We start from the raw sequence: 113,303 nt of genomic DNA, 5'->3' as shown, positions 1-113,303 counted from the left end.
CGAAGCTCTGCCGCGTAATGCGCGAGGATGCGCTCGCGGTGGAGCCGCACCGTCTCCCGCAGCACCTCGGCGGTGACGAAGGGATTGCCGTCGCGGTCGCCGCCGATCCAGCTCCCCATGCGCAGGAACGGCGGCAGGCCGGGCGCCTCCTCCGCGCCCGATGCGGCGGCGAGCGCATCCTCCACCGCGCAGTGCAGGCGCGGAAGCTGGTCGAGGAAGGTGTAGTCGTAATAGGAGAGGCCGTTGTTCACCTCGTCGATGACGGTGAGCTTGATCCGCCGCAGCAGCGCTGTCTGCCACAGGGTGAGCACGGCGCGGCGCAGGGCCTCCTCGCTCTCCTCCCGCTCCTGCGGGGTCAGGGCGATGCGCTCGCTCCGGTCGAGCAGCTCGGCGATCTCCATCTCGCGGTTCAGGGTGCTCTTGCGCCGCACCTCGGTGGGATGGGCGGTGAGCACGGGGCTGATGCCGGCGCCGGCGAAGAAGCGCGCGAGCACCGCCGGCTTCAGCCCCGCCTCCCGCGCCAGGGCGAAGCTGCGGGCGAGGCTTCCCGGCGCGGGCGGCGCGCCGGCGATGGCGGCCGCGCGGGCGCGGCGCAGGTGGTGCTCGTCCTCGGCAAGATTGGCGAGGTGGGAGAAATAGGAGAAGGCACGGATGATCTCCACCGCCCGCTCCGGGGAAAGGCGCGGCAGCAGCGCCTCCAGTTCCTGGCGGGCCTCGTCCTCGCCGTCGCGGTGGAAGCGGAGGGAGGTCTGGCGGATGCGCTCCACCAGGTCGAACACCTCCTCGCCCTCCTGGGCCCGCACCGTGTCGCCCAGCAGCCGCCCCAGGAGGCGGATGTCCGCCTTCAGCGGCGCGTCGTCGGGCGTCTCAAGGCCGTCCGCGATCTCACCCGCCCCGTTCACCGGCGTCATCGTGTTCATCTCTCCACGCCCCGTCTGCGGCCCGGGCCGCCGCGCTTCGTGGCAAGGCGGCGGCCCGGGCATCGCGCTGAAGCGGTTTCGAGACGCGGTCGGCCGCCGCGGCCCCCGAAATCGCGAGGAAGCCCACCTTAGTGTTTCGGAAATTCGCCGCCGGGGAAAGGGTGGCCCGGCGCCTCAGCGCTCCGGGACCGCCGCCTGCTCCAGCACGGCGCGGGCCGAGCCGAGCAGGAGGCCGAACGCGGCGGCGAAGAAATCGGCCAGCGCCTCCTCTCCGCGCGGCGCAAGGCGCCCTGCGCCGGCCCCGCCGTCCCGCGCCACCAGATCGCGCGCCTGCGCGTCCTTCAGAAGCTGCAGCACATGGGCCCGCGAGACATGGAACCGCCGCGCCAGATCGGCGATGGAGGGCGGCTCGGCGCCTTCCCTCCCGGCCACCAGCAGCGCCAGCAGCACCATCAGCCCGCTGTCGCGGTCGGCGATGTCGGCGATGAGGGGCGCATGGTCCAGCACCCGGTAGCCGGACCGGAAGGCATCGCCGAAGGCAATGATGACGGCATCGAACACGGTGCGGTCGGACAGCCGGGCGGCGAGTTCCGCCACCCGCGGGTCGAGCATGGCGATGGCGCCGTACTGCATCTGCCAGCGCTCCAGCTGCAGGGCCACCATGCGCGCGGTGGGCTCCAGCGGCTTGGCGCGCCGGTCGCCCTCGGCCGCCGCCGGCGCGAGGTAGCCGCCCCAGCGCAGCAGCGCCAGCATCGCCTTGGCCCGGCCCCGGCTGCACACCCCGGTCTCCGCCGCGAGCGCCGCCATGCGGCTCACGGTCAGGCCCCCGCCTTCCCGCTCGGGCAGGGCATGGAGATAAAGCGAGAAGAAGCCGAACAGCAGGCGCCCGCGGTCGTTGAGCACGCGGTTGAGCAGGCGGTTGCCGCTGTAGAGGCTCACCAGCGCGGCGGCGCTCTGCGCCATGGCCTGCGCGAAGGCCGGATGCGCCTTGATGCGCGCACGCGCCGCGCCGCTCACCGATTCGGCAAGCCATGCGGGTGCCGCGCGTCCCCCGCCGCCCGTGTCGTACGCCCCACTCACGATCGCCCCCGAACGGCGGACCCCCGCCGCCTCGCCAAGCAGGACCCTAGCGGCTTTTGCCGCGGTGCGGGAGGTATCGGCGGTGGAAAGAGGTCAAGTTTCGTCATTGAAAGCGCAGGAGGTGCCGCCTAGAGCATTGCCCCGCTTCCATGAAACGGGGCAATGCTCTAGGTCATTGAGTCGACGCGCTTTCTCCACGCGAACCGGCTTCCGCTTCGCTCGAAAGCGCTCTCGTCCTGCACGCGGCCCCACCCTACGCAAGGTCAGCCATGCCCCGTTTTGCCCTCGTCGCCATGACGGTCGCCACCCTGGCGGGCGCCGCCTACGTCACTCCGGCGGCAGCCGTGGTCTATTGCAAGAGCGCCGGCGCTCCCAAGGGCTGCGTCGCGCGGCCGACGGCGCCGGCGACGCGGGCCGCTGTCCATTGCACCCGTCCGGGCTATCCCGCGGGCTGCGTCCCCGGCGCAGGCGCGCCGGGTGTCGGCGTCGCCCCAGGGCCGGGTGTTGCTCCGGCCAATGCCGGCGGCCCGGTGAACCGCATCGGCGTGCGCTGACGCGCAGGCCATTTCGCGCCGTCACGCCCACAGCCGTCTCGTCAAGATCCTGCACGCCTGGAGATATCCCACATGAAGAAGCTGCTTCTCGCCTGCGCCGCCCTCGGCGCCATGAGCCTGCCCGCGCTCGCCGACCAGACCGCCGCCGACAATTGCGCCGTCGCCCTCGACGCCAACGGCCAGGCCATCTACGCCGCCACCGTGGTCCAGGCCGCCACCGCCCCCACCTCCGACCTGCGCGGCCTCGTGACCACCGTCACCAAGCAGCTGGTGAGCGCCGGCGCCGTGCCCATGGGCTCCGCCCGCGAGGCCGCCGAGGCCGCCGGCGCCTGCCTCGCCAAGCTGCACTGAGCCTGAAGGCGGCGCGGAACCGGCCACGGATCGCGCCGCTCCTTTTCGAAACGCACGGCGACCGTTATGCAGGGGGAAGCTGGTTCCCCTTGCCCACGGCCGCCATGCCCACGCTGACTCCCGACACCCTGCTCGCGTTCCTGGCCGAAAACGGCATCGTGGCGGACACCTTCCACCATCCGCCGCTGCACACGGTCGCCGAATCGAAGGCCCTGCGCGGCACCGTTCCCGGCGCGCAGACCAAGAACCTCTTCCTGCGCGACGCGAAGAAGAACTACTTCCTCGTCACCCTGTCCGAGGACGCGAAGGCGGATCTCAAGGCCCTGCGCGCTCCCCTGGGCGCGCGCGGCACGCTCTCCTTCGCCTCGGCCGAAGCGCTCTACGAGATTCTGGGCGTGCTGCCGGGCTCGGTGACCCTGCTGGCCCTCGCCAACGACACCGGCCACCGCGTCACCTTCGCCATCGATGCGGCATTGCTGCGGGCGGACGCCATCGGCTGCCATCCGCTCACCAACACCCGCACCAGCGTGCTCACGCCGCAGGCGCTGCGCGCGTTCCTGGCGCTGACCGGCCATGCGCCGCTGGAGATCGACGTGGAAGCCCCCGTCGAGGAGGGGCCTCCCCCCGCCGCCGGCTGACGCCGCGCCGAAGGGGAGCATGGGCGTTGCCCCGCGCCGGCGAACCGGCGCGGGGCAGGCGCCTCAGTTGCCGCCGTCGAGCAGGCGGCGGGCGATCACCTGGGCCTGGATCTCGGCCGCGCCCTCGAAGATGTTGAGGATGCGCGCGTCGCACAGGATGCGCGACACCGGATATTCCAGCGCGAATCCGTTGCCGCCGTGGATCTGCAGGGCGTTGTCCGCCGCCGCCCAGGCGACACGGGCGCCCAGCAGCTTGGCCATGCCGGCCTCCAGGTCCGTGCGGCGCCCCTCGTCCTTCGCGCGGGCGGCGAAATAGGTGATCTGGCGGGCGATCATGGTCTCCACCGCCATCATCACCACCTTGTCCGCGACGCGGGGGAAGGCGAACAGCGGCTTGCCGAACTGGATGCGCTCCTCGGCATATTTCAGGCCCACCTCCATGGCCGCCTGGGCCACGCCCACGGCGCGGGCGGCGGTCTGGATGCGGGCGCTCTCGAAGGTGGTCATGAGCTGCTTGAAGCCCTGGCCCTCCTCGCCGCCCAGCAGGTTCTGCGCCGGCACGGTGAAGCCGTCGAACCCGATCTCGTATTCCTTCATGCCGCGATAGCCGAGCACCTCGATCTCGCCGCCGGTCATGCCCTCGGCCGGGAAGGGGTTCTCGTCGGTGCCGCGGGGCTTCTCCGCCAGCAGGATGGAGAGGCCCTTGTAGCCCGGCTCGCTGGGATTGGTGCGCACCAGCAGGGTCATCACGTCGGCGCGGACCGGGTGGGTGATCCAGGTCTTGTTGCCGCTGACCTTGTAGACATCGCCCTCGCGCACCGCGCGGGTACGCAGCGCGGCGAGGTCGGAGCCGGTGTTGGGCTCGGTGAACACCGCGGTCGGCAGGATCTCGCCGGAGGCGATCTTGGGCAGGTAGTGGCCCTTCTGCTCCTCGGTGCCGCCGGCGAGGATCAGCTCGGCCGCGATCTCGGAGCGGGTGCCCAGGGAGCCGACGCCGATATAGCCGCGCGACAGCTCCTCGGTGACCACGCACATGGCCTCCTTGGGCAGGCCGAGGCCGCCGAACTCCTCGGGAATGGTAAGGCCGAACACGCCCATCTCCGAGAGCTGGGCGATGATCTCCAGCGGGATGTAGGTGTTCTTCAGGTGCCACTCGTGGGCGTTGGGGGCGACCTCCGCCTCCACGAAGCGGTGCATCTCCGTGCGCATCGCCTCCAGCGTCTCGTCGAGACCCGCCTCGCCGATGGTGCCGGTGGGGTGCGCGGCGCGGATGATGTCGGCGAGGGCCGCGCGGGTGGCGGCGGTGTTGCCCTTGGCGGCCAGCTCCGCGATGGCGGGCTCGGCGGCGAGCTTCAGCGCCGTTTCCGCCGGCAGGTGGAGATCGGTGAGGCGGACGATCTCGCCCTGGCTCATGGGAATGCCGCCGAGGATCTGCGCGACATACTCGCCGAGGCCGATGCGGACGATGAGCTGCTCGGTCTCGCCGAACTTGCCCATCTCGGAGAGGCGGTCGGCATAATGCACCAGCTCGCGCACCGAGAAGACGTAGGTGGCGAGCCAGGCGAGGCCGTGGGTGGCCCGCTGCTCCTTCTCCAGCAGGGCGGAGGAGATCTTCGGCCCGTCGGTGACCTGCGCCCGCACGGCGGACGTCGCCTCCGCCAGGAGCTTCTCGAGGCTCGCCGTCGCGGCTCGGCCGAGGGCAACCGCGTCGATGGGGCTCGGATCGACCGGACGGAGGGCAGCGCTGGCGGACATGGACGATGATCTCCCTTTGTGCATCGCGAAAACGTATCTTGCTCGGGAACGCTTCCAAAGCAACGACAGACTTGTGCGGTGGCGGGCGCCGCGCCGGGGGCGATGCCGTCAGTCGGCGGTGCCGTCCATCTCGGCGAGCCGGCCCACCAGTTCGTCGAGGTTCTCCATCATGTGGCCGCAGGCGGAAATGGCGGCGAACACGGCCCGCAGGTCCGCGCCCGTGGCATCGTCGAAGGTGCCGGCGGCGTTGAGCCGCTCCACCTCGCCGTCGAGCGCCACCACCGCCGCGCGGGCCGCCTCGGCGGGGGTGGAAAGGTCCACGCCGGCCTCGCCGTCGAGGTGGCGCGCCGCCGCTTCCATGTAGGTGCAGAGGCCGGCGACCGCGGCGTCGAGCCCCGGCCCCAGCAGCTTCACGAGCCGCTCGGCCAACGCGGTATCGGTGCCGCGCAGCAGGATGATGACGGAGTGCCACAGCCGGCGGCAGGCTCGCACCACCTCCGTCGGATCGCGATGACCGGACAGCGCCCGCTCGGCGCGGGCCTCGGCGATGCGCGCGTCGGCGGCGCGCAGCGCCTTGCGGGCGCTGGCGTTGAGCGCGTCCATGCGGGCCGCATCCAGGCCGCGTCCCAGCAGCCCGTCACGGCCCAGCGCCAGCAAGGCGGCGCACAGCCGCACCGCCGTGGCGCAATGGGGAAACAGGAAGAACACCGCCCGCGCCGGCAGCACCAGCAGCGCGCACAGCACCCCCACCACGCCGCCGATCCCGATCTCCAGCACCCGGTGCAGGCCGGAGATCCAGGGATCGACATGGCTCGGGTCCGACAGCAGCACGATCACCGCCGTCACCGGCGCGAGCTTGAAGCTGGAGTGCTTCGCCGCGAGCGTGCTGGTGAGGATCACCGCGCCGCCCAGCGCCACGAAGGTGAGCACCGTGGAGGGCCCCGCCAGCGTCGCGGCGGCCACCCCGGCGACCCCGCCCACCACCGTGCCGAGCGTGCGGTCCACCGCCACCGAGAGGCTCGCCCCGATGGTGGACTGCACCACCAGGATGGCGGTGAGCACGGCCCAGTAGCCGTTCGGCAGCTTGAGCCCATAGGCGAGCCCGTAGGAGACGAGCGCCGCCACCGCAGCCTTCAGGCCGAGCTTGTAGTGGCTGGGAGCGAAGACCTCGCCGAGGCGCTGGAGCAGGGACATGACGTCGGGCACTCCGCGGAGAGCTGGGGCGGCGCCGCGCGGCACCGGAGCGGGCAGGCCGCCGCGCGGCCCGTGGCCACGCTGATCGGCGAATCCGCGCCCAAACTCAAGGGGCCCCGCGCGGCGCCTTTCCGGCCCCGGGCACTCACGCCTTGCCATTTGGCGGCGAAAGCCCGATTTCTCGCTCGTCAACGGGGCCCCTCATGCTGCGACGCATCATCCGTATCGTCCTCGACTCGGTATGGACCTTCAGCACCGACGACGGCTGGGCCATCTCCAGCCACATCGCGCTGTCGGCGCTGATGTCGCTGTTCCCGTTCCTGATCTTCGTCACCGCCCTCGCCGGCTTCCTCGACCTGCGCCCGCTGGCGGCGGAAACCATCCCCCTGCTGCTGGAAAGCTGGCCCAAGCAGGTGGCCGATCCCATCTCGCGCGAGATCTACAATGTGGTGAACCAGGTGCGCACCGATGTGCTCACCTATGGCGTGCTGCTCGCCATCTACTTCTCCTCCAACGGCATCGAGAGCCTGCGCATCGGCCTCAACCGCGCCTATGGGGTGAAGGAGGAGCGCGCATGGTACTGGCTGCGGCTCGAATCCATCGGCTACGTGCTGCTGGCGGCCTTCGCCATCCTCGCGCTCTCGTTCCTGGTGGTGCTCGGGCCGCTGCTGTGGCAGACGGCGGTGGCGCGGCTGCCGGCGTTGAAGCCCTTCTCCCACATCGTGACGCTGGCGCGTTTCGCCGCCACCTCCATCATCCTGGTGGTGGCGCTGGTGGTGGCGCACCTGTGGCTGCCGGCGGGCCGGCGCAGCCTGGCGGAGGTGGCGCCGGGCATCCTGGTGACGCTGGTGCTGTGGCTGGTGGCGGCATCGGCCTTCGGCATGTACCTCGCCGAGTTCCCGGCCAACTACGTCACCACCTATGCCGGCCTCGCCTCGGTGATGATCGCGCTCGTGTTTCTGTACCTCACCGCGTCCATCTTCGTGTTCGGGGGCGAGCTGAACGCCGCCATCTCGCGCGACTATGCCGCGCGCCTGCCCAAGGAGGACGAGCGCCTCACGCGCGAGCGGCTGTCCGAGGGGGCGCAGACCTGATGGAGCCGGCGCCCCTGCCGAAGGAGGACGGGCGGCAATCGCCCACGGCGCGGGCCGTGCAGCGCGGCGTGCTGCGCCATCTCGCGGCCCGCGGCATCGTGGGCATCACCGAGTTTTCCCTCGCCTCCGGCCGGCGGGCGGACATCCTCGCCCTCGACGGGAAGGGCGAGATCGCCATCATCGAGATCAAGTCCTCGGTGCAGGATTTCCGCACCGACGGCAAATGGCCGGAATACCGCGCCTTCTGCGACCGGCTGCTGTTCGCGGTACCGCTCGACTTTCCCGTGGACATCCTGCCCGACGAGACCGGGCTGCTGGTGGCCGACGCCTTCGGCGCGGAGCTGCTGCGGGAGGCCCCGCGCCATGCGCTGCCGGCGGCGACCCGCAAGGCGCTGACCCTTCGCCTCGCCCGCACCGCCGCCAACCGCCTCGCGGCCCTGCACGACCCGGACCTCCTGCGCCTCGACCTCTGAACGGCGCGCCGCCGCCTCAGCGGGGCGCGCGCTTCGCCAGGATGCGCTGGAGCGTGCGCCGGTGCATGGAAAGGCGGCGCGCGGTCTCGGATACGTTGCGCCCGCACAATTCATAGACGCGCTGGATGTGCTCCCACCGCACCCGGTCGGCCGACATGGGGTTCTCCGGCGGATGGGGTTTGTGGTCGCCAGAGGCGATGAGCGCGGCCACCACGTCGTCGGCGTCGGCGGGCTTGGCGAGATAATCCACCGCGCCGAGCTTCACCGCCGTCACGGCGGTGGCGATGTTGCCGTAGCCGGTGAGCACGATGGCGCGGGCGCCGGGGCGATGCTTCTTGAGGGCGGAGATCACGTCGAGGCCGCTGCCGTCGCCGAGCCGCATGTCCACCACGGCGAAGGCGGGCGCCGCCTCTTCGACCCGGGTGAGGCCGTCGGCCACGGTCTCGGCGGTCGCGACCTGGAAGCCGCGCGCCTCCATGGCCCGCGCAAGGCGCTGCAGGAAGGAGCGATCGTCATCGACGATCAGGACCGTGCGGTCTTCTCCCACTTCGAGCGGCGTCGTTTCATTCATCGTTATGTGTCCTCGACATCCGGGGCGCCGGGGCCTGCGCCGTCACATCAAAACCATGGCGTGGTGGAACGGGGCGTTTCCGTGTCCGCTTTTACGCGCCTTCGGAGGCAGAATAGTCCGTTCCGCGTCCCTTTGTCGCTGCTTCTTCCATTTCTACGGCCAACGCGCGCCGGGGCCAAGTGATCCGTATCGAGGCACCGGTGGCCGGCGGCGGGCGATTCTCGAAGGTGAGGGTGGCGCCGGTGCGCTCCAGGAGCGTCTTGGCGATGAAGAAGCCGAGCCCGAGCCCGCTCTCCTCGTCCGCCTCCTGGCGCTCCTCCTGCCGCTCGCGGGCGCGGGAGGTCACGTAGGGCTGGCCGATGCGGGCGCTGACCTCCGGCGAGAAGCCGGGGCCGTCGTCCTCCACCACCATGACGAGGCTCGTGGGGGTCCATTCGGCGGCGATGTCCACGCGCGCGCGGGCGAAGTCCACCGCGTTCTCCACCAGATTGCCGAGGCCGTAGAGCAGGCCGGGGTTGCGGTCGATGACGGGGTCGTCGGGCCGCCCCGGCGCGTTGATGACGATGGCGATGCCGAAATTGCGATGCGGCTCGGCCACCTCCTCCAGCAGCACCCGCACCGGCATGCGATCGAATGGCGCGTCGCCGGAGCGCAGCGAGGTGAGGGTCTGCAGGATGTCGCGGCAGCGCGCCACCTGGTCGCGCAGCAGGGCCACGTCCTCCGCATAGGGCGCGCCCGCCGGCATGGCGCGCTGCATCTCCTTCACCACCAGCGCGATGGTGGAAAGCGGGGTGCCGAGCTCGTGCGCCGCCGCCGCGGCGAGGCCGTCGATGGCGGAGAGATGCTGCTCGCGCGCCAGCACCAGCTCGGTGGCGGCCAGGGCGTCGGCGAGCTCGCGCGCTTCCTCCGCCACCCGCCACGCATGAAGGCCGATGAAGCCGAGCGCCACCGTCAGCGACACCCAGATGCCGGCGAGGTAGAGGTCGGGCAGCACCGGCAGCGCCTCCCCCGCCCACGGCAGGGGCCGGGCCCACAGCCCCACAGCCCCCGCGCACGCCGCCGCCAGGATGCCCAGCAGCACCGTCGTGCTCCAGGCGAGCGCGGTCGCGGAGATCATCACCGGGGCGAGATAGAGCAGCACGAACGGGTTCTTGAGCCCGCCGGTGAGATAGAGCAGCGCGGTGAGCTGCAGCAGGTCGTAGGCGAGCAGCGGCCCCGCCGCCGCGTCGCTCAGCCGCCGCGCCACCGGATACTTGATGCGCAGCACGACGTTGACCGCGGCCGAGAGCGCCACGACGGCGAAGCAGGAGACGAGCGGCAGCGGAAAGCCGAGCAGCACATGGACCACCACCAAGGCGGCGATCTGCCCCGTCACCGCCAGCCAGCGCAGGCGGATGAGCGTGTCCAGCCGGAGCCCGAAGGAGCGCCCGTGCAGCGGTGGAGCGAAAGCGGGAATCATGGATCGTCAGGTCCGAGCAAGGTTCCGGGAGCACCACTTGTGTCGCAATGCGCGACAATGTGACATCTTGGCCATACTTCGTTACGAGGTCCGACTTTATCTTTTGTCGGCATTGACCACATCGGGAAGAGGGCACACCCTCGGATTCTAGAATAAAGCGGGAAACGCAAAATAAAGCGATGCCGCACAATAAGCGAGGAACGCACATGGCGATCGGCAACATGGCGATCGGGGATTTTGCAGGTTCGGCCCGCCGTCCGGCTCAAGGCGAGATCGGCGTGGACATGGGCTTTTCGACGCCGCTCTACTGGCTCTACGAGATGGGGCACGCTGCCCTCAACCCGTCCCGCGCCGTGGCCGACGCCAGCCGCCTGTTTCTGAAGAATCCCATCAATCCGGTGTCCCACACCACCCTCGGCAAGTCCATGGCCGCGGCGTGCGAGCTGTTCGAGCGCACCACGCGGCGCTACGGCAAGCCCGGCTGGGGCATCACCGAGACCATGGCCGACGGCCAGCGCGTGCCGGTGCACGTCAACACCATCTGGCACCGCCCCTTCTGCAACCTCTTGCATTTCGAGCGGGCGTTCGAGCATCCCCCGGCCCGGCCCCAGCCGAAGCTGCTGGTGGTGGCGCCGGTTTCCGGCCATTACGCCACCCTGCTGCGCGGCACGGTGGAGGCCATGCTGCCCTCCCACGACGTCTACGTGACCGACTGGGTGGACGCCAAGCTCGTGCCCCTCGCGGAAGGGCGGTTCGGCCTGTCCGACTATGTGGACTACCTCATCTCCGTCTTCCACCGCCTGGGCGGCGACTGCCACGTGATGGCCGTGTGCCAGCCCGCCGTGCCGGTGATGATGGCCGTGGCCCGCATGGAGGCGCAGGACGACCCCTACGTTCCCAAGTCCATGATCCTGATGGGCGGCCCCATCGACACCCGCGAGGCGCCCACCGCGGTGAACGCCCTCGCCAAGGACCGCGGCGTGGAGTGGTTCCGCCGCAATGTCATCACCGCCGTGCCGTGGCCCCATCCGGGCGCCATGCGGGAAGTCTACCCCGGCTTCCTGCAGCTCAACGGCTTCATGAGCATGAACCTCGACCGCCACCTCCAGGCCCATTGGGACCTGTTCACGCATCTCGTGAAGGGCGACGGCGATTCGGCCGAGAAGCACCGCGACTTCTATGACGAATACCTCGCGGTGATGGACCTGACCGCCGAATTCTATCTCGAGACGGTGGAGAACGTCTTCGTCACCCATGCCCTGCCCCGCGGCGAGATCCTCCACCACGACGAGGTGGTGAAGCCCGACGCCATCCACCGCGTGGCGCTGATGACCGTGGAGGGCGAGAAGGACGACATCTCCGGCATCGGCCAGACCAAGGCCGCGCACAAATTGTGCCCGCGCATCCCGGAGGACAAGCGCGCCCACTGGGAGCAGCCGGGAGTCGGCCATTACGGCGTGTTCAACGGCTCGCGATTCCGCTCCGAGATCGCCCCGCGCATCGCCGATTTCATCCTGAACCAGGAATATCCGCGCGGCGCGGCCGGAAATGTGGAGCCCGATACACCGTTCGCAGGTGCAGCACAGCCTGTGGACGGCGCGGAAGAACCGGATGTGTTCGCGCTCTCGGCAAAGGTCACTTCACTTTATCCACGGAATGCTGCACCTTAGCACTGGTCGGGGGCGCCAATTCTGGAGATGATGACGATCAATCGTCATCAGGCTCCTCGTTCACGGTGCCCTCATGCCGCTGTTTCGTCGTCCGGACCTGAAGGCGCCGCCAAAGCGCTGTGAAGCCGTCGAGCTGGAGCTCGACGGCGAGGCGCTGTGCGTCGCCGTGCGCAGGCACCCGCAGGCGCGCCGCATCACCCTGCGCGTGCGTTCCGCCACCCGTGACGTGACCGTCACCGCCCCGCCCCATGTCTCGCTCGCCGCCGCGGGGGACTTCGTGCGGCGCCACCGCGAATGGATCCGCATCCGCCTCGGCCGCCTGCCGGACGTGGTTGGCTTCGAGCCCGGCGCCCTGGTGCCCGTGCGCGGGGAGCCGCACCGCATCATCCACCTGCCCGATGCGCGCGGCACCGTGTGGGTGGGCACCGATCCGCTCGGCGGCCCGGCACTCTGCGTGGCGGGCGAGACGCCGCACGTCGCGCGGCGGATCACCGACCACCTGAAGCGCGAGGCGCGGGGCGACATCACCGCCGCGGTGCGCCGCCACGCGGCGGCGGCGGGGGTGGAGGTGGGCCGCATCACCCTGCGCGACACCTCCAGCCGCTGGGGCTCCTGCTCCGCGAGGGGCGACCTCTCCTTCTCCTGGCGGCTCATCATGGCGCCGCCGTCGGTGCTCGACTATCTCGCCGCCCACGAGGTGGCGCACCGGCTGGAGCTGAACCACGGGCCGCGCTTCTGGCAGGTGGTGGAACGCCTGTTCCCCGCCCGCCGCGAGGCCGAGGGCTGGCTGCGCGTCAACGGCGCCAATCTCCACCGCTACGGCGCCTGATCGTCCTTCCCGGCCTCCTCGATACGGAACAGCAGGTGCGCGGCCACCGGCAGCGCCACCGAAAGGCCGGCGAAGCGGAACAGATGGTGCGCGCTCATGAAGGCCGGGTCATAGCCCATGGCGAAGCCCAGCGCCGTCATCGCCTCCAGCGCGCCGGGCGAGAATGCGGTGAGCAGCTTGCCCAGGTCGTCCCCCGTGAGCGCCGCCGCCAGCACGGCGAACACCGTCGCCACCGCGAGCGCCACCAGGAACGCCCCGAGCGACACCCAGAAATAGGAGCGGATGGCCGAAAGGCTGGTGCCGAGGAAGCGCGCGCCCACGCCCGCCCCCAGCACCACGAAGGCCGGCAGCAGCAGCGCCGGCGGCACCACCGCGTCGGACCAGCCGGACAGGTGCAGCCCCGCGCTGCCCGCGAGCGCACCGAGGATGAGCCCGCCCGGCACCCGCAGCGCCGCCGCGGCAAGCCCCGCCAGCGCGCAGAAGATAAGCAGCCCCGCCACCTCCAGCGGCGCCGAGGCATGGAGCTGGGGCGCCAGCCCCCCGCCCGCGAGGCCGGTGGCGCCCAGCACGTTGGGCAGCGCGGCCACCAGCAGGAACAGCCGCAGGGTCTGGGCGAAGGCGACCTGGCGCAGGTCCGCCCGTGTTTCCTCGGCCATGGCGAGCACGGTGGAGAAGGCGCCGGGCGCGGAAGCGTAGAAGGCCGTTTCCAGCGACCAGCCGCCCACCCGCGTCAGGAAGAAGGCGCCGCCGGCCATGGTGCCGAGCACGCTGGCCCCCAGGCACGCCATGCTCACCGGCCAGGAGCCGGCACGCGCCAGCATCTCGGGCGTCAGCACCGTGCCCATGGAACAGCCCAGGACCGTATAGGCGAGGAAACGTGCCCATTCCGGCACCACCACCGGCACGCCCGCCACCGCGAGCGCAATGGTGAAGACCAGGGCACCCGATATCCAGGCCGCCGGCAGGCCCAGGGTAGAGAAGGCGAGCCCGCCGAGGGTGCCGGCGCCGAGGGTCAGCGCCGCCGCGCCCGCCGTCCGCAGGGCCGCCGCAGAGGGCCCCCTCATGCCGGGCCGCGCCCGCCGGCGCCGGCCTCGATCCACCCGGCGAGGCGGCGGGCCGCCTCCTCGAGCTGGACCCCGCTGCGGGCGAAGCACAGGCGCATGAAGCCCTCGCCGCCGGGGCCGAAGGCGGTTCCGGGCGCGATGCCCACATTGGCCTCGTCCACCAGGGTGAGGCCCAGCCGCCGCACGTCGCGGTGCCCCTCGATGCCGAAGAACAGGTAGAAGGCGCCCTGCGGCTTCACGAGGTCCACCTTGCCGGTGGCGAGCAGCGCATCGGCGACGATGTCGCGCCCCTGGCGGGCGCGGGCGATCTGCTCGGCGACGAAGGGCTCGCCCAGCTCCAGCGCCGCCACCGCGCCGCGCTGCATGAAGGCGGCGACGCCGGAGGTGGAATACTGGATGAGGTTCTCCACCACCTGGCCGAGGCGCGGGTCCGCCTCGATCCAGCCGATGCGCCACCCTGTCATGGCCCAGTTCTTGGAGAAGGTCTGCACGAACAGGATGGGGTCGTCGGGCCCCATCACATCGTGGAAGGACGGCGCCCGGCTCCCCTCGCCATAGTAGAAGCGGCCGTAGATCTCGTCGGCGATGATCCAGAGGCCCCGGCTGCGGGCAAAGTTCAGCACCGCATCGAGCTCCGCGCGGGTGGCGACGAAGCCGGAGGGGTTGGCCGGCGTGTTGAGGAAGATGGCGCGAGTGCGCGCCGTCACCGCCGCCTCCAGCCGCGCCATGTCGAGGGAGAAGCCCTCGGGGCCGTAGGCCAGCGGCACATGCACCGGCACCGCCCCGAGCTTCTGCGCCCCGGCGGCGGCATTGGGCCAGATGGGCGAAGGCAGGAGAATCTCGTCGCCCGCGCCGAGGACCATGGAAAAGGCCACCAGGATGGCCTGCATGCCGGAGCCCGTGACGAAATAGCGCTCGGGGTCCTCCGGCACGCCGTAGACGCGCGTCATGTAGCGGGCGATGGCGGCGCGCAGCTCCGGCAGGCCGCGCTGCCAGGTGTAGAAGGTCTCGCCGGCGTGGAGCGCGGCCGCCGCCGCCTCGCAGATGAAGGCCGGGGTCGGCACGTCGCCCTCCCCCGCCCACAGGGGGATCATGCCGGCGCGCGCGCGGCCGTAGTTCATCACCTCGACGATGCCGCTCTCGGGCAGGGCGCGGATGGGCGCGCGCACGCGCTCGAGGAAGGGGTCCGCGGCGGCGGGGGTGACGCAGGACGAAGACATGCGACTCATCTCAAAAAGGTGGATGCGGCGCGGCGGACCATAGTGCGGGCCGGGCGCCGCCGCCCATCAATTCAGGTGACGCCGGCATCAGCGGTGCTGATCCGTTTGCACGGGCGCAATGCGATATTGCAAATGGAACCGTTGTTCCCGCGCCGCCGGGTTCCTAGATCGCCGGTGCCCGCCCCGTTCTGCCCCCCCTTGAAACCTTCCCCAGGCATCGCGCCTTGGAGCCTCCCATGACCCAGAAGATCGACCCGGCCGTCCTCGACCAATTGTTCCTCGGCGCCCGCTCCCACAACGGCTGGACCGACCAGCCGGTGACCGACGCGGAGCTGCGCGCGCTCTACGACATCGTGAAGTTCGGCCCCACCTCACTCAACACCCAGCCGGCGCGGTTCGTGTTCCTGCGCTCGCCGGAAGCCAAGGAGCGGCTGAAGCCTGCCCTCTCCCCCGGCAACCACAAGGCGCTCGCCGCCCCCGTCATCGTGCTGATCGGCTACGACCTGAAGTTCTTCGACCGGATTCCGGAGCTGTTCCCCCACAATCCCGGCGTGCGCGACATGTTCGTGAACACCCCGGCCATGGTGGAGCCCCACGCCTTCCGCAATTCCGCGCTGCAGGGCGCCTATCTCATCATCGCCGCGCGGGCGCTGGGCCTGGATGTCGGCCCCATGTCGGGCTTCGACGCCGCCAAGGTGGATGCGGAGTTCTTCCCCGAAGGCACGGTGAAGACCAACTTCATCGCCGCCCTGGGCCACGGCGACCACGCAAAGCTGTTCGACCGCCTGCCGCGCATGGCATTCGAGGACGCCGCCCAGATCCTCTGAACCTTCCGGCGGCGCGGGCGGGGTCAGTCCGCGCCCGGGTCCGCGGTGAAGCCGGCCGCCGCGATGCCAGCCATGGCGGCCGCCTCGTCATTGTCCGAGGTATCGCCCGATACGCCGACCGCGCCCACCACGCGGCCGGCGGCATTGCGCACCAGCACGCCGCCCGGCACCGGCACCAGCGAGCCGCCGATGGCGGCGGCGGCGGCGCTGATGAAGAAGGGCTGGTCCTGCGCCCGGCGGAACAGCGCGCGAGAGCCCATGCCGAGGGCCAGGGCGCCATCGGCCTTGCCGCGCGCGATCTCGCCGCGCTTCAGGCTGGTACCGTCCTGCGCCGCGAACGCCTTGAGCACGCCGCGCGCGTCGATCACGCACACCGCCAGGGGGTTCAGGTTCTGCGACCGCGCGTGGGCGAGGGCAGCGGCCAGCATGGCCTGGGCGGCTTCGAGGGACAGGTCTTCGGCGCTGGCGGTCACGGGGCTCTCTCCTTGAGGGTGGGGCCGGCGCGGCGCACGGCCGGGCCTTTTCCTGTGCTCCGTGTGTAAAGCAATTCGCCGCGCCGTTGAATGCGGCACCGGCGAAGCCGCAGGCCGCGACGCGCCACATTTTTCACCGGCGCCGGCCGCGTCATGGCACCATGGAGGCTCCCGTCGAATCGTCCCCGCGCGGGGCGGCCGAGGCTGCCATGACGAACCCGCCCCCCACCGACCCCCGCACCGCCGCTTCGCGCGCGGGCGGCCCCAAGGCGCCCGCCTCGCCCCGCCGCAGCCGGGAGCCGGGCCATCGCCGCAAGTTCCTGGTGGTGGTGGACGACACCCCCGAGTGCGACCGCGCCGTCTATTACGCGAGCCGCCGCGCGGCGGGTACCGGCGGCGCCCTGCTGCTGCTGGGCGTGATGGAGCTCGAAGGCGTGAACCAGCAGTGGCTCGGCATCGCCGACCTCATGCGCGCCGAGGCCACGGACGACATGAGCGCCCGGCTCGACAAATTCGCCGCCCGCGCCCGGCAGGTGGCCGGCGTGGACGCCGAGACCGTGATCCGCGAGGGCTCGAAGGCCGATGCCGTGATGGCCACCATCGCGGAGGACGAGGACATCGCCATCCTGGTGCTGGCGGCGGGCGTGAGCAAGGAGGGCCCCGGCCCGCTGGTGAGCGCGCTGGTGGGCTTCCACTCCGGCCACTTCCCGGTGCCCATCACCATCGTGCCCGGCGCCCTCACCGACGCGGAGATCGACGCCCTCGCCTGAGCGCCACCCGGATTTCTCCCGACTGGACAAGCCCCACGCCCGGTGGTGAGCTTGCCGCAAAGACAAGAACGGGCGCCGGGGTCCTCACCAGCCCCGCCGCCGGACGGGGGACATGCTTCAGGCTTCGGTCGTCATCTTCGCCGCGCTGGCCTACATCGGCCTCCTGTTCGCCGTGGCGAGCTTCGGCGACCGGCTGCGCCCGAGCGCGCGGCGCCGCGCGCCACGACCGCTCATCTACTCGCTCTCCCTCGCGGTCTACTGCACCTCCTGGACCTTCTTCGGCTCGGTGGGCCTCGCCACCACCCAGGGGTTCGACTTCCTCACCATCTATCTCGGCCCCATCATCCTGATGACGGTGGCGGCGCCCGCCTTCCTGCGCGTGGTGCGCCTCGCCAAGGCCAACAACATCACCTCCATCGCCGACTTCATCGCCGCGCGCTACGGCAAGAGCCAGGGCATCGCGGCGCTGGTGGCGCTGGTGGCGCTGGCCGGCTCCATCCCCTACATCTCCCTGCAATTGAAGGCAGTTTCGGCCTCGCTGCTGGCGGTGCTCGGCTATTTCGCCGGGCAGGCGGCCCAGGGCACGCTGGCCGGCGACCTCGCCCTGTTCGTCGCCTGCGCCATGGCCGCCTTCGCGGTGCTGTTCGGCACCCGCCACACCGACGCCACCGAGCACCAGGACGGGCTGATGCTCGCCATCGCCACCGAGAGCATCGTGAAGCTCGCGGCGTTCCTGGCGGTGGGCATCCTCGTCACCTTCTTCATCTTCTCCGGCCCCGCGCACCTGTGGCGGGCGGCGCACGACGCGGGGGTGGCCGCGCCCTTCACGCGCGGCTTCTCGCTGGAGAACTGGATCACCATGACCATCCTCTCCGGCGGCGCCTTCATGCTGCTGCCGCGCCAGTTCCACGTGGCGGTGGTGGAGAACAAGGGCGAGGAGGAGATCCGCCGCGCGCGCTGGCTGTTCCCGCTCTACCTCGTGCTCATCAACCTGTTCGTGGTGCCGCTGGCGCTGGCGGGCATGACGCTGTTCCCCCGCGAGGTGGTGGACAGCGACATGTACGTGCTCGCGGTGCCGCTGGCGGCGGGGGCGGACGGGCTCGCCTTGCTCGCCTTCGTGGGCGGCCTCTCGGCGGCCACCGCCATGGTGATCGTGGAGAGCGTGGCCCTCGCCATCATGATCTCCAACGACCTCGTGATGCCGCTGCTGTTGCGCCGTCGCGCCAGGGAGGCGGAGAACGCGCCGGACCGGACCGCCGCCCGCCACGCCGGTGAGCCCAACGACGAGCCCAACGACATGGCCGGCGCGCTGCTGCTGGTGCGGCGGGTAGCCATCTTCCTCATCCTGCTGCTCGCCTATCTCTATTACCGCATCATCGGCGAGGTGCAGCTGGCGCAGATCGGCCTGCTCTCGTTCGCGGCGGTGGCGCAGGTGGGCCCGGCCTTCGCCGCCGGCCTCACCTGGCGGCGCGCCACCACCAAGGGCGCCATCGCCGGCATCCTCGCCGGCACCCTCATCTGGGCCTACACCCTGATGCTGCCGAGCATGGTGGAGGCGGGCCTCGTCGCCCAGAGCCTGCTGGACCACGGACCCTTCGGCATCGGCCTGCTGAAGCCCACCGCCCTGCTCGGCCTCACCGCCGGGCCGCTGGCGCACGGGGTGGCCTGGAGCCTCGCCATCAACACGCTGGTGCTGGTCATCGTCTCCTTCCTCACCCGCCCGAGCCAGATCGAGGAGGTGCAGGCGGAGCTGTTCGTGGCCCGCAGCCCGGACCAGCCGCCGCACCGGCCGGCCTTCCTGCGCTGGCGCTCGGCGGTGACGGTGGGCGAGGTGATCGCCACCGTGGAGCGCTATCTCGGCCGCGAGCGGACCCGGGTCGCCTTCGCCGCCTACGCCCGCCTCAACGGTGTCGATCTCGACCCCCACCGCGAGGCGGACGCCTCCACCGTGCGCCACGCCGAGCACCTGCTGGCCGCGGCGGTGGGCGCGGCTTCCTCGCGCATGGTGCTCTCGCTGCTGCTGCGCAAGCGCACCGCCTCCGCCAAGGCGGCCCTGAAGCTGCTCGACGATGCCTCCGCCGCCATCCAGTACAATCGCGAGCTGCTGCAGAGCGCCATCGACCACGTGCACCAGGGCATCGCGGTGTTCGACCGCGAGCTGAAGCTGGTGTGCTGGAACCGCAGCTTCGGAGAGATGCTGGAGCTGCCGGCCGACTGCTACACCGTGGGCGCGCCGCTGCACGACATCCTCGCGAGCGCCCCGCGCCCGGCCGGACGGCCCGAGAGCCTCGCCGGGCGGGTGGAGCGCTACGCCCGCCCCGCCCCCGGCTTCTCCGAGCGGCTCGACCAGAACGGGCAGGCGATCGAGACCCGCTCCGATTCCATGCCCGACGGCGGCATCGCCGTCACCTTCACCGACATCACCGCCTCGGTGGAGGCGGCCCAGGCCCTGGAGCGCGCCAACGAGAGCTTGGAGCGTCGCGTGCGCGAGCGCACCGAGGAGCTGGTGTGCCTCAACGGCGCCCTGGAGAAGGCCAGGGCCGAGGCGGAGGAGGCCAACATCTCCAAGACCCGCTTCCTCGCCGCCGCCAGCCACGACATCCTCCAGCCGCTCAATGCCGCGCGTCTCTACGTGACCAGCCTGGTGGAGCGCGCGCGGGGGCCGGAGGAGCAGCGCCTCGCCGGCAATGTGGATGCCTCGCTGGAGGCGGTGGAGGAGATTCTCGGCGCCCTGCTCGACATGTCGCGCCTCGACAGCGGGGCCCTGAAGCCGGAGCCCCATCCGCTGCGCATCGGCGAGCTGCTGCGCCAGCTCGAGATCGAGTTCGCGCCGCTGGCGCGGGAGAAGGCCCTGAAGCTGACCGTGGTGCCGAGCGCGCTCACCGTGCGCTCGGACCGGCGGCTGCTGCGGCGCCTGCTGCAGAACCTCATCTCCAACGCCATCAAATACACCCCGCGCGGCCGCGTGCTGGTGGGCTGCCGGCGCCACGGCGGGCGCGTGCGGGTGGAGGTGTGGGACACCGGCATCGGCATTCCCTCCGCGCAGCAGAAGGCGGTGTTCCAGGAGTTCCAGCGCCTCGACCAGGGGGCGCGGGTGGCACGCGGGCTGGGGCTCGGGCTCTCCATCGTCGAGCGCATCGCGCGCGTGCTCGATCATCCCATCATGCTGCGCTCGCAGCCGGAGAAAGGCTCGGTGTTCAGCCTCGAGCTGCCGGTGGCGGTGCCCATTCCCGAGACCGCGCAGGCGACGCCCCGCCCCGCCCGGCCCGGCGCGCCGCTGGACGGGCTCACCATCCTCGTCATCGACAATGAGCCCGCCATCATCGAGGGCATGAGGCTGCTGCTCACCGGCTGGGGCTGCACGGTCATCACCGCCACCGACGCCGGCGCCGCCATGGAGGCGGTGCGCGAGGCCGGAACCGCGCCCGACATCGCCCTTGTCGACTACCACCTGGACGGCGGGCTCGGCATCGACGCGGTGATGGCCCTGCGGTGGAAATTGGGGAAGCTCCCGGCGGCACTGATTACCGCCGATCGCAGTCAGGCCGTGCGCGAAGCCGCGTGCGCGGCCGAAATGGTCATTCTGAACAAGCCTTTGAAGCCGGCATCCCTGCGCGCCATGCTGGCCCAGTGGCGGCTCCAGCGCACCGCCGCTGTTTAGGAAGCGTTAACCACGCCCGCAGGCGCCGCTCACGCGTCCTCGATTACGCCCCGCTTCATCCCCATGAAGGTCAAATAAACGCCCCGTTCGGACGGCGTTATAAGCGCGTGCCAGATGAAGCACGCCCTCACGGCATGGGAATGTTACGGAAGTGTAAACGCACGTGACATTTCCTCCGTTTTGTACTGACGAATACAATTGGAGAGCGGCTATGACGATCACGATCAACGTTCCTGTCTTCCCCATGCGGAAGGAGATCGCGGCACGCAAGGAGCGGCGCGGGCTGAAGATCGCGGGCCTCACGTTCCACAACGCCCTTTCGGGCAGGAAGGCGGAACCCCGCTACAGCCGCGAGGGCCTGGAGTTCGACGTCTCCGGCCTCGGCAAGCCGGACCGCTCGGCCCGCTGATTCCTTCTTTCTGCATCCTGGCGACGGCGCGCCGACGAGGCGCGCCGGCCATGGCGGGGACGAGAACCCGCCGCCGGCCCCGAGGCGCGGGGCGCAGTTTTCCGCAAGAGACGTTCGGGCGCACCGCCCCTTTCCGCCGCCGCATGGCATCGCGCCGCGTCATCCGTTAAGGTCCCGCACCATCTCGAACAGCGCGCGTGGTGCCGACCCGTCATGACGGACCCCATCTTTCAGCCGAACCCGTCGCCCAACGCTTCCGCCGGAGGCGCGGACACCCATTTCGGCTACCGCACCGTGCCCCTCACCGAGAAGCAGGCCCTGGTGGACGACGTGTTCCACAAGGTGGCGCGGCGCTACGACATCATGAACGACCTGATGTCCGCCGGCATGCACCGGGTGTGGAAGGACGCGCTGGTCTCTAAGCTGCGCCCGCCGCCGGGGGAGCGCCCGTTCCACCTGCTCGACCTCGCCGGCGGCACCGGCGACGTGGCCTTCCGCGTGGCCGAGGCCGGCGGCCGGGGCACGCGCGTGACGGTGGCCGACATCAACACCGACATGCTGGCCGTGGGCCGCGAGCGCGCGCAGAAGCGCGGCCTCTCCGACCGGGTGGACTTCCAGGAAGCCAATGCGGAGGAGCTGCCCTTCGCCGACCGCTCCTTCGACGCGGTCACCATCGCCTTCGGCATCCGCAACGTGCCGCGCATCCCCATGGCGCTGAAGGAGATGCGGCGGGTGCTGAAGCCGGGCGGACGGGCCTTCGTGCTCGAATTCTCCAAGGTGGACGTGCCGGGGCTCGACAAGATCTACGAGACCTATTCCTTCAAGGTCATCCCCGCGATCGGCAAGCGCGTGGCGGGCGACGCCGAGCCCTACCAGTACCTCGTCGAATCCATCCGCCGCTTCCCCCATGCCGAGGCGTTCGCGCAGATGATGCGCGACGCCGGCTTCAAGCGCGTGGACTTCATGCGCATGACCGGCGGCGTGGTGGCGCTGCACTGGGGCTTCCGCATCTGATGGCCGTCGCCGCTGAAAGGGGCCCGACGTGATCTTCCTTCTCGCCGATGCGGCACGCCTCGCGCGTGCCGGCTACGTGCTCGCGCGCGAGGGCGTGCTCTCCCTGGTGTCGCCGGCGGCGGCGCCCCCGCTCGCGCGGCCGGCGCTGCGGCTGGCGCGGCTCATCGCGCGGCGCGACGCCGGCAGCCGCTCCGCGCGCTTTTCCGCCGCTTTGTCGCGGCTCGGGCCTTCCTATGTGAAGCTCGGCCAGTTCCTCGCCACCCGGCCGGACGTGGTGGGGCCCACCGTCGCCCGCGACCTGGAGGTGCTGCAGGACCGCATGCCCGCCTTCGGCCAGAAGGTGGCGGAGGAGATCGTCGCCGACACCTTCGAGCGGCCGGTGCGCGAGGTGTTCGCGGTGTTCGGCCCGCCGGTGGCGGCCGCCTCCATCGCCGAGGTGCACAAGGCCGAGGCGGTGGACCCCGACGGCACCCGCCGCGACGTGGCGGTGAAAGTGCTGCGGCCGGGCGTGAGCCGGCGCTTTTCCTCCGACATGGCGAGCTTCCGCCGGCTCGCGGATTTCGCCGAGAACACCTTCCCCGAAGCCCGGCGCCTCAGGCTGACGTCGGTGGTGGAGACCATGGCCCGCTCGGTGGCCATGGAGATGGACCTGCGCCTGGAGGCCGCCGCCTATGCCGAGCTCGCGGAGAACACCCGCGAGGACCACGACCTCCACGTGCCCCAGGTGGACTGGAACCGCTCCGGCCGCGAGGTTCTCACAACCGAATGGATCGACGGCATCAAGCTCTCCGACAAGGAAGCGTTGGTGGCGGCGGGGCACGATCTCAAGGAGATCGCCCGCATCGTCATGCAGTCCTTCCTGCGGCAGGCCATGCGCGACGGCTTCTTCCACGCCGACATGCACCCCGGCAACCTGTTCGTGGACGCGCAGGGCCGCCTGGTGGTGGTGGATTGTGGCATCATGGGCCGCCTGGGCGTGAAGGAACGGCGCTTCCTGGCGGAGATCCTCTACGGCTTCATCACCCGCAACTGGCGCCGCACGGCGGAGGTGCACTTCGAAGCCGGCTATGTGCCCTTCCATCATTCGGTTGATGATTTCGCCCTCGCCATCCGCGCCATCGGCGAGCCCATCCACTCCCGCCGCGCCGACCAGATCTCCATGGCGCGCCTGCTGGCCCTGCTGCTGGAGGTGACCGCCCTGTTCGACATGCAGACGCGGCCTGAGCTGCTGCTGCTGCAGAAGACCATGGTGGTGGTGGAGGGCGTCGCCCGCTCCCTCGACCCGCAGCTCGACATGTGGAGCACCGCGGCGCCGGTGGTGGAGGAGTGGATCGCCCGCAATCTCGGCCCGGCGGGCCAGATCGAGCGGGCGGGCATGGGCCTCGGCGAGGTGGGGCACTTCGCGGCCACGGTGCCGGCGCTGCTTACCCGCACCGCGCGGGTGGTGGAACAGCTCGACGAGGCGACGCGGGACGGTATCCACCTCTCGCCCGCCTCGCTGGAGGGCATCGGCCGCGCCGAGGCGCGGCGCGCCTTCTGGGGCAGTGCCGCCCTGTGGGTGATCGCGCTCGCCTTGCTGGGGCTGTGGTTGCGATAAGGCGAAACCGCCCGCCCCCTTCATCGAACGGAGCGGGCGGGACTGGCTGACAGGAGAGGGGGCGTGATCGCGATCCCGCGCATCCCCCTTCCCTCATTACTCTTCAGAAAGGCGTAGAACGACGGGCGCCTCGAGTGAAGCGGCGCCCGGCTCGATCGAGGCAGTCCGCGCGGCGTCACGGCTCGAAAACCGCCCGCCGGGCAGACCCTCCGGCGAAGCCCGCCTCAGCGCCCGCGGCGCTGCTGGCCGAGGCCCATCTGCTTGGCGAGCTCCGAGCGCGCGGCGGCGTAGCTGGGCGCCACCATCGGATAGTCGGCCGGCAGGCCCCACTTCTCGCGGTACTGCTCGGGGGTCATGTTGTACTGCGTGCGCAGATGGCGCTTCAGCGACTTGAACTTCTTTCCGTCCTCAAGGCAGACGATGTAATCGGGCGCCACCGACTTCTTCACCGGAACCGCCGGCTTGAGCAGCTCGGCCACCGGCTCGCTCTCGCCCTTGGCAATGCGCTGCAGCGCGGCGTGAACCTCATTGATGAGCATCGGCAGTTCCGTTGCCGCGACCGAGTTGTTGCTCACATAAGCCGAGACGATGTCTGCCGCGAGGGCGACGAAGGAGTTTTCATCCATTTCTTCGGTCATGGGACTTTCTTCTTGTCTGCGACGGGAACCGCAATCCACGCTGAGCATCGCAGGGCGAATGCCTGCGGCGGCCGGCCGTGCCGCGCCTGGAGACGCGTGCCGCACCGGCTGCATGCTTGCAGCATTGTTCAGGTATTAAGTTGGTGCCCACGCAAATGCAAGTAGAAACTCCGAGAGCGTCATGTACTTCCGTTCTCGACTTGCTTTCGGCTTGGTTGCCGCCAAGCGTTCCCCGCATGCGCCGTCGCCCGTTCCGCGTGTGGGCCGGCACACGCCTTGTCACCGGGGCGGGCGATGCCTACCTCTGTGGCAGACATAGCGGGGTTCCCATGCCCAACACCCTTTCCAACCAGATTCCCAGGCCCGACGCCCCCGGTGGGGACGCGTCGGCGAAAGTCGTCAAGAGCGAGACGGAATGGCGCTCCTGCCTCACTCCGGAGCAGTTTCGCGTCGCGCGCGAGCACGGCACCGAGCGCGCCTTCACCGGTCCCTACTGGGACGAGAAGCGCACCGGCCTCTACCGCTGCGTGGCCTGCGGCGCGGCGCTGTTCCGCTCCGAGGCCAAGTATGATTCCGGCACCGGCTGGCCCAGCTTCTTCTCCCCGGTGTCGCCCGACGCCGTGGTGACGCATGAGGATACCTCACACGGCATGCGCCGCATCGAGGTGCGCTGCGCGCGCTGCGACAGCCATCTCGGCCATGTGTTTCCCGATGGGCCGGCGCCCACGGGCCTGCGCTTCTGCATGAACGGAACCGCGCTTTCGCTGGAGAAGGACGAGAACGGCGGGGAAGGGCAGCTCCATGGCGGCGCCTGAGCCCCCGCGCGCCGCGCCGCGCCCCTCCTCCCGCACCATCCACGGCGTTACCCTCACCGACGATTATGCCTGGCTCCGGGCGGAAAACTGGCGCGAGGTGATGCGCGACCCGGGCGTGCTCGATGCCGACATCCGCGCCTATCTCGAAGCCGAGAACGCCTATGCGGACGCCTATTTCGAGCCTCTGGCCGGGTTGCGCCGCACGCTGGTCGCGGAGATGCGCGGGCGGATCAAGGAGGACGATTCCACCGTCCCCAGCCCGGACGGCGCCTTCGCCTATTACAGCCGCCACCGGGAGGGAGGCCAGCAGCCCCTCGCCTGCCGCATGGCCCTGCCCGGCGGTGCCGAGGAGATCATCCTCGACGGCGACCGGGAGGCCGAGGGCAAGGCCTATTTCCATCTCGGCCACTGGCGCCACAGCGCGGACCACCGCCGCCTCGCCTTCGCCGCCGACGAGCAGGGCTCGGAACTCTACGGCATCCGCATCCGCGACCTCGAAACCGGCGCCGACCTGCCGGACGTGATCGCCGAGACCACCGGCGACCTGCTGTGGAGCGCCGACGGCGCTGCGCTCTATTACATCCGCCGCGACGCCGAGCACCGGCCCTCCAAGGTCTACCGCCATGTCCTCGGCACCGCGCCGGAAGCGGACGCGCTGATCTACGAGGAGCCGGACAAGGGCTTCTTCGTCTCCCTGGGCGAGACCCAGTCGCGCGCCTTCGGCCTCATCTCCTGCGGCGACCACCAGACCTCCGAGGTCCACCTGCTGGACCTCGCCGACCCCGCCGCCGCGCCGCGGCTGGTGGCCGCCCGCGCCACCGGCGTGCGCTACGAGGTGGAGCACCACCCCGCCCTGCGCGGCGAGAACGTGCTCGTGATGCTCACGAACGCGGACGGGGCGGAGGATTTCAAGATCGTCACCGCCCCTGTGGCGGCGCCCGCGCGCGCCAACTGGCGCGATCTCGTGGCCCATGGCCCCGGCCGCATGATCCTGAGCCACACCGTCTTCTCCGGCCACATGGCGCGGCTGGAGCGGGAAGGCGGGCTGCCGCGCATCGTGGTGCGCGACCTCACGACCGGCGACGAGCACGCGGTGGCCTTCGCGGAGGAGGCCTACGCCCTCGGCCTGTCCCCCGGCTTCCCCTTCGACACCACCGAGGTGCGCTTCACCTACGCCTCCATGACCACGCCGTCGGAGGTGTGGTCCTACGACATGGCCAGCCGCGCGCGGGCGCTGCTGAAGCGCCAGGAGGTGCCCTCGGGCCACGATCCGGAGGATTACGTCACCCGCCGCATCTTCGCCCCGGCGCCGGACGGCGAGAGCGTGCCGGTCTCGCTCCTCTACCGCAGGGGCACGCCCCTCGACGGCTCGGCGCCGCTGCTGCTCTACGGCTACGGCGCCTACGGCATCACCATTCCCGCCGGTTTCTCCACCAGCCGCCTCTCCCTGGTGGACCGGGGCTTCGTCTATGCCATCGCCCATGTGCGCGGCGGCACCGACAAGGGCTGGCGCTGGTATGCGCAGGGCAAGCTCACCCACAAGACCCACACTTTCACCGATTTCATCGCGGCGGCCGAGCACCTGGCGCGCGAGCGCTTCACCAGCCCGGCGCGCATCGTCGCCCACGGCGGCTCGGCAGGCGGCATGCTCATGGGCGCGGTGGCGAACATGCGGCCGGACCTGTTCGCCGGCATCGTGGCCGAGGTGCCGTTCGTGGACGTGCTGGCCACCATGCTGGACGACACCTTGCCCCTCACCCCGCCGGAATGGCCCGAATGGGGCAACCCCATCACCGATCCGGACGCCTTCACCCGCATCCTCGGCTATTCGCCGGTGGACAACGTGCGCCCGGCCGCCTACCCGGCCATCTTCGCCCTCGCCGGCCTCACCGACCCGCGGGTGACCTATTGGGAGCCGGCGAAATGGGTGGCGCGGCTGCGGGCGGCGAACACCTCGGGGGCGCCGCTCCTGCTGCGCACCAACATGGAAGCGGGGCACGGCGGCGCCTCCGGCCGGTTCGACCGGCTGGACGAGGTGGCCCTCTCCTACGCCTTCGCCCTCAGGACCGTGGGCGCCCTCGTCCCGGCGCGCGCGCCCGAGCCCGCCTGACGCCGGCCGGCGCTCCGCTGGGGGCGCCGCCGGCAGCCTGCCATCGCCCTCCCGCCCCCGCGCGGGAGAGCGCGCGCCCATGCCGGACCATTCCAAACCAAAGGCCCGTGGGGTTCACCCACGGGCCTTTTCCTTGGTCCAGCCCGCGCGGCGCCTGAGAGAAGCCCGCGCGTGAGCCCCCTGGGCACCTGCCGAGGGTCGGGGCCGATGGCGGAAAGCGGGTCCGTCATGCCCTGACCACGCCGGCAGCATGCCCCTCGCGCCGCCGCAGGCGCACGCCCCCAAAAGCACCCCCGGAAGACCCATGCGTGAGGCCGCCCACGGGGCGGCCCGCGCGGCCGCCACGGCATGCCCCGCGGCAGGGTACGGCAGGCGCAGGCGACGGCCGCTTTTGCCCCTCGAAAGCCCGCCTCAGCCCACGCCGATCCATTGACGACCCATGATTTCCCATGTTAACCCATCATTACCCAAGAACATGTCGGACGGCCCATCGCCGTCGCCGGGCGCGTCCTCCCCGCGAGGTGCCCGTGAGAGGGAAGGCACCCCGGCGCCATGGACCGCTTCGTGTCCACCTACACGATGCGTCTCGACGCCAAGGGGCGGGTCTCCATCCCCGCGCCCTATCGCGCGGTGCTGGCGAAGGACGGCGCGGAGGGCCTCTACTGCCACCCGAGCCTCGCGGAACCCGCGCTGGATGCGGGCGGCAACCGGCTGATCGGCGAGATCGACGCGCTGATCGACCGCTACCCGCCCTATTCCGAGGAGCGGGAGGAGCTGGCCGCCGCCCTCTACGGCACCAGCGAAACCCTGCGCATCGACCCGGAAGGCCGGGTGATGCTGACTGAAACGCTCAAGCTCCATGCCGGCATCGCCGATCAGGTCGCCTTCGTGGGATTGGGGCACAAGTTCCGGATCTGGGAACCGGAGCGGCTGAAGGCGCATCTCGCGGAGGCCACCCGAAGGGTGCGCGAGCTGCGCCGGGCCATCGGCTCCCGCACCGGGAACCCTGGGAGCACCATGGAATGACGACGGGCCACGGGGTCGGCCCCGCCGACGCCGTTGGCGGACCGGCCCGTCATCTTCCGGTGATGCTCCGGGAGGTTCTCGCGCATCTGGCGCCGAAGGAAGCCGGCACCTACGTGGACGGCACCTTCGGCGCCGGGGGCTACACCCGCGCCATTCTCGCCGCGGCCGGCTGCCGCGTGCTGGCCATCGACCGCGACCCCACCGCCATCGCCGCCGGGCAGGCCCTGGTCGCCGCCTCGGGCGGGCGGCTGACGCTGGTGGAGGGCCGCTTCTCCCACCTCGATGAATATGCCGCGCGCGAGGGCTTCGCGCCGCTCGACGGGGTGGTGCTGGACATCGGCGTCTCCTCCATGCAGCTCGACGAGGCCGATCGCGGCTTCTCCTTCCGCCGCGACGGGCCGCTCGACATGCGCATGGGCGCCGCCGGCCGCTCCGCTGCGGACCTCGTGGCCGAGCTGGACGAGACGAGCCTTGCCCATGTCATCTGGTCGCTGGGGGAGGAGCGCCAGTCGCGCGCCATCGCTCGCGCGATCGTGAAGGCGCGGGCCGAGGCGCCCATCACCCGCACCGTGCAGCTCGCGGAGATCATCTCCCGCGTGGTGTGGTCCAAGCCGGGGGAAGTTCACCCGGCCACGCGCACCTTCCAGGCCCTGCGCATCGCGGTGAATGAGGAGCTCAACGAGCTCGTCGCCGCCCTGGAGGCGGCCGAGCGGGCGCTGAAGCCGGGCGGGCGGCTGGTGGTCGTCACCTTCCACTCGCTTGAAGACAGGATCGTTAAGACTTTTCTGGCAAACAGGGTAAAGGCACCGTCCGCGTCGCGCCATCTGCCGCAACAGGAGGGACCGGAACCCGCGTTCCGCCTTGTGGCGAAGGGCGTGGTGGAGCCCGGCCCCGACGAAGTGGCAGAAAACCCGCGCGCGAGGTCCGCGAAGCTTCGCGCGGCCGAACGCACGCTCGCTCCGGCGCATCCGGGCGGTGACCTGATGGGGCTTCTTCCTGCCCCCTCACCGCAACGGCATGGGCGGAGACGCTGAGAGAATGTTTCGTGTCGCCAACATCTTGATGGTCGGCGCGCTTCTGGTGACCGCCGTCGTGGTGTACCAGCTCAAATATGCCTCCACTGCCGAGGCCGAGCGCCTGGCCACCCTGCGCAGCCAGATCCGCAAGGAGCGCGACGCCATCGCCGTCATGCGCGCGGAGTGGGCGCGACGCACCTCGCCTTTCTATATCCAGGGTCTGGTGGAGCGGCATCTCGACCTGAAGCGGCTGGACGTGGAGTCCATTTCCGCGCTCGACGACCTCCCGCCCAAGCCCGGCAACGGCGGCGACGGCATCGGCGGCATCATCGAGGCGCTGGAGGATGCCCCGCTCGTCACCTCTTCCACCGGCCGGGCCTCGACCCCGACTCCCAACGGCGGCGCACCCGCGGCCACCGGCAATACCGGCGCCGCCAGCATTCCCGCCACCTCCGCCATCCGGCCGAAGCCGGCGCCGAAGCCCGCGCCGGGCGGAACGCCGGTGGCCTCCACCGCCGGCCCGCTCATCACGGGCAGCGTGAAGCCGCGGCCGCCGTCGCCCACCGGCCCCGCCCCCGCCGCGGCAGCCGCCGCCGAGCCCGACGGCGACACGCCCGTGGCTACGTTCTTCAAAGGCTTCCTGAGCGGACGTTGACGAGGTCGCCATGCCCGACACCCCTTCCGATCACACGTCCGGCACCGCGCCCGCCGAGTTCCGCCAGCCCGATGCCGGCCGGCACCCCGCGGACGAACCCGCCACGGACATGCCCCACGCGGAGACGCGCGCGCCCCGCCCGGCGGCGGCGGACGCCTCCGTCACCGACGCGCTCAACGGCGTGCTGATCCTCGTCGGCCGCGCCCTGGCGGGCGCCGCCCTCGCCGTCGCCCGCGTGCTCGAACGCGGCATCGAGGGGATCGGCGCGCTCACGGTGCGTGGGGTCCAGGGGCTCGGCGCGCTCGCCTATCGCGGCGGGCGCAAGACGGTGCGCGGCCTGTTCGGCCTCGACCGGGGCAGTGCCGATTCGGTCGCGCGCGGCCGCATCAAGCTGGTGATGACGGTCTTCTGCCTGGTGTTCGCGGCCATCGCCGCGCAGCTCACCCACCTCGCCCTCACCTCCGATCCCGGCGCCAATCGCGGCCGGGCGACGGATGCGGTGGCCTCCGCGCGCCCCGACATCATCGACCGCAACGGCGACATCATCGCCATCGACGTGAAGTCGCCCTCCCTGTTCGCCGAACCCAAGCGCCTGCTCGATCCCGACGAGGCGCTGGAGGGCCTGCTGAAGATCCTGCCGGACCTGGACGTGGAGGAGACGCGCAAGCGCCTCAATTCCGGCAAGGGCTTCGCCTGGCTGAAGCGGGAGATCACCCCTGCCCAGCGGCGCGCCATCCACCGGCTCGGCCTGCCGGGCATCGGCTTCCTCAGCGAGAACCGCCGCATCTATCCGGACGGCCCCATCCTGTCCCACGTCATCGGCGGCGTGAACGTGGACAACCAGGGCATCTCGGGCCTGGAGAAGTGGATCGACGGGCGCGGCCTCTCCGACCTGCACCTCGCCGGCTTCGCCACCGACCGCCAGCAGGAGCCGGTGCAGCTCTCCATCGACATGCGGGTGCAGCACGCGGTGCGCGACGAGCTGATCCGCGCCAAGGACAAGTTCTCGGCCCTCCACGCCATGGCGGTGGTGACCAACGTCAACACCGGCGAGATCGTCTCCATGGTGTCGCTGCCCGACTTCGATCCCAACGTGCCCGGTAACCCGGCCGACGACGCCTACCTCAACCGCCTCACCACCGGCGTGTACGAGATGGGCTCCACCTTCAAGGCCATGTCGTTCGCCATGGCGCTCGATTCGGGCAAGATCGGCCTCAACTCCACCTTCGACGCCCGCGCGCCGCTGCACTTCGGCCGCTTCAAGATCTCCGACTACCACGCCGAGAACCGCATCCTCACGGTGCCGGAGATCTTCCTGGTGTCGTCCAACATCGGCACCGCCAAGATGGTGCTGGCGCTGGGCGTGGAGGCCCACAAGACGTTCCTGCGCAAGATGGGCCAGCTCGATCGGCTGCGCACCGAGCTGCCGGAAAGCTCCCAGCCCATCGTGCCCAAGCGCTGGGGCGAGCTGAACTCGGCCACTATCGCCTTCGGCCACGGCCTGTCGGTCGCCCCCCTCCAGGCGGTGATGGCGGTGAACTCCATGGTGAACGGCGGCTACCTGATCCCCCCCACCTTCATCAAGCGCAGCCAGGACGAGGCGCAGAAGGTGGCGGTCCGGGTGCTGAAGAACGAGACCTCCGACAAGATGCGCTACATCATGCGCCTCAATGCGGAGAAGGGCACCGCCAAGAAGGCCGACATCACCGGCTACATGGTCGGCGGCAAGACCGGTACCGCCGAGAAGGTGGTGAACGGCCGGTATGCCCACAACAAGCTGTTGACGTCGTTCACCGCCGTCTTCCCCATGGACAAGCCCCAATATCTGGTACTGGTAATGCTGGACGAGCCGAAGGCCACCTCCGAGACCTACGGCTTCGCCACCTCGGGCTGGAACGCGGCGCCCACCGCCGGCAAGATCGTGGAGCGCATCGCCCCCATGCTGAACGTGGCGCCGCGCAAGACCCTGCCCACCGCCGACGAGATGCTGCGCGCCAGCCCGGCGCAGAAGGTCGCGGAGCGGCAATAGGCGCCGCCGCCCGCGGGAGCCGGGCGGCCAGACAGGACCCGCCCGCAGCCGGACGCGCTCCCGGCGGCGGAACGGGCCACCGCGCGGCCCTCGGCTTTCTCCGCGGCGCCGTTACGAAAGGTGACAGGCGGTCACCGCAATGCCATGAACACCCGCGAGAGGAGGCTCCGATGACCCTGCACACCCTCGGATCGCTCCTCGGCGGTCACGCCCACATTCTCGCCCCCCATGCCGCCGATCTGCGGATCGAGGGGGTGACGGCCGACAGCCGCAAGGTGAGGCCCGGCTTCCTGTTCGTGGCCGTGCCCGGCACCCACGCCGACGGCGCCCACTTCATCGCCGACGCGGTGGGGCGCGGGGCCAGTGCCGTGCTCATGGAGCCGGTGGCGCCCCTGCCGGCGGCGCCGCCCGGCATTTCTTACGCCCATGTGGCGTTCGCCTTCTCGCTCGACGCGCGGCGCTCGCTGGCGCTGGCCGCGGCACGCGCCCATCCGCGCCAGCCGGCGGTGATCGCGGCCGTCACCGGCACCGCCGGCAAGACATCGGTGGCCTATTTCCTGCGGCAGATCTGGGAGCAGCTCGGCCACAAGGCGGCTTATCTCGGCACCATCGGCCTCGTCACGCCCGGCGGCGCCGCCTACGGCAGCCTCACCACGCCCGATCCGGTGGAGCTGCACGCCATCCTCGACGGGCTGGTGGCCAAGGGCATCACCCATATGGCGCTGGAAGCCTCCTCCCACGGGCTGGACCAGCGCCGGCTCGACGGCGTGCGCCTCACCGCCGGCGCCTTCACCAACCTCGGCCGCGACCATCTGGACTACCACCCCACGGTGGAGGCCTACTTCAAGGCCAAGCTGCGCCTGTTCACCGAGCTGCTGCCCCAGGATGCCACCGCCGTCGGCGTGCTCGACGCGCCCCATGCCGCCACCGCCCTCGCCTGGGCCGAGACGCGGGGCCTCAACACCCTCTCCTTCGGCGACGATTTCGCCGGCGCCACCATCGAGGTGCTGGACGTGAAGCCCTCCGGCGCCGGGCAGCTCATCCGCTTCGGCGGCGGGCTGGAGATCGCGCTGCCGCTGGCGGGCCGCTTCCAGGCCGACAATGCCCTGGTGGCGGCGGGCCTCGCCATGGCCTGCGGCGCCGACCGCGAGGAGGCGCTCGCCGCCCTCGCCCACCTGAAGGGCGTGCCGGGCCGGCTGGAACGCGTGGGCGACGACCCCCTGCGTCCCGTGTTCGTGGACTATGCCCACAAGCCCGAGGCCCTGGCGGCCGTGCTCGACACCCTGCGCGGGGCGGTGAAGGGCCGCCTCATGGTGGTGTTCGGCTGCGGCGGCGACCGCGACCGGGGCAAGCGCCCCATCATGGGCGCAATCGCGTCCGAGAAGGCGGACCTCGTCATCGTCACCGACGACAACCCCCGCAGCGAGGCTCCCGCCGCCATCCGCGCCGAGATCCTCACCGCGGCGCCCGGCGCGCGGGAGATCGCGGACCGGCGCGAGGCGATCCGCGCCGCCGTGGCGCTGATGCAGCCGGGGGACGCGCTGGTGGTGGCGGGCAAGGGCCACGAAACCGGCCAGATCATCGGCGACCGCACCCATCCGTTCTCGGATGCGGCGGAAGTCCTCGCTGCCCTCGCGGAGGTTGGAGCATGAGCACCGGCGCGCGACGCCTCTATCGCCTCGACGAGATGGTCGACGCCATGGCCGCCACAGCGCGCGGCCCGGTGGCGGACGTGAGCGGCATCTCCATCGACAGCCGCACCCTCGCCCCCGGCGACGCCTTCTTCGCCATCGCCGGCGAGAATTCCGACGGCCACGACCATGTGGAGAAGGCGCTGGCGGCCGGCGCGGCCCTGGCCGTGGTGGCGCGGGAGAACGCCGGGCGCTTCACCTCCGACGCGCCCCTGCTGCTGGTGGACGACGTGCTTGCCGCCCTCGCCGCCCTTGCCCGCGCGGCGCGCGCGCGTTCGGGCGCCGGCATCGTCGCGGTGACGGGATCGGTGGGTAAGACCACCACCAAGGAGGCCCTGCGCCTCGCCCTCGGCGCCGATGGCGAGACCCACGCCTCAGCCGCCTCCTACAACAACCACTGGGGCGTGCCCCTTTCCCTCGCCCGCCTGCCGCGGGAGGCGCGCTACGGCGTGTTCGAGATCGGCATGAATCACCCCGGCGAGATTTCACCGCTGGTGAAGCTGGTGCGCCCGCAGGTGGCCATCATCACCACGGTGGAGCCCGTGCACATCGCCCAGTTCTCCGGCATCGAGGAGATCGCCGACGCCAAGGCGGAGATCTTCGACGGGCTGGAGGCCGGCGGCACCGCCGTGCTCAATCTCGACAATCCCCTGTTCGCGCGCCTGAAGGCGACCGCCGAGGCCAGGGGCGTCTCCCGCATCGTCACCTTCGGCGAGGCGGACGGCGCCGACGTGCGCCTCGAAACCGTGTCGCTCCAGCCGGCCTGCTCGGTGATGGTGGTGGACGTGATGGGCACCCGCGTCACCCTCAAGGTGCCCGTGCCCGGCCGCCACATCGTGCAGAACATGCTCGCGGTGCTGGCGGCGGCGAAACTGCTCGGCGCCGATCTCGCGCTCGCGGCCATCGCGCTCGGCGGGCTCAGGCCGCCGCCGGGGCGGGGCGTGCCCGTCCCGCTCGCGGTGAAGGGCGGCGCGGCCACCCTCATCGACGAGAGCTACAACGCCAACCCCGCCTCCATGCGCGCCGCCATCGACGTGCTGAGCCGCACCCCGGTGGGCCCGCGCGGACGGCGCATCGCCGTGCTCGGCGACATGCTGGAGCTGGGCGAGGACGCCCCCGCCATGCACGCCGGCCTCGCCGAGGCGCTGAAGGAGGCCCGCATCGACCTCGTGTTCTGCTGCGGGCCGCTGATGCATGCTTTGTGGACCGCCCTGCCCTCCGAGCGGCGCGGCGGCTACGCCCAGCACGCCACCCACCTGGAACCCATGGTGGCCGCCGCCATCCGCGCCGGTGACACGCTCATGGTGAAGGGCTCCAACGGCAGCCGCATGGGCCCGCTGGTGAAGAGCCTTTCCGAACGCTTCCGCTCCACCGAGGACGCGCTGGCCTAGAGCATTTCCCCGGTTCATGGAATCGGGGAAATGCTCTAGATTTTCAGGTCGACGCGTTTTCTTCACGCGAACCGGCTTCCACTTCGCTCGAAAACGCCATCGCGCGTCCGCACCGCCCGCCTTCCGCTTCCCGATCTCACGCATTTCCCCACGCGAGCCGAGGTCCGCGACGCCGGAAATGCTCCGAGGATGACCCATGCTCCAGTGGCTCGCCGAACTCCACCAGTCGCTTCCGGCCGTCAACGTGTTCCGCTACATCACCTTCCGCACCGGCGGGGCAGTGGTGACGGCGCTCCTGTTCGTGTTCCTGTTCGGCCCGTCCATGATCTCCACCCTGCGGCTGAAGCAGGGCAAGGGCCAGCCCATCCGCACCGACGGGCCGCAATCCCACCTGCTCACCAAGAAGGGCACGCCCACCATGGGCGGGCTCATGATCCTGGCCGGCATCGTGGTGGCGACCCTGCTGTGGTCGAACCTCGCAAACCCCTATGTGTGGGTGGTGCTTCTCGTCACCCTGGGCTTCGGCTCCATCGGCTTCTACGACGACTACCTGAAGGTCACGAAGCAGACCCACAACGGCCTCTCCGGCAAGGCGCGCCTCGCCATCGAGGCGATCATCGCGGGCCTCGCGGTCATCATCATCATGAACGTGGGCAAGAGCGGGCTCGCCACCTCGGTCTCCTTCCCCTTCTTCAAGGACCTGCTGCTGGACCTGGGCGTGTTCTTCGTCATCTTCGGCGGCTTCGTCATCGTGGCGGCCGGCAATGCGGTGAACCTCACCGACGGGCTCGACGGCCTCGCCATCGTGCCGGTGATGATCGCCGCCGGCACCTTCGGCTTCATCGCCTACCTCTCGGGCAACGTGGTGTTCTCGGACTACCTGCAGATCCACTACGTGGCGGGCGTGGGCGAGCTGGCGGTGGTGTGCGGGGCGCTCATGGGCGCGGGCCTGGGCTTCCTGTGGTTCAACGCTCCCCCGGCCCAGGTGTTCATGGGCGACACCGGCTCGCTGGCCCTGGGCGGCCTGCTCGGCACCGTGGCGGTGGCCACCAAGCACGAGATCGTGCTCGCGGTGGTGGGCGGCCTGTTCGTGCTGGAGGCGGTCTCGGTGATCGTGCAGGTGGCGTCGTTCAAGCTCACCGGCAAGCGCGTCTTCAAGATGGCGCCCATCCACCATCATTTCGAGCAGCTCGGCTGGACCGAGCCGCAGGTGGTCATCCGCTTCTGGATCATCGCCGTGGTGCTGGCCCTGCTCGGCCTCGCCACCCTGAAGCTGCGCTGAACGCGCGCAGGACGCGAAAGGCCCGGCGGAGATGCTCCGCCGGGCCTTTTTTCTTCCGGTCGACCCGCTACTTGTCGCAGGTCCTGATGCCGAGCGGCACATAGGCCGGGCAGAAACGGAAGACGGCGGTGAGCAGCATCACCAGGCCCACCGCCCCCACCAGCCACGCCCAGTCGCCGAGCCCCGCCAGGGCCGGCACGGCGCCGCCGGCGAACGGCACCAGCAGCAGAACGATTCCCACGACGAACCGCAGCACGCGGTCGATCCCACCCACATTCGGCGTCATTCGAGCCTCCTGATCCACGATATTACATTCAATGTTTTTAATGTAACAGGAAGTCAACGCCTGTTTTACCGAAGGTCACTCTGTCGCGGGCGCAGGGCCGCCCGCCGCGCGGAAGCGCTTCCCTCACGGGCGCGGGGAGATTAGACCGGGGCGGGACACCGGCCAGCCGGCTCCTGATTGCGCCAGATCGAGACTTTGCCAGCCATGACTCCCGTCACCGTCTTCAAGGACCGCACCGTCGCCCTTTTCGGGCTCGGCGGTTCCGGGCTCGCCACCGCGCAGGCGCTCCAGGCGGGCGGCGCCCGCGTGATCGCCTACGATGACGCGGAACCCTCCCGCCGCAAGGCCGGCGAGGCCGGGATCACCGTGCAGGATCTCCACGACATCGACTGGACGATCGTGGACGCCCTCGTCCTCGCCCCCGGCGTGCCGCTCACCCACCCCCGGCCCCACTGGTCCGTGGACCTCGCGCGCGCGGCCGGCGTCGAGGTGATCGGCGACATCGAGCTGTTCTGCCGCGAGCGGCAGGCCACCGCGCGGCGCTCGCCCCTCATCGCCATCACCGGCACCAACGGCAAGTCCACCACCACCGCCCTCATCACCCACATCCTGCGGGTCGCCGGGCGCGACGTGCAGATGGGCGGCAACATCGGCACCGCCATCCTCTCCCTCTCGCCGCCGAAAACAGGGCGGGTGCACGTGGTGGAGTGCTCCTCCTACCAGATCGACCTTGCCCCCTCCCTCGACCCCTCGGTGGCGGTGATGCTCAACATCACGCCCGACCACCTCGACCGCCACGGCACCATCGAGAATTACGCGGCGGTGAAGGAGCGCCTCATCACCGGTGTCGAGGGCGGCGGCACCGCCGTCGTCGGCGTGGACGACGACTTCTCCGCCGCCATGGCGGACCGCGCCGAGCGCGCCGGCAAGAACGTGGTGCGCCTCTCCATGCGCCGGCCCCTCGCCGACGGCATCTGGCGCGAGGGCGAGACGCTGGTGGTGTCCGAGGGCGGGGCCGAGCGCTTCCGCCTCAACCTCGGCGGCATCGGCGCGCTGCGCGGCGTGCATAATGCTCAGAATGCCGCCGCCGCCTATGCCGCCGCCCGCGCGGTGGGCGTGGCGCCGGAGATCATCGCCGTCGCCATGGCCCGCTTTCCCGGCCTCGCCCACCGCATGGAGCAGGTGGGCGAGAAGGGCGGCGTCCTGTTCGTGAACGACAGCAAGGCCACCAATGCCGACGCCGCCGAGCGCGCGCTGGTGAGCTTCGAGAACATCTTCTGGATCGCCGGCGGCAAGCCCAAGGCGGGCGGCATCGCCCCCCTCGCGCCCCTGTTCGGCCGCATCGCCAAGGCCTATCTCATCGGCGAGGCGGCCGAGGCGTTCGCGCAGACCCTCGGCAGCGCGGTCGCGCACGAGATCACCGGCACCCTCGACAAGGCGGTAGCCGCCGCCGCGCGGGACGCGGAGGCCTCCGGCCTCGGGCACCCGGTGGTGCTGCTCTCCCCCGCCTGCGCCAGCTTCGACCAGTTCCCCAATTTCGAGGTGCGGGGCGATGCCTTCTGCGACCTCGTGAAGGCCCTTCCCGGCGTGGAGATGCGCCCGCGCGCAACGCCGCCGGCGGCGCAGGTGGAGCCCCCGCGCTCCGGCCATCCCGGAATGCCGCCCCACGCCATGCCGAAAGGCATGGGACATCCGGGCATGGGACATCCCGGAATGGGGCATGGGGGAATGGGACATCCCGGTGGCGGACATCCCGGAATGGGGCACGGCAGCGCCGGCCACCAAGGAAAAAGCCACCCCGGCGCTCCGGGCAAGGAGCCGTCGGGCAGCCGCTGACGCTTTCGGCACCGGTCTCTGACCGGCGCCAAGCGTTGTGCGCACAGTGGATGGCCCGCGCGAGCGGGCTTCGCTCAAATGCCGCGGGGGCGTGGCCAAAGGCCCACAGGAACGGCCCAAGCGGAAAGCCCGCGGGCATCGAGGTCCCGCCCGCGCCGGGCGGCGGCCTCAGCCGCGCGGCAGGGCCCCGTTCAGGAACAGCCGGACGCAGCGGCGGACATGGGCCCGCCGCGCCTCGGGCGGCGGCCATTCGGCCGTCCCCTCAACCTTGGGCGCGGCGCTGAACACCATGTCCATGAGGATGCGCGCGGTCGCCGACGCGTCGTCCAGCACAAGGCGCCCGGCGGCCTCCTCGGCCGTCAGCCACGCGGCAAGCTCGGCGCGGGAACGGTCGGCGCCCATGCGCTCCAGGATCTCCCGAAGCTCGGGAAAATACGGCCCCTCCACCAGCACCAGGCGCAGCAGAGCGTGGCGGGCGCGATCCTCCTCGGGCGTGATATCCAGGCGGAAGATGGCTTCGAGCGCCTGCTCCAGCGGCAGGTGGCCATAATCCCCCGGCAGCGCCAGCATGCTTTGCCGGTGGGCATCCACCACCGCCTCGAACAGGTCGGCCTTGCCGGGGAAGAGACGGTAGAGCGTGCGCTTCGACATGCGGCATTCGGCCGCCACAGCGTCCATGGTGGTACCACCGTAACCGGACTGGACGAACAGACGGTAGGCCCCTGCCACGATGACGTCGCGCTGCGCTGCGTCGGGACTCGTCTTCGGCCGCCCCGGACCCCGCCGGGCCGCCGGCACCGTGGAACCGTTCTGAACGGCATCCTGCGCCTTGACAGGACCGGCGCGACGCATTCACCTCCCCCTCTCATTGACAGCGGCACCTGCCGACAATATGGGTAACTTAAAGTTTCCTAAACAGGGTTTCCAGTGCGTTTTCCCTGCCTCCTGTGGTCACGGCCTGAGGGCGGAGGCTTTGGTCGAAACATCTGCCGAAACGTCAGCGCTGCCCGGAGCCGCCGGCTTCCCGCGGGCACCGGCGCGTCGTGCCCCCACGGGGGTGAGAACCGCGTGAGCCGCTCCGTGCACCTGCATCCTGTCCCGCCTCTCTCCGCGCGGACCCGCCAAGCCGTGGCCGCAGTCCGCGCCATCGGCGGGCTTGCCCTCGCGGCGCTGCTCGCCGCCTGCGCCGTCGGCCCGGACTACGCCACCCCCGCCTTCGACCTGCCCGCCCGCTGGGGAGACCAGCAGCCCAGGGGCAAGGAGCCGGCGCCGCCCGCCCTCGCCCATTGGTGGGAGCGCCTGAAGGACCCGACCCTCAACGCGCTGATCGACACCGCCGTCGCCGGCAATCTCGATGTCGCCTCCGCCAAGGCGAAGATCCGCGAGGCGCGCGCCACCTACCGCGAGCAGGTGGGCGGCCTGTTCCCCCAGGCCGATTTCTCCGCCGCCGCCACGCGCGGGCAGAACGGCTCGCGGGTGGGCAACGACGGCACGGTGACGGTGGGCGGGCGCTACACCCAGTTCCAGGCCGGCTTCGACGCCTCCTGGGAGCTGGACCTGTTCGGCGGCAACCGGCGTGGCGTGGAAGCCGCCGGCTACGCCGCCCAGGCGGCCGAGGACGACCTGCGCGCCACCCTGCTCACCCTGGTGGGAGACGTCGCCTCCAACTACGTGGCGGCGCGCGGCTATCAGGCGCGCATCGCGCTCGCCGAGCGCACCGCCGCCTCCCAGCGCGAGACCGCCGCCCTCACCCGCACCAAGCTGGAGGCGGGCGCCGTCTCGGCGGTGGACGTCGCCAACGCCACGGGCCTCGCAGCCTCCACCGAAGCCAACATTCCGGAGCTGAAGGCGCAGCTCGCCCAGTCCATCCATCGGCTCGGCGTGCTCACCGGCCAGCCGCCCTCCGCCCTCGCGGCGCGGATCAATCGCGGCGGTCCCATCCCCAGCCCGCGCGCGTCCGTCACCAAGGGCGTGCCGGCGGACGTGCTGCGCAACCGGCCGGACGTGCGCCAAGCCGAGCGTACCCTCGCCCAGTCCACCGCCCTCATCGGCCAGGCCGAGGCGGCCCGCTACCCCGCCGTCAGCCTCACCGGCAACATCAACACGCTGGGCACCAAGGTGGGCGACCTCGTGCGCGGCTCCACCATCAGCTGGAGCTACGGGCCCACGCTGAGCGTGCCGGTCTTCACCGGCGGCCAGCTCAAGGCGGCCGTGGAAGTGGCGGAGGCGCAGCGCGACCAGAACTTCCTCGCCTACCACGCCTCCATCCTCACCGCCCTGGAGGATGTGGAGAACGCCGCCGTGGCCCTGAACCAGGAGCGCGCCAAGGCCGGCAAGCTCTCCCAGTCCGCCGCCGCCTATCGCGACGCCACGCGCCTTGCCCGCGCGCTCTACCAGAACGGCTCCACCAGCTTCCTGGAGGTGCTGGACGCCGAGCGCTCGCTCTATTCGGCGGAAGACTCGCTGCTGGTGAGCCAGGCGACCATCGCCACTGACTACATCGCCCTCAACAAGGCCCTCGGCGGCGGCTGGGACGGCGCCATGGACGTGACGACCCCCGCCGTGGTGGACGTGAACACCGGCCCGCACTTCGCCAAGCTGCAACCATGAGATGCCCGTGCCTCACCTTCTGACGCCGCGCGCGGCCCATGTCACCGCCCCTTCCGCTCCCCGCCCTGCCGGGAGGTCCCGTTGAGCGCCCCCCGCTCCGGCACGCGCCGGGTCATCGTCATCGGCGCGCTGGTCATCGCGGCTCTGGTCGGCCTTCTGGTGCTGAAGAACCAGATGCTCGCGCCCGAGCCGGTGCGCATGATGACCGCCCCCGTCACCCGCGGCACCATCGAGAGGACAGTGCTCGCCACCGGCACCCTCAAGCCGGCGAAGCTGGTGGCGGTGGGCGCCCAGGTTTCGGGCCGCATCACCGCCGTGAAGGTGCGGCTCGGCGACCGGGTCCACCAGGGCGACCCGGTGGCGGAGATCGATTCCGTGCCCCAGCAGAATGCCCTGCGCACCGCCGAGGCCGCGCTCGCCGCCGCCAAGGCCCAGAAGCAGGAGAAGGAGGCGAGCCTCGTGCTCGCCGAGCAGACCCTCGCCCGCCAGAAGAAACTGGTGCTCCAGACCGCCGTCTCCCAGGCCGATTTCGAGAGCGCGCAGGCCGAGGTCGCCACCACCCGCGCCCAGATCGCCGCCCTCGCCGCGCAGATCGCGGAGGCCGAGGTGGCGGTGGACACCGCCCGCGTGAACCTCGGCTACACCCGCATCACCGCCCCCATGGACGGCACCGTGCTCTACATCGTCAGCCAGGAAGGCCAGACGGTGAACGCCGCCCAGACCGCGCCCACCATCATCATCCTCGGCGACCTCGAGACCATGATGGTGCGCGCCGAGATCTCGGAGGCGGACGTGGTGAACGTGAAGGCCGGGCAGAAGCTCTACTTCAACATCATCGGCGAGCCGGACCGGCGCTACGAGGCGACGCTCGAATTCATCGAGCCGGCGCCTGAATCCATCACAAGCGACAGCGCGGTCTCCACCTCCTCCTCCAGCACCAGCAAGTCCAGTTCCTCTTCGTCCACCTCATCCTCGGCCATCTATTACAACGGCATCTTCTACGTGCCGAACCCGGAGGGCCGCCTTCGGACCTACATGACGGCGGAAGTGCACATCATCCTCGGCCAGGCCAAGGATGCGCTGACCATCCCCGCCGCCGCCCTCGGCGCGCGCCAGCGCGACGGCAGCTACACCGTGCGCGTGCTCGGGGAGGACGGAGAGGTTTCCACCCGCCCGGTGGAGATCGGGCTCAACAACAAGAACCGCGCGGAAGTGAAAAGCGGGCTCAAGGAGGGAGAGAAGGTGGTGACCGGCCAGCTCGCCCCCGGCGCGGCGTCGCCGAGCGCGGCCCGGCGCATGCCGCCCCCGCCCATGGGCCTGTGAGGACGCAGCCATGGGCGCGCCGCTGATCGAACTGAGCAGGCTTCGCCGGGAATATCCGGCGGGCGAAGGCGTGCTCACCGTCCTCAAGGACATCGACCTCACCATCGAGGAAGGGGAGATGGTGGCCATCGTCGGCGCCTCCGGCTCCGGCAAGTCCACGCTCATGAACATCCTGGGCTGCCTCTCGCGGCCCACCTCCGGCAGCTACCGCATCGCCGGGCGCGAGACGGCGGACCTCGGCCCGGACGACCTCGCCGCGCTCAGGCGCGAGCACTTCGGCTTCATCTTCCAGCGCTACCACCTGCTGGGAGAGCTCACCGCCCTCGGCAATGTGGAGATCCCCGCCATCTACGCCGGCTGGCACGCCTCCGCCCGCCGTGCCCGCGCGCTGGAGCTGCTGGGGCGGCTCGGCATGGGCGATCGCACCGGCCACCGGCCGGGTCAGCTTTCCGGCGGCCAGCAGCAGCGCGTCTCCATCGCCCGTGCGCTGATGAACGGGGCCAAGCTGATCCTCGCCGACGAGCCCACCGGCGCCCTCGACAAGGCCTCCGGGGAGGAGGTGCTGCGCATCCTCGACGAGCTGCACGCCGAGGGGAAGACCATCGTCATCGTCACCCACGACATGAACGTGGCCGCGCGCGCCGAGCGCATCATCGAATTCTCCGACGGCGCCATCGTCTCCGACCGGCGCACCGACAAGGCCCGCCACGCGCCCGCCGCGCCGCCCGACCCCGCCGAGCGCGAGGCCGTCGCCGCCGCCTCGTCCCGCTCCTGGCAGGCGCTGGCCATGCGCTTCCAGGAAGCCTTCCGCATGGCGCTGCTGGCCATGAACGCGCACCGGCTGCGCACCTTCCTCACCATGCTGGGCATCATCATCGGCATCGCCTCGGTGGTGTGCGTGGTGGCGCTGGGCGAGGGCTCGCGGCGCAAGGTGCTCGCCAACATCTCCTCCCTCGGTACGAACACACTGGAGGTGTTCCCCGGAAAGACCTTCGGCGACGTGCGATCCGGCAAGATCACCACCCTCGTGGTGGCGGACGCCAGGGCGCTGGAGGAGGAACCCTACGTGGCCGCGGTGACGCCCACCGTCTCCACCTCCAAGACCGTGCGCTTCGGGCCCACGGAGGCGAGCGCGCTGGTGAACGGGGTGGGCGCGCAGTATTTCGCGGCGCGCGGCAGCAAGCTCGCCCAGGGCGCCTTCTTCGACGAGGACGCCGTGCGCGCCTATGCGCAGGACGTGGTGATCGACGAGAACACCCGCAGGACCCTGTTCTCGGATTTCGCGGGCGACCCGGTAGGCCAGGTGATCCTGGTGGGTGACGTGCCGTGCCGGGTGCTGGGCGTAACCGAGCCGCAGCAGGGCGGATTCGGCTCCAGCCAGAACCTCTCGGTGTATCTGCCCTACACCACCGTGCAGGCACGCATTCTCGGCACCACCGCGCTGCGCTCCATCACCGTGAAGGTGAGCGACGACACCGACACCGAGTTGGCCGAGACCGCGGTGACGGACCTTCTCACCCGCCGCCACGGCACCCAGGACTTCTTCATCCTCAACACCGACGACATCCGCAAGACCATCACCTCCACCACCGAGACGCTGACCCTGCTCATCGCCGGCATCGCGCTCATCTCCCTGCTGGTGGGGGGCGTGGGTGTGATGAACATCATGCTGGTGTCGGTGTCGGAGCGGGTGGCGGAGATCGGCGTGCGCATGGCGGTGGGGGCGCGGCGCTCCGACATCCTCCAGCAATTCCTCATCGAGGCGGTGCTGGTGTGCCTCATCGGCGGAGTGCTGGGCATCGGCATGGCGCTCGGCTTCGGGGTGCTGTTCGCGCAACTGGGGTCGAACTTCACGCTGGTCTATTCGACGGCGTCCATCGTGGTGGCGTTCGTCTCCTCCAGCCTCATCGGCGGCATCTTCGGCTACCTGCCGGCGCGCAACGCCTCCAAGCTCGACCCGGTGGAAGCCCTCTCGCGGGATTGAGGCGCCCCCGCCCGACCGCGCGCACCACAACCTTTGCGCGCGCAACCCCTGGTCGATTAGAGGGCGGCGTGATAGTGTTCCCCATCGTCAGGCTGAAGCCTGCCCTGCTCTGCGCGGACATGAGGTCCCCGCCTTCTTCCGGCGCCGCGCGCACATGATGTGCCTGCGGCTCCCGCCTCGCGGGAGGGGCACATGGTGACGAGTGTCGGCAACAGTTCCACCAGCATCCTCACTTTGTTCCGCACCGGGGCGGACGGCGCTGCGGACGCGAACAGCGAGACCCTCGCCAAGATCCAGCAGCTGGCGAAGGAGGCCGAGCAACTGAAGGCCGGCGCCAGTGCCGCCCAGGTGCAGGGCGCGAGCGTGGCCACCAATGCCTGGATCGGCGCCTCGGAAGCGGCACAGCAGGCACCGGCGCCCCCCGCCGCGCAGACAGCCGCGACGGACGCGCATTCCAAAAGAGAGCGGTACGGATACAGAAATCCCATCCAGCTTGCTAATAGTATTCAGAAGTATAATGATGCAATTATAGCGCGAGCTGAACTGCAATCTGAACTCGTTGAGACTCAGGCGCGACTAGATGCAGCCACAAATCCGGACGAAACCGCAAGACTTACCAGGCGCACGGAATTTCTAGAAATATTCTCAGCTTACTACGAACAAATTTACACTGAATATCCGAGCGAGATCGAGGAGTCTGCTCGATGGATGAACTCCGCATGGAATATCGGAGGAACTCTCCTCATCAAGAATGACAATGGAACCTATGGGCTTGGCATTTTCTTCGTCAGACTGAAGGATAATGACGGAATGACGTATTATTCCGACAGAAACGGCTCCATCTGGAAAAATCAACGCCAGATGGTGGCCCAAGCCGACTCATGGCGCGAAGCCATCGTCACGGTAAACGGAAAAATGAAATATAGTCCCACATATGGATAGGCAGTATAGCTTTTGATGCGCGCCCACGCATCATGGGCGCGCATCCATGAGATCATATGTACGGAATTGTCTCCGTGAATACGAAATCTGAGTCTGTAAGCGTCATGGACGCACCATTTTCGATTAGAAATTCTATGGAGCCAATTTTTATGTTCAAATCCGAATCATTTTGAATTGTCAAGTTGATACTCGAAATATCGACAAGTCCAGTCTTATGAAGATATATCAGGTCCTCCCCCTGCGTGAAGTCCTTTATCGTATCGACATCCCAGCCTTCATAGAAATGGAACTGGTCACTTCCAGTACCCCCATTGAGCTCATCATTGCCCCCGAACCCATCCAGCCTGTCGTTTCCAGCTCCTCCAATTATCAAGTCCGGATTGGCGGCACCGCGCAGGGCGTCGTTCCCTCCCAGGCCGTCAAGCGTCATTCTGAGCATGTTTCCACTGGCATATTGCGACTCGCCAGCCCTCAGATAATTGTCGCCGTTGTTGCCCTTGACTCCGTTGATGTCGATAAGCGTGACGTCATCCAAATTCAGGGCGTTGCCGACGAGATAGGCGAGCTTACCAGGATCGGTATTCTCAATCCTCTCGATGCCGGACATGGTCGCGATGTTCACTTCATACCAGAAATAGGATGAACTCGGGTAAATAAGGAGCGTGTCCTGATCGGCGCCGCCATCATAGAACACGGGGTGATAGGCCATATTCGCGATGATCGTGTCGTTGCCATCGTCGCCATAGATATGGTCTGCCCCGAGACGCCCCCAGATGGTGTCATTGCCAGATCCGCCGAAGATGTAATCCGCACTGTCGGAGCCCTTGATCTCATCTTTCCCGCCGTCTCCATAGATATACCGCGCCCCCGCAGTTGTGGCGCCATCGAGTGTGATTCTATCATCGCCGTCATCCCCATGGACACTGGCGCTCTGCGCAAACGGCACGTTGATGATGTCGTTGTCCGCCCCGCCGCTGATAATGACGCTCGATATGGACGAGTTGGAAATCGTGATCGTGTCGTTCCCGCCATAGCCATACACGGACCAGGTGGCGTTCCATGTCGACACGTTGATCGTGTCGTTTCCGGCGGTTCCATACGTCGTTCCCATGACCTGCATCTCCCCAAGAAGCATGAGTGCAGGTGAACGCTATCATGGGTTGTAATAAAGCGGCACGACACACGTATAAATAGCACGGCCGTAGCAAGTGACCTTTCGTCACGCCCGCCACCGTTCAGGCGCGGGTGCCCCGTTCAGGCTCCTACCGGCGCGGTGCCGGCCTGTCCGGCTTCCCAGCCCAGTATCGCCCGCTTGCGGGTGAGGCCCCAGTGGTAGCCGGTGAGGTCTCCGCTCTTGCCCAGCACGCGGTGGCAGGGCACCACGAAGGAGATGGGATTCTTGCCCACCGCCGCGCCCACCGCCCGCGCCGCCTTCGGCCGGCCCACATGCTCGGCGATGCTCGAATAGGTGGTGGCGCGGCCCAGGGGAATGCGCAGCAGTGTCTCCCACACGCTGATCTCGAAATCGGTGCCGATGAAGACGATGCGCAACGGCTGGTCGCCGCGCCAGGAGGCGGGATCGAAGATGCGCGCCACCAGGGGCGCGGTGGCGGCCGCGTCCTCCACATAAGCGGCGTTGGGCCAGCGGGCGCTCATGTCCGCCAGCGCGGCCGCCTCCTCGCCCGCATCGGCGAAGGCGAGCCCGCACAGGCCCCGCGCCGTGGACATGGCCAGCGCCCGCCCGAACGGCGAGGGATGGAAGCCGTAGCGGATGACGAGCCCGGCGCCACCCGTCTTCCATTCCCCCGGCGACATGGCCTCGTGCACCACGAACAGGTCATGCAGGCGCCCCGGCCCGGACAGGCCCAGCTCCAAAGCGGCATCGAGCACGTTGGGACATTCGGCGACGATGCGCCGGGCGCGATCCAGCGTCACCGCCTGCAGGAAGGCCTTGGGGGTGAGGCCGCACCAGCGGCGGAACAGATCCGTGAGCGCGCGGGCGCTGACGCCGGCGGCGGCGGCGATCTCCTCCACCTCCGGCTGGCGGCGCACATGCCGGGAGATATAGGCGACCGCGTGGCGCACCACGTCATAATCGCGCGCCGCGATCTCGAGCGGCGTGGCGGGGGGCGCGATCATCGTGCCGGCGGCCGGGGGCGTGAAAAGGGCGGGAGCATCGAGCGCCAGCACGGGGGTGTCTCCATCTCGTCGAGCGTGCCCCATTCGAGCACCCGCGCCAAGGCCCGCCCACCCGATTTCGCCGGCATCGCCCCCTCAGCTCGGCGCCTTGCCGGCCGGCGCGCCGAACCGCTCGGAGAACACAAGGTCGTCCAGCGCCAGCCGTTTGCGCCAGCCGGCGCGCTCCAGGTCCGGCGTGCCCTCGAAATGGTCCACATAGCCCACGCACAGGAGCGCGATGGGCACGATGGGCTCGGGAATGCCGAGAATGCCGCGCAGGTCCTCGAGCGAGAGGATGGAGACCCAGCCCACCCCCAGGTTCTCCGCCCGCGCCGCCAGCCAGATGTTCTGCACCGCGCACACGGTGGAATAGACATCCATCTCGCTTTGGTGGGTGCGGCCCAGCACCACCGGCCCGGCGCGGTCGCGCTCGCAGGTCACGCACAGCAGCAGCGGCGCCTCGCGCAGCCCCTCCAGCTTCAGGGTGCGGTAGAGCTGCGCCCGCTCCGGCTCGAACATGGCGGCGGCTTCCGCATTGGCGCGGGTGAAGGCGGCGTGCAGGGCGGCCTTCGTCTCCTGCTCGCGGATCACGATGAAGTTCCACGGCTGCAGGAAGCCCACGGAAGGCGCGGCGTGGCCGGCGGCCAGCACCCGGCCCAGCACCTCGTCGGACACCGGATCGGGCAGGAAATTGCGGCGCACGTCCCGCCGCCCGGTGATGCAGCGATAGATGGCGGCCTGCTCCTCGCGGGTGAAGCTGTCGTCGCGCGTCATGGGCCTCCTCCGGGCCGGCGCATTCGGCCGGCAGTCTTATGCCCTCGGCTCCGGTCTTGGCCGGGCCGAGGGGGCTCGCCCAAAGGCCCGTGAGCGATGCGCACAGGCCCTTGGCATTGGCGCGCCGGCCGCGCCGGGGCGGGTGCGCGCTGCTCCATTCGGCGGCAATTCGCCGCACCCGTCAAGGTCGCGCCGCTCACATGGCAGGGCCCGCCGGAACGCCGATGACCCGCGCCACCGCATCGCGCCACAATGCGATGCGCCGCCCGCGCTCCGCCTCCGCCATCTGCGGCTCGAAGCGCCGCTCGCGACGCCAGCGGGCGGCGAAGAGATCCGGCGGCGGGAAGAAGCCGCTCTCCACCCCCGCGAGGTAGGCGGCGCCGAGCACCGTCGCCTCGCGCACATGGGGCCGGTCCACCGGCGCGCCAATGAGGTCGGCGAGGCGCTGCATGGTGAAATCGGAAGCGGCCATGCCGCCGTCCACCCGCAGCACGGTCTCGCTGCCGCCGGCGCCGGCCCAGTCGGCGTGCATGGCATCCATGAGGTCGAGGGTCTGGAAGCACACGCTTTCCAGCGCGGCGCGGGAGAGCTCGGCGGCGGTGGTGGCACGGGTGAGGCCGAACAGGGCGCCGCGCGCCTCCGGCCGCCAATAGGGCGCGCCGAGCCCCACGAAGGCCGGCACCAGGATCACGTCCTGCTCCGCGTCCGCCTGGGCGGCGAGGCGGTCGGCCTCGGGCGCGCTGGCGATCAGCTTCAGCCCGTCGCGCAGCCACTGCACCGCCGCGCCCGCGATGAAGATGGCGCCTTCGAGCGCATAGGTGCGCCGGCCTTCGAGCTGGCAGGCAATGGTGGTGATGAGCCGGTGGCGCGAGGCGACCGGGCTCTCGCCGGTGTTGAGCAGAGCAAAGCAGCCGGTGCCATAGGTGGATTTCACCATGCCCGGCCGGAAGCAGGCCTGCCCCACCATGGCCGCCTGCTGGTCCCCCGCCATGCCGCGGATGGGAATGGGCGCGCCGAAAAAGGCGGGGTCGGTGCTCCCGAAATCGGCGGCGCTGTCGCGCACCTGCGGCAGCATCGCCGCCGGCACGCGGAACAGGGCCAGCATCTCCGCGTCCCACCGGCCGCGGTGAATGTCGAACAGCAGCGTGCGGGCGGCATTGGTGGCATCGGTGGCGTGCACGCGCCCGCCGGTGAGGCGGAACAGCAGGAACGAATCCACGGTGCCGAAGGCCAGCTCGCCCCGCTCCGCCCGCCCCCGCGCGCCGGGCACGGTGTCGAGGATGTGGGCGATCTTGGTGGCGGAGAAATAGGGATCGATGACGAGCCCGGTGGTGGCGCTCACCTTCGGCCCTTGCCCGGCGGCGATGAGGCGGGCGCAGGCATCGGCGGTGCGCCGGTCCTGCCACACGATGGCACGGTGGATGAGGCGCCCGCTGTCGCGCTCCCACACCAGCGTGGTCTCGCGCTGGTTGGTGATGCCGATGGCGGCGACCTCGGCGGGGCTCGCGCCCGCCGCCTTCAGCGCCGCGCGGGCACAGGCGAGGGTGGTGGACCAGATATCCTCCCCCTCCTGCTCCACCAGGCCCGAGGCTGGGAAGTGCTGGGGCAGCTCCTCGCGCGCCTCGGCGGCGACGGAGGTGTCGGGCCGCACCAGCAGCGCGCGGGAGGAGGTGGTGCCCTGGTCCAGGGCCAGAATGTAGCGGTCCATCTCGCCTCCGCGCCCTGGCGCGTTTCCCCGCTTCATGAAACGGGGAAACGCCCCGGATTCTTGAGTTAACGCGTTTTCTTCACGCGAACCGGTTCCCACTTCGCTCGAAAACGCTCCGGAGCACTTCCCCGCTTCATGAAACGGGGAGACGCCCCGGATTCTTGCGTTGACGCGTTTTCTTCACGCGAACCGGTTCCCACTTCGCTCGAAAACGCTCTATTTCCGCCGGGCCACGCGCAGCGCCATGTAGGTGGCGAGGGCCGCCGCCTCCTGGATGTCGAGCCGGAGGCCGAGCTTGGTGCGCCGCCACAGCACGTCATCGGCGGTGTGGGCCCATTCGGTGTCCATCAGGAAGTCCACCTCGCGCTGCCACAGCTGCGCGCCGAACCCCTCGCCCAGGTCGTCCTTGCCGGTGACGCCCTCCAGCAGCGCATGGGCGCGGGTGCCGTAGGCGCGGGCGAACCGGCGCAGCAGGAGCCCGTCGAGCGCCGGAAAAGCGCGGCGCAGCTCCGCCAGCAGGGTCTCGAAGCCCTGGCGCGGGAAATCGCCGCCCGGCAGGGTCGAGCCGGCGGTCCAGGGGCCGGAGGTCACGGGCAAATGGCGCGCGAGCTGCCCCAGCGCCGCCTCGGCCAGCCGGCGGTAGGTGGTGATCTTGCCGCCGTAGACGGTGAGCAGCGGCGCGGCGCCGCCGTCGAGATCGAGGGAGAGGAGATAGTCGCGCGTGGCGTCCTGCGCCTTGCCGCTCCCCTCGTCGTGGAGCGGGCGCACGCCGGAATAGGTCCACACCGCATCCTTCGGGGTCACCGGCGCGGGGAAATAGGCGTTCACGGCCGCGCACAGGTAGGACAGCTCCTCCTGCGTCGCCGCCACGTCCTCCGGGCGCCCGTCATAGTCGCGATCGGTGGTGCCGATGAGGGTGAAGTCGTCCTCGAACGGCAGGGCGAACACGATGCGCCCGTCGCCGTTCTGGAAGATGTAGCCGCGATCGTGCCGGAACAGGCGCCGCACCACCATGTGGCTGCCCTGCACCAGCCGCACGCGCGCGCCCTGGGGCACCCCGGCCGCCGCGCGCACCCCGGCGACCCAGGGGCCGGCCGCATCCACCAGCGCCCGCGCCCGCACCTGCCGGGGTTCGCCGCCGTCGAGGATGGAGACCACCCAGAGGCCGCCCTCGCGCCGGGCGCCCGTCACCGGTGTGCGCGGATGGATGCGGGCTCCGCGATCCGCCGCGTCGCGGGCGTTGAGCACCACGAGGCGGGCGTCATCCACCCAGCAGTCGGAATATTCGAAGCCGCGGATGAAGCCGGGCCGCAGCGCCGCCCCCGCCGGATCGCGGCGCAGGTCCAGGGCGCGGGTGGGCGGCAGCTGGCCGCGTCCGCCCAGGTGATCGTAGATCCACAGGCCGAGCCGCAGCATCCAGGCCGGCCGCATGCCCGCCCGGTGCGGCAGCACGAACCGCAGCGGGTGGATGATGTGCGGCGCCATGCCCCACAGCACCTCGCGCTCCTCCAGCGCCTCGCGCACCAGCCGCAGCTCGCCGTGTTCCAGGTAGCGCAGCCCGCCGTGGATGAGCTTGGTGGAGGCCGAGGAGGTGCCGCAGGCGAGATCGCCCTTCTCGAACAGCACCACCGAAAGGCCGCGCCCGGCGGCGTCGCGGGCGATGCCGCAGCCGTTCACGCCGCCGCCGATGACGAGGAGGTCGAAGATCGCGTCGGCGTCGTGGATCTGCGGCGTTGCGACCATCACACCTGCTCCCGCCCGCCGCGCCGGGCCCGAAAGGGGGAATCGGCGGCGCGCGGGGGAGACCATGGCGGCTCACCCGCGCGCGTCAACCTCAATCGCGGCAGCGACGCGCGCGCCGGGGTCAGAAGGCCGTACCCCTTGCGTTTCGCGTCGCGCTCCTGTAACGAACGCGCCTTCGGACCGGCCGGCGAAAAAGGGCTGCCGCGCTGGTCCATACCGCTCAACAGCAACAAGAGGCTGAGCGTCCACCGCCCCGCAAGGGCGCGGAAGGTCGCGGCCACGGAGAGCTAAATGCCCAAGATGAAGACCAAGTCGGGAGCCAAAAAGCGCTTCCGCCTCACGGGTACGGGTAAGGTCATCGCCGCCCAGGCCGGCAAGCGCCACGGCATGATCAAGCGCACCAACAACCAGATCCGCAACCTGCGCGGCACCACCATCCTGAGCGAGAGTGACGGGCGGGTCATCCGCAAGCACTTCCTGCCCAACGGCTGACGCCAGTCGCGATCTGAAGGAGCATACCCATGGCCCGCGTGAAACGTGGCGTTACCGCCCACGCCAAGCACAAGAAGGTCTACAAAGCCGCCAAAGGCTTTTACGGCCGTCGCAAGAATACCATCCGCGCTGCGAAGTCTGCCGTCGAACGGTCGATGCAGTATGCGTACCGCGACCGCAAGGTGAAGAAGCGGAACTTCCGCGCCCTGTGGATCCAGCGCATCAACGCCGGTGTGCGCGCGCTCGATCTCGACCTCACCTATTCGCGCTTCATCGACGGCCTCACCAAGGCCGGCATCGAGGTCGACCGCAAGGTGCTCTCGGATATCGCCATCCACGAGCCCGAGGCGTTCAAGGTCATCGTGGAGCAGGCCAAGGCCGCCCTCGCAGCCTGAGCCTTCCGCGTTCCGAGACCTGACGAGAAGCCCCGACGGATCGCCCGTGCGGGGCTTTTCCGTTTGGGGCCCTCCCCCTATAAGCGGCGCGACAGATCCACGCCCCGGCGGCCCGACCCTCCGCGCGGGCGCCGCGACGACCGGCACTTGAAGGACCTCCCATGTCCGATCCCGTCACCATCGACACCCCCGCCCTCGACGCCCTGGAGCAGGACCTCTCCGCCGCCATCACCGGCGCCGCGGACGAAGCCGCCCTGGAGCAGGTGCGAATCTCCGCCCTCGGCAAGAAGGGGCAGGTGTCCGAGCTCCTGAAGTCCCTCGGCGGCATGAGCCCCGAGGAGCGCAAGGTGAAGGGCCCCGCCATCAACGGCCTGCGCGACCGGGTGCAGGGCCTCATCGCCGCCCGCAGGGAGACGCTGAAGGCCGCCGCCCTGGAGGCCCGCCTCGCCACCGAGCGCGTGGACGTGACCCTGCCCGTGCGCGAGGCGCCGGCCGAGACCGGCCGCGTGCACCCCATCGCCCAGGTGACGGAGGAGCTGACCGCCATCTTCGCCGACATGGGCTTCTCGGTGGCGGAAGGCCCGGACATCGAGGACGACTTCCACAACTTCACGGCGCTGAACTTCCCGCCCGGCCACCCGGCCCGCGAGATGCACGACACCTTCTTCCTGCCGCCGGACGAAAGCGGCGCGCGCAAGGTGCTGCGCACCCACACCTCGCCGGTGCAGGTGCGCACCATGCTCTCGAAGAAGCCGCCCATCCGCGTCATCTGCCCCGGCCGCACCTATCGCTGCGATTCGGACCAGACCCACACCCCCATGTTCCACCAGGTGGAGGGGCTGGTGATCGACAAGGGCGCCCATCTCGGCCACCTGAAGTGGATCCTCGAAGAATTCTGCAAGGCCTTCTTCGAGGTGGAGGGCGTGAAGATGCGCTTCCGCCCCTCCTTCTTCCCCTTCACCGAGCCCAGCATGGAAGTGGACATCCAGTGCGACCGCTCCCGCCCCGGCGAGATCCGCTTCGGCGAGGGCGAGGACTGGCTGGAGATCCTCGGCTGCGGCATGGTCCACCCCAATGTGCTGAGGAATTGCGGGCTGGACCCGGACGAATACCAGGGCTTCGCCTGGGGCATGGGCATCGACCGCATCGCCATGCTGAAATACGGCATGAGCGACCTGCGCGCCTTCTTCGAGGCGGACGTGCGCTGGCTTTCCCACTACGGCTTCCGCCCGCTCGATTTCCCCACTCTGGCCGGTGGCCTGAGCGCTTGAGAAGGAGGCAGGACCCATGAAGTTCACCTATTCCTGGCTCAAGGAACACCTTCAGCCCACCGCCTCCTTCGAGGAGATCGTCGAGCGCCTCTCGCTCATCGGCCTCGAGGTCGAGGGCGTCGAGGACAAGGCCAAGGCCCTTTCCGCCTTCGTGGTGGGCGAGATCCTCACCGCCTCGAAGCACCCCAATGCCGACAAGCTGCAGGTGTGCTCGGTCTCCATCGGCACCGGTGAGCCGATCCAGGTGGTGTGCGGCGCGCCCAACGCCCGCGCGGGGCTGAAGACCGTGTTCGCGGCCCCCGGCACCGTCATCCCCACCAACGGGATGCAGCTCAAGGTGGGCAAGATCCGCGACGTGGAAAGCCGCGGCATGCTCTGCTCGGCGCGCGAGCTCGGTCTCTCGGAAGAGCACGACGGCATCATGGAGCTGCCGTCCGATGCCCCGGCCGGCGCGCCGTTCGCGGCAGTGATCGGCCTCGACGATCCGGTGATCGAAATCGCCGTGACCCCCAACCGCGCCGACTGCCTCGGCGTCTCCGGCGTCGCGCGCGACCTCGCGGCCGCCGGCCTCGGCGAGCTGATGAACCCGCGCATCAAGCCGGTTGAGGGCAAGTTCCCCTCCCCGGTGTCGGTGCGACTCGAATTCGGCGCCACGCCCTCCCTGTGCCCGGCGTTCGCGCTGCGGGTGGTGCGCGGGGTGAAGAACGGCCCCTCGCCGCAATGGCTGCAGGACAAGCTGCGCGCCATCGGCCTGCGCCCCATCAACGCGCTGGTGGACATCACCAATTTCATGACGTTCGACCGCAATCGCCCGCTCCACGTGTTCGACGCCAGGAAGGTCTCGGGCGAGCTGGTGGTGCGCCGGGCTCGCGGCGGCGAGACCCTGCTCGCCCTCGACGGCAAGACCTACACCCTCGACGAGACCATGTGCGTCATCGCCGACGACAAGGGCGTGGAGAGCCTCGCCGGCGTCATGGGCGGCGAAGACTCGGGCTGCGACGAGACGACCACCGACGTGGTGATCGAATCCGCCCTGTGGGAGCCCATCAACATCGCCCAGACCGGGCGCAAGCTGGGCCTGAACTCCGATGCCCGCTTCCGCTTCGAGCGCGGCATCGACCCCGCCTTCACCCTGCCGGGCCTCGACCTCGCCACCCACCTCGTGCTCGACATCTGCGGCGGCGAGCCCTCGCAGATCGTGCTGGCGGGCACCATTCCCTATGCTATCCGCACCATCGCCTTCCCCCTCTCCGAGGTGGAGCGCCTCACCGGGCTCGACGCCTCCGAGCAGGAGATCCGCGAGGTGCTCACCGCCCTCGGCTTCGGCGTCTCGGGCGAGGGGCCGGTGCTGCAGGTGGTGCCGCCCTCCTGGCGCGGCGACATCGAGGGCAAGGCCGACCTGGTGGAAGAGGTGGTGCGCATCCTGGGCCTGGAACGCGTGCCGGCCACCGAGCTGCCGCGCGGCGCGGACGCGCGCAAGCCCATCCTCACCCCGCTCCAGCGCCGCAGCCGCAAGGCGCGCCGGGCGCTCGCCACCCGCGGGCTGGTGGAAGCCGTGACATGGTCCTTCGTCTCCCACAAGGAGGCGGAGCTGTTCGGCGGCGGGGCCCCGGCGCTCGCGCTGTCAAACCCCATCGCGGCCGAGCTGTCCGACATGCGGCCGAGCCTGCTGCCGGGCCTCATCCGAGCCGCCAGGGCCAATGCCGACAAGGGTTTCGCTGATACCGCCCTGTTCGAGGTAGGACAGGTGTTCGCCGGCGACAAGCCGGAGGACCAGCGCCAGTGCGCCTCCGGCGTGCGCCACGGCACCGCCGGGCCGTCCGGCTCCGGCCGCCACTGGTCGGGCACCGCGGGCGCGGTGGATGCGTTCGATGCCAAGGCCGACGCGCTGGCGGCGCTCGCCGCCTGCAACGCCCCGGTGGCGAACCTCCAGGTGACCGCCGACGCGCCCGCCTGGTACCACCCCGGCCGCTCGGGCACGCTGCGGCTCGGCTCCAACGCCATGGCCCATTTCGGCGAGATCCATCCCGCCGTGCTGGAGGCGCTCGACGTCGAAGGCCCGGTGGTGGCGTTCGAGATCGTGCTCGACAAGATCCCCGAGCCAAAGGCCAAGCCCACGAAGGTGAAGCCGCAGATCGAGCTGTCCGCCTTCCAGCCGGTGACGCGCGACTTCGCCTTCCTGGTGGACCGCACGGTGCCGGCGGCGGACATCCTCAAGGCCGCCCAGGGCGCCGACAAGAAGCTCGTCACCGCGGTCGGCGTGTTCGACCTCTACGAGGGCAAGGGCATCGAGGCCGACAAGAAGTCGGTGGCGGTGGAGGTGACCCTCCAGCCGCGCGAGCGCACCTTGACCGACAAGGAGATCGAGGAGGTGGCGGGCAGGATCGTCGCCGAGGTCGCCAAGAAGACCGGTGCCATCCTGCGCGCCTGAGGCATGGCCCGGCGCATCCGTGCGCCGGGCATTTACCATCGGCGGAGGCGGCGGGCACGGCCCCTTCCGTGCCGTGATTTCCGGTTCTTTCCGTCACAATTTTCGTGCTATCTCGCCGCCGCAGATCCGGCTGGACCGGCGGGCGGCGCTCCTGGCGCGCTTTCGGGCCGCGCCGTCCTCCGTGTGGAGAAGCGTCGATGTTTCCTGTTCCGAAGCCCGTTTTGACGCCCAATACCTACGCCTACGAATCCGAGCCCATGGTGAAGCCCACCGGCTTCCGGGAATACGACGCGCGCTGGCTGTTCCAGAAGGAAATCAACCTGATGGGCGTGCAGGCGCTGGGCCTCGGCCTCGGCACCCTGATGCATGAGATGGGCGTGCGGCCGGAGATCGCGACCGGCCACGACTTCCGCGGCTATTCCTCGTCCATCAAGTATGCGCTGGTCAGCGGCCTGATGGCGGCGGGCATCAAGGTGCACGACATCGGCCTCGCGCTCTCGCCCATGGCCTATTTCGCCCAGTTCGCGCTCGACGTGCCGGCGGTGGCGATGGTGACGGCCTCCCACAACGACAACGGCTGGACCGGCGTGAAGATGGGCGTGAACCGCCCGCTCACCTTCGGCCCGGATGAAATGAGCCGGCTCAAGGAAATTGTGCTGTCGGCTAAATTCCAGATGATCGGCGGCGGCGCCTACCGGTTCGTGGAGAATTTCCCCGAGGTCTATGTGAAGGACCTCACCGACCGGCAGAAACTCTCGCGCAAGCTGAAGGTGGTGGTGGCCTGCGGCAACGGCACCGCCGGCGCCTTCGCCCCGCGCGTCATCGAGGCGCTGGGCGCCGAGGTGATCCCGCTCGACTGCGATCTCGACCACTCCTTCCCCAAGTACAATCCGAACCCCGAGGACATGGAGATGCTCCATGCCATGCGCGACGCCGTGCTGGAGCACAAGGCGGACCTCGCGCTGGGCTTCGACGGCGACGGCGACCGCTGCGGCGTGGTGGACAACACGGGTGAGGAGATCTTCGCCGACAAGATGGGCGTGCTGCTGGCCCGCGACCTCGCCAAGCTGCACCCCGGCGCCACCTTCGTGGTGGACGTGAAGTCCACCGGCCTGTTCGCCACCGACCCCGAGCTCATCCGCCTGGGCGTGAAGGCGGACTATTGGAAGACCGGCCACTCCTACATGAAGCGCCGGGTGAACGAGACCGGCGCCCTGGTGGGCTTCGAGAAGAGCGGCCACTATTTCTTCAACAAGCCGGTGGGCCGCGGCTATGACGACGGCCTCGTCTCCGCCATCGCCGTGCTCGACATGCTGGACCGCAACCCCGGCAAGAGCCTCTCCGAGCTGCGCGAGGGCCTGCCCAAGACCTGGTCCTCCCCCACCATGTCGCCCCACTGCGCGGACGAGGCCAAGTACGGCATCGTCGAGCAGGTGGTGAAGCACTACGAGGAGCTGGCCGCCGCCGGCGGCCTCGTGACCGGGCAGAAGATCCGCGACCTCGTGACGGTGAATGGCGTGCGCGTCACCTGCGAGGACGGCTCCTGGGGCCTGCTGCGCGCCTCCTCCAACAAGCCCGAGCTGGTGGTGGTGGTGGAGAGCCCGGTCTCGGAAGCGCGCATGCGCGAGATGTTCGCCGAGGTGGACGGCGTGCTGCGCGCCCACCCGGAAGTGGGCGAATACAACCAGAAGATCTGACGCCGAGGGCCCGCGATCGAAGCCCCGCCGGCTTCGATCAAGAGTCGGAGCCCCGGGGGCGGTGCCTCCAACCGGTTAAGGGAGATGCGGGGACCGGCATGCCGGTCCCCGCCGCATTTCAGGCGATGGTGTCGAGCACGCCGCCATCCACCCTGAGGGCGGCGCCGGTGGTGGCGGAAGCCTGCACCGAGCAGGCATAGACCACCATGTTCGCCACTTCCTCGGCGCGCGCCGCGCGCTGGATGATGGAGCTGGCACGGTGCGCCTTCACGAAGGCGTCGGCTGCCGCCTCGGCGGTGGCGCCGGTCTTCGCCACCTCGTCCTGCAGCATGGCGGCGACACCCTCGGTGAAGGTGGGGCCCGGCAGCACCGCGTTCACGGTCACGCCCGTGCCGGCCATGCGCTTGGCGAGGCCGCGCGCCACCGAGAGGTTCGCGGTCTTGCTGAAGCCGTAGTGGATCATGTCCGCGGGAATGTTGAGGGCGGATTCCGAGGACAGGAACACCACCCGCCCCCAGCCCTTCGCCGCCATGGCCGGCAAATAGGCGCGCGAGAGCCGCACGCCGCTCATCACGTTCACGTCGAAATAGTGCTGCCACACGTCATCGCCGGTCTCGAAGAAATCGCCGAGGCCGTAGATGCCGGCATTGTTCACGAGAATGTCCGGCTGCGGCACGGCCTTCACCAGGGCCGCGCAGCCCTCGGAGGTGCCGACATCCGCCACCGCGCCGGAAACAGCGCCATCCGCCTTGAGCGCCGCCACCGCGGCCTCCACCGCCTCCGCCTTGCGGCCGTTCACCACCACCGCGGCGCCGGCCTGCGCCAGCCCCCTGGCGATGGCGAAGCCGATGCCGAGGGTGGAGCCGGTGACGAGGGCGGTCTTGCCGGAAAGATCGATCTTCATGTCCATTTCTCCTTGGATGCGTGCCTGCCGCCACCCACTGGGCCCTGAACGGGGTTGGGCGGGTGATGCTCCGGCGCGGCGCAGACCGGGGCTGAAGCCCCGAAAAGAGCGCGGAAGACCCATGAGCCGGGCGCGCGGGCCTTCCGCATGATCTCACGCATTCCCGGCCACGGCGTCCTCGCGTTCCAGGCCGGCGGCCTCGCGCCGCTCGGAAAGGAAGGCCGTGGCCATCGCCGCCAGGGGCGCGAGGGCGGCCACCAGCGGCACCGCCCACAGGCCCGGCCCGCCGTCGATCACCCATCCGCCCAGCGCCGCGCCGACGGCGTTGCCCAGGTTGAAGGCGGCGATGTTGAAGGACGAGGCGAAGGTCTGCCCCGCGCCCCGCGCCTTCTCCAGCACCCACATCTGCAGCGGCGCCACCGTGGCGAAGCCGGCCGCGCCCAGGAGGCCCACCGCCACCACCGCCGTGACCTTGCCGTCGAGGGCGAGCGCCAGCCCCGCGAGCACCAGCGCCAGCACCACGAGGCTGCCGTAGACGGTGGCCACCAGCCGCCGGTCGGCGAAGCGCCCGCCCAGGAGGTTGCCCACCACGAGCCCGCCGCCGAACACCAGCAGGATGGGCGAGACCGCCGCATCGGAGAAGCCGGTGATGCGGGTGAGCATGGGCGCGATGTAGGTGAAGGCGGCGAACACCCCCACCCAGCTCAGCACCGTGGTGGCGAGGCCGTAGAGCAGTGCCGGCCGGCGCAGCACCTTCAGGTCGTCCGACAGGCGCGAGGCGAGCGGCGTGCCGTGGTCCTTCGGCACCAGCACGGCGATGATGGCGAACGCCACCAGCCCGACGCCGGTGACCGCGAGAAAGGTGGCCCGCCAGCCCGCGAGCTGGCCGAGCCAGGTGCCGAACGGCACGCCCAGGATGTTCGCCACCGTGAGGCCGGTGAACATGATGGCGATGGCCGAGGCCTTCCTGTTCGTGGGCACGAGGTCTGTCGCCACCACCGAGCCGACGCCGAAGAAGGTGGCGTGGGCGAAGGAGGTGAGCACCCGCGCCGCCATCAGCCAGCCGTAGCTTGGCGCGAGCGCGCAGGCGAGGTTGCCGAGGGTGAACACGGCCATGAGCCCCAGCAGCACCTGCTTGCGCGGCCAGCGGGCGGTGAGCGTGGTGAGCAGCGGCGCGCCCACCACCACCCCCAGCGCATAGCCGGAGATGAGCAGGCCGGCGGCGGAGATGGACACGCCGAGATCGGCGCTCACCTCCAGCAGCAGGCCCATGATGACGAATTCCGTGACGCCGATGCCGAACGCGCCGGCAGCGAGCGCATAGAGTGCGACGGGCATGGTCTCGCGCTTTCTCGAATGGGAGGGCATCCCGGCCGGGCCGGGTGGATGCGGCGCAACATGGACCTTTCCCCGCTCATGAACTAGCGTGCGCAAGGTCAAAGCATTCATGACCCGAGCTCACAGATGACGCCCGAGCCCGCCCGCGATGCCAATCGCTTCACGGAGATGGAGGTCTTCACCCGCGTGGTGGAGCGGGGCGGCTTTTCCGCCGCCGCCCGCGCCTCCGGCCTCACCCCCTCGGCGGTGAGCAAGCTGGTGGCGCGGCTGGAGCGGCGCCTGGGGGTGCGGCTCCTGGTGCGCACCACCCGCCGGCTCCAGCTCACGCCCGAGGGCGCCGCCTTCTACGAGCGCGCGGCGCGCATCCTCGACGAGATCGCCGCCGCCGAGCAGGAGGCCGCCGCCGGCGCCGCGCCGCGCGGACGCCTCAGGGTGAATTCCTCCGTGCATTTCGCCATGGCGCATCTCCTGCCGCTGGTGCCGCGCTTTCTCGCCGCCCACCCGCAGATGAGCATCGAGGTGACGGTGACCGACCGGGTGGTGGACCTACTGGAGGAGCGGGCGGACGTGGCCATCCGCGTGGGCCCCATGCGCGATTCGCGCCTCGTGGCCCGCAAGATCGCCAAGAGCGGCGCGATGGTGGTGGCCTCGCCCGCCTATCTCGCCCGCGCCGGCATGCCCCAGGCGCCGGAGGAGCTCGCCGGCCATAACATGCTGGGCTTCACCTTCACGCGCATCGTGACGGGCTGGCCGTTCCGCGACGGCGCGGGCGGCATCGTCTCCGTTCCCCCGCGCGGCAACGCCCAGGTGAGCGACGGGGAGGCCATGCACGCCTTGGCGCTCGCCGGCCTCGGCCTCGCGCGGCTCGCCGAGTTCCAGGTGCGGGCCGACGTGGCCGCCGGCCGGCTGGTGCCGGTGCTGGAGCATCTCAACCCCGGCGACGCCGTGGATGTGCACGCCGTCTACGTGGGCGGCGCGGGCCCGCTTTCCGCCCGCATCCGCGCCTTCGTGGACTTCCTGGCCGAGGAGGTGCGGATCTGACACCGCCCGCCGGCCGCCGGCGAGAGAGCATTAACCGTTCCGCCAGCCGGCCGGGATGGGCGGTATTTTAGTAGCGCCCCTTTACCTCCCCGCAAGAGCAGAGGGCCTAGCCTCTTTCCATGCGGCCCATCCGCCGCGCCTGACCGCAACCGGGATCGCCTCGACCCGGGACCGCACCGGAAAGCGTTACATGAAGCTCTTGCTGTCCCGCTTCATCCATGAGGAGCACGGCTCCACGGCCCTGGAATACGGCCTCATCGCCGCCGGGCTGTCCATTGCCATCGTGACGGTGCTGGCGCAGATCGCCACCACCTTCTCGCGCCTCAAGGCCACCGCCGCCGCGGCCGGCAACTGAGACCGGCCCGGCGTCCGCCCCACAGGGCGGCACCGGGCGCGAACGGCCGGGAGCAACACGGCCGGGATAAGGAAACGGCGAAGGAAACAGGCCATGGACCGGATGCACGTCTTGGATCTGCTGCTGCTCGGGCTCTATCCGGCGCTGCTGTGCGCCGCCATCGGCACCGACCTCGCCCGCCGGGTCATTCCCAATCTGCTGGTGGCCGCCCTTCTCGCCGCCTTCGCTTTGCTGGCGCTCGTCTCCCCGCTCGCGGACCTCGCCCTGCGTCTCGTGGTGGCGGGAGCGGTCACCGCCGCCGGCTTCGCCCTGTTCGCCCAGGACGTCATCGGCGCCGGCGATGCCAAGCTCGCGGGCGCCCTGGTGCTTTGGCTCGATCCGGCGCAGGTGCCGGCCTTTATCGTCGCCTGCGGCCTCATCGGCGCCCTTCTCACCCTCGCCGCGACCCTGAGGGCGCGTGCCAGGAGCCGCGCCGCGCCGCTGCCGCGCCCGCTGGCGCTGCTCGCCCGCACCGGCGAAACCCTGCCCTATGGGGTCGCCCTGGCCGGCGCCGGCCTGCTGCTGCATCCCTATTCCAGCCTCATGCTTCTGACCTGATACCATCCGCCCCGGCTTTCGCCCCGCGCCGAGCCCGCTCGTCCGAACGCCCGTGAAAAAAGCGCGCGGGCCCTTGCCATGACCCGCCCCCACGCACCGGCCGCCCCGCGCGGATCGCGCTTCTAGGATGGCGCGCGGGCGTGCTACCTCCTTGCGGGAGGAGTTCACCATGCTCGATTGCTTCGCCCCCGCTTCCGAACAGAGCCTGCCGGTGTGGTGCGTGCGCGCCGCCGACCTCGACCCCGCCGCCGAGGCCAGCGCCCTGCCCGCCGCCGTGCGTGCCTTCGCCGCCTCCGCGGGCTTCAAGGCCGAGGCCGGCAAGGCGCTGCCCGTGCCCGGCGCCACCGGGCTCGTCGCCGGCCTGCTGTTCGGCATGGCGAGCGCCGACCGCACCGACCCCTTCGCCTGTGGCGCGCTGCCCGCGCTGCTGCCTCCCGGCGTCTGGCGCCTGGAGGGAGAGGTGGGCGATCCCAGGCTCGCCGCGCTCGCCTTCGCGCTCGGCGGCTACCGCTTCTCGCGCTATCGCAAGGCGCCCGATCGCGCAGCGCGCCTCGTGGTGCCGCAGGGCGTGGACACACAGGACATCACCCGCCAGGTGGAAGCCATCACCCTCACCCGCGACTTGGTGAATACCCCCGCCAACGACCTCGGCCCCGCCGAGCTGGAGGATGCCGCCCGCGCGCTGGCGGCCCGCCACGGGGCGCAGTTCCGCTCCATCGTGGGCGAGGCGCTGCTGGCGGAGAACTTCCCCCTCGTCCATGCCGTGGGCCGCGCCGCGGCCCGCCCGCCCCGCCTCATCGAGATCACCGCCGGCGACCCCGATGCGCCCAAGGTGACGCTGGTGGGCAAGGGCGTGTGCTTCGATACCGGCGGGCTCGACCTGAAGCCTTCCTCCGCCATGCTGCTGATGAAGAAGGACATGGGCGGGGCGGCCAACGCCCTCGGCCTCGCCCACATGCTGCTGGCGCGCGGCGCGAAGGTGCGGCTCAAGGTGCTCATCCCGGCGGTGGAGAATTCCGTTTCCGGCTCCGCCTTCCGCCCCGGCGACATCTTCCCCTCCCGCAAGGGCCTCTCGGTGGAGATCGGCAACACCGATGCCGAAGGCCGCCTGGTGCTGGCCGATGCCCTCGCCCTGGCGGACGAGGAGGCGCCGGACCTGCTCATCGATTTCGCCACCCTCACCGGCGCCGCCCGCGTGGCCCTGGGCCCACAATTGCCCGCCGCCTTCACCCATGACGACGCCTTCGCCGCCGAGCTGGCCGTGGCCTCTTCCGCCGAGGCCGACCCGCTCTGGCGCCTGCCCCTGTGGCGGCCCTACGCCGCCATGCTGGATTCCAAGACGGCGGACACCAACAACGTCTCCTCCGGCCCCTTCGCCGGCGCCATCACGGCGGCGCTGTTCCTCGACAAGTTCGTGAGCGCCGCCAAGACCTGGCTGCACCTCGACCTGTTCGCCTGGAACCCCTCGGGCCGGCCCGGCCGGCCCGAGGGCGGGGAAGCGCAAACCATCCGCGCCCTCGACGCCCTGCTCGCCGCCCGCTACGGCTGAGGCCATGATGCTTCCCGAAGGCCTGGACCCGCGCCTCACCCCCGCCCGCGAAGGTTTCGCCGCCGCCCATCTGAAGGGCGTGGTCGAGGCGCCGCGCTACGTGGAGGGCGAGGCGCGCGAGGTGGCGGAGCCGGTGGCGCCGGTGCGCCGCCGCCCGGCGGGCGACGCCCCGCTCGACACCGAGGCGCTCTACGGCGAACGCGTCACCGTCTATGCGGACGATGGCGAGGGCTGGGCCTTCGTCCAGCTCGCGCGTGACGGCTATGTGGGCTACCTGCCCACGGATGCGCTGCGTGCGCCCGCCGCCGCGCCCACCCACAAGGTGGCTGTGCCCCGCACCTTCCTGTTTCCGGCGCCCGACATCAAATCCCCCCCGCGCGCCGCGCTCTGCTTCGGCAGCGCAGTGGCCGTGCGGGAGGAGAAAGGCGCCTTCTGCGCCACCCGCGACGGCTTCGTCTTCACTCGCCACCTCGCCCCGCTCGACGCCCGCGAGACGGACTTCGTGGACGTGGCCGCCCGGTTCCTCGGCGTGCCCTATCTCTGGGGCGGGCGCTCGGCCCTGGGGCTCGACTGCTCCGGCCTCGTCGAGACCGCCCTTTCCGCCTGCGGCATCCGCGCCCCGCGCGACAGCGACATGCAGGAGAAGGCGCTCGGCCGCGCCATCGCGCTCGATGCTCCGCTGGCGCGCGGCGACCTCCTGTTCTGGCCCGGCCACGTCGCCATAGCCGAGACACCCGAGCTGCTGCTCCACGCCAACGCCTTCCACATGATGGTGGCGCGCGAGCCGCTTCAGCCCGCGCTCGCCCGCATCGCCGGCACCGGCCTGCCGCTGCGCGCCGTGCGCCGGCTCGCCATGGAGACCCCCGAATGACCGAGGCCACCCAGCACCTTTCCGAAGTGCGCGCCGCCATCGCCAAGGCCTGCCGCGAATTCGGCCGTGACGCGCACGACGTGACGCTGGTCGCGGTCTCCAAGACCTTCCCGGCGGAAGCCGTGCGCCCGGTGCTGGAGGCCGGCCAGCGCGTGTTCGGCGAAAACCGGGTGCAGGAGGCCGAGGCCAAGTGGCCTGCGCTCCGGGCGGCGTTCCCCGATGCCCGCCTGCACCTCATCGGCCCGCTGCAGTCCAACAAGGCGCGCGAGGCGGTGGCGCTGTTCGACGCCATCCACACCGTGGACCGCCCCAAGATCGCGGCCGCTATCGCCGCCGAGCAGGCCCGCACGGGCAGGGTGCTGGAGCTGTTCGTGCAGGTGAACACCGGCGCCGAGCCGCAGAAGGCGGGCGTGCTGCCGACGGCGGCCGACGCCTTCATCGCCGAATGCCGGGACGTGCACGGCCTCACCCTCGCCGGGCTCATGTGCATTCCCCCGGTGGATGCGGTGCCCGATCCGCACTTCGCCCTCCTCGCCGAGATCGCCGCGCGCAACGGGCTGAAGGGGCTCTCCATGGGCATGAGCGGCGATTTCCCCGCCGCTATCCGCCAGGGCGCGACCCATGTGCGCGTCGGCAGCGCCATCTTCGGCCACCGCCCACCGGTGGCCTGAAGCCCCCTGTGGAGAACTTTTCGCTCCGAAAAGAAAGTCGCTTGCCCCACCCCGGGATCACAGCTATAGAGACGGCCTTCCCGCAACGCTCCCATCGTCTAGCGGTCTAGGACGTCGCCCTCTCACGGCGAAAACAGGGGTTCGAGTCCCCTTGGGAGCGCCATTCGCGGGCGCGTCATTTGATTTTCCTTTGCCCCTGAGACGCAGCGCCAACCGCATGCAGGTTGGGCCGGGAAAGCTCGCCCATCTCCTCGTCGACCCGATAAACGCGCGGCTCGCAGGGCGTGCCTGATCGGCTGCGCGGGTGTCGCGCTCGGCCTCTGCCGAGGTGCGAGGACCGGGCGCCGACATGATCGCAGGCGCGGTGCCCGGCCGCTCGGCCAGGGGCAGGAGCATTTCGGCGGTGCGTTCACGCGCTACGCATGAAGCCTGCGTGGACCGGTTTCGACACGGACCTCCTCCAAACGCGGCAAAGGCCCGGCGCGGCTCAGCCCGCACGGCGCCGGCATCTGAGCCGCAGCGGGACATTCGCCGCCCGGCCCCGTCCATCCCATGGGATCGACAGCAAACTCTCGGCCGGGCTCACCACCCGCGGAAGCGCCGGCTGGCATCACCGCAGGCGCGCATGAAGGCGGGCGATCTCGGCGTCATCCGGCCGCAGGAGCGCGAGCTTTGAAACGGCGTCTCGCGCGCGGGCGATATCGCCGGATCGCAGGGCCTCGTTCAGCGCCAGGGCCAGCAGATCGGCATCATTGGGATTGCGGGCCAGGGACTCGCGGGTCACGGCCGCGCTCTCTTGCGCGCGACCGAGGGACTGAAGCGCCACCGCGTAGACATAGGCAAAACGGGCATTGCCCGGCGCCAGCTCGTAGGCGCGCCGCAGCTCCGCCAAAGCCTCGCCATAGCGCTTCTGGCGGATGAGCCCGAGGGCCAGGGCATGGCGGGGTGCCGCGGCATCGGGATGCGCCTTGATGGCCTGCTCCAACACGTCCTGCGCCTCGCGTTCGCGGCCCGTCAGGCGGTAGAGATCGGCGAGATTGACCGCGAGCGCGGGCCCACCTGGCTGGAGGCTCAGGCCGGCGCGGAACTGGGCCTCGGCGCCCGGCACATCGCCGCGGCGCAGCAGGAACCCTCCCAGATTGGAGCGCCCCTCCGGCCGGTCCGCATTGAGGCGCTGCGCCGTCTCATATTCCCTGAAGGCCGCGCTGAGCCGGTCCCGGTCGGCGGACGACAGTTCCGCCAGCGGCTGGTCCGCGAGCTGGTTCGCGGCCTCGATGCGAACGCCGGCCACGGGATCGGACAGGAGCGGCCCGAGACGCCGCCAGCGCATGTCGAGAGGCAGGCCCGCCGCGCTTTCGGCGGCCGCGATGCGCACCAGCGGATCGGGATCGGACAGCGCGGTGCGCATCACCTCCTCCGTCGCATTGGAGGGGAAGCTCCGCAGCTCGTTCACCGCCGTGGCGCGGACGATGGCGGGCGTGGCCGGCGCCGTGGCGAGCCGGACCAGCGCCTCACGCGCCGCGGGATCGCCGATGCGCGCGTCGTGGAACGCCCCGGCCCAGCTCTGGAAGCCCTTGCGCTCTGGGCCGTGCCAGCGCGCGATGGCCTCGGCCGCCCAATCCGCGGAACGGTCGGCATGGCAGTCGTTGCACGTGTTCCGCGTGCCGAGGCGCGCGGAGAGATCGGGCCTGGGAATCCGGAAGGAGTGGTCGTGCCTCCTGTCCACCACCATGTAGGTGCGCGCCGGCATGTGGCAGGAGATGCAGTCCGGCGCCTTCGGCCCCGGCGCGTGGCCGGTGTGCGCCTCGGATGCGAACTTCTCCGGCAGGTGGCACTGGCCGCAGACCGCACTGCCCGGCGCGCGCAGGGCCGCCGAATGCGGCTCATGGCAGTCGCCGCAGGTGACGCCGCGCGCATACATCAGGCTCTGCTTGAAGGCGTGGTCGTTGAAGACCTCGTCCTGCATGGTGCCGTCCGCTTCGAACAGGCCTTCGGACAGGAAGGTCGGAAGATGGGTCTGCGTCAGCGGCTGGCCCGGGCGCCAGTCCTCGGAGAGGATGCTGCGGCGCGCATGGCAGCGGGCACAGGTTTCCACGACGTCGCCCACAGGGCGCGAAACACCATGGGCCGGGCTGCCGGTGGCCGGGTCGATGGTCCAGTCCGCTGGCGGACGAAGGGGCGCGACCGAGGCGAAGCCCTTGTTCGGAACCTCATGGTCGCGGGGGCCCCTGGCCCAGTCCACATGGCCGCGCGCGGGACCGTGGCAGGCCTCGCAGCCGATGCTGATTTCGGAAAATCGCGTGTCGAAGCGGTTCGCGGCCGGATCAAAATTCTTGCGCAGCGCCGTCGAGTGGCATTCGGCGCACATGAAGTTCCAGTTCTGCTGCAACCCCGTCCAGTGCAGGGGGTCCGAGGGCCCGATCATCTGGTCCGGATAGAGATGAAACCAGCGCTGGCCGCCCTCCTCCGCCGGTCGCGTGTCATAGGCGAAGGGCAGGGCCTGGCGCCGCCCGTCCGGGAAGGTCACGAGATATTGCTGCAGCGGGTGGACGCCGAACGTGTCGGTGATCTCGAAGGCGGCGGTCCTGCCGTCGGCACCCTCGGTCTCGACCATGAAACGCGGCCCGTCGCGAAAGAAGCGGGCCGCGCTGCCCTGGTGCGTGACGCGGGCGTCGTCGAAATTGCCGAGCACCGTTTCCGGTGCAGCGCGGCTCATGGCATGGGCATGCTGCGAGGCGAGCCAGGCGCTGGTTTCCGCCGCATGGCAGCCGGCGCAGGCGGCGGAACCGACAAAGCCGGCCGGAGCCGTTTCGCTGAGCGCGCCGATCCCGCCGGGCGCGAGCACCTGTCCCGGGCGCGGGGCGGAGCCGTCGTTTGCCAGCGCGATCACCCCAGCGGAAAGAACGCCGGCAGCGAGCGCTGCGAAGCAGGCACCGATCAACCGGCGGAGCGACATGGTGCACACCCTCGGGAATCCTCGGACGAATGCCACTTTACCCGCGCCCGAAGCAGAAGGATGCCCCGAAGGGCCACGGCCCCCGCGAGACGCTGGACATCCGCCCCATCCGCCGCGCCGGGCGGAACTTTCACCTGGGGCTTTGCGACCGTGGCCGGAGAAGCACCGAGGCTCGGGCGGTCGTGATCGCCTCGTCCATCTGAATGCCCGCCGCACAACGGCGAGCCGCGTAGAGATGGGCCTGTTCCCCATCGTATGGGGCGCACCGGTGGCGGGCTGAATTCCAGGATGCGCACAATCCGTGACGAGAAGCGCCATCGAGCCCCCCGTTCCCACGACCGATGCGCGCACGGCGCAGGGCGCACGCCCCCGGCAACGATGAAGGTGCGCGCGGCGGCCGCGCGCGATATGCTGCGCCGGTTCTTATGTCCGCGAGGCAGATCGCGAAATCATTTTTGGCTGCGGGGGCGCGCCCCCGCCTTGAGGGGAGCGAAGCGGGAATGTACCGCGCCACCACACGGCAGATCCAGGTCACCGCGACACCGCGCTATGTGGCCGAGCGATCGGAGCCGGAGCACAATCGCTATTTCTGGGCCTACACCATCGAGGTCGCCAATCTCGGTTCCGAAACCGTTCAATTGAAGGCCCGCCACTGGGTCATCACCGATGCCCACGGCCAGGTGGAGGAAGTCCACGGCGCCGGCGTGGTGGGCGAGGAGCCGCTGCTCCCCCCCGGCGGCCGCTTCGAATATACCAGCGGGGTGCCGCTCGGCACGGCCACCGGCATCATGCGCGGCAGCTATGACATGCAGACCGAGAACGGCGAGACCTTCTCCATCGAGGTTCCGGCCTTCTCGCTGGACGTGCCCGACGCCCGGCGCGTCCTGAACTGAACACCGGCGAAACGGGGCGAAAGGCGGGGGCCCATGCACGCGGCGCGTATTCCGACGGTGGAGGCCCAGGCCCTCTCCGTTCTCAATCTGCGCCCGGTGGCGGCGACCCTCGGCATCCTGCTCGCCATCCTCGGCGCCAGCATGCTGCTGCCCGCGGCGGTGGACATGGCCTATGGCTCCGGCGGGCAGACCGCCTTCCTCGGGGCCTCGGCCATCACCATCTTCGTGGGCGTGCTGCTGTGGACGTCGGGGCGCGCCTCGGGGGCGCAGAAGCTGGACCTGCGCCAGGCGTTCCTGCTCACCACCAGCGTGTGGGTGGTGCTGACCCTGTTCGCGGCCCTGCCGCTGATGTGGGGCACCGCGCAGCTCTCCTTCACCAAGGCCATGTTCGAGGCCATGAGCGGCCTCACCACCACCGGCGCCAGCGTCATGTCCGGGCTCGATGCCCAGTCGCGCGGCACGCTCCTGTGGCGGGCGCTGCTGCACTGGTTCGGCGGCATCGGCATCATCGGCATCGCCATCGCGGTGCTGCCCGTGCTCTCCATCGGCGGCATGCAGCTGTTCCGCACGGAATCCTCCGACAAGTCGGAGAAGTTCCTCCCGCGCGCCGAGGCCATCGCCAAGGGGCTGATCGTGGCCTACGTGCTGCTCACCGCCGTGTGCGTGGTGTGCTACCGGGCGGCCGGGCTCAACCTGTTCGATTCGGTCACCCTCGGCATGTCCACCCTGTCGAGCGGCGGCTTCGCCAATTCCGATTACTCGCTGATGGTGTTCAAGAACCCGGTGGTGGACTACGTGGCCATCGTGTTCATGCTGCTGGCTTCCCTGCCCTTCCCGCTGTACGTGCGGGCGCTCGGCGGGGATGTAGGGCGCCTCTTCACCAATCCAGAGGTGCGGGTGTTCTTCACCATCGTCGCCCTGTTCACCGCCGCCTCTTTCCTGCAGCAGACATTCCAGGGCATCGCCACCGGAGAGACCGCGTTCCGCGGCGCCCTCTTCACGGTCGCCTCCCTCATCTCCTCCACCGGCTTCATGGCGGTGGACTACACCCACTGGGGCCCGCTCTCCGACGCCATCTTCTTCGTGCTCATGTTCCTGGGCGGGTGCACCGGCTCCACCGCGGGCGGGCTCAAGGCCATGCGCATCGCCATCACCGCCAAGGCCATCCGCCAGCATTTCAAGCGCATCGCCTTCCGCAACGGCGTGTTCCCCCTGCGCTACGGCGGCGCGCCGGTGTCGGACGACGTGGTGGCCTCCGTGCTCGGCTTCGTCTTTCTCTACCTCTTCACCTTTCTCGTGGTCGGCGTCGCGCTCAACCTGATGGGGCTCGATCTCATCACCGCCTTCTCGGCCTCCATCGCGTGCCTCGCCAATGTGGGCCCCGCCCTCGGCCCGGTGGTGGGCCCCTCCAGCAATTACGCGAGCCTGCCCGAGGGGGCCATCTGGCTGCTCACCCTGGCGATGATGCTGGGGCGGCTCGAGATCATCACCGCCCTGGTGCTGCTGCTGCCGCGCTTCTGGGTGCGCTGAGGCGGGAGGCGCCTCGCTCAGAAATGGGAGAGGTAGCCGCCGTCCACCGCCAGCACATGGCCGCTCACATAGGATGCGGCGGGTGAGGCCAGGAACACGGCGGCCCCCGCCACCTCATCCGGCCGGCCCCAGCGGCCGAGCGCGGTGCGGCGCGAGAGCCATTCGCCCACCGCCTGGTCGCGCGCCAGCTCCGCGTTAGGGGCGGTGAGGAAATAGCCGGGCGCGATGGCGTTCACCGTGATGGCGTGGGGCCCGAGGTCCGCCGCCAGCGCCCGCGTCAGCGCCGCAAGGCCGCCCTTGGCGGTGGTGTAGGCCGCATCTCCCGCGCGCGACAGCGGCCCGGCGATGGATGCGATGTTGATGATGCGCCCCCCCGCGCCGCGCGCCACCATGCCCCGCGCCACCTCCCGCGTGATGTGGGCCGGCGCCATCAGGTCCTGCTCCACGAGGCGGCGGAAATCCTCCTGCGCCATGTCGAGGAAGCCACGCCGGTCGCGCGCGCCGGCGTTGTTGACGAGGATATGCACCGGCCCTAGCTCCGCCACCGCCCGCGTCACCGCCGCCTCGTCGAACACGTCGAGCACCAGCGGCTCGGCGTGGCCGCCCTGGCGGATGATGGCGGTGACCGCCGCCGCGAGCCGCCCGGCGTCGCGCCCGTTCACCAGCACGTGGGCGCCGGCGCGGGCCAGCGCGAGCGCAATCTCGAAGCCGAGGCCCGCCGCCGAGCCGGTGACGAGCGCCGTGGCGCCGGAAAGGGAAAAGGGATGAGTCACGGGCAGCCTCCGCGCCGAAGGCCCGCGCGGGCCAGGGCCTGTTCAACGAATACCGCTCGCCGAACACGCTCTCATAGAGGGCTTCCCCGTTTCATGGAATCGGCGAAGCCCTCCACACTCCTGAGTTAACGCGTTTTCTGCACGCGAACCGGCTTCCACTTCGCTCGAAGACGGCTCTGGCAAAGGCCCATGGGCTTTTCTCATAGGCCGTTGCTCAAACCCGCGCGGCGTCTGCGCAAACCGCATCGGGCACCGGGCGAAGACCGGCCGATGGCACAGGTGTCTGTCTCATCAAGACTGCGGATGCGGAACCGCTGCGCACTTCCGCCGGATCCGCGTCAAGGAGCGCCGCGCTCCACGCGCCCGCGCCGTTCCGCCGAGGGGACCGACAGGAGGACCGGCCAAGACGCACGTGCGGCCGCCGCTCAGAACAGCAGACCGCCGGCCAGTGCGCCCAGGATGGCGCAGGTGAAGAGGGTGCCGTCGTGCAGGGCCAGGGCGAGCCGCCCCGGACGTCCGCCGCGGTAGAGCCACGCCGTGCACCCCACCGTGGCCACCGACCAGCCGGCGCCCACCGCCAGCAGCGCCGCCGTGATGGCCTCGGCCGATCCGGAGAGCTGGAGCGGCACCGCCAGCGCCACCACGGCGAGCCCGCCCGCCGCCAGCGCCAGCGGCGGCACGCGGTCTCCCACCAGGGCGAGCGGCACCGCCGGGGCATACATGGCCGCCACATGCAGGGCGATGAAGCCGAACAGCGCCGCTTCACCGATGCCGCAGCCCATGAGCGCCAGCGGCGCGCCGGACATCACCGCGCTCATGCCGAACCAGGCGAGGGCACCGAGCACGGTGGGGCCCACGATGGCCTTGAGCGGCGCTTCCGCCTTGGGGCGGAATACCGGCGGCGGATCGGGCGCCAGCGTCACGGCCACGCCGAGGGACAGCGCATGGGCGAGGGCCGCGAGCCCGGCCGCCCCCACCAGGAAATAGGGCGCCGCAAGGCTTTCCGCGAACCCGGCCAGGGTAGGCCCGGCAAGCGCCGCGAGCACGCCGCCCGCCAGCACGCCGGCAGTGGCGGCCGCCGGCCGGCCGCTCGCGGCGGCGGCCTCGTGGCGGTAGAAGAAGGAGAAGCCCTGCGCCATGCCCAGCCACAGCGCGCCGAGGCAGGCCCAGGCGAACTGCCGCTGCAGCAGCGCCGCCACCAGCAGCGCCCCGCCCGCCAGCCCCAGGGAGGCACCGAGGGCGAAGCCCGTGCGCCGGCCGAAGGCATCGCGCAGGAAGGAGGCGGGGAAGGAGGCGAGCGCCGCGCCCAGCAGCATGGCGGCGAAAGGCCAGGTCGCAAGCGGCGAATTGGCGAGCGGCGCGGAGCCAAGCGCGCCGGCCAGCGCGCCCGTCTTCGGCGCCAGCAGCGCGCCGGCCAGCGGCAGGGCAGCGGACGCGACCGTCTGCGCCAGGACCGCGAAGGCGAAGCCGAGCGCGAGGCCGAAGGTGGGAATGGCCTTCGGCCCGTTGTCGTTCGCCGGAGGATCGAACTGCGGGTCGCACACGCAGACCAGCATGCCCGCCCGTGGTTCGGCCTGGGCCGCCTGCTGCCTCATCGCTTCACATCGTCGTCGTTGAGGATGCGCAGCGCGGCGCCGTCGAGGTCCTCGTACTGGCCGCTCTTGAGGCTCCACAGGAAACCGCCGAGGCCCAGCAGGCCAAGGAACAGCGCGATCGGAATGAGGAAGACGAGGACGTTCATGCGACGGCCTCCTTGAGCTGCGTGGCGTCGATTTGCCCATCCTTGCGCCCGGGCCGCGCCGCGCGCAAGGCGTTGAGGGTGACGAGGATGGACGAGCCGGACATGGCGAGCGCGGCGATCAGCGGCGTGACGATGCCGACGATGGCGAGCGGCACCGCGATGATGTTGTAGACGATGGCGATGCCCAGGTTCTGCCGCATAAGCAGCGCGGCCTTGCGGGCTCCGTCCACGGTGGCGAGCACCGGCGCGAGGCGCCGGCCCAGGAAGACCGCATCCGCATGCGCCTGGGTGACGGCGGCACCGGTGGCGGGAGAGAGGGAAACCGTGGCGGCGGCAAGAGCGGGTGCATCGTTGAGGCCGTCGCCCACCATCAGCACCCGGTGACCGGCAGCCTTCAGGGCATCGAGGGCGGCGATCTTGTCGGCCGGCTTCAGGCCGGCGGCCACCTCGGTGATGCCGAGAGCGGCCGCGACGGGAGCCACCGCCTCCGGCCGGTCGCCGGAGAGAATGCGGATGTCGAGGCCCCGCGCCCGCAGCGCCGTCACCACCTCCGCCGCATCCGGCCGCAGGGCCTGCTGCACGCCGATGACCAGCACCCGCGCCCCGGCGCGGAAGGCGATGAGGGAGACATCTGCGGGCAGGCCCTCCGGCGCCGGCGCATCGCAGAAGGAGAGGCTGCCGAGCCGCAGCTCCACCCCGTCCACCACGGCCCGTACGCCCTGGCCCGCCACTTCCACCACGTCGTCGAGGGCGCCGCCCTCCGCCCGCGCCGCCACCGCCCGCGACAGGGGATGGCGGCTCGACAAGGCAAGGCGGCCGGCGAGGCCCACCAGCGCCGGATCTGCCCCCGCAGGCAGGCGCAGCGCCGGCTCCGGCAGGGTCAGGGTGCCGGTCTTGTCGAACACCACCGTGTCGACCGTGGCGAGGCGCTCCAGGAGGTCGCCGGCATTGATGAGCAGGCCGGCGCGGAACAGGCGGCCCGTCGCGGTCACCTGCACCGCCGGCACCGCCAGTGCCAGGGCGCAGGGGCAGGTGATGATGAGCACGGCCACCGCGATCATGACAGCGAAATGCAGGTCCGCCCCCGCGATCAGCCACCCCGTCAGCGAAAGCAGAGCGGTGAGGTGCACCACCGGCGCATAGAGCCGCGCCGCCCGGTCGGCGAGGCGCACATAGGCGCCGCGCGCGGCGAGCGCGCCGTCGAGCAGCCGCTGCACGTCGTCCACCAGGGTGTTCTGGCCGCCGGCCGTCACCCGCACCTGGAGCGCGCCGTCGCCGTTGAGGCTGCCGGCGTAGACGGTGGCGCCCGCCGCCAGCGCCCGCAGCACGGTTTCGCCCGTGACGAGGCTTTCATCCACGCTGGAGCTGCCGGAGGCGACGATGCCGTCCGCCCCCACCCGCTCCCCCGGGGCGACGAGGATCAGGTCCCCCGGCTTCAGCGCCTGTACCGGCACCAGCATTGGAGTACCCGCCGCATCCAGGCGGTGCGCCATCTCGCCGCGCAGGGCGGCGACGTTGCCCGCCACGGCGCGGGTGCGCCGGCGCGCCTCGTGGTCGAGGTAGCGGCCCGCCAGCAGGAAGAACAGCAGCATGATGGCGCTGTCGAAATAGGCGTGGGGCCGGCCCATGGCCGTCTCGAACACGCTGACGCCCAGCGCCAGCGAGACGCCGATGGTGATCGGCACATCCATGTTCAGCTTGCCCGAGCGGATGGCCCGCAGCGCGCTCTGGAAGAAGGGCTGGCCGGCATAGGCCGCCGCCGGCAGCGCGATGAGCGCCGAGATCCAGTGGAAGAAATCCCGCGTCTCGGGGGTGATGTCGCTCACATTGCCCGACCACACGGAGACCGAGAGCAGCATGATGTTCATCATGGCGAAGCCGGCGACGCCGAGGCACCGCAGCAGCCATTGGGCGCGGCGCGCCTCCTCCTCCTCCACCCGGCCGGCGAAGGGGTGGGCGCGATAGCCAAGCTGCTCCAGCTTGCCCACCACGTCGGAGGCATTCGCCTCCGCGCTCCAGGCGACACTCAGCCGATGGGTGGAATAATTGAGCCGCGCCCGCACCACGCCGGGCAGGGACCCCACCCCGTTCTCGATGTCGGAGATGCAGGCGGCGCAATCGATGCCGTCGATGGCGAGGCTCATCTGCGAGAGGCCGTCGTCACCCTTGGCCACGAAGATGGAATAATCGACCGCCTCAGTCATCGTCAGTCCCGGCGCCAGCCCCCGCGTCAACCTTGCGTCCACCCGGCTTCGGGTCCGCCATCCCGGCGCGCGGGCGGCGGGCGGAAAGCCTGATGCCGCACCTGCATCGCACCTCGGCGCGGGCGCGGCAAGCCGGCCCCAGCGGCAGCCGCAGCGACCTCAAACAGAAGTGAGTACGACGGACCCGCCGCCGTGGAGGGCCTGCAGGCGCCATCGTACTCCAGGGTGAGACGCCGTGCCGCGGCCCGTCGCCTCGCAGCCTCGTCGCCGCATCGGTTTCCCTGCACCCGGCAGGTTCGCGCGCAAAAATGCCGCTTACGGAAGCTGCACCCGATTCTTGGACCGGAACAGGCGGTCTCCGCCTTGCGAGAAATCAATGACCAGGTCCCATTGGCCGGGACCAGCATCGGTGCGCGCGCGATAGCGGCCGTCGCCCAGGGGCTGGAGCGTCAGCACCACGTCGCGCCGGGCGTCGGTGGGGTGGGCGAAGCGCCCGTCCGCATCGAGGTTCGACAGCGGGCGGCCCGCATCGTCGAGCGCGCGCACCACCACCTCGCGCGCGTTCGCGCCCGGGGACTGGATGTCCGCCTCCACATTCCAGTGGCGAGCCTCCTGCGCCTCGGCCGCGTTTGATTCCTTGGTGAAGCTCAGGCCCGCCTTGTAGGAGCTCTCGGTTTCGAGGCCCGCGAAGGTGCTGACGGCATAGCGCGCCATGATGAAGTTCACGGTCATCACCAGGGCGAAGAAGGCCAGCAGGCCCGCCAGCACCATCCCGCCCGTGATCCGCCGGGGGCCTGCCTTGTTCCCGTCCGCTGCCGTCATCCGCCACTCCATCGCCCCGAGGGCCGCGCGCGGCCGCCATTTCCTCCCCCGGGCATTTCCGGGTGAAGGGACATCCCATCACCCGGAAAGACACTCGGGATCAACGATCCAGAACGATGCCCGCGGGCCTGCTGCCCGCGGTGCGCGCTCTAGGGGCCGATGAAGTGGTCGTTGACCGACGCCGACCGGCCCGTCCCCACATCCCGAATCTGGAATATGAGCGGAAGTGAGGCGGACGGGGGCAGCTTGTCATGGGTGGTCACCAGCACCCGCAGCTCGCGGGTCTGGTCCGGGCCGATGACGAGCTTGCCCGCATTGTCGCCCACCACGTCGAGCCGTGCGCCGGGCACGCCGTCGATGGAGAGGGCGAAGGTGCGCTCCTGGAGCTGCTTGTTGGTGAGGCGCACGGTGTAGGCGTTTCGCACCGAGCCGTCCGAGAGGGTGACGAACAGCGGGTTGCGGTCATGCAGCGCGGAGACGCCCTCCGTGGAACGGCTCACCAGCGTGCCGAGCATGAGCCCGCAGACGCCAACGATGAGCGCCGCATAGAGCAGCGTGCGCGGCCGGATCAGGCGCTGCACGAAGGGCTTGCCGGCAAGCCGCGCCTCCATGTTCGCCTCGCTCTCATAGGTGATGAGCTCGCCCGGCCGGCCGATCTTCTTCATCACGGTGTTGCAGGCATCGATGCACAGGCCGCACTGGATGCAGGCGAGCTGGGAGCCGTGCCGGATGTCGACGCCCGTGGGACAGACATTCACGCACTGGCCGCAATCGATGCAGTCGCCCGCCGGCTGGCCCGCCGCCCGCGCCGCCGCCGCCTTCTTCACCGATGCGCGCGGCTCGCCGCGATCGTAGCAATAAGTGACGTTGAGCGCATATTCGTCGGTCAGCGCGGCCTGAATGCGGGGCCAGGGGCACATGTAGGTACACACCTGCTCTCGCATGAAGCCCGCGAGGGCATAGGTGGTGAAGGTGAGGATGCCGATGGACGCATAGGCCACCATCGGCGCCTGGAAGGTCACCAGCTCCTTCACCAGGGTCGGCGCATCCGCGAAGTAGAGCACCCAGGCGCCGCCCGTCCACCAGGCGATCAGCAGCCAGATGGCGTGCTTGAGTGTGCGGCGCACCACCTTGTCCGCGCTCCAGGGCGCGGCATCGAGGCGGATGCGCTCACGCCGGTCGCCTTCCACCAGCCGCTCGACCGCCATGAACAGGTCGGTCCACACGGTCTGCGGGCACATGTAGCCGCACCACACGCGGCCTGCCACCGCATTCATGAGGAACAGAATGAGCGCCGCGAGAATCAGCAGGCCGGCGACGTAATAGAATTCCTGCGGCCAGATCTCGACGAAGAAGAAATAGAAGCGCCGCGCGGGCAGATCGAGCAGCACCGCCTGATCGGGCGCATCGGGGCCGCGATTCCACCGCACGAAGGGCAGCAGGTAATAGATGGCGAGGGAGACGATGAGCACCGCCCACTTGATGGTGCGGATCCGGCCGTGCACCGCCTGTGGGAAGATCTTCTTCCGGCTCTCGTAGAGCGGGATATCGTCGTCCGGTCCGGCGATGTTGGGCTCGTCGCCGGAGGGGTGGGATTCAGGCTTGGTCGTCAGGGCAGTCATGGATGGATCGCCGAAATTTGACCGCGGGCGCAAAACCCGAGGCGACGCGGAGAATGGCCCCAGCGGAAGGGCCCCCGCTTCCCGCCAGCGTTGGCGCGCATCGGGGGTTCTTGCGGCCCCCTGGGCATTCGCCTTTTTGGGAGCGTTAAAATATTCATGCTCTAGAATGTGGAGCGCTGTCATGTGGTCGAAAGGCCACACCGGCATTTCGTCGCGCGGCAATCGGCGCAAGTCCCCGACCAAACAGGCGGCCGCACGTGCTTTGGCGGGAGCCATGGTCCGCCACGTGCGCGCCTGGCGCCTCCTCCCTGGCGCCTCCACCCCGGCGGGCGGCGCTTGCCCGCCGCCATCAACTCAGCGCTTCATGCCGCCTTCACGAGAGCATTTTCAACCGGGGCGGCCACCGGCGCACGTGAAAAATCGCGTGAACTCGACCATCTGGAGCGGCGGCCGTGCGTAGCCCGCGCTGAAAGCGCCCCGGACGAGGCCGGCACGCCAGCCGCCGACATCGACGGCGCCCCGGCGGCCCGATGCCCCTCCATAAGGCAAAACCCCGGGCGTCGTCCGCCCGGGGTTTCGCGTTCCTGAGCCTGGAGGCTGGTCAGCGACCGCCGCCGAGGGAGTGCACATACACCGTCAGCACCTTGATGGTGGTGGCGTCGAGACGGTTGTGCCACGCTGGCATCACGTTGCCGCGACCGTTGGTGACCGCATACTCGATGGTCGCCTTGTCGGAGCCATAGAGCCAGATGTTGTCGGTCAGGTTCGGAGCGCCCAGCTCCTGGTTGCCCTTGCCATCCTCGCCGTGGCAGGCGGCGCAGTTGGCCATGAAGACCTCCTTGCCCTGCTCCGAGAGGGGCGACGACTTGTCCAGGCCCGAGAGGGTCCGCACGTAGCTCGCCACCGCCGAGATCTGGGGCTTGGTCAGGATGCCGTCGCGGCCGAAGGCCGGCATGGAGCCCACATGGGCCTGATCGTCACCGGACCGGATGCCGTAGCTGATGGTCTGGTAGATCTGGTCGAGGCTGCCACCCCAGAGCCAGTCGTCGTCGTTCAGGTTGGGGAAGCCCACGGCGCCGCCGCCACCCTGGCCGTGGCACGGGGCGCAGTTGTCGGCGAAGGCCACGCGGCCCTGGGCGCGGGCCAGGGTCAGCAGCGCGGGGGTGTCCTCGATCTGCTGGAGCGAGGCATCGGCCAGCTTGGCGGTGCTCTCGGCGCGCAGCGCCCTGAGATCCTCGAGCTGGGTGCTCACGGCGGTGCGGGAGTTCCAGCCCAGCACGCCGGGAGTGGCGGAGGAGATGAGCGGCCACGCCGGGAACATGATCCAGTAGGCGATGGACCAGAGGATCGTGGCATACCACACCCACAGCCACCAGCGCGGCAGCGGGTTGTTGAGCTCCTCGATGCCATCCCACTCGTGCCCGGTGGTGGTGACGCCGGTGACCGGGTCGAGCCGGCCCTGATGGGAATTCTGATTGGTGCTCACGGGATCAATCCTCTTTGAGCGGAATCTTTGCGGCGTCGTCGATTTCCTTCTGCCGCTTCTTGCCGGGCCAGAAGGCGTAGACGACCACCAGAACGAAGGCGAGCACGAACAGCACCAGACCCCAGGTCTGCGCGATGCCGGCCAGCCACTGGTAAGTCTCCGACATGGCTCACCTCACGTTCGCTTTATTGTCGTAGAGCTTGAAGTCCACCAGCGTGCCTAGCATCTGCAGGTAGGCGATGAGGGCATCGGCCTCGGTGATCTCGGCGGGGTTGCCGTCGAAATCGCGGACCTGGGCCTTCGGGTAGCGCTTCTGCAGCCCCTCGGCGTCGGCGTCGGTGGTGGCCTGGGTGGTCAAGTCGGCCTGCGCGTTGGCGATCATGTCCTCGGTGTAGGGCACGCCCTCCCACGAGAGCACCTTCATGTCCTGCGCGATGTGCTTGACGTTCAGGCGGTTCTGCGAAAGCCACGGGTAGGCCGGCATGATGGAGGCCGGAACCACGGAGCGCGGATTGTGCAGGTGCTCCTGGTGCCACACGTCCGAATACTTGCCGCCCACGCGGGCGAGGTCCGGGCCGGTGCGCTTGGAGCCCCACTGGAAGGGGTGGTCGTACATGCTCTCGGCCGCCAGCGAGTAGTGGCCGTAGCGCTCCACCTCGTCACGCAGGGGGCGGATCATCTGCGAGTGGCAGTTGTAGCAGCCCTCGCGGATGTAGATGTTGCGCCCCGCCAGTTCGAGGGGGGTGTAGGGCCGCATGCCCTGCACCGTCTCGATGGTGCTCTTCAGGTAGAAGAGCGGGGCGATCTCCACCAGACCGCCGATGGAGATCACGAAGAGGATCCCCAGCATCAACCAGTAGGTGTGCTTCTCGAAGATCTGGTGCTTGGCCCAGATGGACGTGCCTTGCGACGCCATGGGTCGTTCTCCCTCATTCCGCGGGGGCGAGGGCGAGCTTCTGCTCGGCCACCGCCTGCGGCATGTTGATGGTCTTCCACACGTTCCAAGCCATGATCAGGCCGCCGATCACGAACAGCAGGCCGCCGGTGGCGCGGATGACGTAGAGCGGATGCACGGCCTCGACGGTCTCGATGAACGAGTACTCAAGGAAGCCGAGGCTGGTGTAGGCACGCCACATCAGGCCCTGCATGATGCCCGCCACCCACATGGAGGAGATGTAGAGCACGATGCCGAGGGTGGAGATCCAGAAGTGCCAGGCGATGGCCTTCACGGAATACATCTGCGGCTTGTTCCACAGCCACGGCACGAGGCAGTAGATGGCGCCGAAGGAAATGTAGGCCACCCAGCCCAGCGCGCCGGAATGCACGTGGCCGATGGTCCATTCGGTGTAGTGGCTGAGCGAATTGACCGCCTTCACCGCCATCATCGGGCCTTCGAAGGTGGACATTCCGTAGAAGGCCACGGACACCACCATCATGCGGATCACCGGGTCGGTGCGCAGCTTGTCCCACGCGCCCGAGAGGGTCATGAGGCCGTTGATCATGCCGCCCCAGGAGGGCATCCAGAGGATCACGGAGAAGGTCATGCCCAGGGTCTGCGCCCAGTCCGGCAGCGCGGTGTAGTGCAGGTGGTGCGGGCCGGCCCAGATGTAGATGAAGATCAGCGCCCAGAAGTGGACGATGGACAGACGGTACGAATAGACCGGCCGCTCCGCCCGCTTGGGGATGAAGTAGTACATGATGGCCAGGAAGCCGGCGGTCAGGAAGAAGCCCACCGCGTTATGGCCATACCACCACTGGAACATGGCGTCCTGCACACCCGACCAGTAGATGTAGGACTTGTCCGAGAAGAGGGACACCGGGATGGTCACGTTGTTGCCGAGGTGCAACATCGCGATGGTGATGATGAAGGCCAGGTAGAACCAGTTCGCCACGTAGATGTGGGGCTCGCGGCGCTTCCAGATGGTGGCGACGAACACCAGCAGGTAGGTGACCCACACGACCGTCAGCCACAGGTCGGCGTACCACTCGGGCTCCGCATACTCCTTCGACTGGGTGATGCCGAGCAGGTAGCCCGTACCGGCGATCAGGATGAAGAAGTTGTAGCCCAGCATCACGAACCACGGCGCCAGATCACCCGCGAGGCGGGCATGCGACGTGCGCTGCACCACATAGAAGGAGGTGGCGAGAAGCACGTTGCCGCCGAAGGCGAAGATCACCGCCGAGGTGTGCAGCGGCCGCAGCCGGCCGAACGACAGCCAGGAGGTGTCGAAGTTCATCGCCGGGAAGGCGAGCTGCCAGGCCGCGAGGTCGCCCGCGAGGAAGCCCGCGACGCCCCACACCACGGCGGCGACGACGCCGAACCTCACGACGCCGAAATTATAGTTGGGCTTGCCGTCGATGAGCTGCGGCACGTCCCCCGCAGGACGGTCCATGTAGCGGTTGCCGATGGCGAACACCGCGGCGATGGACCCGGCCGCGAACAGATAGGCATGGAAGGCATAGGCCGCGCTGTAGGCCTTCGCCGCCACGATGATGGAGAGGAAGGCCAATACCGCGAAGACCACCAGCAGGGCGGCCTCCCCGAACCGCATGGACTTCGCCGGGGCCGGGATTGGATCTTGGATTGTCGACATTGCAGAACCCCTTGCGCCGAGGCGTGACACTGCACCTACGGAGCCTCCAGCGCACCATGCGCGTGAGGCTCATTTTCTCCTTGATACAGGTCAAAGGTGCGTGATGTCGCGCGGCGCGTGGGCGCTGCGGCTGCGGGTCGCGCCAAAATGACGCTTTTCCCCCGCTTTTGGCGGGCAAAATTCCACGCCTTCCGCAACGGCCGCCCGTTCGCCCCGCCGACAAATCCCCCTACCGGCCTGCATCCCGCACGCCGGACAGTGCCCGGCGCCGGCCCGCCCCCGCGCTGCGGCGCGGCTGCGAAACTCTCGTTATGCCGGCACCTTGGGCGAAAGCCCCGGCGCCGGCGCGCGGCTCACCGCGCACGCGCGGCTGCTCCCTCTGGAAGCGGACGCGCCAGCGTCTCATATCCGACACGGAGCGCCAATCGGGGCGCCCCGCGCGCGCTCAGGCGCGAACCATGCCAACGATGTCCTTCACGTCGCGGATGGTCTGATCGGCGATGACGCGGGCGCGCTGCGCCCCGTCGGCGAGAATCGCGTCGATGGCGGAGACGTCCCCCATCAGGCGCTGCATCTCGGCGCCGATGGGGCCGAGCTTCGCCACCGCGAGATCCACCAGCGCCGCCTTGAAGGCGGAGAACTGCCCGCCGCCGAAATCCCGCAGCACCTGGGCCTTGGAGCCGTCCGAAAGGGCGGCGTAGATGCCCACGAGGTTCTCCGCCTCCGGCCGGCCCTTCAGCCCCTCTTCCTCTGAAGGCAGGGGCTCGGGATCGGTCTTGGCCTTGCGCACCTTGCCGGCGATGGTGTCGGCGTCGTCGGTCAGGTTGATGCGCGAGAAATCGGAGGCATCCGACTTCGACATCTTCTTCGCCCCGTCCCGCAGGCTCATCACGCGCGTAGCCGGCCCGGCGATGAGCGGCTCGGTGAGGGGGAAGTAGCCCTCCCCGTGCCCGCCGGCGGCGATGGAGGGCGCGAAATCGGTGTTGAACTTCTGCGCGATGTCGCGCGTCAGCTCCAGGTGCTGCTTCTGGTCCTCCCCCACCGGCACGTGGGTGGCGCGGTAGAGCAGGATGTCGGCGGCCATCAGGGTGGGATAGGCGAACAGGCCCACGGAAACGTTCTCGCGGTCCTTGCCGGCCTTCTCCTTGAACTGCGTCATGCGGTTCAGCCAGCCCATGCGGGCGACGCAGTTGAAGATCCAGGCCAGCTCGGCATGGCCGGAAACCTGACTCTGGTTGAACACGATGTGCGCCCTGGGGTCGATGCCGCAGGCGATGAAGGCGGCCGTCACCTCGCGGGTGTGGCGCTTCAGTTCCTCGGGGTCCTGCCAGACGGTGATAGCGTGGAGGTCCACCACGCAATAGACGCACTCGTGGCTGTTCTGCAGCTCCACGAAGCGCTTGATGGCGCCGAGATAATTGCCGAGGTGCAGGTTGCCCGTGGGCTGCACGCCGGAAAAGACACGTTCTGCGACCGCCGCCATGGCGAACTCCTGAAGGGCGCGCGCGCCCCGCTGTCCCGGATCGAGGGGCGGAGAGCCCGCCCCTTCCCGCATGGAACCATGCCGACGCGCCGCGACCCCGGACCGGCCGGGAACGCCAAGCGGGCGCGAAAGCGGAGAGGCGCTGCCGGCGGTGCCGGCCCGAGCGGGAGCCGCCCGCGGCCGAAAGGCCGCGCCATGGCCTCATGCGGAACCGGGGCGTCATGCCACCCCCGCCCCGCCGATGCAAGAGAGGGCGGCCCCTCAGCGCCCCATGCGGCCCACGAGACGCTTCACACCGAAGGCGCAGCCGCCGTAGACCGCCACCCCGAGCCCCACCAGCACCGCGAGCCGCGCCGCGCGCGCCAGCTCTCCCGCGCCGGGTGTCCAGCGCGCCTCCGCCGCCGCCACGCATGTGCCCATCAGCAGCGCGGCCGCCAACAGGCCCAGGCCGGTGGCGGCCACCCGCCGGTCGAAGGCGAGCGCACCGCGCCGCGCCAGCAGCGCGGCGAAGACCGCGAAAGACCCCCAGGCGGAGAGCGCGACCGCAGCCGCCGCCCCCACCGGCCCCGCGAGCGGCGTGGCCACCGCCGCCGCCGCGAGGCACAGGGCGAGCGAGCCGAGGGCGATGCGCTCCGCGCCGCGCACCAGCCCCGATGCGGCGGCGGTAGCGGAGAGAATGCGCTCCAGCCCCTGCGCCGGCAGCGCCAGCGCGAGCACCGCCAGGAGGGTGGCCGTGAGCGCGGAATCCTGCGCGTCGAACGCCCCACGCTGGAACAGCACCACCACGATGGGATGGGCGAGCGCCGCCAGCCCCACGGCGGCGGGCAGCGCGAAGGCGAGCGCCGCCAGCACCGCGTTCGAGGCCGCCTCGGCGCCCGCGCGGCCGTCGCGCGCCGCGGAAAGGGCCGCCTGGCGGGCAAGCAGCGGCACCAGCACCGCCCCCGCGCTCGCGCCCACGAGGCCCAGCGGCAGGTCCATCAGGCGCTGGGCGTAATTGAGCGCGGCCACGGCCCCTTCGGAGCCCGAGGCGAAGGCGGCCGCGATGATGATTCGGAACTGGCTGAGCCCCGCGAACAGCAAGGCGGGCGAGGCGGCGCGCAGCACCGCCCAGGCCGCCCGCCACGGCGGCGGCGCCCCCTTCCCCTCCTCGGCGGGGGCGAAAGCGGGCCGCGCCGGGCAGCCGCGCGCAGCCGCCATCATCAGCAGCCATTGGCTGATGCCGGCGGCCACCGTGGCGGCGGCGATGGCGAAGGCCGCCGTGTCGCCCGCCACCAGCCCGCGCGCCAGCAGCATGAAGATGACGGCGAGCACGGTGAGATTGGCGGCGAGCGGCGCCAGCGCCGCCAGCAGCACCCTGTGGGCGGCGTTGGCGATGCCGCCATAGATGGCGGCGAGCCCCGCCAGCGGCAGATAGAGCACGGCCACGCGCCCGCACAGGATGGCGACCTCCGCCCGGTCGCCGTCGGGCACGAAGCCGGGCGCCAGCAGGCGGATGAGCTGCGGCATGAAGGCCGCGGCCGCCAGCGCCAGCGCCAGCAGCACGCCGCCGAGCACCAGCAGCGTCGCGCCGGCGAGCGCCCGCGCGGCGCGCGGCCCCGCGCCCTCCGCCCTCACCAAGGCGGGGATGAAGGCGAGGTTGAACGCCCCTTCCGCCAGCAGGCGCCGGGCCAGCAGCGGCAGGGAGAGGGCGGCGGTCAGCGCATCCGCCACCGGCCCCACGCCGAGGATGGCGGCGGTGGCCGCATCGCGCACAAAGCCGAGCACCCGCGAGGCCAGGGTCGCGGCCGAGACCATGGAGGTGCGCGCGGCAACGGCGCGGGCCGGCGAGGACCGTGCGGGCGAAGACATGGCCCGGGCTATGCCGCGTCCGGGGCGGGATGTCGAGGGGCCCCGCCCGCCCGCCTCCGCCGCGCGCGTCGGCGATGGCCGAAATGCCGTCGATCATCCGGTCCACCCGCGCAGAACGCGCGATGCACGGCATGCGGAATGCTGCGTTCCGCCGCCCCTTCTGACCCCTGGGCCCGGCGCCCGCCCTGCCGCCCTATGTCGGTTGCGCCAGGAGGGGCGCACCGGGCAGCGGCGGCGAGAAGCGCTCCGCCTCCGCCTCCGCCCCCGCTTCGGCTTCGTGCGGGAGTGCTTCCCGGATGTAGCGGTCGCGCAGGATGCGCCCACCGTCCCTCCCGGTCCCGCAGCGAGGCGGACAGGAGAGGAACGGCCAGCCCGCCGCCGGCGCGTAAAGCGCTTTCGAGCAAGGTGGAAACCGGTTCGCGTGAAGAAAACGCATCAACTCACGAATCGAGAGCGCGATGAAGGGCGCACCGCGCGAGGGCGCTGCGCTGGGGCATCGGGGCCGGGCCGCAAGTTCCGCCGGCCGCGTTCCGGAGAGGGAACGGAGCGGTCGAGAGACGCCGCGAGGGCGGCATGCTCCGCCGGCGTCTCCACGATACAGCCCTTGCAGGCGCGGCCCACCCGGCTGGAGACCGGCTCCGGCAGCCGGCCCAGCACCATGTCCGGCAGGCCGGAGCGGAAGACGGCAGACGTGGCGGCGGGCAGCCCGTGACGCGGAGGGCGACTGAAATCGACCGGCATGGCTCGTGGTTTCGGGAGGAAGCGAAAGGCGCCATGCGCCCGGAGCGAATTCGAGACCGCCGGCTTGCACCGTCCGGTTCGGCGTGAGCGAAATGGCAACCTCGGCTGCTCCATCCTCTGCAGGAAGCAGCCGGCGCCGCGAGGCGCGCGGCGGCGCTGGGAGAACATCCGCCATGGCCATGACCGATCGAGACCGCGCTGCACGCGCCGCCCACGGGCTGATGTCGGTCGCGGCGCCCGATGTCGCGGCGGCGGCGGAAGCCTGGCTCGCCCGCCTCGCCCACGAGCGGCGGCTGTCGCAGAAGACCCTGGAAGCCTATGCCCGCGACCTTGCCACCGTGCTGCGGCAGCTCTCCCTGCACCTGGGCGAGCGCCCCGGCCTGCCCGCCCTCGCGGCGCTGAAGCCCATGGACGTGCGCGCCGTGCTGGCGGCCCGCCGCGCCGACGGGGTGGCGCCGCGCACGCTGGTGCGGCTGCTCGCCGCCGCGCGCTCCTTCGCCCGCCACCTGGAGCGCGAGGGCCAGGGCAAGGTGGGGGCGCTCGCCGCCGTGCGCGCGCCCAAGGTGCCCAAAAGCCTGCCGAAGCCGGTCTCCATGTCCGCCGCCCTCGCCCTTTCCGATCCCGCGACCCGCGCGGGCGAGGAGCGCGAGCCCTGGGTGCTGGCCCGCGATGCCGCCGTCATCGCGCTGCTCTACGGCGCCGGCCTGCGCATCTCGGAAGCGCTCGGCCTCTCCGCCGGCGCGGTGACCGCGGGCACCGACCAGATCACTGTGACCGGCAAGGGCAACAAGACGCGCATGGTGCCGCTCATTGCCCCGGTGGCCGCAGCCATTGCCGAATACAAACGCCTGTGCCCCCACGTGCTGACACCCGAGGGGCCCCTCTTCCGGGGCACGCGGGGCGGACCGCTCTCGCCGCGGATCGTGCAGTTCGCGGTGGCGCACATGCGGGGCGCCCTGGGCCTGCCGGACACCGCGACACCCCATGCGCTGCGCCACTCCTTCGCCACGCACCTGCTGGCGCGGGGCGGCGACCTGCGCGCCATTCAGGAACTGCTCGGCCACGCCTCCCTCGCCACCACGCAGATCTATACGGAGGTGGACGCCACCGCCCTCATGGCCGCCTACCGCGCCGCCCACCCGCGCGCCTGAGGAGATCTGGACGGCGATCGCGCGATTTTCCTTTACAGAAATATGACGTCTTTTTAAGAAAACGAGACACCATGGAACGGTCCCTTGCCCCTTCCCTTTCGATCCCCGCCATGACGCCCGTGCGCCCCGTCATCGAGCATATGTCGCTGGGAACCGTGGACCTTGCGCGCGCCGCCGCCTTCTACGACGCGGTGCTGGCGCCGCTGGGCCTCGCGCGGGTGGCGCAGGAGGCGGAACCGAGCGGCGCCTCGGCCTGCTGGGGCCCGCCCGGCATGCTGCCCGCGCCCGAGGGCGTGCCGGGCTCCGCGCCCTTCTGGCTGGAGGAGCGGGACGGCCCCATCGCCTGCCCGCCCGGCTTCCACCTGTGCTTCCACGCACCGGACCGCGCCGCCGTGCACGCCTTCCACGCCACCGGCCTCGCCCACGGCGGCACCGACAACGGCGCCCCGGGCCCGCGGCCCCAATATGGAGACACCTATTACGCCGCCTTCCTCAAGGACCTAGACGGCTGGCGCATCGAGGCGGTGACCTACGCTCCGGAATGAGCCCGCCGGAGGCAGGTGCCCGCAAGCGCTTCGGCGGAAACGATTTATTAGCCGAAGCACCGCATGTTTACCCTATCGATCGGCCCTGCCGATACTCCAAGTGACCTCCTTGAAGCCCCTCCGGACCCTGGTCCCGAGGGGCTCTTTTTTTGCGCGCTGCCGCTGAAACGAAGCGGGCCGGCGCGAGGTCTCCCCCGGCCGGCCCGAATCTCAAGCGGGTATGCGCCCCGCGATGCGGACTTCGAGCCGAGGCCCCGCCGCGTGCGGCTGACAGGTCCCGCCAAATCCGGCGCGGCCCCGGCGGATAACCGGGGCCTTTCGCATCACATGTGGATGGCGCGCTTCTCCACGGCCATCGCCGCCTCCTTCACCGCCTCGGAGCGGGTGGGGTGGGCGTGGCAGGTGCGGGCGAGGTCCTCGGACGAGCCGGCGAACTCCATCAGCACCGCGCATTCGTGGATCATCTCGCCCGCCTCGGGGCCGATGATGTGGGCGCCGAGCACCCGGTCGGTGGCGGCATCGGCCAGCACCTTCACGAAGCCGTCGGTGGTGTTGTTCACCTTGGTGCGGCCGTTGGCGGTGAAGGGGAACTTGCCCACCTTGTAGGCGATGCCCGCGGCCTTCAGCTCTTCCTCGGTCTTGCCGACGGAAGCGACCTCCGGGAAGGTGTAGACCACGCCGGGGATGACGTCATAGTTCACGTGGCCGGCCTTGCCCGCCAGCATCTCGGCGCAGGCCACGCCCTCGTCCTCGGCCTTGTGGGCCAGCATGGGGCCGGCGATCACGTCGCCGATGGCGTAGATGCCGGGCACGGAGGAGGCATAGTGCGCGTCGGTGACAATGCGGCCCTTCGGGTCCTTCGCCACGCCCACGTCCTCCAGGCCGAGGCCGGCGGTGTAGGGAATGCGGCCGATGGCCACCAGCACCACGTCGGCCTCCAGCACCTCGGCGGCGCCGCCGGCGGCGGGCTCCACGGAGATCTTCAGGGTCTTGCCCGAGGAATCCACGCCCGTGACCTTGGTGCCGAGCTTGAACGCGAAGCCCTGCTTTTCCAGGATGCGCTGGAAGGAGCGGGCCACCTCGCCGTCCATGCCGGGCAGGATGCGGTCCAGGAACTCCACGACAGTGACCTGGGCGCCGAGGCGCCGCCACACGGAGCCTAGCTCCAGGCCGATGACGCCGGCGCCCACCACCACGAGCTTGCCCGGCACCTTGTCCAGCGACAGCGCGCCGGTGGAGGAGACGATGCGCTTCTCGTCGATGGCCACGCCCGGCAGCGGCGCGACATCCGAGCCGGTGGCGACGAGAATGTTCTTCGTCTCCAGGGTCTCGACCTTGCCGTCGGCGTTCAGCTTCACCTCGACCTTGCCGGGTGCGAGGATCTTGGCGGCGCCCATGTAGACGTCGACCTTGTTCTTCTTCAGCAGGAACTCGACACCCTTCACGTTGCCGTCCACGCCGCGCTCCTTGAAGGCGAGCATGGCCTTGAGGTCGAGCTTGGGCTGCGAGACGCCGATGCCCATGTCGGCGAACTTGTGGCCGGCCTCCTCGAAGAATTCGGAGGCGTAGAGCAGCGCCTTGGAGGGGATGCAGCCCACGTTGAGGCAGGTGCCGCCATGGGTGCCGCGCTTCTCGCAGACCGCCACCTTCAGGCCGAGCTGGGCGGCGCGGATGGCCGCCACGTAGCCGCCGGGGCCGGTGCCGATGACGATGAGATCGTAGGACATGAGAATTCCCTCGTGGTGAGAGGCCGCCGCGCCCGCCTCAGGGCACCGTGGAGGCCCTTTGCAGAGCGATCCGGATGCCGAGGCCGATGAGGAGCGCGCCGGTGATCCGGTTGAACCAGCGGCCGAAACGGGCGAGGCCGTCGCGCACGGCCCGCCCGGTAAAGAAGAAGGTAACGGCCGTGAACCACGCGACGGCGAACACGGCCAGAGAAAGGGCGTAGACGCCCTGGACGGCGAGCGGCGTATCCGCGCTCACCACGGTGCCGAACAGGGAAAGGAAGAACAGCACCGCCTTGGGGTTCAGCGCATTGGTGAGGAAGCCGACGGCGAAGCTGCGGCGGCCGGACACGGCGGCCCGCGCGAGACCTTCGGCCTCGGGCGCCTCACCGGAGGGCGGCGGGGCCGCCCAGGTCTTCACGCCCACATAGACGAGATAGGCCGCGCCCAGCCATTTGAGCACCATGAAGGCCGGCAGCGAATGCGCCACCAGAAGGCCCAGCCCCGCCAGCGTGTAGCCGGCGTGGCACAGAAGCGCCGCGCCGATGCCGAGGCTCGCGAGCACGCCCGCGCGCCGGCCATGGACCACGCTCTGGCGCGCCACCATGGCGAAATCCGGCCCCGGAACGATGGCCGCGAGCGCGAACACCGCCATCAGGGTCAGATATTCGGAAAGGTGGCTCCCCATCGCTTGCTCCCGGCCCGCGCCGGCCGCCGCAGGCGCCGGCAGGGGCGCCCGCGGGGCCGCTCAGGCCCGCTCGGATCAGAGGTCCAGCACGAGACGCGCCGGGTCCTCCAGGGTCTCCTTCACGCGCACCAGGAAGGTCACGGCCTCGCGGCCGTCGACGATGCGGTGGTCGTAGGAGAGGGCGAGGTACATCATCGGGCGAATGACCACCTGGCCCTTCACCACCACCGGGCGCTCCTCGATGCGGTGCATGCCGAGGATGCCGGACTGCGGCGCATTCAGGATCGGGGTGGACATCAGCGAGCCGTAGATGCCGCCGTTGGTGATGGTGAAGGTGCCGCCCTGCATGTCCTCGATGCCGAGCTTGCCGTCACGCGCCTTGCGGCCGTAGCCGGCGATCTGCTTCTCGATGTCGGAGATGGAGAGCAGGTCCGCGTCGCGCACCACCGGAACCACGAGGCCCTTCTCGGTGCCGACGGCGATGCCGATGTTGTAGTAGTTCTTGTAGACGAGGTCGGTGCCGTCGATCTCGGCGTTCACCGCCGGCAGGTCCTTGAGGGCCGCGATCACCGCCTTGGTGAAGAAGCCCATGAAGCCGAGCTTGGTGCCGTGCTTCTTCTCGAACGCGTCCTTGTACTGGGCGCGCAGGGCCATCACGCCGGACATGTCCACGTCGTTGAACGTGGTGAGCATGGCGGCGGTGTTCTGGGCGTCCTTCAGGCGGCGGGCGATGGTCTGCCGCAGCTTGGTCATCTTCACCCGCTCCTCGCGGGCGGCGTCCACCGGGGCCGAGGGCGCGCGCGGCGCGGAGACGGGCGCGGCCGGAACGCCGGAAGCGACCGCGGCGAGAATGTCGCCCTTGGTCACGCGGCCATCCTTGCCGGTGCCGGGAACGGCGGCCGGGTTGACGCCGGTCTCGGCGGCGATGCGGGCCACGGCCGGGCCGTTGGCTCCGGCGGCCGCCGGAGCGGCGGCGACGGGCGCGGGAGCAGCGGCCGGCGCGGGCGCCGGAGCAGCAGCGGCGGGCGCGGCAGCCGGAGCGCCGGCGCCTTCGGCGATGGAGCCGAGCAGGGCGCCGACGCCGACGGTGTCACCGTCCTTGGCGATGATCTCGGCGAGCACGCCGGCCGCCGGAGCGGGCACCTCGACGGTGACCTTGTCGGTCTCCAGCTCCACGATGGGCTCGTCGGCCTTCACGGCCTCGCCGGGCTTCTTGAACCACTTGCCGATGGTCGCTTCCGTCACGGACTCGCCCAGAGTGGGTACGCGGATCTCGGTCGCCATTGTGTCTGCCCCCGCAGGGGCCTCCCTCAACTGTCGGCATGTGCCGGGGCGTCCCGGCACCTCGTGTGTAAGACTTAAGGCCGGGCGCGAAGCCTGGCGTCGAAAACATCGATCAGCCGTCGGGCCGCCGGCCCGCTGGCTGATCGTGAAGGCAGGGGGCACCGCCCCGGGAATGCCGCCGCCAGCCGGCGCGCCGCTTCGCCGCGCGAGGCGGCTCGGGGCGCGAAGGCGGGCGCGGCACCGGCCGGCCTCAGCCCAGGGCGTCCTCTAGGAAGGCCTTGAGCTGCGCCATGTGCTTGGACATGAGGCCGGTGGCGGTGGCGGCGGAAGCCGGACGGCCCGCGTAGCGCGGCCGCCTGGAAGCGCCGCCGACCTGCTCCAGCACCCATTCCAGGTAAGGCTGCACAAAGGACCAGGAACCCTGGTTCTTCGGCTCTTCCTGGCACCACACCACTTCGGCGTTCTTGAAGCGGGACAGCTCCTGCACCAGCGTCTTCAGCGGGAACGGATAGAGCTGCTCCACGCGCAGCAGGTAAACGTCGTTGACGCCCCGCTTCTCGCGCTCCTCCAGCAGGTCGTAATAGACCTTGCCGGCGGAGAGGACGACCCGGCGGATCTTCTCGTCCGGCACCAGCGTGACGCCGGCGACGTCCGGATGCGACTGGGCATCGTCCCAAAGCACGCGGTGGAAGGTGCTGCCGGCCACCATGTCGTCCAGGCGCGACACCGCCTTCTTGTGACGCAGCAGCGACTTGGGCGTCATCAGGATGAGCGGCTTGCGGAACTCGCGGTTCAGCTGCCGGCGCAGGATGTGGAAGTAGTTGGCCGGGGTGGTGACGTTCGCCACCTGCATGTTGTCCTCGGCGCAGAGCTGGAGGTAGCGCTCCAGGCGAGCGGAGGAATGCTCCGGGCCCTGGCCCTCATAGCCATGCGGCAGCAGGCACACGAGGCCGCTCATGCGCAGCCACTTGCGCTCGCCCGAGGAGATGAACTGGTCGAACACCACCTGGGCGCCATTGGCGAAATCGCCGAACTGGGCCTCCCACAGCACCAGCGTGTTGGGCTCCGACAGCGTGTAGCCATACTCGAAGCCGAGCACCGCCTCCTCCGAGAGCATCGAGTTGATGACCTCGTACTTGGCCTGGGTGTCGGAGAGGTGGTTGAAGGGCTTGTAGCGGGCCTCGGTCTCCTGGTCGAGCAGCACCGAATGGCGCTGGGAGAAGGTGCCGCGCTCCACGTCCTGGCCGGAGAAGCGGATGGGATGGCCCTCCTCCAGCAGCGAGCAGAAGGCCAGCGCCTCGCCGGTCGCCCAGTCGATGCCGACGCCGTCCTCGATCGCCTTGCGGCGGTTGTCGAGGAAGCGCTGGATGGTGCGGTGGACCTTGAAGCCCTCCGGAACCTGGGTGATCTTCTCGCCGATGGCCTTGAGCTTGTCCTCGGCGACCCCGGTGACGCCGCGGCGCGGATCGTCATTGTCCTGGGCAGCCTTGAGGCCGGCCCAGCGGCCGTCGAGCCAGTCGGCCTTGTTGGGCTTGTAGGCCTGGCCGGCCTCGTACTCGGCCTCCAGGCGCTCGCGCCAGGTGGCGCGCATGGTGTCCACCTCGCCGGCGGTGACCACGCCCTCGGCTTCCAGCTTCTTGGTGTAGAGCTCCAGCACGGTCGGGTGCTGGCGGATCACCTTGTACATCTTCGGCTGGGTGAACGCCGGCTCGTCGCCCTCGTTGTGGCCGAAGCGCCGGTAGCAGAACATGTCGATGACGACAGGCTTGTGGAAGCGCTGGCGGAACTCGATGGCCACCTTGGCGCAGAACACCACGGATTCCGGATCGTCGCCGTTGCAGTGCAGGATCGGCGCCTCGATCATCTTCGCCACGTCGGACGGATAGGGCGAGGAGCGCGAGTAGCGCGGATTGGTGGTGAAGCCGATCTGGTTGTTGATGATGAAGTGCAGCGAGCCGCCGGTGCGGTGGCCCTTCAGGCCCGAGAGGCCCAGGCACTCGGCCACGACGCCCTGGCCGGCGAACGCCGCGTCGCCGTGGATCAGCAGCGGCAGCACCATGGTGCGCTCGACATCACCGAACTGGTCCTGCTTGGCGCGCGCCTTGCCGAGCACCACGGGATCGACGATCTCCAGGTGCGAGGGGTTGGCGGTCAGCGACAGATGCACCTTGTTGCCGTCGAACTCCCGGTCGGAAGACGCACCCAGGTGGTACTTCACGTCGCCCGAGCCTTCGACGTCGTCGGGGGCCCAGGAGCCGCCCTTGAACTCGTGGAACAGCGCGCGATGGGGCTTGCCCATCACCTGGGTCAGGCTGTTCAGGCGGCCACGGTGGGCCATGCCGAACACGATTTCCTTGAGGCCCAGGTTGCCGCCGCGCTTGATGATCTGCTCCAGGGCGGGGATCAGGCTCTCGCCGCCGTCGAGGCCGAAGCGCTTGGTGCCGGTGTACTTGACGTCGAGGAACTTCTCGAAGCCCTCGGCCTCCACCAGCTTGTTGAGGATGGCGCGCTTGCCCTCGCGGGTGAAGGTGACCTCCTTGTCCGGCCCCTCGATGCGCTCCTGGATCCAGGCCTTCTCCTCGGGCGAGGAGATGTGCATGAATTCCACGCCGATGTCCGAGCAGTAGGTGCGGCGCAGGATGGCGAGCATCTCGCGCACGGTCGCGAACTCGAGGCCGAGGACGTGGTCGATGAAGATCTTGCGGTCGAGGTCGGCCTCATAGAAGCCGTAGGAGACCGGGTCCAGCTCCAGCGCCTCACGCGGCGGGGTGAGGCCGAGCGGGTCGAGGTTGGCGTGCAGGTGGCCGCGCATGCGGTAGGCGCGGATCATCATCAGCGCCTTCACGCTGTCGCGCGTGGCCTGCTGCACATCCTGCGCGCTGAGCTCCACGCCCGCCTTCTGCGCCTTGGCCTTCACCTTGTCGCCGACGTGCTTCTCCACCTCGACCCACTGGCCATCCATGGCCGAGACCAGCTCGCCATTGGCGTGCAGCGGCCAGTTGGGGCGCTTCCACGAGGCGCCGCGGGCATTGGCGAGCACCTGGGCGGGATCATCCTTCAGCCCGGCGAAGAAGCTCTGCCACTCGGCGTCGACCGAGCTCGGGTCCTGCTCGTAGCGGGCGTAGAGATCCTCGATCCAGGCGGCGTTGGCGCCGTCGAGGAAGGAGGTGTTCAGGAAAATATCGTTCTGTTCCGCGCGCGACATGGGTGTCTTCCCGGATGGCCTCAGGCCTCGCCGTCCTGTGCGCCTTCCGCACGGGAAACAAGGCCCGGACCTGAAAAATCTGCCACAACATGACGCTCCGGCCGAAACCGGACCGCCTTTTCCACTCCTGCCCGGCTCGTGGCAGCCACGGCAAGGGGTGCTCTTCCGCTTTACATAGTCCCGCCAGGCCCAAGGCAAAAGCCGACCTGACGCGCGTCATCCGCATGATTGTTCAGCAGCCGCTCCGCCCGTCGCCGGAAAACACGGCGAAATTCAGAGCCGGCGCTTCCTCCCGCGCCCCTTATTTGTCATCGGCGCCTTCGCGCGCCCGCGGCCACCCCCATGGGCGTTGACCTCCCGCCGGCACCACGCGCCCCCGGCTGCCGAAGCAGGCCGGGAATGCCCGGAGGCAGCCGTGCCGCCTCCGGGAAAACCATGCCCCCGGCGGCGGCCACGGCCGCCATCCGGAGGAGCGCGCCCCGCGAGGGGCGCCGGGCCTCAGCCCTTCAGCACGTCCACCAGGGTCTTGCCGAGGCGGGCCGGAGAGGGGGACACCTTGATGCCCGCCGCTTCCATGGCCGCGATCTTGTCCTCGGCGCCGCCCTTGCCGCCGGAGATGATGGCGCCCGCATGGCCCATGCGACGGCCGGGAGGAGCCGTGCGGCCGGCGATGAAGCCCACCATCGGCTTCTTGCGGCCCTTCTTCGCCTCGTCGGCGATGAACTGGGCGGCCTCTTCCTCGGCGGAGCCGCCGATCTCGCCGATCATGATGATCGACTCGGTCTTGGGATCGGCGAGGAACATCTCCAGCACGTCGATGAACTCGGTGCCCTTCACCGGGTCGCCGCCGATGCCCACCGCCGAGGTCTGGCCGAGGCCTTCCTGGGTGGTCTGGAACACGGCTTCATAGGTCAGGGTGCCGGAGCGCGAGACCACGCCCACCGAGCCCCGCTTGAAGATGTTGGCCGGCATGATGCCGATCTTCGATTCGCCGGCGGTCACGATGCCCGGGCAGTTGGGCCCGATGAGGCGCGACTTGGAGCCGGAGAGCGCCCGCTTCACCTTCACCATGTCCAGCACCGGGATGCCCTCGGTGATGCAGACGATGAGGGGGATCTCGGCGTCGATGGCCTCGAGGATCGCGTCAGCGGCGCCGGGCGGGGGCACGTAGATGACGGACGCGTCGGCGCCGGTCTTCTCCCTGGCCTCGATCACGGTGTCGAACACCGGCAGGCCGAGGTGGGTGGAGCCGCCCTTGCCGGGGCTGGTGCCGCCGACCATCTTGGTGCCGTACATGATGGCCTGTTCCGCGTGGAACGTGCCGTTCTTGCCGGTGAAGCCCTGGGTGATGACCTTGGTGTTGGCGTCGATCAGCACGGACATCACGCGGCATCCTTCTTCACAGCGGCCACGATCTTCTGCGCGGCGTCGTCCAGGTCGTCGGCAGGGATCACGTTGAGGCCGCTTTCGCGGATGATCTTCTTGCCCTCTTCCACATTGGTGCCTTCGAGGCGCACCACCAGCGGAACCTTGAGGCCCACCGCCTTCACCGCCGCCAGCACACCGTTGGCGATGACGTCGCACTTCATGATGCCGCCGAAGATGTTGACGAGAATGCCCTTCACGTTCGGATCGGCGGTGATGATCTTGAAGGCCGCGGTCACCTTCTCCTCGTTGGCGCCGCCGCCCACGTCGAGGAAGTTGGCCGGGCTCTCGCCGTAGAGCTGGATGATGTCGAGGGTCGCCATGGCGAGGCCGGCGCCGTTGACCATGCAGCCGATGGTGCCGTCGAGGGCGATATAGGCGAGATCGTACTTGGACGCCTCGATCTCCTTCGCGTCTTCTTCCGTCAGGTCGCGCAGCTCGACGAGCTCGGGATGACGGAACAGGGCGTTGGAGTCGAACGAGACCTTGGCGTCGAGCACGCGCAGCTGGCCGTCCTTGGTGACGATCAGCGGGTTGATCTCGAGCATGGCCATGTCGCTCTCGGTGAACGCGGCGTAGAGCACGTTCACGAGCTTGCCGGCCTGCTTGGCGAGGTCGCCGGAAAGGCCCAGGGCCTCGGCCACCTTGCGGCCGTGGAAGGGCTGGGCGCCGGTGGCCGGGTCCACGGAGAAGGTCACGATCTTCTCAGGGGAGTTGTGGGCCACGTCCTCGATGTCCATGCCGCCCTCGGTGGAGACCACGAAGGCGACGCGGGAGGTCGCGCGGTCCACGAGCAGCGACAGGTAGAATTCCTTCTCGATATCGGAGCCGTCCTCGATGTAGAGGCGGTTCACCTGCTTGCCGGCCGGGCCGGTCTGCACGGTGACGAGCGTGTTGCCCAGCATCTCGCCGGCAAACTGCTTCACCTCATCGATGGACTTGGCGAGGCGCACGCCGCCCTTCTCACCGGCGGCCGCCTCCTTGAACTTGCCCTTGCCGCGCCCGCCGGCGTGGATCTGGGACTTCACGACCCAGAGCGGGCCGCCCAGCTCCCTGGCCGCGGCCTCGGCGTCTTCCACCTTGAGCACGGGCACGCCGCGCGAGACCGGCGCGCCGAACGTCTTCAGCAGCGCCTTGGCTTGGTACTCGTGAATATTCATGTCTTCGTCCCCTAAAGGGTTGCGAAGTGCCCCTTCCCCCCTGAACCGACCCCGGCCGCCTCGTTGCGAGGACGCGCCGCCGCCGCCTCCATTGCAGTGCTGGTGCAGTGCTGGGGCCCGGTACCCGCCCCGGCCGAACGGCCCGGAGGGAAACCCGCACCCCGAGGAGGGGAACATTCGTCTCCTTCACCTCGCCGGCGTGATGACCGGCACGATGACGGCACTCCCGTGGGAGGGCCGCCGTTGACCGAGATCACTTCCCGAGATCGGGTGCGATCTTCAGACAGGCCTCCACCAGTCCCTCGACCGATGCGACCGATTTTTCGAACATGGCGCGCTCCTGATGGTCGAGCTCGACCTCCACGATACGCTCCACTCCCCGCGCGCCGATGACGACCGGCACGCCCACGTAGATATCTTTGAGCCCGTAGGCGCCGTCGAGACGCGCGGCGGCCGGCAGCAGGCGCTTCTTGTCCCGCAGGTAGCTCTCCGCCATGGCGATGGCGGAAGCCGCGGGCGCATAGAAGGCCGAGCCGCTCTTCAGGAGATTGACGATCTCCGCCCCGCCGTTGCGGGTGCGCTCGACGATAGCGGCGATGCGCTCGGCGCTGGTCCAGCCCATGCGGATGAGGTCCGGCACCGGAATGCCGCCGACCGTGGAATAGCGCACCAGCGGCACCATGGTGTCGCCGTGGCCGCCCAGCACGAAGGCGGTGACATCCTCCACCGACACACCAAATTCATCGGCCAGGAAGTATCTGAGGCGCGCGGAATCGAGCACGCCCGCCATGCCCACCACCTTGGCCGCCGGCAGGCCGCTGGTGCGCTGCAGCGCCCACACCATGGCGTCCAGCGGATTGGTGATGCAGATCACGAAGGCTTCCGGCGCGTACTTACGTATACCAGCCCCCACCTGCTCCATCACCTTGAGGTTGATGGCCAGCAGGTCGTCGCGACTCATGCCGGGCTTGCGCGGCACGCCGGCGGTGACGATCACCACGTCGGCGCCGGCGATGGCATCATAGGTGTTGGTGCCGGCGAAGGCGGCGTCGAAGCCCGCGACCGGGGCAAGCTCGGCCAGATCCAGAGCCTTGCCCTGGGGCACGCCTTCCACCACGTCGAACAGGACCACGTCGCCCAAATCCTTCAGCCCGGCCAGAAGGGCGAGCGTTCCGCCGATCTGGCCGGCCCCGATGAGGGCGATCTTGTTGCGGGCCATGCCTGTTCCCCGGAAATGAGCCTGCCACGTCGAGCAGGAGCCGAGCGGCGCTTGACTACTCCCATTACACAAGGCGTTCAAGCCGCCGGCCTTGCACAAATAGTGGGATATGACACTCATTGACCGCTTCTTGTGCGACGCGGCGCGCCTTGCGGGGGCATCGCCGCGCTCAACCTTCGCGCGCAGATGCCCGTTGCGGCACCGGCTACCTGCGCCGATCATTCATGGCCTCCGGCAGATCGAGCCGGCTTTTCCGGACCCGCGCCAGGCGCTCCCGCTGCCGGCCCGGCAGGTGGTCCGGCGTCTCGCGGCAAGTGGTGGGCCTTCAGCCCTGCCTTCAGATTCACCTTGAAGTCGTTTTCCGCGCGCATGCGGTCACGCACCTCCATCCGCTTCCGGCCCATCATGACGACCGGCGCCTGGACCGCAGCAAGGCAGGGGAGCACCGGGGAAAAGACGATCCACGCCGCCAGCCCCTCCCCGCGGAAAAAACGGAGAAGCCCCGATTGCGGCCGGAAACGCAGCCGCCGCGACCGCCCTCTGCGGGCCGTCGCGGCGGAATGAAGATGCCGGATCGAAAAGTGTCACCCTCCCCCCGCGCGCGCCGAGCAATCCGCGCGATCAAAAATGGGGAACCTTCGCAATGCCTGTTCAAACACCACGCATGCGGAGGGAGGGTAACCGGCCGTGGTGCCGAGGCACCGCGGCGGCAGCGTCGGCCTCCTGCTAGCTGCCGGTGGTCAGCGTGGTGAGGGGCACGAACGCGGGCTTGGGGCCGGTGGCGGCGGGGCGGCTCGGATCATGCTCCTTGAGCACCTTGAAGACGCGCTCCGCCATGGGGTTGGACTTGATGAAGTCCCGGTAGGCCTGCTCCAGCATGGACTGGGCGGCGGAGAAGATCTCCTCGTCGCTCTTGCCGTCGAGGTCGGCCGAGACGAGGTACTGCCCCATCCGCCGCAGGATGTGCAGGCGCACCACCTGCAGAACCTCCGGCTGGTAGTCCACCTTGAGGGTCGTGAAGAACTCCTCGGCGCTGGACAGCGACTTCAGCGTATCGAGAACCGACATGCGAACCTCCATTCTTCATTGTCGCGCGCAGAAAGACCCGCCGTCTCAGGCCGCTTCGTCGGCGGCGGTGCGGCTGCGCTGGATCTCGCCCTGGAGATGGGCGAGCCGCGCCTCCAGGAACTCGATGCGGTCCAGCAGCGAGATGATGGCCTCGCCCACCGGATCGGGCATCAGGTGATGCTCCAGGTCGATCCGCCCGTCGCCGACCCGGCGGCGGTCGGACACCGGCTTCACCACCCGGCCGGGAATGCCCACCACGGTCATGGACGGCGGCACGTCCTCGATCACGACCGAATTGGCACCGATGCGGCAGCCCGCGCCCACCATGATGGGGCCGAGGATCTTGGCGCCCGCCCCCACCAGCACGCCGTCGCGCAGAGTGGGGTGGCGCTTGCCAGCGGTCCAGGAAGTGCCGCCCAGGGTGACGCCGTGATAGAGCGTGACGTCGTCGCCCACCTCCGCCGTCTCGCCGATCACCACGCCCGCGCCGTGATCGATGAAGAAGCGGTGGCCGATGGTCGCGCCCGGATGGATGTCCACATTGGTGAGGAAGCGGCCGAGCCAGGACAGGAAGCGGGCCGGGAACTTCACCCCGCGCAGCCACAGCCGGCTGGCGAGCCGGTGCCAGATGACGGCATGGACGCCCGGATAGGTGAGCACCACCTCCAGCGTGTTGCGCGCCGCCGGATCGCGCGACTTCACGCAGTCGATATCCTCGCGGATCAGCGCCCAGACGGACTGCCGGACCACGGGCGCGGCCCCCTCGGCCGGCGGGGCGGCATCGGTCGCGGCGTCCTTCGCGCGTCCCATGATCATGCTCAGGCTCCCATCACGGCGAGGTGGCGGCGGCGCAGCGCCTCTTCGGTGAAGCTCTCCTCATGGAAGCGGCGCAGCACCTCCGGCGGCACGTTCTCCTTGGTGCGGGTCGCGTATTCCCGCACCCGTTCCAGGATGGCGCGACCGCGCGCCTCGTCCACGTCGAGCCCCTGCTCGGCGAGGGCGTGGACGACGGCCGAGAGGCCCGAGTGCTTGCCCAGCACCAGGGTGTGGCGCCGGCCCAGCAGATCCGGGTTGAGCGCCTCGTAGGTGGCGCGGTCCTTCAGCAGGCCGGAGACATGGATGCCGGATTCGTGGGTGAAGACATCGTCCCCCACGATGGCCTTGGTGCGCGGCATGGGCCGGCCCGCCGCCATCATCACCCGCTGCGCCAGCGGCCGGAGGGCGCGCGGGTCGACGCCCGTCACCTCGCGCGCGGTCTGGCTGAGGGCGATGGCGACCTCCTCCAGCGGCGCGTTGCCGGCGCGCTCGCCGAGGCCCGTCACCGTCACCGAGACATGGCGAGCCCCGCCGGTCACCGCCGCCAGGGTGTTGGCGGTGGCGAGGCCCAGGTCGTCATGGGCGTGGAACTCGATCTCGAGATCGGTGGCGCTCGCCACCCGCCGCACCAGGGCATAGGACGAGAAGGGATCGAGCACGCCCAGCGTGTCGGCCAGCCGCAGGCGGAAGGCGCCCACGTCGCGCGCCGCCTCCGCCACCTGGCACAGGAACTCGGGGTCGGCGCGGGAGGCATCCTCGCAGCCCACGGCCACGGTGAAGCCGATCTTGCGCGCGAGGCCCACCACGTGGCGCAGCGCCTCCAAGGCCCAGGCGCGGTCGCGGCCGAGCTTGCCCTGGAGCTGCCGGTCGGAGGTGGGAATGGAGAGGTTCACCGCCGTGACCCCGGCCGCCACCGCCGCGAACAGGTCCTGCTCGCTCATCCGGCACCAGGCCACCACCCGCATGGGGAGCTTGAGCGAGGCGATGGAGCGCAGGGTCTCGATCTCCTCGTCGCCCATGGCGGGGGTGCCGGCCTCGATCTCGGGCACGCCGGCGGCGGCGAGCGCCTCGGCGATCTCGATCTTCTCCCGCCGGGTGAAGGCGACGCCCGGCGCCTGCTCGCCGTCGCGCAGGGTCGTGTCGTTGAGAAAGACGGTGCGCGCCGGCTTCCCGCGCGAAGCGGCTGACGAACCTTCCGGCGCGGTGCGGCCCGAGCGGCCCGAAACGGCCGATGGTGACTTCGCGAGCATGGGTCCCTTCCAATCTACCAGGCGAGTGGCGTTGAAAAGCACCGGCGACGATGCGTCGGTACGGACAGCGTCAGACGGAAAAGCGGTTGCGGCCGCGCGGCATCCCGGATCAGCTTGGAACAAGCGAAGGGCATGACCGCGCTCATCCCAGGCGGCCGCGCCGGGACGCGTCCGCCGCCACCACGAACGCCCCGCGAACCTCGCCGCGCGGCGTCACGAAATCGATGTGCAGGCCCTCGGCGAAAGGCCGGGAGCGATGGCCGAGGAAGAGCTTCAGCCCGCCCTGCTCGATCACCATGTCGTCGGCGCGCGCCACGTCGAGGTGCATCATCACCTGGAGCGCGTCTCGCGCGCCGGCGCCCGCCACCAGGCGCAGCCCCTCGGCATCGCGGGCGGCGCGCGACATGGCGGCCTTCACCACCTCCACCGCGCTGGTCGAAAGAGAGATCATCCTTCGGGTCCGCCTGCCTGGGCGCCGGTGCGGCGCGGTTGGGAATCGGGGCCGCGAGGCGCGGCGCCAGATCGTTCAGGACAGGAAAAGCAAGGAGCGGACCAGTTTTATAAACTTATGATTTCAAAAGAAAAAATTTCATATTCACTTGTCGCAAACGTGACAGCACGGCGAGACCGCGCGCCGTTCGGCAGGTTCGCGACAGAAGAGTCTCCCCCCGCCTAAGCGGGGGAGATGACCACCTTCACGTCCGCCGGCTTCGCCCAATAGGGGGCGGAGGTCACGAGAATCCGCGCGCCGGCGGCGGCATAGGCAGCCGCATTCTGCAAATTCACGCCCCCGGCCGCCGCCACCAGGGCCCGCGCGCCCGCCGCGGCCACGTGATCCACCACCGCGCGGATGTCCTGCGGCGTCATCTTCTCGCACTGGAGCACGTCCGGCTCAGCCGGCAGCACGGCCGCCACCTCATCCAGGCTTTTCACCTCCACCACCACTTTCTTCTCCGGCATGGCGCGGCGCAGGGCGGCGATGCGGGCCACCGCGTCGTCGAGAAAGGCGCAATGCTCGGGAAACACCAGGAGGGTTTCCGACAGGCCGAGCCGGTGCGGAAAGGCGCCGCCGGCGCGGATGGCGGCGATCATCTGCGCCTTGGCACCGGGAAGGGTCTTGCGGGTGGTCACCACCGCCACCTCCGGCGACACCGCCCGCGCGGCGGCGATGATGTCGGCGGTGAGGGTGGAGATGCCGGAGAGATATTCCACCAGGGTCTGCGCCACCTTCCAGGCGGTGAAGACGCCACCCGCCTCTCCCTCCGCCGAGAGGATGGCCCCGCCGGCCGGAACCCGCGCGCCGGAGGAGACGAGGCGTTCAGCTTCCACCCCCACCCGGTGGAACAGTGCCTGCGCGACCTCCACCCCGCACACGGTCGCCTCCGCGCGCATGTGCATGGCGAGGCGGGCGCGCCGGCCGGCGATGCCGATGGCCGCCGTGGTGAGATCACCATGGGGCGCGTCCTCGGCCAGAAGGCCGTCGAGCATGGCCTCGGTCCACCACCGCATCTTCGCTCACTCCTGGCAAGGCATGGGCGCAGGGACCCGCCCGCGCGCCGCGCGCTCTATTCCTGTGAATACAGCAGATGGACTATGGCGGCCGCAGTGTGCCCCGTCGACGGGACAAAGGCGCGCTGCCCCGCCGGCGTCGCGGTGCACGGCAGGCCCGCGCGCCGCCTCACGCCGGGGCGCGGGCCGCCTTCGCCGCTTTGGTGGGCCCGCGCAGCAGCGTCAGGCACTCGGCGGTGGCCGCGAGATCGAGCGCGGAGAAACCGTCGAGGGTCTCCGGCAGCGGGTCGGCCCCCAGCTCCAGCAGCCGCGCCACCACGTCCGCCTTGCCGGCGGAGGAGGCGTACATGAGGGCGGTGGCGCCGTTGTCGTTGCGGTTGTCGATGTCGATGCCCGCCGCCGCCAGCGCGGAGATGATATCGAGATGGCTGCCCACGCAGGCGAGCCACAGGGCGGTGTTGCCGTCCGTGTTGCGCTGGTCGAGCGCCGCGCCGAGGGCCACGAGGCCGCCGACGATGTCGCCCAGCCTCTCCCGCGCCGCCTTCATCAGCGGGGTCATGCCATTCTCCACCGTGGCGTTGACCCCGCCCGGGGGAAAGCCGAGGCCGGCGAGCCAGCGGGCCAGGGTCGCGTCGGGCGTGCCCGTAGAGGCGTTGGCGGTGGGGGCGTTGGCCGTGGGAGCCTGGGCATGGACCCAGCTCCGCCAGGCCTCGTAGCCCCCGTCGAGGCTGTAGACCTCCCTGAAGCCGAAATCCGACAATGTCTGCGCGAACTCGCGGCTGGCGTGGCCGTGGTAGCAATAGATCAGCACCGGCGCCGCCTTCGGGGTGCCCATGATGAGCTCCGACAGGCCGGAGAAGGTGATGTTGCGGGCGCCCTCCACGTGCCCGGCGCCATAGGCCCCGGCATCGCGCACGTCGAGCGTCACCGTGCGGGGGTTCCTCAGCAGCGCGTCGGCCTCCTTGACGCCGATGCAGCGGAAGGGAATGCGTTCGGCCATTCGAGCCTCCTCAAGCGGTTCTGCCCGGATAGGCCGGGGACGAGACGATGCGGGCGTCGCCCATGGGCCGCCCCACCGTGAAATGGTACATGGACTGGAACCGCCGCCCCTCCAGCCCCAGCAGGCGGTGGACGTCGTCATCGAAATAGCAGCCGATGCCGGTGCCGCGCAGGCCCGCGGCCTCCGCCTCCAGGTAGAGCGCCTGCCCCAGCATTCCCGCCTCCCAGAACAGCTGGCGATACCGCCAGGGGTCCTCCGCCAGCGCTTCCTCGAAGGCCGCGAGCATGCCGAGGGAGAAGCAGCTGTCGCCGGCGATGGCCTGGTGGCAGCTCAGGGTGCGGATGACGCCGCGCGCATCGGTGCGGGCGAGGCGGCGGAGCGGCAGGTGCTCCGGGCACCCCTCCGGCGTCGCCCATTCAAAGTCGTCGCGCAGCAGGGCGCGCAGCCGCTCCCCCGCCTCCGGCAGGCGCGGCAAAGCGTAAAGGCCGCTGTCCAGACCCTCCACCTTGTGCACGAACAGCACCGGGTGCAGCGCCGGCGCGAAGTCCCACACGTCGAACGGCGGCGCCCGGCGGGGCAGCAGCGCGTCCAGCATGGAGAAGAAGGTCTCGCGCGGCATGTGATACTTCGCCTCGAACCGCTGCGCGCTGCGCCGGCCCAGGATCACATCCGCCGCCCGCGCGGCTGCCGGCACCGAGCGCGGCGGCGGCTCCGACGCTGCAGCCGGCTCCGGTCGGGGTGCCAGCGCGGGGAGCGGAGTGGCGCGCGCCACCTCGTCGATCACCGGCCAGCGATACATCGGGTGGCGATCGAGCACATTGGCCCGCCCGGCCCAGCGCGCGGCATCCAGCGCCGGCGGCGGCGCGCCGACGGCGCCGGCGCCGGGCCCGGCGTCGATGGCGATCAGAAGGTCGGGCTCCTCGCGCTCGGCGCCCGCGAAATCCCCGGCGCGGTCGAGGCCGAGGAGGGCGGCGAGGGCGGCAGCGTCCACGCCGTGGACGAGCCGCGCGCCCCAGCCCTGCGCCGCAGCGGCATAGCGGAAGGCGGCGAGCGCGTGACCGGTGTCGAGCTGGCAGTAGCGGAAGGCGCGCTCGCCATATTTCCACGCCTCGCGCCAATGGATGGAGCTGAGACCGATCCACAGCCGCGTGCTGCCCACCTCCGGCACGGCCGCCGGGCAGCGCAGTTCCAGCGCGTGGTCGCGGCTCACATAGTGATGGAGGCCGTCGGGCAGCCCCGGCACCCCATGCGCGATCACATAGGCCTCAGTGGGGTGCAGGTTGCCGCTGGAGGGATTGGCCCGCACCGCCCATCGGTCCGGCCCGAACTCCTTCCAGGCGGTGAGGCCCATGGAAAGCTCCAGCAGCGCCGAGACGGAGGCGAGGGCGAGCGGCGCGGACGGCACCGCGCCGGAGCGGAAAAGATCCGCGAACGGCGTGACGAGCCGGTCCGCCACCACGGGCAGCACCGTGCGCGCCGCGCCCTCATAGGTGCGGAACGGGTCGGGCTGGGCGTCCCAGTCCAGGGTTTCGGGGCCCGCCGCGTAGCGCTTCAGGCCGTGCTTGGTGCGCTCGTGATAGGCGATCGCCACATCCGCCGGGGTCGCGGCCGGGGCCGCCGCGACGTTCACGGCTTGAAGGACGGCGCCGGCGCCGTCGGATCGGGGCAGGAGGCGCCGTCGGCGGGGCGCGAGCAGCCCTCCGGCGGCGTCACCCCCGCGCCGATGAGCGAGAGCACCGGCTCGCGGTCGAAGCCGGCGCAGCGCGCGCCGTCCGCCTCCACCAGCGGACGGCGGATCAGGATCGGCTGCTCCACCATCAGCGCCAGGGCCGCCTCGGCCTCCATGGCGGCGGGATCGACAGCGCCCGACTTCACGGCGGGGGCAGCCGGATTGAACCAGCTCGCCACCGGCGTGTCGCCGAAGAAGGATTTCAGCCGCCCGGCGGTCCAGGGCTCGGCGAGCAGGCTCCGCACCTCCAGCGCATGGCCGGCATTGGCCAGCATCAGCTTCTGCCGGGCATTGGTGCCGCAGCCGGGCTTCTCGTAGAAGACGACGTTCGCCACGGGTCGCCGCCTTATTTCAGGATGGAGAGCTGGACCAGCGGCACGGCGCCGCCGCGGCCGAGAACGGTGTCCACCTTCTTGCGCACGCCCTCCAGGGTCAGCGGCTTCACCACCGCCCCGGCCGCGCCCGCCTTCATGGCGCCCACCGCCACCGCCTCGTCCGCCTTGTCGCAGACGACGAGGACGCGGGCATCGGGGAACTTCCCCTTCATCTCGGCGATGATGTCGTTGCCCCGGCTCTTGATGTAGGAGACGCCCAGCAGCACCACGTGCGGCACCAGCCAGTCGACGCCCTTCTCATAGGCCTCCTCCGGGGTGGCGAGCTCGTGGGTCTCGATCTCGTCATGCAGCATGAACTGCAGGGCGGCGCGGGTGATCTCGTCCTCGTCCACGACGAAGACGCGCCGCTGGTCGACAGCCTTGGAAGTTTCAACGCCGATCTGCATGTCGCTCCTCGCTCAAATCCTCGATGCCGCGGCGACGCCCGGCCGTGGGGCGGGCATCTTCTTCGCTTCAAGCAATATTCATTCCGCGCACGAAGGACTCGCGGCCGGCGGCATGGCCCCCTGCAAAGCCGCGCGGCGCTTGCCGCCGGCGCCGCGCGTTCGGTTGTTTTGATTGCGACAGAACCTCCTGTCGTGTCGGGTTCGACACAGCGTTGCGGCACCGCCATTCGCGGGGCGGATTTGATGTAAATCAAGGCTTTTCGCAGCCTCTTGCAAGTTGGCACGCTGGTTGCTGGTCCCACTGCGCAACGGCGAGTGAGGGCTGAGTGCACGCCTAGGCGATCTGCCAGCGATGCGCTCCTTCCCGTAACCCGCGGGGCGTTTCCGACGAAATTTCAAGATGACGAGAGAAACGGCCTCGCGCCACGCGCGCGCTGGTCTTCTGAAAAATAGGTTCGAAGGAGAGCAAGATGTCGCTGCGACAGATCGCGTTTTACGGCAAGGGTGGTATCGGCAAGTCGACCACCTCCCAGAACACCCTGGCCGCGCTTGCGGAGATGGGCCAGAAGATCCTCATCGTGGGCTGCGACCCGAAGGCCGACTCCACCCGCCTGATCCTGCACGCCAAGGCCCAGGACACCATCCTGTCGCTGGCCGCGAACGCCGGCTCGGTGGAGGACCTGGAGCTCGAGGACGTGATGAAGGTCGGCTTCCGCGACATCCGTTGCGTGGAGTCGGGCGGCCCGGAGCCGGGCGTGGGCTGCGCCGGCCGCGGCGTCATCACCTCCATCAACTTCCTTGAGGAGAACGGCGCCTACGAGGACATCGACTACGTGTCCTACGACGTGCTGGGCGACGTGGTGTGCGGCGGCTTCGCCATGCCCATCCGCGAGAACAAGGCGCAGGAAATCTACATCGTCATGTCCGGCGAGATGATGGCCATGTACGCGGCCAACAACATCTCCAAGGGCATCCTGAAGTATGCGAACTCCGGCGGCGTGCGCCTGGGCGGGCTGGTGTGCAACGAGCGCCAGACCGACAAGGAGCTGGAGCTGGCGGAGAGCCTGGCGAAGAAGCTCGGCACCACGCTGATCTACTTCGTGCCGCGCAACAACATCGTGCAGCACGCCGAGCTGCGCCGCATGACCGTGATCGAGTACGCGCCCGACAGCGAGCAGGCCACCCATTACCGGAACCTGGCGACCAAGGTGCACGCGAATGCCGGCAACGGCATCATCCCGACCCCGATCACCATGGACGAGCTGGAAGACCTGCTCATGGAGCACGGCATCCTGAACGCCGTCGACGAGAGCCAGGTCGGCAAGACCGCCGCCGAGCTCGCCGCAGGCTGAGGCCCCTGAGCGCGCCGGACGGGGTCTTCGGACATCCGCCCGGCGCGCCATTTCCACCGGCCCCTGTTCTTTTTCTCGACTTTGTAGGCTGGCCGGAACGCGTATCGATTTCTTTCGATTTTATTTCGACCCTTCATTTACCCCCGATTAGGCTTGGTCCCCCGCCGCAAGGCGGGGGACACTTTTTAGGTGCCCTGGCTTCGCCCGCGCCCCCGCGCGAGATGAGCGCGAGCCCCCTCTCCCCGGCACATCCCCGCGCAAAGCTGTCGCCTTCCCGTCATCCGCCGTTCCGCGACGCGCCACGCGCCCGCGCACTCAGTGCGGCCTCGCATCAGTGCCCCTTGCCCCCCGACCCCTGCGAATCTGTCGCGTTCCCGACATGGGGCGCCGACGCCCGACGCGCCGATGTCGCGGCGACCCTGGCGAACACCTGTTATCTCATTGTTTTATCTCTAGAATCCGGACCTTCAGAATATTGGCACGGTGCTTGCTCATTCCGGTGCGGAGCCAAGGTGAAGGGCTCGGAGCAATCTCATGCACATCGTCGTCTGCATCAAACAAGTCCCGGATTCGGCGCAGATCCGCGTCCACCCCGTCACCAACACGATCATGCGGCAGGGCGTGCCGACGATCATCAATCCGTACGATCTCTTCGCCCTCGAAGAAGCCATGCGCCTGCGCGACAAGTTCGGCGGCGAAGTGACCGTGCTGACCATGGGCCCGCCCTCCGCCGAGGACTCCCTGCGCAAGGCCCTCACCTTCGGCGCCGACCGCGCCGTGCTGCTCACCGATCGCTTCTTCGCGGGCTCCGATACGCTGGCGACCTCATTCGCCCTCGCCACCGCCATCAAGAAGATCAGCGACACCTGGGGCGCGCCGGATATCGTCTTCACCGGCAAGCAGACCATCGACGGCGACACCGCCCAGGTGGGCCCCGGCATCGCCAAGCGCCTCGGCCTGATGCAGGTGACCTACGTGGCCAAGGTGACCGAATACGACGCCGCCGAGGGCACCGTGACCCTGGAGCGCCGCGCCGAGGGCGGCACGCAGGTGCTGAGGAGCAAGCTGCCCTGCCTTGTCGCCATGCTGGAAGGCACCAACGAGATCCGCCGCGGCACCATGGCCGACGCCCTGCGCGGAGCCCGCGCCGAGATCGTCAAGTGGAACGCCAAGGAAGCCGGCGTCGAGGATCTCAACAAGTGCGGCCTCAAGGGCTCGCCCACCATCGTGAAGCGCGTGTTCGCGCCGAGCGCGCGCGCCGAGAAGGCCAAGATCATCGAGATCCCCGAAGGCGGCTCGCTGCCCGAGGCGCTGATCGAGGAGATCTTCACCCGTCAGCCCGCCCTGGAGGCCGACCTCACCGCGCTCGCCCGCGGCTTCTGACGGTCCCGGAAGCACACGAGGCATCAGGAAGAAAGCAACACCCATGAGTGAGCCGAAGAAAACCCCCGCCCCCGCCGCCGGCGGCCGCGCATCCACCAAGAAGGAACTGCCGGAACACTTCAAGGCGTACAAGCACGTCTGGGTGTTCGTGGAGCAGGAACGCGGCCAGGTGCACCCCGTCTCCTGGGAGCTGATGGGCGCCGGCCGCCGGCTCGCCGACAAGCTCGGCGTGGAGCTCGCCGCCGTGGTGCTCGGCCCCGAGGGCGAGACCGTGCGCAACGCGGTCGCGGAGTCCTTCTGCTACGGCGCGGACCTCGCCTATGTGTGCGCCGACCCGGTGCTCACCGATTATCGCAACGAGGCCTACACGGCCGCGATGACGAACCTCGTCAACACCTACAAGCCCGAGATCCTGCTGCTCGGCGCCACCACCCTCGGCCGCGACCTCGCCGGCGCGGTGGCCACCACCCTGCTCACCGGCCTCACCGCCGATTCCACCGAGCTGGACGTGGACGCGGACGGCTCGCTCGCCGCCACCCGCCCCACCTTCGGCGGCTCCCTGCTCTGCACCATCTACACCCTGAACTTCCGCCCGCAGATGGCCACCGTCCGTCCGCGCGTGATGCCCATGCCGGACCGGGTCGAGAAGCCCATCGGCAAGGTGGTGGAGCTGCCCCTCGGCGTGAACGAGGCCGACATCATCACCAAGGTGCTGAACTTCATCCCCGACCGCGAGTCCTCCAAGTCCAACCTCGCCTATGCGGACGTGGTGGTGGCCGGCGGCCTCGGGCTCGGCTCGCCGGAGAATTTCCAGCTGGTGCGCCAGCTCGCCCAGGCCATCGGCGCCGATTACGGCTGCTCGCGCCCGCTGGTGCAGAAGGGCTGGGTGACCTCCGACCGGCAGATCGGCCAGACCGGCAAGACCATCCGCCCGCGGCTGTACATCGCCGCCGGCATCTCCGGCGCCATCCAGCATCGCGTGGGCGTCGAGGGCGCGGACCTGATCGTCGCCATCAACACCGACAAGAACGCGCCTATCTTCGATTTCGCCCATGTGGGCATCGTCACCGACGCCATCCGCTTCCTGCCGGCGTTGACCGAAGCCTTCCGCAAGCGCCTGTCCGCACATTCGCGCGACAAGCTGGCCAGCTGAGGATACTCCTATGATCGACGAAAAGTTCGACGCGATCGTGGTTGGCGCCGGCATGGCCGGCAATGCCGCCGCGTACACTCTAGCCAAGCGCGGCTTGAAGGTCCTTCAGCTGGAGCGGGGCGAGTATTCCGGCTCCAAGAACGTGCAGGGTGCCATCCTCTACGCGGACATGCTCGAAAAGATCGTGCCCGACTTCCGCGAGGACGCGCCCCTGGAGCGGCACCTCATCGAGCAGCGCTTCTGGATGATGGGCGACAGCTCCCACGTGGGCCTGCACTATCGCTCGGAAGACTTCAACGAAGAAAAGCCGAACCGCTACACCATCATCCGCGCCCAGTTCGACAAGTGGTTCAACAAGAAGGTGCAGGAAGCCGGCGCCCTGGTGGTGTGCGAGACCACCGTCACCGAGCTGGTGCAGGACGCCTACGGCAAGGTGATCGGCGTCAAGACCGATCGCGGCGGCGGCCAGATCCATGCCGACGTGGTGGTGCTGGCGGAGGGTGTGAGCGGCCTGCTCGGCACCCGCGCCGGCCTGCGCAAGATCCCCAAGCCCACCGATGTCGCGCTGGCGGTGAAGGAAATGCATTTCCTGCCGCAGGAAGTCATCGAGGAGCGCTTCAACATCAAGGGCGACGAGGGCGCGGTGATCGAGGCCGCCGGCACCATCTCCAAGGGGATGACCGGCATGGGCTTTCTCTACACCAACCGCGAGTGCATCTCGGTCGGCATCGGCTGCCTGGTCTCGGACTTCCAGAAGGGCGGCGAGAGCCCCTACACCCTGCTTGAGAAGTTCAAGAAGCACCCCTCCATCGCGCCCCTCCTGGAGGGCTCCGAGGTGAAGGAATACGCGGCCCACCTCATCCCCGAGGGCGGCTACAAGGCGATCCCGCAGCTGTTCGGCGACGGCTGGGTCGTGGTGGGCGATGCCGCCCAGCTCAACAATGCCATCCACCGCGAGGGCTCGAACCTCGCCATGACCTCCGGCCGCATCGCCGCCGAGGCCATCTTCCAGGTCAAGTCCCGCAAGGACCCCATGACGGCGGCGAACCTCGCGCTGTACAAGAAGATGCTGGAAGATTCCTTCGTCATGAAGGATCTCAAGAAGTACAAGGACATGCCGCAGCTTCTGCATGTCCAGTCGCAGAACTTCTTCCTCACCTATCCGCAGCTCGTCAACAAGGCGATGCAGAACTTCGTGCGTGTCGATGGCACGCCGAAGAAGGAGAAGCAGAAGCTGACGATGAAGTCGTTCACCTCGGCGCGGTCTTGGGCGGGCCTGTTCGGCGACGCCTTCAAGCTCGCCCGGGCGTGGCGCTGAGCGGGGCTGATCGGACCACCCGTCCGCGTCGGAGCGCTCACCCCGACGCGGACAACCAAGGGAGATGGACATGGCAAGCACTGAAACCGCGGTCCGCGTCGAGGACAAGCTCTTCCAGAACCGCTACCTGGTGGACGCCGGCCGCGCCCACATCAAGGTTCGCGCACATACCGAGCCGACCCCGGCGCTGAAGGCGCTGCTCACCGCCTGCCCGGCGCGCTGCTACGAGCTGAACGACAAGGGCCAGGTGGAGATCACCGCCGACGGCTGCGTGGAATGCGGCACCTGCCGCATCATCGGCGAGCCCTCCGGCGACATCGAATGGAACTATCCGCGCGGCGGATACGGCGTCCTGTTCAAGTTCGGCTGAGCGCGCACCGGCACCGGGACCGTCCTGCGGCCCCGTGCCTTCCATTGCCCGCGCGAAAATTTGCCCGATCCGTCATCCAGGGCCGAACGCCGGTATTTCAGTTCCGGCCCGGCGGATCATATCGATTGCCATAAGACGTTCTTGAACCGTGTCAGCCGCACGGGGCCGCCGCCCCGTGCGGCTGATTTTTTGAGAAGGCATAGCCATCGCGCGCCGCCCATAAGCCCCGCGGCTGGTGGTCTTTTCTCTCGTGATCTGTCCTCATGGGCCGTTGGCGCATGAGGGGCCGGCGAGTAAATCAGCCTGCGCGGGATCGGCGCCCTGAGCCCATGGCCTGAAGACGCGGCAGCCAGCCGGCAAGGCAAGAAAAAGGGGAGCGACGGCCACCGCCATCGCTCCCCTTCTTTCGAAAAACTGCGGAGGACGCGGCCTATTCGATGCCTTCCTGCCGCGCGCGCCACATCATGGCGATGCGGAAGCGCTCGTTGATGGCGGCGGGGCTGGCGAGAATCTCCGCCTCGGCCTGCGCGAAAGCCGCGGTCACCATGTCGGTCTCCTCCTGGGTCAGCGTCACCCGGCCCGCCATATGGGTGGCGTCGGGCGACACCTCCCAGATCTTGCGGCGGTTGGGGTGGAGCTTCACCTCCATGAGGTCGAAGGCCTCCAGCTTTCCGTCGAGCATGATGGCGAGGCCCACCACCTCGAGCTTGCGTCCGTCCGCCGTGGTCTTGATCAAAGTCGTCGCCATGGTGATCACCCGTCTTGAATGGCCAGCCAACTGTAACCGCCCTGATCCCAGAGCTGCGCCAGCAGTCGATCGCAGGTCCAGTCCGGATACTGAGCCTTCACGGCATCGAAATCCGAACGAAAACGTTCCGCATCCTCGCCCTCGATGGTCGCCGTCATCTGCTCGGCCTTGAAGCGGAGCACGAACAGGGCTCCGTCCCGGCTGGCCTGAAGGGCATAGTCCTGCCCCTCGCAGAGGGTCTCGAAAGGCTCGTCGCGCGCGCCACTCATCTCGGTGCTCCCGGCTCGCCCATCGCTGGCTCGGATCACGTCATCTCCCGGCGGCCGCCTCAGGCGGCCACCGGCGTGTCTTCCGCAAGTCCCCATTCGGCGAAGGAACCGTCATAGACCGCGGCGGTTCCGACGCCGGCAACGTAAAGCGCCAGTGCCAGCACACACGACACCGTCGCCGAGGCGCAGGT

The 113,303-nt window shown here is 69.9% G+C and carries 98 protein-coding genes, 1 tRNA gene and 1 pseudogene (2 of these 100 cut by a window edge); 48 read left to right on the top strand and 52 right to left on the bottom strand.

From position 1 onward, the window contains the following. A protein-coding gene (ppc, locus tag V5F75_RS06140; protein ID WP_394033576.1) for a phosphoenolpyruvate carboxylase crosses the window boundary here: on the bottom strand, positions 1–920 show its 5' portion. Its footprint begins 1,873 nt before the window's first position; 920 of the gene's 2,793 nt are visible here — the first part of the coding sequence; it begins with the start codon at positions 918–920; the stop codon falls past the left edge of the window. 174 nt (positions 921–1,094) lie between these two features. Continuing rightward, positions 1,095–2,000: a hypothetical protein gene (locus V5F75_RS06135; protein ID WP_394033575.1), complete on the bottom strand. Its 906-nt coding sequence runs from the start codon at positions 1,998–2,000 to the stop codon at positions 1,095–1,097. 269 nt (positions 2,001–2,269) lie between these two features. Here V5F75_RS06135 and V5F75_RS06130 point away from each other — a divergent pair, with 269 nt between their 5' ends. From V5F75_RS06130 to V5F75_RS06120, 3 genes are all read left to right on the top strand, one after another. After that, on the top strand, positions 2,270–2,554 hold the full coding sequence (locus V5F75_RS06130) for a hypothetical protein (protein ID WP_394033574.1): 285 nt from the start codon (positions 2,270–2,272) through the stop codon (positions 2,552–2,554). Between the two features lie 72 nt (positions 2,555–2,626). Continuing rightward, the gene (locus V5F75_RS06125; RefSeq protein ID WP_394033573.1) at positions 2,627–2,905 is read left to right on the top strand and encodes a hypothetical protein; all 279 of its coding nucleotides are present in this window, start codon (positions 2,627–2,629) and stop codon (positions 2,903–2,905) included. Between the two features lie 104 nt (positions 2,906–3,009). Beyond that, positions 3,010–3,543 (top strand): prolyl-tRNA synthetase associated domain-containing protein, encoded by a 534-nt coding sequence (locus V5F75_RS06120; RefSeq protein ID WP_394033572.1) that lies wholly within the window; start codon positions 3,010–3,012, stop codon positions 3,541–3,543. A gap of 63 nt (positions 3,544–3,606) precedes the next feature. Here V5F75_RS06120 and V5F75_RS06115 read toward each other — a convergent pair whose 3' ends face one another. Together V5F75_RS06115 and V5F75_RS06110 are read right to left on the bottom strand one after the other, a co-directional pair. Next, the gene (locus V5F75_RS06115; RefSeq protein ID WP_394033571.1) at positions 3,607–5,298 is read right to left on the bottom strand and encodes an acyl-CoA dehydrogenase family protein; all 1,692 of its coding nucleotides are present in this window, start codon (positions 5,296–5,298) and stop codon (positions 3,607–3,609) included. A gap of 108 nt (positions 5,299–5,406) precedes the next feature. Beyond that, positions 5,407–6,492: an FUSC family protein gene (locus V5F75_RS06110; protein WP_394033570.1), complete on the bottom strand. Its 1,086-nt coding sequence runs from the start codon at positions 6,490–6,492 to the stop codon at positions 5,407–5,409. Between the two features lie 203 nt (positions 6,493–6,695). On the opposite strand from V5F75_RS06110, the gene V5F75_RS06105 reads away from it, so the two are divergent. Both V5F75_RS06105 and V5F75_RS06100 read left to right on the top strand, forming a co-directional pair. Continuing rightward, entirely contained in the window at positions 6,696–7,586 is an 891-nt protein-coding gene (locus tag V5F75_RS06105; RefSeq protein ID WP_394033569.1) for a YihY/virulence factor BrkB family protein, read from the top strand. Beyond that, the gene (locus tag V5F75_RS06100; RefSeq protein ID WP_394033568.1) at positions 7,586–8,059 is read left to right on the top strand and encodes an MmcB family DNA repair protein; all 474 of its coding nucleotides are present in this window, start codon (positions 7,586–7,588) and stop codon (positions 8,057–8,059) included. Before V5F75_RS06105 ends, V5F75_RS06100 begins: the two co-directional genes overlap by 1 nt. A gap of 16 nt (positions 8,060–8,075) precedes the next feature. On the opposite strand, the gene V5F75_RS06095 is transcribed toward V5F75_RS06100, so the two are convergent. Next, positions 8,076–8,630, bottom strand: coding sequence for an ActR/PrrA/RegA family redox response regulator transcription factor (locus V5F75_RS06095; protein WP_393987858.1), 555 nt, complete (start codon positions 8,628–8,630; stop codon positions 8,076–8,078). 91 nt (positions 8,631–8,721) lie between these two features. Further along, the gene (locus tag V5F75_RS06090; RefSeq protein ID WP_394033567.1) at positions 8,722–10,089 is read right to left on the bottom strand and encodes an ActS/PrrB/RegB family redox-sensitive histidine kinase; all 1,368 of its coding nucleotides are present in this window, start codon (positions 10,087–10,089) and stop codon (positions 8,722–8,724) included. Positions 10,090–10,310: 221 nt separating this feature from the next. Here V5F75_RS06090 and V5F75_RS06085 point away from each other — a divergent pair, with 221 nt between their 5' ends. Together V5F75_RS06085 and V5F75_RS06080 are read left to right on the top strand one after the other, a co-directional pair. Then, a complete protein-coding gene (locus V5F75_RS06085) occupies positions 10,311–11,759 on the top strand; it encodes a polyhydroxyalkanoate depolymerase (protein WP_394033657.1) in 1,449 nt (482 codons plus the stop codon). Positions 11,760–11,832: 73 nt separating this feature from the next. Further along, complete coding sequence (locus V5F75_RS06080) at positions 11,833–12,588, top strand: M48 family metallopeptidase (protein WP_394033566.1); 756 nt, start codon at positions 11,833–11,835, stop codon at positions 12,586–12,588. On the opposite strand, the gene V5F75_RS06075 is transcribed toward V5F75_RS06080, so the two are convergent. Both V5F75_RS06075 and V5F75_RS06070 read right to left on the bottom strand, forming a co-directional pair. Beyond that, positions 12,576–13,652, bottom strand: coding sequence for an AbrB family protein (locus tag V5F75_RS06075; protein ID WP_394033565.1), 1,077 nt, complete (start codon positions 13,650–13,652; stop codon positions 12,576–12,578). The genes V5F75_RS06080 and V5F75_RS06075 overlap by 13 nt on opposite strands. Further along, a complete protein-coding gene (locus V5F75_RS06070) occupies positions 13,649–14,872 on the bottom strand; it encodes a pyridoxal phosphate-dependent aminotransferase (protein WP_394033564.1) in 1,224 nt (407 codons plus the stop codon). The genes V5F75_RS06075 and V5F75_RS06070 overlap by 4 nt, the downstream gene beginning before the upstream one ends. A gap of 236 nt (positions 14,873–15,108) precedes the next feature. Between V5F75_RS06070 and V5F75_RS06065 the strand changes: the two genes are divergently transcribed. After that, positions 15,109–15,699, top strand: coding sequence for a malonic semialdehyde reductase (locus V5F75_RS06065; RefSeq protein ID WP_394033563.1), 591 nt, complete (start codon positions 15,109–15,111; stop codon positions 15,697–15,699). 23 nt (positions 15,700–15,722) lie between these two features. Here V5F75_RS06065 and V5F75_RS06060 read toward each other — a convergent pair whose 3' ends face one another. Then, on the bottom strand, positions 15,723–16,127 hold the full coding sequence (locus tag V5F75_RS06060) for a heme-binding protein (protein WP_509212171.1): 405 nt from the start codon (positions 16,125–16,127) through the stop codon (positions 15,723–15,725). A 254-nt stretch (positions 16,128–16,381) separates the two neighbouring features. Between V5F75_RS06060 and V5F75_RS06055 the strand changes: the two genes are divergently transcribed. The 5 genes from V5F75_RS06055 to ubiB all read left to right on the top strand — a co-directional run bounded on the left by V5F75_RS06055 (position 16,382) and on the right by ubiB (position 23,623). After that, entirely contained in the window at positions 16,382–16,942 is a 561-nt protein-coding gene (locus V5F75_RS06055; RefSeq protein WP_394033561.1) for a universal stress protein, read from the top strand. Between the two features lie 112 nt (positions 16,943–17,054). Next, on the top strand, positions 17,055–20,603 hold the full coding sequence (locus V5F75_RS06050) for a hybrid sensor histidine kinase/response regulator (RefSeq protein WP_394033560.1): 3,549 nt from the start codon (positions 17,055–17,057) through the stop codon (positions 20,601–20,603). Positions 20,604–20,814: 211 nt separating this feature from the next. Continuing rightward, positions 20,815–21,012: a hypothetical protein gene (locus V5F75_RS06045; RefSeq protein WP_394033559.1), complete on the top strand. Its 198-nt coding sequence runs from the start codon at positions 20,815–20,817 to the stop codon at positions 21,010–21,012. Between the two features lie 213 nt (positions 21,013–21,225). Continuing rightward, positions 21,226–22,026 (top strand): bifunctional demethylmenaquinone methyltransferase/2-methoxy-6-polyprenyl-1,4-benzoquinol methylase UbiE, encoded by an 801-nt coding sequence (ubiE, locus tag V5F75_RS06040; RefSeq protein WP_394033558.1) that lies wholly within the window; start codon positions 21,226–21,228, stop codon positions 22,024–22,026. A 28-nt stretch (positions 22,027–22,054) separates the two neighbouring features. Further along, entirely contained in the window at positions 22,055–23,623 is a 1,569-nt protein-coding gene (gene ubiB / locus V5F75_RS06035) for a 2-polyprenylphenol 6-hydroxylase (RefSeq protein WP_394033557.1), read from the top strand. Positions 23,624–23,847: 224 nt separating this feature from the next. Here ubiB and V5F75_RS06030 read toward each other — a convergent pair whose 3' ends face one another. Next, positions 23,848–24,261 carry a Ros/MucR family transcriptional regulator gene (locus V5F75_RS06030; protein WP_394033556.1) on the bottom strand — a complete coding sequence of 138 codons (414 nt, stop codon included), beginning with the start codon at positions 24,259–24,261 and terminating at the stop codon, positions 23,848–23,850. A gap of 329 nt (positions 24,262–24,590) precedes the next feature. Here V5F75_RS06030 and msrB point away from each other — a divergent pair, with 329 nt between their 5' ends. The 9 genes from msrB to mraY all read left to right on the top strand — a co-directional run bounded on the left by msrB (position 24,591) and on the right by mraY (position 36,276). Continuing rightward, positions 24,591–25,076 (top strand): peptide-methionine (R)-S-oxide reductase MsrB, encoded by a 486-nt coding sequence (msrB, locus tag V5F75_RS06025; RefSeq protein ID WP_394033555.1) that lies wholly within the window; start codon positions 24,591–24,593, stop codon positions 25,074–25,076. After that, complete coding sequence (locus V5F75_RS06020) at positions 25,063–27,186, top strand: S9 family peptidase (protein WP_394033554.1); 2,124 nt, start codon at positions 25,063–25,065, stop codon at positions 27,184–27,186. Before msrB ends, V5F75_RS06020 begins: the two co-directional genes overlap by 14 nt. A gap of 552 nt (positions 27,187–27,738) precedes the next feature. After that, positions 27,739–28,212, top strand: coding sequence for a division/cell wall cluster transcriptional repressor MraZ (locus V5F75_RS06015; protein ID WP_394033553.1), 474 nt, complete (start codon positions 27,739–27,741; stop codon positions 28,210–28,212). Beyond that, positions 28,209–29,246 (top strand): 16S rRNA (cytosine(1402)-N(4))-methyltransferase RsmH, encoded by a 1,038-nt coding sequence (gene rsmH, locus V5F75_RS06010; RefSeq protein ID WP_394033552.1) that lies wholly within the window; start codon positions 28,209–28,211, stop codon positions 29,244–29,246. Before V5F75_RS06015 ends, rsmH begins: the two co-directional genes overlap by 4 nt. Positions 29,247–29,250: 4 nt before the next feature. Next, on the top strand, positions 29,251–29,883 hold the full coding sequence (gene ftsL / locus V5F75_RS06005) for a cell division protein FtsL (RefSeq protein ID WP_394033551.1): 633 nt from the start codon (positions 29,251–29,253) through the stop codon (positions 29,881–29,883). 10 nt (positions 29,884–29,893) lie between these two features. After that, on the top strand, positions 29,894–31,912 hold the full coding sequence (locus V5F75_RS06000; RefSeq protein ID WP_394033550.1) for a peptidoglycan D,D-transpeptidase FtsI family protein: 2,019 nt from the start codon (positions 29,894–29,896) through the stop codon (positions 31,910–31,912). Between the two features lie 170 nt (positions 31,913–32,082). Next, on the top strand, positions 32,083–33,564 hold the full coding sequence (locus V5F75_RS05995; RefSeq protein ID WP_394033549.1) for a UDP-N-acetylmuramoyl-L-alanyl-D-glutamate--2,6-diaminopimelate ligase: 1,482 nt from the start codon (positions 32,083–32,085) through the stop codon (positions 33,562–33,564). Further along, a complete protein-coding gene (locus V5F75_RS05990) occupies positions 33,561–34,994 on the top strand; it encodes a UDP-N-acetylmuramoylalanyl-D-glutamyl-2,6-diaminopimelate--D-alanyl-D-alanine ligase (RefSeq protein WP_394033548.1) in 1,434 nt (477 codons plus the stop codon). The genes V5F75_RS05995 and V5F75_RS05990 overlap by 4 nt, the downstream gene beginning before the upstream one ends. 196 nt (positions 34,995–35,190) lie before the next feature. Beyond that, positions 35,191–36,276, top strand: a complete 1,086-nt coding sequence (mraY, locus tag V5F75_RS05985) for a phospho-N-acetylmuramoyl-pentapeptide-transferase (protein ID WP_394033547.1) — start codon at positions 35,191–35,193, stop codon at positions 36,274–36,276. Between the two features lie 67 nt (positions 36,277–36,343). On the opposite strand, the gene V5F75_RS05980 is transcribed toward mraY, so the two are convergent. Next, the gene (locus tag V5F75_RS05980; protein ID WP_394033546.1) at positions 36,344–36,562 is read right to left on the bottom strand and encodes a YgaP family membrane protein; all 219 of its coding nucleotides are present in this window, start codon (positions 36,560–36,562) and stop codon (positions 36,344–36,346) included. Positions 36,563–36,766: 204 nt separating this feature from the next. Here V5F75_RS05980 and murD point away from each other — a divergent pair. Beyond that, positions 36,767–38,152, top strand: a pseudogene (gene murD / locus V5F75_RS05975) (UDP-N-acetylmuramoyl-L-alanine--D-glutamate ligase); the annotation flags it as partial. Positions 38,153–38,566: 414 nt separating this feature from the next. Here murD and V5F75_RS05970 read toward each other — a convergent pair. Next, positions 38,567–39,250 (bottom strand): TetR/AcrR family transcriptional regulator, encoded by a 684-nt coding sequence (locus tag V5F75_RS05970; RefSeq protein WP_394033545.1) that lies wholly within the window; start codon positions 39,248–39,250, stop codon positions 38,567–38,569. Positions 39,251–39,526: 276 nt separating this feature from the next. On the opposite strand from V5F75_RS05970, the gene V5F75_RS05965 reads away from it, so the two are divergent. The 4 genes from V5F75_RS05965 to V5F75_RS05950 all read left to right on the top strand — a co-directional run bounded on the left by V5F75_RS05965 (position 39,527) and on the right by V5F75_RS05950 (position 45,257). After that, a complete protein-coding gene (locus V5F75_RS05965; protein WP_394033544.1) occupies positions 39,527–41,008 on the top strand; it encodes an efflux transporter outer membrane subunit in 1,482 nt (493 codons plus the stop codon). A gap of 81 nt (positions 41,009–41,089) precedes the next feature. Continuing rightward, positions 41,090–42,331, top strand: coding sequence for an efflux RND transporter periplasmic adaptor subunit (locus V5F75_RS05960; RefSeq protein WP_394033543.1), 1,242 nt, complete (start codon positions 41,090–41,092; stop codon positions 42,329–42,331). A 10-nt stretch (positions 42,332–42,341) separates the two neighbouring features. After that, positions 42,342–44,315, top strand: coding sequence for a MacB family efflux pump subunit (locus V5F75_RS05955; RefSeq protein WP_394033542.1), 1,974 nt, complete (start codon positions 42,342–42,344; stop codon positions 44,313–44,315). A 192-nt stretch (positions 44,316–44,507) separates the two neighbouring features. Then, positions 44,508–45,257, top strand: a complete 750-nt coding sequence (locus tag V5F75_RS05950; protein ID WP_394033541.1) for a hypothetical protein — start codon at positions 44,508–44,510, stop codon at positions 45,255–45,257. 52 nt (positions 45,258–45,309) lie between these two features. Here V5F75_RS05950 and V5F75_RS05945 read toward each other — a convergent pair whose 3' ends face one another. The 5 genes from V5F75_RS05945 to glpD all read right to left on the bottom strand — a co-directional run bounded on the left by V5F75_RS05945 (position 45,310) and on the right by glpD (position 51,660). Continuing rightward, positions 45,310–46,368 carry a calcium-binding protein gene (locus tag V5F75_RS05945; protein ID WP_394033540.1) on the bottom strand — a complete coding sequence of 353 codons (1,059 nt, stop codon included), beginning with the start codon at positions 46,366–46,368 and terminating at the stop codon, positions 45,310–45,312. Between the two features lie 143 nt (positions 46,369–46,511). After that, a complete protein-coding gene (locus tag V5F75_RS05940) occupies positions 46,512–47,396 on the bottom strand; it encodes a methylated-DNA--[protein]-cysteine S-methyltransferase (RefSeq protein ID WP_394033656.1) in 885 nt (294 codons plus the stop codon). Positions 47,397–47,531: 135 nt separating this feature from the next. Then, the gene (gene bluB / locus V5F75_RS05935; RefSeq protein ID WP_394033539.1) at positions 47,532–48,209 is read right to left on the bottom strand and encodes a 5,6-dimethylbenzimidazole synthase; all 678 of its coding nucleotides are present in this window, start codon (positions 48,207–48,209) and stop codon (positions 47,532–47,534) included. Between the two features lie 196 nt (positions 48,210–48,405). After that, positions 48,406–49,917, bottom strand: coding sequence for a glycerol kinase GlpK (glpK, locus tag V5F75_RS05930; protein ID WP_394033538.1), 1,512 nt, complete (start codon positions 49,915–49,917; stop codon positions 48,406–48,408). A gap of 216 nt (positions 49,918–50,133) precedes the next feature. Next, positions 50,134–51,660 (bottom strand): glycerol-3-phosphate dehydrogenase, encoded by a 1,527-nt coding sequence (glpD, locus tag V5F75_RS05925; RefSeq protein WP_394033537.1) that lies wholly within the window; start codon positions 51,658–51,660, stop codon positions 50,134–50,136. Positions 51,661–51,951: 291 nt separating this feature from the next. Between glpD and rpmI the strand changes: the two genes are divergently transcribed. The 5 genes from rpmI to V5F75_RS05900 all read left to right on the top strand — a co-directional run bounded on the left by rpmI (position 51,952) and on the right by V5F75_RS05900 (position 57,946). Continuing rightward, positions 51,952–52,152, top strand: a complete 201-nt coding sequence (gene rpmI, locus V5F75_RS05920; protein WP_237346208.1) for a 50S ribosomal protein L35 — start codon at positions 51,952–51,954, stop codon at positions 52,150–52,152. 29 nt (positions 52,153–52,181) lie between these two features. Then, entirely contained in the window at positions 52,182–52,547 is a 366-nt protein-coding gene (rplT, locus tag V5F75_RS05915; protein WP_394033536.1) for a 50S ribosomal protein L20, read from the top strand. A 161-nt stretch (positions 52,548–52,708) separates the two neighbouring features. Beyond that, positions 52,709–53,818, top strand: coding sequence for a phenylalanine--tRNA ligase subunit alpha (pheS, locus tag V5F75_RS05910; RefSeq protein ID WP_394033535.1), 1,110 nt, complete (start codon positions 52,709–52,711; stop codon positions 53,816–53,818). A gap of 16 nt (positions 53,819–53,834) precedes the next feature. Beyond that, the gene (pheT, locus tag V5F75_RS05905) at positions 53,835–56,249 is read left to right on the top strand and encodes a phenylalanine--tRNA ligase subunit beta (protein WP_394033534.1); all 2,415 of its coding nucleotides are present in this window, start codon (positions 53,835–53,837) and stop codon (positions 56,247–56,249) included. Positions 56,250–56,446: 197 nt separating this feature from the next. Beyond that, entirely contained in the window at positions 56,447–57,946 is a 1,500-nt protein-coding gene (locus V5F75_RS05900) for a phosphomannomutase/phosphoglucomutase (protein ID WP_394033533.1), read from the top strand. Between the two features lie 118 nt (positions 57,947–58,064). On the opposite strand, the gene V5F75_RS05895 is transcribed toward V5F75_RS05900, so the two are convergent. Together V5F75_RS05895 and V5F75_RS05890 are read right to left on the bottom strand one after the other, a co-directional pair. Then, positions 58,065–58,850, bottom strand: coding sequence for an SDR family NAD(P)-dependent oxidoreductase (locus tag V5F75_RS05895; protein WP_394033532.1), 786 nt, complete (start codon positions 58,848–58,850; stop codon positions 58,065–58,067). A 153-nt stretch (positions 58,851–59,003) separates the two neighbouring features. Beyond that, positions 59,004–60,188, bottom strand: a complete 1,185-nt coding sequence (locus V5F75_RS05890) for an MFS transporter (RefSeq protein WP_394033531.1) — start codon at positions 60,186–60,188, stop codon at positions 59,004–59,006. 126 nt (positions 60,189–60,314) lie between these two features. Here V5F75_RS05890 and V5F75_RS05885 point away from each other — a divergent pair, with 126 nt between their 5' ends. From V5F75_RS05885 to V5F75_RS05855, 7 genes are all read left to right on the top strand, one after another. Further along, positions 60,315–61,229: a LysR family transcriptional regulator gene (locus V5F75_RS05885; protein WP_394033530.1), complete on the top strand. Its 915-nt coding sequence runs from the start codon at positions 60,315–60,317 to the stop codon at positions 61,227–61,229. 190 nt (positions 61,230–61,419) lie between these two features. Next, the gene (locus V5F75_RS05880) at positions 61,420–61,584 is read left to right on the top strand and encodes a Flp family type IVb pilin (RefSeq protein ID WP_393987897.1); all 165 of its coding nucleotides are present in this window, start codon (positions 61,420–61,422) and stop codon (positions 61,582–61,584) included. Between the two features lie 102 nt (positions 61,585–61,686). Beyond that, positions 61,687–62,181, top strand: coding sequence for a prepilin peptidase (locus tag V5F75_RS05875; protein ID WP_509212144.1), 495 nt, complete (start codon positions 61,687–61,689; stop codon positions 62,179–62,181). A 169-nt stretch (positions 62,182–62,350) separates the two neighbouring features. Continuing rightward, a complete protein-coding gene (locus V5F75_RS05870; protein WP_394033528.1) occupies positions 62,351–63,730 on the top strand; it encodes a leucyl aminopeptidase family protein in 1,380 nt (459 codons plus the stop codon). 4 nt (positions 63,731–63,734) lie between these two features. Continuing rightward, positions 63,735–64,601 carry a C40 family peptidase gene (locus V5F75_RS05865; RefSeq protein WP_445329408.1) on the top strand — a complete coding sequence of 289 codons (867 nt, stop codon included), beginning with the start codon at positions 63,735–63,737 and terminating at the stop codon, positions 64,599–64,601. Continuing rightward, positions 64,598–65,272 (top strand): YggS family pyridoxal phosphate-dependent enzyme, encoded by a 675-nt coding sequence (locus V5F75_RS05860; protein WP_394033527.1) that lies wholly within the window; start codon positions 64,598–64,600, stop codon positions 65,270–65,272. Before V5F75_RS05865 ends, V5F75_RS05860 begins: the two co-directional genes overlap by 4 nt. 87 nt (positions 65,273–65,359) lie before the next feature. Then, positions 65,360–65,435, top strand: a tRNA-Glu gene (locus V5F75_RS05855). Between the two features lie 447 nt (positions 65,436–65,882). Here V5F75_RS05855 and V5F75_RS05850 read toward each other — a convergent pair. After that, entirely contained in the window at positions 65,883–68,228 is a 2,346-nt protein-coding gene (locus V5F75_RS05850) for a tetratricopeptide repeat protein (RefSeq protein ID WP_394033526.1), read from the bottom strand. A 500-nt stretch (positions 68,229–68,728) separates the two neighbouring features. On the opposite strand from V5F75_RS05850, the gene apaG reads away from it, so the two are divergent. Together apaG and V5F75_RS05840 are read left to right on the top strand one after the other, a co-directional pair. Then, positions 68,729–69,121: a Co2+/Mg2+ efflux facilitator ApaG/CorD gene (gene apaG, locus V5F75_RS05845; RefSeq protein ID WP_394033525.1), complete on the top strand. Its 393-nt coding sequence runs from the start codon at positions 68,729–68,731 to the stop codon at positions 69,119–69,121. 33 nt (positions 69,122–69,154) lie between these two features. Further along, positions 69,155–70,651: a TrkH family potassium uptake protein gene (locus V5F75_RS05840; protein WP_394033524.1), complete on the top strand. Its 1,497-nt coding sequence runs from the start codon at positions 69,155–69,157 to the stop codon at positions 70,649–70,651. Positions 70,652–70,668: 17 nt separating this feature from the next. Here V5F75_RS05840 and V5F75_RS05835 read toward each other — a convergent pair whose 3' ends face one another. The 12 genes from V5F75_RS05835 to murJ form a co-directional block, all read right to left on the bottom strand. Then, a complete protein-coding gene (locus V5F75_RS05835) occupies positions 70,669–71,424 on the bottom strand; it encodes an SDR family oxidoreductase (protein WP_394033523.1) in 756 nt (251 codons plus the stop codon). A gap of 425 nt (positions 71,425–71,849) precedes the next feature. Beyond that, positions 71,850–73,019 (bottom strand): hypothetical protein, encoded by a 1,170-nt coding sequence (locus tag V5F75_RS05830; protein WP_394033522.1) that lies wholly within the window; start codon positions 73,017–73,019, stop codon positions 71,850–71,852. Beyond that, positions 73,016–73,165, bottom strand: a complete 150-nt coding sequence (gene ccoS, locus V5F75_RS05825; RefSeq protein ID WP_393987921.1) for a cbb3-type cytochrome oxidase assembly protein CcoS — start codon at positions 73,163–73,165, stop codon at positions 73,016–73,018. The genes V5F75_RS05830 and ccoS overlap by 4 nt, the downstream gene beginning before the upstream one ends. Beyond that, the gene (locus tag V5F75_RS05820; protein ID WP_394033521.1) at positions 73,162–75,369 is read right to left on the bottom strand and encodes a heavy metal translocating P-type ATPase; all 2,208 of its coding nucleotides are present in this window, start codon (positions 75,367–75,369) and stop codon (positions 73,162–73,164) included. The genes ccoS and V5F75_RS05820 overlap by 4 nt, the downstream gene beginning before the upstream one ends. 315 nt (positions 75,370–75,684) lie before the next feature. Continuing rightward, positions 75,685–76,191 (bottom strand): FixH family protein, encoded by a 507-nt coding sequence (locus tag V5F75_RS05815; RefSeq protein WP_394033520.1) that lies wholly within the window; start codon positions 76,189–76,191, stop codon positions 75,685–75,687. Positions 76,192–76,340: 149 nt separating this feature from the next. Then, the gene (gene ccoG / locus V5F75_RS05810; RefSeq protein WP_394033519.1) at positions 76,341–77,813 is read right to left on the bottom strand and encodes a cytochrome c oxidase accessory protein CcoG; all 1,473 of its coding nucleotides are present in this window, start codon (positions 77,811–77,813) and stop codon (positions 76,341–76,343) included. 601 nt (positions 77,814–78,414) lie between these two features. Further along, positions 78,415–79,299 (bottom strand): cytochrome-c oxidase, cbb3-type subunit III, encoded by an 885-nt coding sequence (ccoP, locus tag V5F75_RS05805; protein WP_394033518.1) that lies wholly within the window; start codon positions 79,297–79,299, stop codon positions 78,415–78,417. Between the two features lie 4 nt (positions 79,300–79,303). Further along, positions 79,304–79,465: a cbb3-type cytochrome c oxidase subunit 3 gene (locus tag V5F75_RS05800; protein ID WP_393987926.1), complete on the bottom strand. Its 162-nt coding sequence runs from the start codon at positions 79,463–79,465 to the stop codon at positions 79,304–79,306. A gap of 3 nt (positions 79,466–79,468) precedes the next feature. After that, on the bottom strand, positions 79,469–80,215 hold the full coding sequence (gene ccoO, locus V5F75_RS05795) for a cytochrome-c oxidase, cbb3-type subunit II (RefSeq protein WP_394033517.1): 747 nt from the start codon (positions 80,213–80,215) through the stop codon (positions 79,469–79,471). Between the two features lie 13 nt (positions 80,216–80,228). After that, entirely contained in the window at positions 80,229–81,851 is a 1,623-nt protein-coding gene (ccoN, locus tag V5F75_RS05790) for a cytochrome-c oxidase, cbb3-type subunit I (protein ID WP_394033516.1), read from the bottom strand. 487 nt (positions 81,852–82,338) lie between these two features. After that, positions 82,339–83,376 (bottom strand): tryptophan--tRNA ligase, encoded by a 1,038-nt coding sequence (gene trpS / locus V5F75_RS05785; protein ID WP_394033515.1) that lies wholly within the window; start codon positions 83,374–83,376, stop codon positions 82,339–82,341. Between the two features lie 261 nt (positions 83,377–83,637). Next, on the bottom strand, positions 83,638–85,224 hold the full coding sequence (murJ, locus tag V5F75_RS05780; RefSeq protein ID WP_394033514.1) for a murein biosynthesis integral membrane protein MurJ: 1,587 nt from the start codon (positions 85,222–85,224) through the stop codon (positions 83,638–83,640). 962 nt (positions 85,225–86,186) lie between these two features. Between murJ and V5F75_RS05775 the strand changes: the two genes are divergently transcribed. Together V5F75_RS05775 and V5F75_RS05770 are read left to right on the top strand one after the other, a co-directional pair. Next, positions 86,187–87,116 carry a tyrosine recombinase XerC gene (locus V5F75_RS05775; protein WP_394033654.1) on the top strand — a complete coding sequence of 310 codons (930 nt, stop codon included), beginning with the start codon at positions 86,187–86,189 and terminating at the stop codon, positions 87,114–87,116. Positions 87,117–87,187: 71 nt separating this feature from the next. Further along, on the top strand, positions 87,188–87,661 hold the full coding sequence (locus V5F75_RS05770) for a VOC family protein (protein ID WP_394033513.1): 474 nt from the start codon (positions 87,188–87,190) through the stop codon (positions 87,659–87,661). A 323-nt stretch (positions 87,662–87,984) separates the two neighbouring features. Here V5F75_RS05770 and lpdA read toward each other — a convergent pair whose 3' ends face one another. The 17 genes from lpdA to V5F75_RS05685 all read right to left on the bottom strand — a co-directional run bounded on the left by lpdA (position 87,985) and on the right by V5F75_RS05685 (position 106,519). Further along, complete coding sequence (lpdA, locus tag V5F75_RS05765; protein ID WP_394033512.1) at positions 87,985–89,388, bottom strand: dihydrolipoyl dehydrogenase; 1,404 nt, start codon at positions 89,386–89,388, stop codon at positions 87,985–87,987. Between the two features lie 37 nt (positions 89,389–89,425). Further along, a complete protein-coding gene (locus V5F75_RS05760) occupies positions 89,426–90,073 on the bottom strand; it encodes a LysE family translocator (RefSeq protein WP_394033511.1) in 648 nt (215 codons plus the stop codon). A gap of 75 nt (positions 90,074–90,148) precedes the next feature. After that, positions 90,149–91,357: a 2-oxoglutarate dehydrogenase complex dihydrolipoyllysine-residue succinyltransferase gene (gene odhB / locus V5F75_RS05755; RefSeq protein WP_394033510.1), complete on the bottom strand. Its 1,209-nt coding sequence runs from the start codon at positions 91,355–91,357 to the stop codon at positions 90,149–90,151. 250 nt (positions 91,358–91,607) lie between these two features. Further along, entirely contained in the window at positions 91,608–94,562 is a 2,955-nt protein-coding gene (locus V5F75_RS05750; protein WP_394033509.1) for a 2-oxoglutarate dehydrogenase E1 component, read from the bottom strand. 498 nt (positions 94,563–95,060) lie between these two features. Next, the gene (gene sucD / locus V5F75_RS05745) at positions 95,061–95,945 is read right to left on the bottom strand and encodes a succinate--CoA ligase subunit alpha (protein ID WP_394033508.1); all 885 of its coding nucleotides are present in this window, start codon (positions 95,943–95,945) and stop codon (positions 95,061–95,063) included. Next, positions 95,945–97,147 carry an ADP-forming succinate--CoA ligase subunit beta gene (gene sucC / locus V5F75_RS05740; protein ID WP_394033507.1) on the bottom strand — a complete coding sequence of 401 codons (1,203 nt, stop codon included), beginning with the start codon at positions 97,145–97,147 and terminating at the stop codon, positions 95,945–95,947. Before sucC ends, sucD begins: the two co-directional genes overlap by 1 nt. 253 nt (positions 97,148–97,400) lie before the next feature. Continuing rightward, the gene (gene mdh / locus V5F75_RS05735; protein WP_394033506.1) at positions 97,401–98,366 is read right to left on the bottom strand and encodes a malate dehydrogenase; all 966 of its coding nucleotides are present in this window, start codon (positions 98,364–98,366) and stop codon (positions 97,401–97,403) included. Between the two features lie 218 nt (positions 98,367–98,584). Beyond that, positions 98,585–98,827 carry a DUF1003 domain-containing protein gene (locus V5F75_RS05730; RefSeq protein ID WP_394033653.1) on the bottom strand — a complete coding sequence of 81 codons (243 nt, stop codon included), beginning with the start codon at positions 98,825–98,827 and terminating at the stop codon, positions 98,585–98,587. 265 nt (positions 98,828–99,092) lie between these two features. After that, a complete protein-coding gene (nifW, locus tag V5F75_RS05725; protein WP_394033505.1) occupies positions 99,093–99,434 on the bottom strand; it encodes a nitrogenase stabilizing/protective protein NifW in 342 nt (113 codons plus the stop codon). Between the two features lie 45 nt (positions 99,435–99,479). Further along, the gene (gene cysE / locus V5F75_RS05720) at positions 99,480–100,250 is read right to left on the bottom strand and encodes a serine O-acetyltransferase (RefSeq protein ID WP_394033504.1); all 771 of its coding nucleotides are present in this window, start codon (positions 100,248–100,250) and stop codon (positions 99,480–99,482) included. A gap of 2 nt (positions 100,251–100,252) precedes the next feature. Further along, entirely contained in the window at positions 100,253–101,500 is a 1,248-nt protein-coding gene (nifV, locus tag V5F75_RS05715) for a homocitrate synthase (protein WP_394033503.1), read from the bottom strand. Between the two features lie 142 nt (positions 101,501–101,642). Continuing rightward, positions 101,643–101,951 carry a HesB/IscA family protein gene (locus tag V5F75_RS05710; RefSeq protein ID WP_394033502.1) on the bottom strand — a complete coding sequence of 103 codons (309 nt, stop codon included), beginning with the start codon at positions 101,949–101,951 and terminating at the stop codon, positions 101,643–101,645. 221 nt (positions 101,952–102,172) lie between these two features. Beyond that, positions 102,173–103,009 (bottom strand): ModD protein, encoded by an 837-nt coding sequence (gene modD, locus V5F75_RS05705; protein WP_394033501.1) that lies wholly within the window; start codon positions 103,007–103,009, stop codon positions 102,173–102,175. Positions 103,010–103,178: 169 nt separating this feature from the next. After that, entirely contained in the window at positions 103,179–104,009 is an 831-nt protein-coding gene (locus V5F75_RS05700) for an ankyrin repeat domain-containing protein (protein ID WP_394033500.1), read from the bottom strand. A 10-nt stretch (positions 104,010–104,019) separates the two neighbouring features. After that, positions 104,020–105,639: a SagB/ThcOx family dehydrogenase gene (locus V5F75_RS05695; protein ID WP_394033499.1), complete on the bottom strand. Its 1,620-nt coding sequence runs from the start codon at positions 105,637–105,639 to the stop codon at positions 104,020–104,022. After that, positions 105,636–106,073, bottom strand: coding sequence for an ArsC/Spx/MgsR family protein (locus V5F75_RS05690; RefSeq protein ID WP_394033498.1), 438 nt, complete (start codon positions 106,071–106,073; stop codon positions 105,636–105,638). The genes V5F75_RS05695 and V5F75_RS05690 overlap by 4 nt, the downstream gene beginning before the upstream one ends. An 11-nt stretch (positions 106,074–106,084) precedes the next feature. Then, the gene (locus V5F75_RS05685; RefSeq protein ID WP_394033497.1) at positions 106,085–106,519 is read right to left on the bottom strand and encodes a response regulator; all 435 of its coding nucleotides are present in this window, start codon (positions 106,517–106,519) and stop codon (positions 106,085–106,087) included. Positions 106,520–106,989: 470 nt separating this feature from the next. Here V5F75_RS05685 and nifH point away from each other — a divergent pair, with 470 nt between their 5' ends. The 5 genes from nifH (at position 106,990) to V5F75_RS05660 (ending at position 112,095) form a co-directional block, all read left to right on the top strand. Next, on the top strand, positions 106,990–107,871 hold the full coding sequence (gene nifH / locus V5F75_RS05680; RefSeq protein ID WP_394033496.1) for a nitrogenase iron protein: 882 nt from the start codon (positions 106,990–106,992) through the stop codon (positions 107,869–107,871). Positions 107,872–108,405: 534 nt separating this feature from the next. Next, the gene (locus V5F75_RS05675) at positions 108,406–109,254 is read left to right on the top strand and encodes an electron transfer flavoprotein subunit beta/FixA family protein (RefSeq protein WP_394033495.1); all 849 of its coding nucleotides are present in this window, start codon (positions 108,406–108,408) and stop codon (positions 109,252–109,254) included. A 43-nt stretch (positions 109,255–109,297) separates the two neighbouring features. After that, positions 109,298–110,407: an electron transfer flavoprotein subunit alpha/FixB family protein gene (locus V5F75_RS05670; RefSeq protein ID WP_394033494.1), complete on the top strand. Its 1,110-nt coding sequence runs from the start codon at positions 109,298–109,300 to the stop codon at positions 110,405–110,407. 10 nt (positions 110,408–110,417) lie between these two features. Continuing rightward, positions 110,418–111,725 (top strand): FAD-dependent oxidoreductase, encoded by a 1,308-nt coding sequence (locus V5F75_RS05665; protein WP_394033493.1) that lies wholly within the window; start codon positions 110,418–110,420, stop codon positions 111,723–111,725. Between the two features lie 70 nt (positions 111,726–111,795). Next, complete coding sequence (locus V5F75_RS05660; RefSeq protein ID WP_393989886.1) at positions 111,796–112,095, top strand: ferredoxin family protein; 300 nt, start codon at positions 111,796–111,798, stop codon at positions 112,093–112,095. A gap of 430 nt (positions 112,096–112,525) precedes the next feature. Here the strand turns inward: V5F75_RS05660 and V5F75_RS05655 are convergent, their stop codons facing one another. The 3 genes in view from V5F75_RS05655 to V5F75_RS05645 are tightly spaced (at most 59 nt apart) and all read right to left on the bottom strand, a layout consistent with a single transcriptional unit that may run on beyond the window. Continuing rightward, entirely contained in the window at positions 112,526–112,843 is a 318-nt protein-coding gene (locus V5F75_RS05655; protein WP_394033492.1) for a hypothetical protein, read from the bottom strand. Positions 112,844–112,848: 5 nt separating this feature from the next. After that, the gene (locus V5F75_RS05650) at positions 112,849–113,112 is read right to left on the bottom strand and encodes a hypothetical protein (RefSeq protein WP_394033491.1); all 264 of its coding nucleotides are present in this window, start codon (positions 113,110–113,112) and stop codon (positions 112,849–112,851) included. Positions 113,113–113,171: 59 nt separating this feature from the next. Continuing rightward, positions 113,172–113,303, bottom strand: the final stretch of a protein-coding gene (locus V5F75_RS05645) for a sulfurtransferase (RefSeq protein WP_394033490.1). 723 nt of this gene lie beyond the right edge of the window; 132 of the gene's 855 nt are visible here — the last part of the coding sequence; its start codon lies off the right edge, out of view; its stop codon occupies positions 113,172–113,174.

It is taken from the genome of Xanthobacter albus (genome assembly GCF_043194895.2).
Taxonomy (GTDB): Bacteria; Pseudomonadota; Alphaproteobacteria; order Rhizobiales; family Xanthobacteraceae; genus Xanthobacter.
This window is presented reverse-complemented; position numbering and strand designations above follow the sequence as displayed.

What these genes read in the sequence shown, in the direction of transcription:
- V5F75_RS06055 (WP_394033561.1), top strand. Translation starts at nt 16,382, where the DNA reads ATGACGAACCCGCCCCCCACCGACCCCCGCACCGCCGCTTCGCGCGCG.
- V5F75_RS06085 (WP_394033657.1), top strand. Translation starts at nt 10,311, where the DNA reads ATGGCGATCGGGGATTTTGCAGGTTCGGCCCGCCGTCCGGCTCAAGGC.
- ccoS (WP_393987921.1), bottom strand. Translation starts at nt 73,165, where the DNA reads ATGAACGTCCTCGTCTTCCTCATTCCGATCGCGCTGTTCCTTGGCCTG.
- V5F75_RS06095 (WP_393987858.1), bottom strand. Translation starts at nt 8,630, where the DNA reads ATGAATGAAACGACGCCGCTCGAAGTGGGAGAAGACCGCACGGTCCTG.
- V5F75_RS05650 (WP_394033491.1), bottom strand. Translation starts at nt 113,112, where the DNA reads ATGAGTGGCGCGCGCGACGAGCCTTTCGAGACCCTCTGCGAGGGGCAG.
- cysE (WP_394033504.1), bottom strand. Translation starts at nt 100,250, where the DNA reads ATGATCATGGGACGCGCGAAGGACGCCGCGACCGATGCCGCCCCGCCG.
- V5F75_RS06075 (WP_394033565.1), bottom strand. Translation starts at nt 13,652, where the DNA reads ATGAGGGGGCCCTCTGCGGCGGCCCTGCGGACGGCGGGCGCGGCGGCG.
- V5F75_RS05875 (WP_509212144.1), top strand. Translation starts at nt 61,687, where the DNA reads ATGCACGTCTTGGATCTGCTGCTGCTCGGGCTCTATCCGGCGCTGCTG.
- V5F75_RS05885 (WP_394033530.1), top strand. Translation starts at nt 60,315, where the DNA reads ATGACGCCCGAGCCCGCCCGCGATGCCAATCGCTTCACGGAGATGGAG.
- murJ (WP_394033514.1), bottom strand. Translation starts at nt 85,224, where the DNA reads ATGTCTTCGCCCGCACGGTCCTCGCCGGCCCGCGCCGTTGCCGCGCGC.
- V5F75_RS05955 (WP_394033542.1), top strand. Translation starts at nt 42,342, where the DNA reads ATGGGCGCGCCGCTGATCGAACTGAGCAGGCTTCGCCGGGAATATCCG.
- sucC (WP_394033507.1), bottom strand. Translation starts at nt 97,147, where the DNA reads ATGAATATTCACGAGTACCAAGCCAAGGCGCTGCTGAAGACGTTCGGC.
- V5F75_RS05775 (WP_394033654.1), top strand. Translation starts at nt 86,187, where the DNA reads ATGTCGGTCGCGGCGCCCGATGTCGCGGCGGCGGCGGAAGCCTGGCTC.
- trpS (WP_394033515.1), bottom strand. Translation starts at nt 83,376, where the DNA reads ATGGCGGCGGTCGCAGAACGTGTCTTTTCCGGCGTGCAGCCCACGGGC.
- V5F75_RS05980 (WP_394033546.1), bottom strand. Translation starts at nt 36,562, where the DNA reads ATGACGCCGAATGTGGGTGGGATCGACCGCGTGCTGCGGTTCGTCGTG.
- V5F75_RS05900 (WP_394033533.1), top strand. Translation starts at nt 56,447, where the DNA reads ATGTTTCCTGTTCCGAAGCCCGTTTTGACGCCCAATACCTACGCCTAC.
- V5F75_RS06050 (WP_394033560.1), top strand. Translation starts at nt 17,055, where the DNA reads ATGCTTCAGGCTTCGGTCGTCATCTTCGCCGCGCTGGCCTACATCGGC.
- V5F75_RS05995 (WP_394033549.1), top strand. Translation starts at nt 32,083, where the DNA reads ATGACCCTGCACACCCTCGGATCGCTCCTCGGCGGTCACGCCCACATT.
- V5F75_RS05840 (WP_394033524.1), top strand. Translation starts at nt 69,155, where the DNA reads ATGCACGCGGCGCGTATTCCGACGGTGGAGGCCCAGGCCCTCTCCGTT.
- pheS (WP_394033535.1), top strand. Translation starts at nt 52,709, where the DNA reads ATGTCCGATCCCGTCACCATCGACACCCCCGCCCTCGACGCCCTGGAG.
- V5F75_RS06110 (WP_394033570.1), bottom strand. Translation starts at nt 6,492, where the DNA reads ATGTCCCTGCTCCAGCGCCTCGGCGAGGTCTTCGCTCCCAGCCACTAC.
- V5F75_RS05860 (WP_394033527.1), top strand. Translation starts at nt 64,598, where the DNA reads ATGACCGAGGCCACCCAGCACCTTTCCGAAGTGCGCGCCGCCATCGCC.
- V5F75_RS06070 (WP_394033564.1), bottom strand. Translation starts at nt 14,872, where the DNA reads ATGTCTTCGTCCTGCGTCACCCCCGCCGCCGCGGACCCCTTCCTCGAG.
- V5F75_RS06090 (WP_394033567.1), bottom strand. Translation starts at nt 10,089, where the DNA reads ATGATTCCCGCTTTCGCTCCACCGCTGCACGGGCGCTCCTTCGGGCTC.
- V5F75_RS06030 (WP_394033556.1), bottom strand. Translation starts at nt 24,261, where the DNA reads ATGACCGAAGAAATGGATGAAAACTCCTTCGTCGCCCTCGCGGCAGAC.
- V5F75_RS06105 (WP_394033569.1), top strand. Translation starts at nt 6,696, where the DNA reads ATGCTGCGACGCATCATCCGTATCGTCCTCGACTCGGTATGGACCTTC.
- V5F75_RS06060 (WP_509212171.1), bottom strand. Translation starts at nt 16,127, where the DNA reads ATGCTGGCCGCTGCCCTCGCCCACGCGCGGTCGCAGAACCTGAACCCC.
- mraY (WP_394033547.1), top strand. Translation starts at nt 35,191, where the DNA reads ATGCTCCAGTGGCTCGCCGAACTCCACCAGTCGCTTCCGGCCGTCAAC.
- V5F75_RS06100 (WP_394033568.1), top strand. Translation starts at nt 7,586, where the DNA reads ATGGAGCCGGCGCCCCTGCCGAAGGAGGACGGGCGGCAATCGCCCACG.
- V5F75_RS05940 (WP_394033656.1), bottom strand. Translation starts at nt 47,396, where the DNA reads ATGATCGCGCCCCCCGCCACGCCGCTCGAGATCGCGGCGCGCGATTAT.
- V5F75_RS05990 (WP_394033548.1), top strand. Translation starts at nt 33,561, where the DNA reads ATGAGCACCGGCGCGCGACGCCTCTATCGCCTCGACGAGATGGTCGAC.
- msrB (WP_394033555.1), top strand. Translation starts at nt 24,591, where the DNA reads ATGCCCAACACCCTTTCCAACCAGATTCCCAGGCCCGACGCCCCCGGT.
- ccoG (WP_394033519.1), bottom strand. Translation starts at nt 77,813, where the DNA reads ATGACTGCCCTGACGACCAAGCCTGAATCCCACCCCTCCGGCGACGAG.
- rpmI (WP_237346208.1), top strand. Translation starts at nt 51,952, where the DNA reads ATGCCCAAGATGAAGACCAAGTCGGGAGCCAAAAAGCGCTTCCGCCTC.
- odhB (WP_394033510.1), bottom strand. Translation starts at nt 91,357, where the DNA reads ATGGCGACCGAGATCCGCGTACCCACTCTGGGCGAGTCCGTGACGGAA.
- V5F75_RS05880 (WP_393987897.1), top strand. Translation starts at nt 61,420, where the DNA reads ATGAAGCTCTTGCTGTCCCGCTTCATCCATGAGGAGCACGGCTCCACG.
- V5F75_RS05895 (WP_394033532.1), bottom strand. Translation starts at nt 58,850, where the DNA reads ATGAAGATCGATCTTTCCGGCAAGACCGCCCTCGTCACCGGCTCCACC.
- ccoO (WP_394033517.1), bottom strand. Translation starts at nt 80,215, where the DNA reads ATGGCGTCGCAAGGCACGTCCATCTGGGCCAAGCACCAGATCTTCGAG.
- nifW (WP_394033505.1), bottom strand. Translation starts at nt 99,434, where the DNA reads ATGTCGGTTCTCGATACGCTGAAGTCGCTGTCCAGCGCCGAGGAGTTC.
- rplT (WP_394033536.1), top strand. Translation starts at nt 52,182, where the DNA reads ATGGCCCGCGTGAAACGTGGCGTTACCGCCCACGCCAAGCACAAGAAG.
- V5F75_RS05710 (WP_394033502.1), bottom strand. Translation starts at nt 101,951, where the DNA reads ATGATCTCTCTTTCGACCAGCGCGGTGGAGGTGGTGAAGGCCGCCATG.
- V5F75_RS05800 (WP_393987926.1), bottom strand. Translation starts at nt 79,465, where the DNA reads ATGTCGGAGACTTACCAGTGGCTGGCCGGCATCGCGCAGACCTGGGGT.
- ccoN (WP_394033516.1), bottom strand. Translation starts at nt 81,851, where the DNA reads ATGCGGTTCGGGGAGGCCGCCCTGCTGGTGGTCTTCGCGGTATTGGCC.
- ftsL (WP_394033551.1), top strand. Translation starts at nt 29,251, where the DNA reads ATGTTTCGTGTCGCCAACATCTTGATGGTCGGCGCGCTTCTGGTGACC.
- V5F75_RS06000 (WP_394033550.1), top strand. Translation starts at nt 29,894, where the DNA reads ATGCCCGACACCCCTTCCGATCACACGTCCGGCACCGCGCCCGCCGAG.
- V5F75_RS05670 (WP_394033494.1), top strand. Translation starts at nt 109,298, where the DNA reads ATGAGTGAGCCGAAGAAAACCCCCGCCCCCGCCGCCGGCGGCCGCGCA.
- V5F75_RS05700 (WP_394033500.1), bottom strand. Translation starts at nt 104,009, where the DNA reads ATGGCCGAACGCATTCCCTTCCGCTGCATCGGCGTCAAGGAGGCCGAC.
- V5F75_RS05660 (WP_393989886.1), top strand. Translation starts at nt 111,796, where the DNA reads ATGGCAAGCACTGAAACCGCGGTCCGCGTCGAGGACAAGCTCTTCCAG.
- V5F75_RS06080 (WP_394033566.1), top strand. Translation starts at nt 11,833, where the DNA reads ATGCCGCTGTTTCGTCGTCCGGACCTGAAGGCGCCGCCAAAGCGCTGT.
- V5F75_RS06065 (WP_394033563.1), top strand. Translation starts at nt 15,109, where the DNA reads ATGACCCAGAAGATCGACCCGGCCGTCCTCGACCAATTGTTCCTCGGC.
- bluB (WP_394033539.1), bottom strand. Translation starts at nt 48,209, where the DNA reads ATGACGCGCGACGACAGCTTCACCCGCGAGGAGCAGGCCGCCATCTAT.
- V5F75_RS05890 (WP_394033531.1), bottom strand. Translation starts at nt 60,188, where the DNA reads ATGCCCGTCGCACTCTATGCGCTCGCTGCCGGCGCGTTCGGCATCGGC.
- V5F75_RS05950 (WP_394033541.1), top strand. Translation starts at nt 44,508, where the DNA reads ATGGTGACGAGTGTCGGCAACAGTTCCACCAGCATCCTCACTTTGTTC.
- V5F75_RS05830 (WP_394033522.1), bottom strand. Translation starts at nt 73,019, where the DNA reads ATGAGGCAGCAGGCGGCCCAGGCCGAACCACGGGCGGGCATGCTGGTC.
- V5F75_RS05655 (WP_394033492.1), bottom strand. Translation starts at nt 112,843, where the DNA reads ATGGCGACGACTTTGATCAAGACCACGGCGGACGGACGCAAGCTCGAG.
- mdh (WP_394033506.1), bottom strand. Translation starts at nt 98,366, where the DNA reads ATGGCCCGCAACAAGATCGCCCTCATCGGGGCCGGCCAGATCGGCGGA.
- V5F75_RS05665 (WP_394033493.1), top strand. Translation starts at nt 110,418, where the DNA reads ATGATCGACGAAAAGTTCGACGCGATCGTGGTTGGCGCCGGCATGGCC.
- V5F75_RS05945 (WP_394033540.1), bottom strand. Translation starts at nt 46,368, where the DNA reads ATGGGAACGACGTATGGAACCGCCGGAAACGACACGATCAACGTGTCG.
- V5F75_RS05865 (WP_445329408.1), top strand. Translation starts at nt 63,735, where the DNA reads ATGATGCTTCCCGAAGGCCTGGACCCGCGCCTCACCCCCGCCCGCGAA.
- ubiE (WP_394033558.1), top strand. Translation starts at nt 21,226, where the DNA reads ATGACGGACCCCATCTTTCAGCCGAACCCGTCGCCCAACGCTTCCGCC.
- modD (WP_394033501.1), bottom strand. Translation starts at nt 103,009, where the DNA reads ATGCGGTGGTGGACCGAGGCCATGCTCGACGGCCTTCTGGCCGAGGAC.
- V5F75_RS05750 (WP_394033509.1), bottom strand. Translation starts at nt 94,562, where the DNA reads ATGTCGCGCGCGGAACAGAACGATATTTTCCTGAACACCTCCTTCCTC.
- nifV (WP_394033503.1), bottom strand. Translation starts at nt 101,500, where the DNA reads ATGCTCGCGAAGTCACCATCGGCCGTTTCGGGCCGCTCGGGCCGCACC.
- V5F75_RS05820 (WP_394033521.1), bottom strand. Translation starts at nt 75,369, where the DNA reads ATGACTGAGGCGGTCGATTATTCCATCTTCGTGGCCAAGGGTGACGAC.
- V5F75_RS06130 (WP_394033574.1), top strand. Translation starts at nt 2,270, where the DNA reads ATGCCCCGTTTTGCCCTCGTCGCCATGACGGTCGCCACCCTGGCGGGC.
- V5F75_RS06120 (WP_394033572.1), top strand. Translation starts at nt 3,010, where the DNA reads ATGCCCACGCTGACTCCCGACACCCTGCTCGCGTTCCTGGCCGAAAAC.
- sucD (WP_394033508.1), bottom strand. Translation starts at nt 95,945, where the DNA reads ATGTCCGTGCTGATCGACGCCAACACCAAGGTCATCACCCAGGGCTTC.
- V5F75_RS05760 (WP_394033511.1), bottom strand. Translation starts at nt 90,073, where the DNA reads ATGGGGAGCCACCTTTCCGAATATCTGACCCTGATGGCGGTGTTCGCG.
- V5F75_RS06115 (WP_394033571.1), bottom strand. Translation starts at nt 5,298, where the DNA reads ATGTCCGCCAGCGCTGCCCTCCGTCCGGTCGATCCGAGCCCCATCGAC.
- V5F75_RS05770 (WP_394033513.1), top strand. Translation starts at nt 87,188, where the DNA reads ATGGAACGGTCCCTTGCCCCTTCCCTTTCGATCCCCGCCATGACGCCC.
- V5F75_RS06125 (WP_394033573.1), top strand. Translation starts at nt 2,627, where the DNA reads ATGAAGAAGCTGCTTCTCGCCTGCGCCGCCCTCGGCGCCATGAGCCTG.
- V5F75_RS06015 (WP_394033553.1), top strand. Translation starts at nt 27,739, where the DNA reads ATGGACCGCTTCGTGTCCACCTACACGATGCGTCTCGACGCCAAGGGG.
- V5F75_RS05675 (WP_394033495.1), top strand. Translation starts at nt 108,406, where the DNA reads ATGCACATCGTCGTCTGCATCAAACAAGTCCCGGATTCGGCGCAGATC.
- V5F75_RS06045 (WP_394033559.1), top strand. Translation starts at nt 20,815, where the DNA reads ATGACGATCACGATCAACGTTCCTGTCTTCCCCATGCGGAAGGAGATC.
- rsmH (WP_394033552.1), top strand. Translation starts at nt 28,209, where the DNA reads ATGACGACGGGCCACGGGGTCGGCCCCGCCGACGCCGTTGGCGGACCG.
- pheT (WP_394033534.1), top strand. Translation starts at nt 53,835, where the DNA reads ATGAAGTTCACCTATTCCTGGCTCAAGGAACACCTTCAGCCCACCGCC.
- glpK (WP_394033538.1), bottom strand. Translation starts at nt 49,917, where the DNA reads ATGGACCGCTACATTCTGGCCCTGGACCAGGGCACCACCTCCTCCCGC.
- V5F75_RS05870 (WP_394033528.1), top strand. Translation starts at nt 62,351, where the DNA reads ATGCTCGATTGCTTCGCCCCCGCTTCCGAACAGAGCCTGCCGGTGTGG.
- V5F75_RS05815 (WP_394033520.1), bottom strand. Translation starts at nt 76,191, where the DNA reads ATGACGGCAGCGGACGGGAACAAGGCAGGCCCCCGGCGGATCACGGGC.
- apaG (WP_394033525.1), top strand. Translation starts at nt 68,729, where the DNA reads ATGTACCGCGCCACCACACGGCAGATCCAGGTCACCGCGACACCGCGC.
- V5F75_RS05685 (WP_394033497.1), bottom strand. Translation starts at nt 106,519, where the DNA reads ATGCAGATCGGCGTTGAAACTTCCAAGGCTGTCGACCAGCGGCGCGTC.
- V5F75_RS06020 (WP_394033554.1), top strand. Translation starts at nt 25,063, where the DNA reads ATGGCGGCGCCTGAGCCCCCGCGCGCCGCGCCGCGCCCCTCCTCCCGC.
- nifH (WP_394033496.1), top strand. Translation starts at nt 106,990, where the DNA reads ATGTCGCTGCGACAGATCGCGTTTTACGGCAAGGGTGGTATCGGCAAG.
- V5F75_RS05850 (WP_394033526.1), bottom strand. Translation starts at nt 68,228, where the DNA reads ATGTCGCTCCGCCGGTTGATCGGTGCCTGCTTCGCAGCGCTCGCTGCC.
- glpD (WP_394033537.1), bottom strand. Translation starts at nt 51,660, where the DNA reads ATGGTCGCAACGCCGCAGATCCACGACGCCGACGCGATCTTCGACCTC.
- V5F75_RS05970 (WP_394033545.1), bottom strand. Translation starts at nt 39,250, where the DNA reads ATGCGTCGCGCCGGTCCTGTCAAGGCGCAGGATGCCGTTCAGAACGGT.
- lpdA (WP_394033512.1), bottom strand. Translation starts at nt 89,388, where the DNA reads ATGTCCTACGATCTCATCGTCATCGGCACCGGCCCCGGCGGCTACGTG.